At 60.3% G+C, this 115343-nt stretch carries 94 protein-coding genes, 4 tRNA genes and 4 pseudogenes (2 of these 102 only partly in view); 42 read left to right on the forward strand and 60 right to left on the reverse strand.

Translation table 11 applies throughout. The features are described from left to right. Positions 1-674, reverse strand: partial view of a bifunctional methylenetetrahydrofolate dehydrogenase/methenyltetrahydrofolate cyclohydrolase FolD gene (gene folD / locus AACY36_RS21125; protein ID WP_314563020.1) — the 5' portion only. 181 nt of this gene lie to the left of the window's left edge; the window shows 674 of its 855 coding nt (coding positions 1-674); the start codon lies at positions 672-674; its stop codon lies beyond the left edge, outside the window. Positions 675-953: 279 nt separating this feature from the next. Here folD and AACY36_RS21130 point away from each other — a divergent pair. From AACY36_RS21130 to AACY36_RS21180, 11 genes are all read left to right on the forward strand, one after another. Continuing rightward, positions 954-1030 (forward strand) — tRNA-Arg (locus tag AACY36_RS21130). A 32-nt stretch (positions 1031-1062) separates the two neighbouring features. After that, positions 1063-1138 (forward strand) — tRNA-His (locus AACY36_RS21135). Between the two features lie 57 nt (positions 1139-1195). Then, positions 1196-1280 (forward strand) — tRNA-Leu (locus AACY36_RS21140). Between the two features lie 77 nt (positions 1281-1357). Further along, a tRNA-His gene (locus AACY36_RS21145) sits at positions 1358-1433 on the forward strand. A 398-nt stretch (positions 1434-1831) separates the two neighbouring features. Continuing rightward, positions 1832-3142 (forward strand): trigger factor, encoded by a 1311-nt coding sequence (tig, locus tag AACY36_RS21150; protein WP_339417991.1) that lies wholly within the window; start codon positions 1832-1834, stop codon positions 3140-3142. A 91-nt stretch (positions 3143-3233) separates the two neighbouring features. Continuing rightward, the gene (gene clpP / locus AACY36_RS21155) at positions 3234-3869 is read left to right on the forward strand and encodes an ATP-dependent Clp endopeptidase proteolytic subunit ClpP (RefSeq protein WP_017848147.1); all 636 of its coding nucleotides are present in this window, start codon (positions 3234-3236) and stop codon (positions 3867-3869) included. 112 nt (positions 3870-3981) lie between these two features. Continuing rightward, a complete protein-coding gene (gene clpX, locus AACY36_RS21160; RefSeq protein ID WP_017136464.1) occupies positions 3982-5265 on the forward strand; it encodes an ATP-dependent Clp protease ATP-binding subunit ClpX in 1284 nt (427 codons plus the stop codon). Positions 5266-5440: 175 nt separating this feature from the next. Beyond that, positions 5441-7837: an endopeptidase La gene (gene lon, locus AACY36_RS21165; protein ID WP_314563009.1), complete on the forward strand. Its 2397-nt coding sequence runs from the start codon at positions 5441-5443 to the stop codon at positions 7835-7837. Positions 7838-7985: 148 nt separating this feature from the next. Beyond that, positions 7986-8258 carry an HU family DNA-binding protein gene (locus AACY36_RS21170; protein WP_003174819.1) on the forward strand — a complete coding sequence of 91 codons (273 nt, stop codon included), beginning with the start codon at positions 7986-7988 and terminating at the stop codon, positions 8256-8258. Positions 8259-8488: 230 nt separating this feature from the next. Continuing rightward, entirely contained in the window at positions 8489-10363 is a 1875-nt protein-coding gene (locus AACY36_RS21175; RefSeq protein ID WP_339417987.1) for a SurA N-terminal domain-containing protein, read from the forward strand. A 99-nt stretch (positions 10364-10462) separates the two neighbouring features. Beyond that, the gene (locus tag AACY36_RS21180; RefSeq protein WP_339427858.1) at positions 10463-11014 is read left to right on the forward strand and encodes a GNAT family N-acetyltransferase; all 552 of its coding nucleotides are present in this window, start codon (positions 10463-10465) and stop codon (positions 11012-11014) included. Here the strand turns inward: AACY36_RS21180 and AACY36_RS21185 are convergent. After that, a pseudogene (locus AACY36_RS21185) lies at positions 10934-11598 on the reverse strand (MFS transporter); the annotation flags it as partial. The gene AACY36_RS21180 and the pseudogene AACY36_RS21185 overlap by 81 nt on opposite strands. Before the next feature lie 174 nt (positions 11599-11772). Between AACY36_RS21185 and AACY36_RS21190 the strand changes: the two are divergent. After that, the gene (locus AACY36_RS21190; protein ID WP_339417983.1) at positions 11773-12546 is read left to right on the forward strand and encodes a DUF2242 domain-containing protein; all 774 of its coding nucleotides are present in this window, start codon (positions 11773-11775) and stop codon (positions 12544-12546) included. A 1-nt stretch (position 12547) separates the two neighbouring features. Here AACY36_RS21190 and aceE read toward each other — a convergent pair whose 3' ends face one another. Then, positions 12548-15208, reverse strand: a complete 2661-nt coding sequence (aceE, locus tag AACY36_RS21195) for a pyruvate dehydrogenase (acetyl-transferring), homodimeric type (RefSeq protein WP_339417981.1) — start codon at positions 15206-15208, stop codon at positions 12548-12550. Between the two features lie 145 nt (positions 15209-15353). Between aceE and AACY36_RS21200 the strand changes: the two genes are divergently transcribed. Beyond that, positions 15354-15824 (forward strand): MarR family winged helix-turn-helix transcriptional regulator, encoded by a 471-nt coding sequence (locus AACY36_RS21200; protein ID WP_339417980.1) that lies wholly within the window; start codon positions 15354-15356, stop codon positions 15822-15824. 33 nt (positions 15825-15857) lie between these two features. Here the strand turns inward: AACY36_RS21200 and AACY36_RS21205 are convergent, their stop codons facing one another. The 3 genes from AACY36_RS21205 to AACY36_RS21215 form a co-directional block, all read right to left on the reverse strand. Then, positions 15858-16862, reverse strand: coding sequence for a transketolase-like TK C-terminal-containing protein (locus AACY36_RS21205; RefSeq protein WP_339417979.1), 1005 nt, complete (start codon positions 16860-16862; stop codon positions 15858-15860). Between the two features lie 333 nt (positions 16863-17195). After that, positions 17196-18224, reverse strand: coding sequence for an AraC family transcriptional regulator (locus tag AACY36_RS21210; RefSeq protein ID WP_339417977.1), 1029 nt, complete (start codon positions 18222-18224; stop codon positions 17196-17198). Then, positions 18221-19351 carry a carbon-nitrogen hydrolase family protein gene (locus AACY36_RS21215; protein ID WP_339427857.1) on the reverse strand — a complete coding sequence of 377 codons (1131 nt, stop codon included), beginning with the start codon at positions 19349-19351 and terminating at the stop codon, positions 18221-18223. Before AACY36_RS21215 ends, AACY36_RS21210 begins: the two co-directional genes overlap by 4 nt. 213 nt (positions 19352-19564) lie before the next feature. Here AACY36_RS21215 and AACY36_RS21220 point away from each other — a divergent pair, with 213 nt between their 5' ends. Further along, a complete protein-coding gene (locus AACY36_RS21220; protein ID WP_339418071.1) occupies positions 19565-21604 on the forward strand; it encodes an NADPH-dependent 2,4-dienoyl-CoA reductase in 2040 nt (679 codons plus the stop codon). Between the two features lie 57 nt (positions 21605-21661). After that, positions 21662-22546: a 1-aminocyclopropane-1-carboxylate deaminase/D-cysteine desulfhydrase gene (locus AACY36_RS21225; protein WP_339417973.1), complete on the forward strand. Its 885-nt coding sequence runs from the start codon at positions 21662-21664 to the stop codon at positions 22544-22546. Positions 22547-22709: 163 nt separating this feature from the next. Here the strand turns inward: AACY36_RS21225 and AACY36_RS21230 are convergent, their stop codons facing one another. The 3 genes from AACY36_RS21230 to AACY36_RS21240 all read right to left on the reverse strand — a co-directional run bounded on the left by AACY36_RS21230 (position 22710) and on the right by AACY36_RS21240 (position 25360). Then, positions 22710-23297: a cytochrome b gene (locus AACY36_RS21230; RefSeq protein ID WP_339497547.1), complete on the reverse strand. Its 588-nt coding sequence runs from the start codon at positions 23295-23297 to the stop codon at positions 22710-22712. Positions 23298-23411: 114 nt separating this feature from the next. Further along, a complete protein-coding gene (phnX, locus tag AACY36_RS21235) occupies positions 23412-24239 on the reverse strand; it encodes a phosphonoacetaldehyde hydrolase (RefSeq protein ID WP_339417970.1) in 828 nt (275 codons plus the stop codon). Beyond that, positions 24236-25360, reverse strand: a complete 1125-nt coding sequence (locus AACY36_RS21240; RefSeq protein WP_339427855.1) for a 2-aminoethylphosphonate--pyruvate transaminase — start codon at positions 25358-25360, stop codon at positions 24236-24238. The genes phnX and AACY36_RS21240 overlap by 4 nt, the downstream gene beginning before the upstream one ends. Positions 25361-25473: 113 nt before the next feature. Here AACY36_RS21240 and AACY36_RS21245 point away from each other — a divergent pair, with 113 nt between their 5' ends. Together AACY36_RS21245 and AACY36_RS21250 are read left to right on the forward strand one after the other, a co-directional pair. Further along, positions 25474-26331 (forward strand): LysR substrate-binding domain-containing protein, encoded by an 858-nt coding sequence (locus AACY36_RS21245; RefSeq protein WP_339427854.1) that lies wholly within the window; start codon positions 25474-25476, stop codon positions 26329-26331. A gap of 100 nt (positions 26332-26431) precedes the next feature. Continuing rightward, positions 26432-27139, forward strand: coding sequence for a YebC/PmpR family DNA-binding transcriptional regulator (locus AACY36_RS21250; RefSeq protein ID WP_049712595.1), 708 nt, complete (start codon positions 26432-26434; stop codon positions 27137-27139). 114 nt (positions 27140-27253) lie between these two features. Here the strand turns inward: AACY36_RS21250 and AACY36_RS21255 are convergent, their stop codons facing one another. The 4 genes from AACY36_RS21255 to AACY36_RS21270 all read right to left on the reverse strand — a co-directional run bounded on the left by AACY36_RS21255 (position 27254) and on the right by AACY36_RS21270 (position 31041). Then, the gene (locus AACY36_RS21255; RefSeq protein WP_339427853.1) at positions 27254-28546 is read right to left on the reverse strand and encodes a protein kinase; all 1293 of its coding nucleotides are present in this window, start codon (positions 28544-28546) and stop codon (positions 27254-27256) included. Positions 28547-28585: 39 nt separating this feature from the next. Next, a complete protein-coding gene (gene zapE / locus AACY36_RS21260; RefSeq protein ID WP_339497548.1) occupies positions 28586-29680 on the reverse strand; it encodes a cell division protein ZapE in 1095 nt (364 codons plus the stop codon). A gap of 120 nt (positions 29681-29800) precedes the next feature. After that, the gene (locus AACY36_RS21265; protein ID WP_339417959.1) at positions 29801-30538 is read right to left on the reverse strand and encodes an anti-sigma factor family protein; all 738 of its coding nucleotides are present in this window, start codon (positions 30536-30538) and stop codon (positions 29801-29803) included. Further along, on the reverse strand, positions 30535-31041 hold the full coding sequence (locus AACY36_RS21270; protein WP_339417958.1) for a sigma-70 family RNA polymerase sigma factor: 507 nt from the start codon (positions 31039-31041) through the stop codon (positions 30535-30537). The genes AACY36_RS21265 and AACY36_RS21270 overlap by 4 nt, the downstream gene beginning before the upstream one ends. 168 nt (positions 31042-31209) lie before the next feature. Here AACY36_RS21270 and AACY36_RS21275 point away from each other — a divergent pair, with 168 nt between their 5' ends. After that, a complete protein-coding gene (locus tag AACY36_RS21275) occupies positions 31210-32292 on the forward strand; it encodes a catalase family peroxidase (RefSeq protein WP_339417957.1) in 1083 nt (360 codons plus the stop codon). After that, entirely contained in the window at positions 32289-32828 is a 540-nt protein-coding gene (locus AACY36_RS21280; protein WP_339417956.1) for a cytochrome b, read from the forward strand. Before AACY36_RS21275 ends, AACY36_RS21280 begins: the two co-directional genes overlap by 4 nt. On the opposite strand, the gene AACY36_RS21285 is transcribed toward AACY36_RS21280, so the two are convergent. After that, entirely contained in the window at positions 32730-34001 is a 1272-nt protein-coding gene (locus AACY36_RS21285) for an MFS transporter (protein ID WP_339417955.1), read from the reverse strand. The genes AACY36_RS21280 and AACY36_RS21285 overlap by 99 nt on opposite strands. Before the next feature lie 99 nt (positions 34002-34100). On the opposite strand from AACY36_RS21285, the gene AACY36_RS21290 reads away from it, so the two are divergent. Next, on the forward strand, positions 34101-34553 hold the full coding sequence (locus AACY36_RS21290; protein ID WP_339417953.1) for a winged helix-turn-helix transcriptional regulator: 453 nt from the start codon (positions 34101-34103) through the stop codon (positions 34551-34553). Here the strand turns inward: AACY36_RS21290 and AACY36_RS21295 are convergent. After that, the gene (locus AACY36_RS21295) at positions 34550-35701 is read right to left on the reverse strand and encodes a M14 family metallopeptidase (protein WP_339417952.1); all 1152 of its coding nucleotides are present in this window, start codon (positions 35699-35701) and stop codon (positions 34550-34552) included. The genes AACY36_RS21290 and AACY36_RS21295 overlap by 4 nt on opposite strands. Positions 35702-36166: 465 nt before the next feature. Beyond that, positions 36167-36517 (reverse strand): DUF6124 family protein, encoded by a 351-nt coding sequence (locus AACY36_RS21300; protein ID WP_339417951.1) that lies wholly within the window; start codon positions 36515-36517, stop codon positions 36167-36169. 130 nt (positions 36518-36647) lie between these two features. On the opposite strand from AACY36_RS21300, the gene AACY36_RS21305 reads away from it, so the two are divergent. Further along, the gene (locus AACY36_RS21305) at positions 36648-37280 is read left to right on the forward strand and encodes a LexA family protein (protein ID WP_339417949.1); all 633 of its coding nucleotides are present in this window, start codon (positions 36648-36650) and stop codon (positions 37278-37280) included. Here AACY36_RS21305 and AACY36_RS21310 read toward each other — a convergent pair. From AACY36_RS21310 to AACY36_RS21325, 4 genes are all read right to left on the reverse strand, one after another. After that, positions 37277-39202 (reverse strand): acetyl/propionyl/methylcrotonyl-CoA carboxylase subunit alpha, encoded by a 1926-nt coding sequence (locus AACY36_RS21310; protein ID WP_339417947.1) that lies wholly within the window; start codon positions 39200-39202, stop codon positions 37277-37279. The genes AACY36_RS21305 and AACY36_RS21310 overlap by 4 nt on opposite strands. Continuing rightward, a complete protein-coding gene (locus tag AACY36_RS21315) occupies positions 39199-40005 on the reverse strand; it encodes a gamma-carboxygeranoyl-CoA hydratase (RefSeq protein WP_339417945.1) in 807 nt (268 codons plus the stop codon). The genes AACY36_RS21310 and AACY36_RS21315 overlap by 4 nt, the downstream gene beginning before the upstream one ends. A 15-nt stretch (positions 40006-40020) precedes the next feature. Then, positions 40021-41625: a carboxyl transferase domain-containing protein gene (locus tag AACY36_RS21320; RefSeq protein ID WP_339417943.1), complete on the reverse strand. Its 1605-nt coding sequence runs from the start codon at positions 41623-41625 to the stop codon at positions 40021-40023. 110 nt (positions 41626-41735) lie between these two features. Beyond that, positions 41736-42899, reverse strand: coding sequence for an isovaleryl-CoA dehydrogenase (locus tag AACY36_RS21325; RefSeq protein ID WP_339427851.1), 1164 nt, complete (start codon positions 42897-42899; stop codon positions 41736-41738). Positions 42900-43049: 150 nt separating this feature from the next. On the opposite strand from AACY36_RS21325, the gene AACY36_RS21330 reads away from it, so the two are divergent. Both AACY36_RS21330 and AACY36_RS21335 read left to right on the forward strand, forming a co-directional pair. After that, on the forward strand, positions 43050-44684 hold the full coding sequence (locus AACY36_RS21330) for an AMP-binding protein (protein ID WP_339437217.1): 1635 nt from the start codon (positions 43050-43052) through the stop codon (positions 44682-44684). Between the two features lie 81 nt (positions 44685-44765). Beyond that, entirely contained in the window at positions 44766-49940 is a 5175-nt protein-coding gene (locus tag AACY36_RS21335) for an NEL-type E3 ubiquitin ligase domain-containing protein (protein WP_339497549.1), read from the forward strand. 548 nt (positions 49941-50488) lie between these two features. Here the strand turns inward: AACY36_RS21335 and AACY36_RS21340 are convergent. The 3 genes from AACY36_RS21340 to AACY36_RS21350 form a co-directional block, all read right to left on the reverse strand. Continuing rightward, entirely contained in the window at positions 50489-51388 is a 900-nt protein-coding gene (locus AACY36_RS21340; RefSeq protein ID WP_339417939.1) for a hydroxymethylglutaryl-CoA lyase, read from the reverse strand. A 16-nt stretch (positions 51389-51404) separates the two neighbouring features. After that, positions 51405-51797, reverse strand: coding sequence for a MerR family transcriptional regulator (locus tag AACY36_RS21345; protein ID WP_339497550.1), 393 nt, complete (start codon positions 51795-51797; stop codon positions 51405-51407). A 78-nt stretch (positions 51798-51875) separates the two neighbouring features. Next, positions 51876-52811, reverse strand: coding sequence for a LysR family transcriptional regulator (locus AACY36_RS21350; RefSeq protein WP_339417937.1), 936 nt, complete (start codon positions 52809-52811; stop codon positions 51876-51878). Between the two features lie 152 nt (positions 52812-52963). Here AACY36_RS21350 and AACY36_RS21355 point away from each other — a divergent pair, with 152 nt between their 5' ends. Beyond that, on the forward strand, positions 52964-54193 hold the full coding sequence (locus tag AACY36_RS21355) for an acyl-CoA dehydrogenase (RefSeq protein WP_339417936.1): 1230 nt from the start codon (positions 52964-52966) through the stop codon (positions 54191-54193). 126 nt (positions 54194-54319) lie between these two features. Here AACY36_RS21355 and AACY36_RS21360 read toward each other — a convergent pair whose 3' ends face one another. Then, a complete protein-coding gene (locus AACY36_RS21360) occupies positions 54320-55651 on the reverse strand; it encodes a phosphate ABC transporter substrate-binding/OmpA family protein (protein WP_339417935.1) in 1332 nt (443 codons plus the stop codon). A 119-nt stretch (positions 55652-55770) separates the two neighbouring features. Continuing rightward, complete coding sequence (gene xthA, locus AACY36_RS21365; protein ID WP_339417934.1) at positions 55771-56583, reverse strand: exodeoxyribonuclease III; 813 nt, start codon at positions 56581-56583, stop codon at positions 55771-55773. 169 nt (positions 56584-56752) lie between these two features. Between xthA and AACY36_RS21370 the strand changes: the two genes are divergently transcribed. The 7 genes from AACY36_RS21370 (at position 56753) to AACY36_RS21400 (ending at position 67716) form a co-directional block, all read left to right on the forward strand. Next, the gene (locus tag AACY36_RS21370) at positions 56753-57403 is read left to right on the forward strand and encodes a GNAT family N-acetyltransferase (protein ID WP_339417933.1); all 651 of its coding nucleotides are present in this window, start codon (positions 56753-56755) and stop codon (positions 57401-57403) included. 64 nt (positions 57404-57467) lie between these two features. Then, positions 57468-59195 carry an autotransporter assembly complex protein TamA gene (locus tag AACY36_RS21375; protein ID WP_339437223.1) on the forward strand — a complete coding sequence of 576 codons (1728 nt, stop codon included), beginning with the start codon at positions 57468-57470 and terminating at the stop codon, positions 59193-59195. Then, complete coding sequence (locus tag AACY36_RS21380; RefSeq protein WP_339417931.1) at positions 59195-62866, forward strand: translocation/assembly module TamB domain-containing protein; 3672 nt, start codon at positions 59195-59197, stop codon at positions 62864-62866. Before AACY36_RS21375 ends, AACY36_RS21380 begins: the two co-directional genes overlap by 1 nt. A 184-nt stretch (positions 62867-63050) precedes the next feature. After that, positions 63051-63524 carry a MarR family winged helix-turn-helix transcriptional regulator gene (locus AACY36_RS21385; protein ID WP_339417930.1) on the forward strand — a complete coding sequence of 158 codons (474 nt, stop codon included), beginning with the start codon at positions 63051-63053 and terminating at the stop codon, positions 63522-63524. Further along, a complete protein-coding gene (locus AACY36_RS21390) occupies positions 63521-64972 on the forward strand; it encodes an efflux transporter outer membrane subunit (RefSeq protein WP_339417929.1) in 1452 nt (483 codons plus the stop codon). The genes AACY36_RS21385 and AACY36_RS21390 overlap by 4 nt, the downstream gene beginning before the upstream one ends. Before the next feature lie 15 nt (positions 64973-64987). Then, complete coding sequence (locus tag AACY36_RS21395; RefSeq protein WP_339417928.1) at positions 64988-66187, forward strand: HlyD family secretion protein; 1200 nt, start codon at positions 64988-64990, stop codon at positions 66185-66187. Then, a complete protein-coding gene (locus tag AACY36_RS21400; RefSeq protein ID WP_339417927.1) occupies positions 66187-67716 on the forward strand; it encodes a DHA2 family efflux MFS transporter permease subunit in 1530 nt (509 codons plus the stop codon). The genes AACY36_RS21395 and AACY36_RS21400 overlap by 1 nt, the downstream gene beginning before the upstream one ends. 62 nt (positions 67717-67778) lie before the next feature. On the opposite strand, the gene lpxH is transcribed toward AACY36_RS21400, so the two are convergent. Together lpxH and AACY36_RS21410 are read right to left on the reverse strand one after the other, a co-directional pair. Then, complete coding sequence (gene lpxH / locus AACY36_RS21405; RefSeq protein ID WP_339417926.1) at positions 67779-68561, reverse strand: UDP-2,3-diacylglucosamine diphosphatase; 783 nt, start codon at positions 68559-68561, stop codon at positions 67779-67781. Beyond that, on the reverse strand, positions 68558-69061 hold the full coding sequence (locus AACY36_RS21410; RefSeq protein WP_016977438.1) for a peptidylprolyl isomerase: 504 nt from the start codon (positions 69059-69061) through the stop codon (positions 68558-68560). Before AACY36_RS21410 ends, lpxH begins: the two co-directional genes overlap by 4 nt. Positions 69062-69309: 248 nt before the next feature. Between AACY36_RS21410 and AACY36_RS21415 the strand changes: the two genes are divergently transcribed. The 3 genes and pseudogenes from AACY36_RS21415 to AACY36_RS21425 all read left to right on the forward strand — a co-directional run. Further along, positions 69310-71010, forward strand: a complete 1701-nt coding sequence (locus tag AACY36_RS21415; protein WP_339417925.1) for a glutamine--tRNA ligase/YqeY domain fusion protein — start codon at positions 69310-69312, stop codon at positions 71008-71010. Positions 71011-71047: 37 nt separating this feature from the next. Further along, complete coding sequence (gene cysS / locus AACY36_RS21420) at positions 71048-72430, forward strand: cysteine--tRNA ligase (RefSeq protein ID WP_339497551.1); 1383 nt, start codon at positions 71048-71050, stop codon at positions 72428-72430. A 194-nt stretch (positions 72431-72624) separates the two neighbouring features. Beyond that, positions 72625-73080: pseudogene (locus AACY36_RS21425) on the forward strand (HIT family protein); the annotation flags it as partial. A 129-nt stretch (positions 73081-73209) separates the two neighbouring features. Here AACY36_RS21425 and AACY36_RS21430 read toward each other — a convergent pair. The 7 genes from AACY36_RS21430 to AACY36_RS21460 form a co-directional block, all read right to left on the reverse strand. Continuing rightward, positions 73210-73548, reverse strand: coding sequence for a Na+/H+ antiporter subunit G (locus AACY36_RS21430; RefSeq protein WP_339417918.1), 339 nt, complete (start codon positions 73546-73548; stop codon positions 73210-73212). Continuing rightward, positions 73545-73823: a K+/H+ antiporter subunit F gene (locus AACY36_RS21435; RefSeq protein ID WP_053256896.1), complete on the reverse strand. Its 279-nt coding sequence runs from the start codon at positions 73821-73823 to the stop codon at positions 73545-73547. Before AACY36_RS21435 ends, AACY36_RS21430 begins: the two co-directional genes overlap by 4 nt. Then, positions 73820-74308 carry a Na+/H+ antiporter subunit E gene (locus tag AACY36_RS21440; protein ID WP_339417917.1) on the reverse strand — a complete coding sequence of 163 codons (489 nt, stop codon included), beginning with the start codon at positions 74306-74308 and terminating at the stop codon, positions 73820-73822. Before AACY36_RS21440 ends, AACY36_RS21435 begins: the two co-directional genes overlap by 4 nt. Next, positions 74305-75987, reverse strand: a complete 1683-nt coding sequence (locus AACY36_RS21445) for a monovalent cation/H+ antiporter subunit D (RefSeq protein ID WP_339427845.1) — start codon at positions 75985-75987, stop codon at positions 74305-74307. The genes AACY36_RS21440 and AACY36_RS21445 overlap by 4 nt, the downstream gene beginning before the upstream one ends. Next, complete coding sequence (locus tag AACY36_RS21450; protein WP_339497552.1) at positions 75984-76328, reverse strand: Na+/H+ antiporter subunit C; 345 nt, start codon at positions 76326-76328, stop codon at positions 75984-75986. The genes AACY36_RS21445 and AACY36_RS21450 overlap by 4 nt, the downstream gene beginning before the upstream one ends. After that, on the reverse strand, positions 76328-79249 hold the full coding sequence (locus AACY36_RS21455; RefSeq protein WP_339417914.1) for a monovalent cation/H+ antiporter subunit A: 2922 nt from the start codon (positions 79247-79249) through the stop codon (positions 76328-76330). The genes AACY36_RS21450 and AACY36_RS21455 overlap by 1 nt, the downstream gene beginning before the upstream one ends. 167 nt (positions 79250-79416) lie before the next feature. Continuing rightward, complete coding sequence (locus AACY36_RS21460; protein ID WP_339417913.1) at positions 79417-80346, reverse strand: DMT family transporter; 930 nt, start codon at positions 80344-80346, stop codon at positions 79417-79419. Positions 80347-80438: 92 nt separating this feature from the next. Here AACY36_RS21460 and AACY36_RS21465 point away from each other — a divergent pair, with 92 nt between their 5' ends. The 4 genes and pseudogenes from AACY36_RS21465 to AACY36_RS21480 all read left to right on the forward strand — a co-directional run bounded on the left by AACY36_RS21465 (position 80439) and on the right by AACY36_RS21480 (position 83145). Further along, entirely contained in the window at positions 80439-81002 is a 564-nt protein-coding gene (locus AACY36_RS21465; protein WP_339417912.1) for a helix-turn-helix domain-containing protein, read from the forward strand. Between the two features lie 154 nt (positions 81003-81156). Beyond that, positions 81157-81383 (forward strand): annotated as a pseudogene (locus AACY36_RS21470) (SfnB family sulfur acquisition oxidoreductase); the annotation flags it as partial. 31 nt (positions 81384-81414) lie between these two features. Continuing rightward, a pseudogene (locus AACY36_RS21475) lies at positions 81415-81738 on the forward strand (ATP-binding cassette domain-containing protein); the annotation flags it as partial. A gap of 12 nt (positions 81739-81750) precedes the next feature. Continuing rightward, the gene (locus AACY36_RS21480) at positions 81751-83145 is read left to right on the forward strand and encodes an FAD/NAD(P)-binding protein (RefSeq protein ID WP_339417911.1); all 1395 of its coding nucleotides are present in this window, start codon (positions 81751-81753) and stop codon (positions 83143-83145) included. Positions 83146-83187: 42 nt separating this feature from the next. Here the strand turns inward: AACY36_RS21480 and AACY36_RS21485 are convergent, their stop codons facing one another. The 4 genes from AACY36_RS21485 to AACY36_RS21500 are packed head-to-tail and all read right to left on the reverse strand — an operon-like array spanning position 83188 to position 87817. After that, complete coding sequence (locus AACY36_RS21485; protein ID WP_339427842.1) at positions 83188-84435, reverse strand: efflux RND transporter periplasmic adaptor subunit; 1248 nt, start codon at positions 84433-84435, stop codon at positions 83188-83190. Next, positions 84425-85903 carry a TolC family protein gene (locus AACY36_RS21490; RefSeq protein ID WP_339427841.1) on the reverse strand — a complete coding sequence of 493 codons (1479 nt, stop codon included), beginning with the start codon at positions 85901-85903 and terminating at the stop codon, positions 84425-84427. Before AACY36_RS21490 ends, AACY36_RS21485 begins: the two co-directional genes overlap by 11 nt. Further along, positions 85896-87113, reverse strand: coding sequence for an ABC transporter permease (locus AACY36_RS21495; protein WP_339417908.1), 1218 nt, complete (start codon positions 87111-87113; stop codon positions 85896-85898). Before AACY36_RS21495 ends, AACY36_RS21490 begins: the two co-directional genes overlap by 8 nt. Continuing rightward, entirely contained in the window at positions 87110-87817 is a 708-nt protein-coding gene (locus AACY36_RS21500) for an ABC transporter ATP-binding protein (protein ID WP_339497553.1), read from the reverse strand. The genes AACY36_RS21495 and AACY36_RS21500 overlap by 4 nt, the downstream gene beginning before the upstream one ends. 357 nt (positions 87818-88174) lie before the next feature. On the opposite strand from AACY36_RS21500, the gene AACY36_RS21505 reads away from it, so the two are divergent. Then, positions 88175-88933: a TetR/AcrR family transcriptional regulator gene (locus AACY36_RS21505; RefSeq protein WP_339417905.1), complete on the forward strand. Its 759-nt coding sequence runs from the start codon at positions 88175-88177 to the stop codon at positions 88931-88933. Between the two features lie 180 nt (positions 88934-89113). On the opposite strand, the gene AACY36_RS21510 is transcribed toward AACY36_RS21505, so the two are convergent. Both AACY36_RS21510 and AACY36_RS21515 read right to left on the reverse strand, forming a co-directional pair. Then, entirely contained in the window at positions 89114-90172 is a 1059-nt protein-coding gene (locus tag AACY36_RS21510) for an FUSC family protein (protein ID WP_339497554.1), read from the reverse strand. Positions 90173-90225: 53 nt separating this feature from the next. Next, positions 90226-91842, reverse strand: coding sequence for an NADP-dependent glyceraldehyde-3-phosphate dehydrogenase (locus tag AACY36_RS21515; RefSeq protein ID WP_339417903.1), 1617 nt, complete (start codon positions 91840-91842; stop codon positions 90226-90228). Between the two features lie 163 nt (positions 91843-92005). Between AACY36_RS21515 and AACY36_RS21520 the strand changes: the two genes are divergently transcribed. Next, a complete protein-coding gene (locus tag AACY36_RS21520) occupies positions 92006-92881 on the forward strand; it encodes a Dyp-type peroxidase (RefSeq protein ID WP_339417902.1) in 876 nt (291 codons plus the stop codon). A gap of 183 nt (positions 92882-93064) precedes the next feature. Here AACY36_RS21520 and AACY36_RS21525 read toward each other — a convergent pair whose 3' ends face one another. After that, on the reverse strand, positions 93065-93586 hold the full coding sequence (locus tag AACY36_RS21525; RefSeq protein ID WP_339417901.1) for a DUF3087 domain-containing protein: 522 nt from the start codon (positions 93584-93586) through the stop codon (positions 93065-93067). Between the two features lie 113 nt (positions 93587-93699). Here AACY36_RS21525 and AACY36_RS21530 point away from each other — a divergent pair, with 113 nt between their 5' ends. Next, entirely contained in the window at positions 93700-93876 is a 177-nt protein-coding gene (locus AACY36_RS21530; RefSeq protein ID WP_339427840.1) for a hypothetical protein, read from the forward strand. A gap of 14 nt (positions 93877-93890) precedes the next feature. Beyond that, positions 93891-94091 (forward strand): DUF6021 family protein, encoded by a 201-nt coding sequence (locus AACY36_RS21535; RefSeq protein WP_314566665.1) that lies wholly within the window; start codon positions 93891-93893, stop codon positions 94089-94091. 31 nt (positions 94092-94122) lie between these two features. On the opposite strand, the gene AACY36_RS21540 is transcribed toward AACY36_RS21535, so the two are convergent. The 19 genes from AACY36_RS21540 to purB all read right to left on the reverse strand — a co-directional run. Continuing rightward, positions 94123-94359, reverse strand: a complete 237-nt coding sequence (locus AACY36_RS21540) for a DUF6555 family protein (RefSeq protein ID WP_339417897.1) — start codon at positions 94357-94359, stop codon at positions 94123-94125. 321 nt (positions 94360-94680) lie between these two features. Continuing rightward, positions 94681-96144 (reverse strand): NADH-quinone oxidoreductase subunit NuoN, encoded by a 1464-nt coding sequence (gene nuoN / locus AACY36_RS21545; protein WP_049712664.1) that lies wholly within the window; start codon positions 96142-96144, stop codon positions 94681-94683. 7 nt (positions 96145-96151) lie between these two features. Then, complete coding sequence (gene nuoM, locus AACY36_RS21550; protein ID WP_049712665.1) at positions 96152-97684, reverse strand: NADH-quinone oxidoreductase subunit M; 1533 nt, start codon at positions 97682-97684, stop codon at positions 96152-96154. A 55-nt stretch (positions 97685-97739) separates the two neighbouring features. Continuing rightward, positions 97740-99593, reverse strand: a complete 1854-nt coding sequence (nuoL, locus tag AACY36_RS21555) for an NADH-quinone oxidoreductase subunit L (RefSeq protein WP_339427839.1) — start codon at positions 99591-99593, stop codon at positions 97740-97742. After that, positions 99590-99898 (reverse strand): NADH-quinone oxidoreductase subunit NuoK, encoded by a 309-nt coding sequence (gene nuoK, locus AACY36_RS21560; RefSeq protein ID WP_339497555.1) that lies wholly within the window; start codon positions 99896-99898, stop codon positions 99590-99592. The genes nuoL and nuoK overlap by 4 nt, the downstream gene beginning before the upstream one ends. 2 nt (positions 99899-99900) lie before the next feature. Beyond that, positions 99901-100404 (reverse strand): NADH-quinone oxidoreductase subunit J, encoded by a 504-nt coding sequence (nuoJ, locus tag AACY36_RS21565; RefSeq protein ID WP_049712667.1) that lies wholly within the window; start codon positions 100402-100404, stop codon positions 99901-99903. Between the two features lie 9 nt (positions 100405-100413). Then, entirely contained in the window at positions 100414-100962 is a 549-nt protein-coding gene (gene nuoI / locus AACY36_RS21570; protein WP_003174725.1) for an NADH-quinone oxidoreductase subunit NuoI, read from the reverse strand. Positions 100963-100973: 11 nt separating this feature from the next. Further along, a complete protein-coding gene (gene nuoH / locus AACY36_RS21575) occupies positions 100974-101981 on the reverse strand; it encodes an NADH-quinone oxidoreductase subunit NuoH (RefSeq protein ID WP_012724954.1) in 1008 nt (335 codons plus the stop codon). Further along, a complete protein-coding gene (gene nuoG, locus AACY36_RS21580; RefSeq protein ID WP_339417893.1) occupies positions 101978-104692 on the reverse strand; it encodes an NADH-quinone oxidoreductase subunit NuoG in 2715 nt (904 codons plus the stop codon). Before nuoG ends, nuoH begins: the two co-directional genes overlap by 4 nt. 135 nt (positions 104693-104827) lie before the next feature. After that, positions 104828-106183 carry an NADH-quinone oxidoreductase subunit NuoF gene (nuoF, locus tag AACY36_RS21585; protein ID WP_065872061.1) on the reverse strand — a complete coding sequence of 452 codons (1356 nt, stop codon included), beginning with the start codon at positions 106181-106183 and terminating at the stop codon, positions 104828-104830. Then, positions 106180-106677 carry an NADH-quinone oxidoreductase subunit NuoE gene (nuoE, locus tag AACY36_RS21590; protein WP_049712670.1) on the reverse strand — a complete coding sequence of 166 codons (498 nt, stop codon included), beginning with the start codon at positions 106675-106677 and terminating at the stop codon, positions 106180-106182. The genes nuoF and nuoE overlap by 4 nt, the downstream gene beginning before the upstream one ends. Before the next feature lie 2 nt (positions 106678-106679). Beyond that, the gene (nuoC, locus tag AACY36_RS21595; protein ID WP_065872063.1) at positions 106680-108464 is read right to left on the reverse strand and encodes an NADH-quinone oxidoreductase subunit C/D; all 1785 of its coding nucleotides are present in this window, start codon (positions 108462-108464) and stop codon (positions 106680-106682) included. Positions 108465-108537: 73 nt separating this feature from the next. Then, the gene (locus AACY36_RS21600; RefSeq protein WP_012724951.1) at positions 108538-109212 is read right to left on the reverse strand and encodes a NuoB/complex I 20 kDa subunit family protein; all 675 of its coding nucleotides are present in this window, start codon (positions 109210-109212) and stop codon (positions 108538-108540) included. 10 nt (positions 109213-109222) lie between these two features. Next, positions 109223-109636, reverse strand: a complete 414-nt coding sequence (locus AACY36_RS21605) for an NADH-quinone oxidoreductase subunit A (protein ID WP_003219575.1) — start codon at positions 109634-109636, stop codon at positions 109223-109225. A gap of 589 nt (positions 109637-110225) precedes the next feature. Next, complete coding sequence (gene aceA, locus AACY36_RS21610; RefSeq protein ID WP_339417886.1) at positions 110226-111551, reverse strand: isocitrate lyase; 1326 nt, start codon at positions 111549-111551, stop codon at positions 110226-110228. 490 nt (positions 111552-112041) lie between these two features. Beyond that, positions 112042-112779 (reverse strand): secretin N-terminal domain-containing protein, encoded by a 738-nt coding sequence (locus tag AACY36_RS21615; protein WP_339417884.1) that lies wholly within the window; start codon positions 112777-112779, stop codon positions 112042-112044. Positions 112780-112930: 151 nt separating this feature from the next. Then, entirely contained in the window at positions 112931-113353 is a 423-nt protein-coding gene (locus AACY36_RS21620; protein WP_339417882.1) for a GNAT family N-acetyltransferase, read from the reverse strand. Further along, complete coding sequence (locus tag AACY36_RS21625; RefSeq protein WP_049712673.1) at positions 113346-114512, reverse strand: ribosomal protein uL16 3-hydroxylase; 1167 nt, start codon at positions 114510-114512, stop codon at positions 113346-113348. The genes AACY36_RS21620 and AACY36_RS21625 overlap by 8 nt, the downstream gene beginning before the upstream one ends. Before the next feature lie 83 nt (positions 114513-114595). After that, positions 114596-115343 carry the 3' portion of an adenylosuccinate lyase gene (purB, locus tag AACY36_RS21630; RefSeq protein WP_032889684.1) on the reverse strand. 623 nt of this gene lie beyond the right edge of the window, so the window shows 748 of its 1371 coding nt (coding positions 624-1371); the start codon falls outside the window, past its right edge; its stop codon occupies positions 114596-114598.

Consider the following 115343-nt stretch of genomic DNA (forward strand, 5'->3'; position numbering starts at 1 on the left):
GCGCCTTCCTTGATCCACTCACCCTTGACCAGGCCCGGCTTACCGGCGGCGACGACGACCAGGTCGGCGCGGCCAACGTGGCCGGCGAGGTCTTTGGTGAAGCGGTGGGTGACGGTCACGGTGCAGCCGGCCAGCAGCAGTTCCATGGCCATCGGGCGGCCGACGATGTTGGACGCGCCGACAACCACGGCATCAAGGCCGTAAAGGTCGACACCGGTGCTTTCCAGCAGGGTCATGATGCCTTTCGGAGTGCACGGGCGCAGCAGCGGGATACGCTGGGCCAGGCGGCCGACGTTGTAAGGGTGGAAGCCGTCGACGTCCTTGTCCGGGCGGATGCGCTCCAGCAATTTGGACGCGTCCAAGTGCTCGGGCAAAGGCAGTTGGAGCAGGATGCCATCGATCTTCGGGTCGTCGTTGAGACCGTCGATCAGGTCGGTAAGCGCCTGCTGGGTGGTCTCGGAAGGTAAGTCGTAGGCCTTGGAAATAAAGCCGACCTCTTCACAGTCTTTACGCTTGTGCGAGACATAAACCTGGGACGCAGGATCGCTGCCGACCAGGATCACCGCGAGGCCAGGCGTGCGCAGGCCTTGCTGGCCACGCTCGGTGACGCGTTTGGCGATCTGCTGGCGCAGGCTGGCGGCGATTGATTTGCCGTCGATAAGTTGTGCAGTCATTACGCGTGATTAACCATCGAGAGGGGGAAGAAAAGTGCGCGCATTCTCGCATGCCATGACGTGAGGGCAAAGGCGCTTGGTCTGCAAATTGCCCTAACCCCTTAAATAAAATCAGTTTTTTTCAAAAAAGATTTGACGGGTTTCCAGGCCCTCTATACTATTCGTCGCACTTGTCGGGCACAGCCTAGCACTGGTTAAGAAGGTCGAGCAGAATAGAGTGTTGTTCTGTAAGGCTGGAAGCACTTAGTTTGTAATCCTCCAAGAGTACAGATTAATCAGGCGCCCGTAGCTCAGCTGGATAGAGCATCCGCCTTCTAAGCGGATGGTCGCAGGTTCGAGTCCTGCCGGGTGCGCCATTAGGCAGCTTTGGCACAAGTAACGCTAGATGGTGGGCGTAGCTCAGTTGGTAGAGCACGGGATTGTGACTCCCGTTGTCGAGGGTTCGATCCCCTTCGTCCACCCCATATTTTGAAAAGGCGCCAGATTAATCGTCTGGCGCCTTTGCTTTAAGAGCTACAAGCGCGGATGTGGTGGAATTGGTAGACACACTGGATTTAGGTTCCAGCGCCGCGAGGCGTAAGAGTTCGAGTCTCTTCATCCGCACCAAACACGGCTTGGTCATGTCGAAAGGCAGGGCAGGGCTCAACAAAGAAGTAGTTTGGTTTCTTTGTTAACGCAATATGGTGGGCGTAGCTCAGTTGGTAGAGCACGGGATTGTGACTCCCGTTGTCGAGGGTTCGATCCCCTTCGTCCACCCCATATTCGAAAGGCGCCAGATTTAACAGTCTGGCGCCTTTTTTGGTTTCAGCGGTACGAATATTCGGCGGCTGCAGGTAGTGGGTCGCAACGGCAGGGCGTTTCGTCGTATTTATGTATCTCGATGATGCCGCACTGCCTGCTGGCCCTGTTTGAGGGGTTGACCGCCAAGGGGGATAGACGACTTCTTCTATATATAGAAGAGGCGGCGCAGAGCCCTGGCGTACTTGGCTGTATTTGTCACCGGGGCGAGGTGCGTCAGTGCCTTCGTACCGATAAATTGCCGGCTGTTTTCGGGCGTATTTTCAGTAGGGTGACTTCTTGAGTTTGACCCACTAGAATGCATGCCCTTGATTGGGGTCGGAAATGGCCGGCTAACGTCTGTGCAACGAGGAATATCCATGCAAGTTTCTGTTGAAAATACTACTGCTCTCGAGCGCCGCCTGAGCATCACCGTTCCGGCAGAGCGTATTGAGACTGCGGTCAACAAGCGTCTGCAGCAGACTGCCCAAAAGGCCAAGATCGCTGGTTTCCGTCCAGGCAAAGTGCCAATGAGCGAAATCAAGCGCCGTTTTGGTGCTGATGCGCGCCAGGAAGCTGTTGGTGACGTAATCCAGGCTTCTTTCTACGAGGCAGTGGTTGAGCAAAAGCTGAACCCAGCAGGTTCGCCGTCGATCGAGCCTAAGTCCCTGGAAGCGGGCAAGGACCTGGAATACGTTGCCGTATTCGAAGTGTTCCCAGAATTCGAAGTGGCCGGTTTCGATGGTATTGCTATCGAGCGCATGAGCGCCGAAGTGGCTGATTCGGACCTGGACAACATGCTGGAAATCCTGCGCAAGCAGAACACCCGTTTCGAAGTGGCCGAGCGTGCTGCCCAGAACGAAGACCAGCTGAACATCGATTTCGTTGGCAAGGTTGACGGCGAAGTCTTCGCTGGCGGCTCCGCCAAGGGTACTCAGCTGGTGCTGGGTTCCAACCGCATGATCCCTGGTTTTGAAGACGGCCTCGTTGGCGCCAAAGCCGGCGAAGAGCGTGTTCTGAACCTGGAATTCCCTGCTGACTACCAGAACCTGGACCTGGCCGGCAAGGCCGCCGAGTTCACCGTGACCGTCAATAGCGTTTCCGAGCCTAAGCTGCCTGAGCTGAACGAGGAGTTCTTCACTCAATTCGGCATCAAGGAAACCGGCATCGAAGGCTTCCGCACCGAAGTTCGCAAGAACATGGAGCGCGAGCTGCGTCAGGCCATCAAGTCCAAGGTCAAGAACCAAGTTATGGACGGTCTGCTGGCCGCCAACCCGATAGAAGTGCCTAAGGCCCTGCTGTCGAACGAAGTGGATCGCCTGCGCGTACAAGCTGTTCAGCAGTTTGGTGGCAACATCAAGCCTGATCAACTGCCGGCCGAACTGTTCGAAGAGCAAGCCAAGCGCCGCGTCGTGCTGGGTCTGATCGTGGCAGAAGTGGTCAAGCAGTTCGACCTCAAGCCTGATGAAGACCGCGTTCGCGAAATGATCCAGGAAATGGCTTCGGCCTACCAGGAGCCTGAGCAGGTTGTGGCTTGGTACTACAAGAACGACCAGCAGCTGAACGAAGTACGTTCGGTTGTGCTGGAAGAACAAGTTGTGGATACTGTTCTGCAGAAGGCTAAGGTGACCGATAAAGCGGTCTCTTACGAAGAAGCAGTCAAGCCGGCAGAAGCAGCACAAGCCGACTGATTGTCCAACTCGTTGGAAATACAACCATAAGCCAGCCTCGCGCTGGCTTATGCGTTTTCAAGACATGACTATTTGGGAGTAACTGCAGAGCATGTTCCGTAATTCCTATATTCAGCAGAACTCTGATATCCAGGCCGCTGGCGGCCTGGTCCCGATGGTTGTCGAGCAGTCCGCTCGTGGCGAACGCGCCTACGACATCTACTCGCGCCTGCTCAAGGAGCGAGTGATCTTTCTGGTGGGCCCCGTAGAGGATTACATGGCCAACCTGATCTGTGCGCAGCTGCTGTTCCTTGAAGCGGAAAACCCGGACAAGGATATCCATCTCTACATCAACTCGCCGGGTGGTTCGGTGACTGCGGGCATGTCGATCTACGACACCATGCAGTTCATCAAGCCGAATGTATCGACCACCTGCATCGGCCAAGCCTGCAGCATGGGTGCATTCCTGCTGACCGCAGGTGCTGAGGGCAAGCGTTACTGCCTGCCTAACTCGCGCGTTATGATTCACCAGCCATTGGGCGGTTTCCAGGGCCAGGCGTCGGATATCGAAATCCACGCCAAGGAAATCCTGTTCATTCGCGAGCGTCTCAATACGCTGATGGCCAAGCACAGCGGGCACACTCTCGAAGAAATCGAGCGCGACACCAACCGCGACAACTTCATGAGTGCCGAAGCCGCGCGTGACTACGGGCTGATCGACGCCGTGATCGACAAGCGCCCCGCTTAATATAAGCCGCTCAAAATAGGGCTGGTCGGCATGTCCGACCACTGGTGGGCTTGAAAAAGCCCGCATAAGCCTTCATCTTGTGTTGCAAGCCTATCGGATTTGGATCGAACGAATGACTGACACCCGCAACGGCGAGGACAACGGCAAGCTGCTCTATTGCTCCTTCTGTGGCAAAAGCCAGCATGAAGTACGCAAATTGATTGCCGGCCCCTCGGTCTTTATCTGCGACGAGTGCGTCGACCTGTGCAATGACATCATCCGTGAGGAGGTGCAGGAAGCCCAGGCCGAAAGCAGCGCGCATAAATTGCCTTCGCCTAAAGAAATCAGCGGCATCCTTGACCAGTACGTTATTGGTCAAGAGCGTGCAAAGAAGGTTCTGGCCGTAGCGGTGTACAACCACTACAAGCGCTTGAACCAGCGTGACAAGAAAGGCGACGAAGTCGAGCTCGGCAAGAGCAACATCTTGCTGATCGGTCCTACAGGCTCGGGTAAGACCTTGCTTGCAGAAACCCTCGCTCGTCTGCTGAACGTTCCGTTCACTATCGCCGACGCCACCACCCTCACTGAGGCTGGTTACGTGGGTGAAGACGTCGAGAACATCATTCAGAAGCTGCTGCAGAAGTGCGACTACGACGTAGAGAAGGCCCAGATGGGCATTGTCTACATCGACGAAATCGACAAGATTTCGCGCAAGTCTGACAACCCGTCGATCACTCGGGATGTTTCCGGTGAAGGCGTGCAGCAAGCCCTGTTGAAACTGATCGAAGGCACGGTTGCTTCCGTACCGCCACAAGGCGGCCGTAAGCACCCGCAGCAGGAATTCCTTCAGGTTGATACGCGCAACATCCTGTTCATCTGTGGCGGTGCATTCTCCGGGCTGGAAAAAGTTATCCAGCAACGTTCCACCCGGGGTGGCATTGGTTTCGGTGCAGAAGTGCGCAGCAAGGAAGAAGGCAAGAAGGTGGGCGAGTCCCTGCGTGAAGTCGAGCCTGACGATCTGGTCAAGTTCGGTCTGATCCCGGAATTCGTTGGCCGTCTGCCGGTCCTGGCCACGTTGGACGAGTTGGATGAGGCTGCTCTGATTCAGATCCTCACCGAGCCGAAAAACGCCCTGACCAAGCAATACGCCAAGCTGTTCGAGATGGAGGGTGTAGACCTCGAGTTCCGTACCGACGCACTCAAATCAGTGGCCAAGCGGGCACTGGAGCGTAAGACGGGTGCGCGTGGCCTGCGTTCGATTCTGGAAGGCGTGTTGCTCGACACCATGTACGAAATCCCCTCGCAGTCCGAGGTGAGTAAAGTGGTGATTGACGAAAGCGTCATAGAAGGCAAGTCCAAGCCGCTGTATATCTACGAAAACAGTGAGCCGGCTGCCAAGGCTGCGCCAGACGCGTAAGCGTTTCGCAGTTTCGGTATAAACAAGGGGTCCTTCAGGGGCCCCTTTGTTTTTACAGCGTTTTTTACTCCAAAGCGTTTACTGCGTTTAACTGCTGGCAATAAGCTTGTTTTTTTTGCATGCAGCCCCCATCTTGGTTTCAAGTTTATTTTTCAACTGTCATAGAGGCGAAATCATGAAGACAACCATTGAATTGCCTCTCCTGCCGTTGCGTGATGTCGTCGTCTATCCGCACATGGTTATCCCGCTGTTCGTGGGTCGCGAGAAGTCTATCGAAGCCCTCGAGGCTGCGATGACGGGTGACAAGCAGATCCTGCTGTTGGCCCAGAGAAATCCTGCTGATGATGATCCAGGCGAAGACGCCCTGTATCGCGTGGGCACCATTGCTACCGTGCTGCAACTGCTCAAGCTGCCTGATGGCACTGTCAAGGTGCTGGTGGAAGGTGAGCAACGGGGTGCGGTCGAGCGCTTCATGGAGGTGGACGGCCACCTGCGCGCTGAAGTCGCGTTGATCGACGAAGTCGAAGCCCCTGAACGTGAGTCCGAAGTTTTTGTACGCAGCCTGCTCTCGCAATTCGAGCAGTATGTGCAGTTAGGCAAGAAAGTCCCGGCTGAAGTGCTGTCCTCCCTCAACAGCATTGATGAGCCAAGCCGCCTGGTCGATACCATGGCCGCCCACATGGCGCTGAAAATCGAGCAGAAGCAAGACATCCTCGAAATTATCGACCTGTCGGCCCGTGTTGAGCATGTGCTGGCGCTACTGGATGGCGAAATCGACCTGTTGCAGGTTGAGAAACGCATCCGGGGCCGTGTGAAGAAACAAATGGAGCGCAGCCAGCGCGAGTACTACCTGAATGAGCAGATGAAGGCCATTCAGAAAGAGCTCGGCGACAGCGAGGAAGGCCACAACGAAATCGAAGAGCTGAAAAAGCGCATCGATGCCGCCGGCCTGCCGAAAGACGCCCTGACCAAGGCCAACGCCGAGCTGAACAAGCTCAAGCAAATGTCGCCGATGTCGGCTGAAGCCACTGTGGTGCGCTCCTACATCGATTGGCTGGTGCAGGTGCCGTGGAAGGCCCAGACTAAGGTGCGCCTGGACCTGGCTCGCGCTGAGGATATCCTCGACGCCGATCACTACGGCCTCGAGGAAGTCAAAGAACGCATCCTCGAGTACCTCGCTGTGCAAAAGCGCGTGAAGAAAATTCGCGGGCCGGTGTTGTGCCTGGTGGGGCCGCCAGGCGTGGGTAAAACCTCGTTGGCCGAGTCGATTGCCAGTGCCACAAACCGTAAGTTCGTACGCATGGCCCTCGGCGGTGTACGCGATGAAGCGGAAATTCGTGGTCATCGCCGGACCTACATCGGTTCGATGCCAGGCAGATTGATTCAAAAGATGACAAAAGTGGGTGTGCGCAACCCGCTGTTCCTGCTCGACGAAATCGACAAAATGGGCAGCGACATGCGTGGCGATCCGGCATCGGCTCTGCTCGAAGTGCTCGACCCGGAACAGAACCACAATTTCAACGACCATTACTTGGAAGTCGACTACGACCTGTCCGACGTAATGTTCCTGTGCACTTCCAACTCCATGAACATCCCGCCAGCGCTGCTGGACCGGATGGAAGTGATTCGTCTGCCGGGCTACACCGAAGACGAGAAGATCAACATTGCGGTCAAATACCTAGCGCCCAAGCAGATTTCGGCCAACGGCCTGAAGAAGGGCGAGATCGAATTCGAGCTCGAAACGATCCGTGACATCGTGCGTTATTACACTCGCGAGGCTGGTGTACGGGGCCTGGAGCGCCAGATCGCGAAAATCTGCCGCAAAGCGGTCAAGGAACATGCGCTGGAAAAACGCTTCTCGGTGAAAGTCACCGCCGACTCCCTGGAGCACTTCCTGGGCGTGCGTAAATTCAGTTACGGCCTGGCCGAGCAACAGGATCAGGTAGGGCAGGTTACTGGCCTGGCGTGGACCCAAGTGGGCGGCGAATTGCTGACCATCGAAGCTGCGGTGATCCCGGGCAAAGGCCAACTGATCAAGACCGGTTCGCTGGGTGACGTGATGGTCGAATCCATCACTGCCGCGCAGACTGTGGTGCGCAGCCGCGCCAAGAGCCTGGGTATCCCCCTGGACTTCCATGAGAAGCACGACACGCACATTCACATGCCGGAAGGGGCGACCCCGAAGGACGGCCCTAGCGCAGGCGTAGGCATGTGCACGGCCCTGGTGTCGGCCTTGACTGGCATTCCGGTGCGTGCCGATGTCGCAATGACCGGGGAAATCACCCTGCGTGGCCAAGTATTGGCTATCGGTGGTTTGAAAGAGAAATTGCTCGCCGCCCACCGAGGTGGCATCAAGACTGTGATCATTCCTGAAGAGAATGTTCGCGACTTGAAAGAAATTCCTGACAATATCAAGCAAGATCTTCAGATTAAACCGGTTAAATGGATTGACGAGGTCCTGCAAATTGCGCTGCAATACGCGCCGGAGCCCTTGCCGGATGTGGCTCCGGAGATTGTCGCGAAGGATGAAAAACGCGAGTCAGATTCCAAGGAAAGAATTAGCACGCATTAATGCGATTAAGCCGGGGGGCTTCCTTGACAGCTTTTTAGAGCCCTTGTTATAAAGCGGCTCTTAAGTGTCTGTAGGCCATTCAGCACTGGCTTTTGTTTTTACCAAAAAACTTAGAATCATACTCAATAGAAATATAAGGGGACTTAGAGTGAACAAGTCGGAACTGATTGATGCTATCGCTGCATCCGCTGATATCCCGAAAGCTGCTGCTGGCCGTGCGCTGGATGCAGTAATCGAATCCGTCACTGGCGCTCTGAAGGCCGGCGACTCCGTGGTCCTGGTAGGCTTCGGTACTTTCTCTGTGACTGACCGCCCAGCTCGCACTGGCCGTAACCCACAGACTGGCAAAGCACTGCAAATCGCTGCTGCCAAGAAACCAGGTTTCAAAGCCGGTAAAGCCCTGAAAGAAGCCGTTAACTAAGCTTAGCTCAAGCCTTACCTACCCGGGTCGGACGCAAGTCTGGCCTGGCAGCGGAGCGGCAGCTGACCTACGTATCCATTGGGTCACTACGCCGGGGGTGTGGGTTCAAACCCCCGTCCGCTCCGCCAGTTACGAGAAGGCGCATCCTCGGATGCGCCTTTCTTCTATCCGGACTCTACCCACGCTCCACGGTTGCCTATTTTTGAAGTTCAACCGTTTCTGGGGGACGCATGCTGCAAAATATCAGGGACAATTCACAAGGCTGGATTGCCAAGACCATTATCGGGATCATCGTCGCATTGATGGCGTTCACCGGTATCGAAGCCATTTTCCAGGCTTCGGGTAACAGTAAACAGGACGTGGCCAAGGTCAACGGTGAAGAGATCACCCAGACCGAGCTGAGCCAAGCCGTCGACATGCAACGTCGCCAGCTGATGCAACAGCTGGGTAAGGATTTCGATGCTTCGCTGCTGGACGAAAAACTGCTGCGCGAGGCGGCCCTCAAGGGGCTGATCGATCGCAAGTTGCTACTGCAAGGTGCGGCCGATTCAAAGTTTGGCTTCTCTGAAGCTGCGCTGGACCAGGTGATCCTGCAGACGCCGGAGTTCCAGGTGGACGGCAAGTTCAGCGCCGAACGCTTTGACCAGGTGATTCGTCAGTTGGGCTACAGCCGTATGCAATTCCGTCAGATGCTGACCCAGGAAATGCTCATCGGCCAGGTTCGCGCAGGTATCGCCGGCAGTGGTTTCGTCACCGACGCTGAAGTGCTGGCATTCGCCCGTCTGGAAAAACAGACCCGCGACTTCGCCACCGTCAACATCAAGGCCAACCCTGCCGCGGTGAAACTCACCGACGACGAGGTCAAGGCTTACTACGACCAGCACGCCAAAGAGTTCATGACCCCTGATCAAGTGGTTATCGACTACCTGGAATTGAAGAAGTCGTCCTTCTTCGACGAGGTCAGCGTCAAGGACGATGAACTGCAGGCTGCCTATCAGAAAGAAATCGCCAACCTCGCTGAACAGCGTCGTGCTGCGCACATCCTGATTGAAGTCAACGACAAGGTCACCGACGCACAAGCCAAGGCCAAGATCGAAGAAATCCAGGCTCGCCTAGCCAAGGGCGAGAAATTCGAAGCCCTGGCCAAGGAGTTCTCTCAGGATCCAGGTTCGGCCAACAGTGGCGGCGATCTGGGCTTTGCCGGCCCAGGCGTTTACGACCCGGAGTTTGAAACCGCGTTGTACGCGTTGAAGAAGGACCAGGTCTCGGCACCAGTGCGCAGCACCTTCGGTTGGCACTTGATCAAGCTGTTGGGCGTTGAGGCACCGCAAGTGCCTACGTTTGCCAGCCTGAAAGACAAGTTGACCAAAGAGCTCAAGACCCAGCAAGTCGAGCAGCGTTTTGTCGAAGCGACCAAGCAATTGGAAGATGCGGCATTTGAAGCGTCCGACCTGGCCCAGCCGGCGTCCGACCTGAAGCTGACCGTGCATACCTCCGCGCCGTTTGGCCGTGAAGGTGGCGAAGGTGTTGCGGCCAACCGTGCAGTGGTCACCGCTGCGTTCAGCCCGGAAGTGTTGGATGAGGGTGCCAACAGCGCCGCCATCGAGCTGGACCCGGAAACCATCATCGTGCTGCGTGCCAAGGAGCATCTGAAGCCTGCGCAACTGCCGCTGGAAAGCGTCAATGCCTCGATTCGTACGCAGATGGCCAAGGAGCGCGCCAGCGCGGCTGCCAAGACTCACGCTGACGAGTTGATCGCCAGCCTGCGTGATGGCAAGACCCCGCTGAACCAGCCGGTCGACGGCCAGGCGTGGAAGGTCACTGAAGCGGCTACTCGTAGCCAGGAAGCGATCGACCCTGCCGTGCTGCAAGCCCTGTTCCGCATGCCCAAGCCTGCGGCCAAGGACAAGCCGACCTTTACCACCGTGACCCTGGCTGACGGTAGCCTGGTGATCGTTCGCTTGAACGGCGTCAACGAAGCCGCTGCACCAACGGACGAAGAAAAGGCGCAATACCGCCGCTTCCTCGCTTCGCGTATCGGTCAGCAGGATTTCGCGGCCTACCGCAAGCAGTTGGAAATCAAGGCTGACATCAAGAAGTACTGATGTCGGTTTGAACAAAAAAGCCCTCGGCCTGAACAGTCCGGGGGTTTTTTATGTGCGCTAGACTGGGCATTCACTGTCGCGGACCAAGGAGTTTTAAGCGTGTTCGATCAAGGAAGTGAGGGGGTGGTGATCCGCCGCGCCAGTGTGGCGGATGCCCCGGCGGTTTTGCAGGTGTTCGACGAAGTGATTGTCTGGTTCGGGTCCAGGGGCAATCACGGTCAATGGGGAACTGAGCCCTGGTCAGCCTCGCCGCGGCGGGTTGCGCAAGTAACCGATGCCTGCGCGATGCCGGGTGCGTGGGTGGCACAGGACAGCAGCGGCCAGGTCCTGGCGGCACTCGTGTTGGGCGAGCCCATGGCTTATGTGCCCGCAGCGACAGAACCTGAGGTCTATGTGCGGCTGCTGATCGCCTCGCGGGATCAGCGCGTACGGGGTATTGGTCGGCGCCTCATGGCGTTCGCCGACGACCGTGCCCGTGCTGCGGGAGTGAGGCGTTTGCGTGTGGACTGCTACGGCGGCGGGACCGGCGACCTGGTTCGGTTTTATGAGTCCTGCGGATATGAGCGCATTTCAATGTTCGACCTGGAGGGATGGCCGGGCCAGTTGTTGGGGCGAAGCCTTTTGTGCGCCGGCCAGGGCCAGCAGCATTAGCAGCACAACCGCCCATGGAAATGTGCCGACACCCCATCCCTGGAGCAACACGCCGCCTGCCAAACCGCCGCCCGCGATGCCCAGGTTCCAGACGGTCACCAGCATCGACTGCGCCGCATCCGCCGACTCGCCTGCCGACTTGGCCAGCGCTGTTTGCGGGAGCGCGGGCAGTCCGCCGAAGGCCAGGCCCCATAGCGCGACGGCGGTGTAGATGACCGCTGGCAGGTCGATCCAGAACGCTAGCGCCAAGGCGAGCAGGCCAAACAGCGCGCAACTGATCAGCAGCAGTGCGCGCAACCACCGACCAATCAATACGCCTGCCAGCCAGATGCTCAACAATGCGGTGAGGCCGAACACCAGCAGCCCCCGATCGATATCCGCAACAATTCCCGCCGGTACCAGCAGCGGGGCGACATAGGTATAGAGAATGTTATGGGCCAGCACGTAGGTGAAGGTCACCCACAGCACCGGACGAATGCCTGGCAATGTCAGCACTTGATGCAGCCCCAAGCGTTTTGTTTTGTGCCGCGTTCGCCGGCAAAATCCGGAAGTTGCCAGCGCGCCCAGATCAGTACCACCATCGAGTCCCTCAACCATGCGTCGGCTAAATTGCGCGTATTTATTGATCACCTGTGCGCCGGGCTTTTTCCTACAGGTGGCGTCTCGTAGGGCAGTGACGTTTTACCGACAGGAATGCGCGCGCCAAGGCCTCGTTCTGTTGCACAATACCGCCCTGACTGTTTTCCTCGGGATTTTAAATGTCGACATCATTTTACTTGCGTAGCCTTGGGGTGGCGCTAGTGTTGGCGGGCGCCGCGGGCTGCTCGTCACCCAAGACCGCTATCTATGAACATGAGAGTTTCGACGACTCCGGCACGTTTTCGCGGGATTACCCGGTCAGTGATGTCGCCGCGTGCGAAGCCGCGCGCCGTGCCCTGCTTAGCCAGGGCTACATCATCACCAGTAACGATTCGAAAGTGGTCGTGGGTAACAAGAGCTTTCAGCAGACGGGCGAGAGCCACCTGCAGATTAGCTTCAACGTGGTGTGTGCCGATGATGGCAAAGGCACCAACCATTCAACAATGTTTGCCAACGCCTTGCAGGATCGCTACGCGCTGAAGAAGGTCAACAACTCCGCGAGTGTAGGTGTGGGTGTGCTGGGGTCCGTGTCGATGCCAATCGGCTCTACCGATGACTCGATGGTGAAAGTGGCCAGTGAGACCGTGTCCGCGCCGAAGTTCTACGATCGTTACTTTGCGCTGGTGGATGTGTTCCTGCCGCAAGAGGTGAAGAAGGCCGAGAATATCCCTGAGAAGCCGAAGGCTGACCTGGGGGTGCCGGAACCTAAAGCCGCCCCGGCTGCCGAGAAGGTCGAGCCGCCGAACGACTCGCCCGCCACTTCACAACCCGTGGCGCCGCCTGCCGAGGCCGCGCCGATTGCCCCGCAAGCAGAGCCTGCACCGGCTGCCACGAACCCGGAGCTGCCTGCGCCGACCGAAGCGATTCCGCCCCTGCCGACGCCTGCACAGTAACTCAGACCGCTGCGGGGTTCGTCTTGTCGACGTTGATCCCGTAGCGGCTGATTGCCTCGCTGACGTTATCGCGACCGATCACACCGTCATCCGCCAGCGCCTTCAAGGCCGCCAGCACGATGAAGTGCCGGTCCACTTCGAAGAATGCCCGCAGGGTTTCTCGGGTATCCGATTGCCCGAAGCCATCCGTACCCAATGCCACAAAGCGCCGGCCAGGTACGAAAGGGCGGACCTGATCGGCGAAAAGTTTCATGTAGTCTGTCGCCACCACCACGGGTCCCGTTTCGCCGGCCAAGCATTGCTCCACATAACTTATCCGTGGCTCGCTCTTCGGGTGCAGCAGGTTCCAGCGCTCGGCGTCATGGCCATCGCGACGCAATTCGGTAAGGCTGGTTGCGCTCCACACGTTGCTTTGCACGCCAAAGTCTTTCTCCAGCAATTCAGCCGCCGCCATGACTTCCCGCAGGATTGAGCCACTGCCCATCAGTTGCACCTGAGCCTGCTCGCTGGCGTTCAATCGGTACAAGCCCTTGAGAATTCCATCTTCCACGCCATCAGGCATCGCTGGGTGCGGGTAGTTTTCGTTGAGCAGGGTGATGTAGTAGTAAATGTCCTCTTGGTCGACATACATCCGCCGCATGCCTTCGCGAATGATCACCGCCAGCTCGTAGGCAAACGTCGGGTCGTAAGACACACAGCACGGAATCACCGACGATAGGATATGGCTGTGCCCATCGTCATGTTGCAAGCCTTCACCCATCAGCGTGGTGCGGCCGGCCGTGGCACCGAGCAGGAAACCGCGCGCCCTTGCATCGCCTGCCGCCCAGGCAAGATCACCGACGCGCTGGAAGCCGAACATGGAGTAGAAAATATAGAACGGAACGGTCATCAAACCGTGGTTGCTGTAGGACGTACTCGCCGCGATCCATGAGGAAATGGCGCCGGATTCATTCAGGCCTTCCTGCATGATCTGTCCGTCCTTGCTCTCCTTGTAGTAGCTCAGTTGCCCGGCGTCCTGTGGGGTATAGAGCTGGCCGACGGCGGAATGAATACCGATCTGACGGAACAGGCTTTCCATGCCGAAGGTACGCGATTCATCTGGCACGATGGGCACGATCAGTTTGCCCAGGTGCGGGTCCTTGAGCAGGGTGCCAAGGACGCGCACGAAGGCCATGGTGGTGGAGATCGCGCGTTCGCCGGTGTCTTTAAGCTGGGTGGCGAAGGCACTCAGTTCAGGGATTTGCAACGATTCGACCGCACTGTGTCGCGCCGGTACGTAGCCGCCGAGGGCCTGGCGGCGTGCAGCGAAGTAGCGGGCTTCTTCGCTATCCGCGGCAGGCTTGATGTACGGGATATCGGCGAGCTGGTCGTCGGCCACTTCCAGGCCGAAGCGGTCGCGGAAGGCTCTTACAGCGTCGGCGCCCATTTTCTTGAGTTGGTGATTGATGTTCTGGCCTTCGCCAGCTTCGCCCATGCCAAAGCCCTTGACGGTTTTCGCCAGGATCACGGTAGGTCGGCCGCTGTGGCGCACGGCGGCGGCGTAGGCGTTGTAGACCTTGTCCGGGTCATGCCCGCCCCGTGAGAGTTTCCAGATATCGTCGTCGGACATGTCCGCAACCAACGCCAGCAATTCCGGATATTTGCCGAAGAAATGTTCGCGCACATAAGCGCCGTTCTGGGACTTGTAGTTCTGATAGTCGCCGTCCACGCATTCCATCATGCGCTGGCGCAGCAGGCCGCTTTGGTCTTTTTCCAGTAGCGCGTCCCAGCCACCGCCCCAGATCACTTTGATCACGTTCCAGCCGGCGGCGCGGTACAGGCTTTCGAACTCCTGGATCACCTTGGCGTTGCCGCGCACTGGGCCGTCCAGGCGTTGCAGGTTGCAGTTGACCACAAAGATCAGGTTGTCGAGTTTCTCGCGACCCGCCAGGGAGATGGCGGCCAGGGATTCCGGCTGGTCCATTTCGCCATCACCGAGGAAGGCCCAGACTTTGCGCCCTTGGTGCTGCTTGAGGCCGCGCAATTCCAGATAGCGCATAAAGCGCGCCTGGTAAGCGGCGGTGATCGGACCGAGGCCCATGGACACGGTGGGGAATTGCCAGAAGTCCGGCATCAGCCGTGGGTGCGGATAGGACGAAATGCCCTCGCCACCGGCCTCGCGGCGGAAGTTGTCGAGCTGCGCTTCGCTGATGCGGCCTTCCAGGTAGGCGCGGCCGTAGATACCAGGTGAGGAGTGACCTTGGATATACACCAGGTCGCCGTCAAAGGTATCGGTGCGCCCACGGAAGAAGTGATTGAAGCCTACGTCATACAGCACAGCAGCTGACGCATAGGTCGCAATATGCCCACCAACGCCGGAGTGTTTGCCTGCGCGCAATACCATCGCCATGGCGTTCCAGCGAATAAACGCATTGGTACGGCGTTCGATGGCCAGGTTGCCGGGGTAGGGCAGTTGGCGGTCCACCGGGAGGGTGTTGACGTAGGGGGTGGTAATCCGCCCATAGAAGTCGCCATGCCGCGCCACGTCGAAATCCAGCAACTGATCGATCAGGTAGTGCGCGCGCGGGCGGCCTTCGGTGGACAACACCGATTCGATGGACTCCAGCCACTCGCGGGTTTCCTGTGGATCGTCGTCGCGTCTGACTGCGTTGTTCGGGGTCATGTGAAGCTCCAGGGTAGGCGGAATTCAAGTGACGGGCTCCTCGTGGGAGTGCCGTCAATGTAATTGCAATTGCAACTACATAGCCGAATCTAGCGCGGGATGAGCTACTATTGCAACCTTCTTGAAATCCCTCGGATGGTGTTGCATGTCGTCGAAAGAGCCTGATGTATGGTTCCGTTTTGTCAGGGCCCACAGGACGGTCATCCGTGAAATCGAACGCCGCCTGGCCGAGGCGGACTTGCCGCCCTATGCCTGGTACGACGCCTTGTGGGGCCTGGAAAGCGGGCCCGATGGCACCCGCCGCATGCACGAGCTGGCGGATGTGTTGGCCATCGAGCGCTACAACCTCACGCGTCTGGTCGACCGCCTGGAAAAGGATGGCTTGGTCGTGCGTTCGCGCTCCGATGGCGACGGCCGCGCGGCGTTTGCCTCGATCACCGATGCCGGCCGGGTGTTGCGTAAAAAAATGTGGAAGATCTACGAAAGCACGGTGGATGAGTTGTTCCTGTCGCAGATCGAACCGGCGCAGCGCCAGGGGTATGCGGATGCGCTGGAGCGCACGGCGGGGCTGGCGATGGAGGCCGGGGTACAGACCCGCAGCCGGCGCAAATCCTGAAACTCAGTGGAGATCCAGTGTGGGAGCTCCAATTCATTTGAGTGGGTACCGGGCCATCGCTGTTTCCACCTGCTGAATATCAATGCGCCCCTCATCCGCCAACGCCCGCAGCGCCATCACCACAATCCAATACCGACTCGGCGCACCGGCCTGCACCGACCCCGCTCCCAGCGCCACAAACCGCGCATCCATATGAGCGGCCAACTGATCGACAATCGCCTGCGGATACCCGGTGACGGCAACCACCGGCGCCGCATTTGCGGCGAGGCATTCACGCAGATGGCAACTGCGCTTGGGCGCTGTGGGGTGCAGCCGATTCCAGCGTTCAGCCGCTGCAGCCTCACGCGCCAGTCGCGTGTAACTGGGGCAACTCCACACCTGGGCCTTGATGTCCCAGTCCTGCTTCAATAACCGTGCGGCATGCAGCGCGTCTTCCAGTGCCCGGCCCGCACCGAGCAAACGTACGTCGCCCGTGTGGTCACGCTTGATTGGGTACATGCCCTTGAGCGCGTCCTCGCGATCCTGCGCGCTCAGCACCCCTGCGCTTTGCTGATCATGCAACGCCAGGTAATAAAACCCCGGTTCACCGTCGACATACAGCGTGTGCAAGCCAGCCAACACGATTGCCCGGGCTTCTTCGCCGGAAGCCGGGTCGTACGGCGTGCAACGTGGATGGGTAGCGAGCCACAGCGGCAGGGAAGGTTGTGCACCTTTGGGCCAGTGCGAAGGCTGGTTTTCGATGTCGTTACACAGGATGCCGCGCTGCTGGGTCACGTCCGCCAGCGCACTCAACTGTGCCGATGATTGCGCGCTGTGTAGGTACAGCAAGGGTTTTTCGACGGTATTGCGCGCAAACCAGCGGGGCCAGTTCCCCACACGCCGGGAGCGTGACTGGCCGCGAATCACCCACGCCTGTCGGCTGGATTCGAGCGTGTTGGCCATGGTCATCACGGTGTACAGCGGTGAGTTGGGAGCGTCTTCTGCAGCGCTCAAAACGTCGATGCAGCGTTGCGCGCAGTCAAGGGTGGAGGCGGGCATGGGCGAGTCACCTGGTAACAGATGCGCCTACCCTAATCGAATTCTTTATATGATTGTAATTGCAATGATTGCAATCGCACCTCAAGTCCTGGCGACTAAATCCATAAAGCGCTGCTACGTTTAATCCTGAAGTGCAGGAACGTCATGGCGCAGACATTTTTTCGTCATCACGGCACTTTAGGCTTGTGATGAATGTCATTTGTTTGCAACCGCTTTTAATTCAAAAAAGGAGTCCCCCATGGACGATTACCAGGAAGAGCTGCTCGAGTACCAGGCCTTTGAATGGGACCCGCTGGAACCCGCAGACGATGCAACCGAGCTGTAAGACCGACTTCAGGCGGAATGCCGCTGACTGCGGCGAAATTCCCCTGGGGTCTGGTTGTTCCACCGCCTGAACGCCCGCTGGAAGGCTTGGGCCGAGGCAAAACCGAGCAAGTAGGCGATCTCGCCGAACGCCAGTTCCGTGTCGCGAATATAGGTCATGGCCAGGTCGCGGCGGGTATCGTTGAGAATTGCGCGGAACTGAGTGCCTTCTTCGGCCAGTTTGCGGCGTAGCGTCCAAGTCGGCAGCTTCAAGCGTGCCGCCACTTCTTCCAGGTCGGGTTCCCGGCCGCCATTGAGCATCGGCCCGAGCAACCGGGTAATGCGCTCGCGCAGGCTGCGGGTGCGGGTCAATTGCTCCAACTCTCTCTCGCAAAGTTGTAACAACAAGTTCCAGGTGCTTGGGCAGTGCTGCGGGTTGCGCAGGGCCAGGGTTTGCTGGTTGAGGCGCAATTGGTTGGCCTCGGCGCTGAAGTGAATGTCTCCGAGCGCGTGGTACTGATGGGCATACACCGGTGCTTCAAATTCGATGTCGATGCGTTGTGCCTGCACCCGGTGCTGGGCCAGGCACGACAATTGATGCAGCCAGCCGGCGATGATCGAGTCGACCACAAAGCGGTTGAAGGCGTTGTAGGGGCTGATGGAGTAGAAGCGCAGCCAGGCGCCTTCGGCATCCTCGACAAAGCTCGACTGCCCGCGATAATTGGAGCCGTACAGTGCTTCGAAACGAGTCAATGTGCGCGCAGCCTCGCGTACGTTGGGCGCCTGGGCGGCAGTGACGCCCGCGAGCCCTGACTGGCTCAAGCGGCTGAACTGGCCCATGCGCAAACCCAGGCTTGGGTCGCCGGTGAGCTGGATGGCCGCATGGCCAAGGCGCATGTAACGCGGGATCGATAAGCGTGCTCCGGCCTCTGCGAGGCGGGCCGGGTCGAGGCCGTATTGCAGCAGCAGCGGCTGCGGGTCCAGGCCGTGGCTGTGGATGGCATCCGCCAGGGTGTGCACGAAGCCCACCGACAGGTCCCCCAGCCGTACGGGCTTCACAACCAGATATTCAACAAGCGCGCACCACGGGCGTCGCTATCTGCGCTGATGTGCCCGTTGCTGCTGAGGAAGCTATGCCCAGCAGTGCCCAGGTCCCAGAACTGTCCACGCAGGAACACGCTCATGCCGGCGCTTGCCTGACTGACGGGCGGTTGGCTGATCAGCGTGAGACGGCGCCAGGCTTCGCCTTCACTGAGTTCTTCGGGCTTGAGGCTGATTTCAGTCGGGGTGGAGACGCTTTTGAAACCGCGCCATGGGCGGTCCCAGGTGTCACGTCCCAGCACAAGGGCCGGCACTGCTATCAACTGCGCGCCGTGTTCGTTGAGTTTGCGGTAGTTGTCCGGGTACCAGCTGTCGCTGCCCACCAGCACGCCCAGTCGACCGGCCGGGGTGTCGACCACGCTGACGACGTTTTCATCACCGGGTTCGATAAAGCCACGTTCATCGTAGATCGGGTAGAGCTGACGCTGCGGCTCGCCGACGGGCAAACCGTCGGCGCTGAAGACAACGCTGGCGTTATACAGCGCACCATGGCCGACCTGCAGCTGTCCCTGACTGACGCTTGGGTTGGGCAGGGTGATGGAGCCGGCCACCAAGGTCACGCCAAACTCCTTGGCCAGGCCGCCAAACAACACCTGATAGTCCCGCGCCATGCCATCGGCTTTCATGCGCAGGTAGGCGTCGTCGGTGCGGTTGTCGCCCGTGGCGCTGATCCACGCGCGCGCAAACATCAGTGGGTTGCTGACCGACAGCCAATTCATCGCATCCTTCGCGTGGAGAGCCTGGTAGACCTCGTTCTTCTCGCCTATGAGCATCAGCCAGGTGCCAATATGTTCGGGCAGTACCACGATGGTCTTGTCGTTGATCAGCCCTTGGTCGCGGGCTTTTTGCAGGTAGGCCGACAGCTTCAGGTGCAGGCGCTCCAGGCTCTGGTAGTCGGCCGGAAACAGCTCCGGCTGGATGCCCAGCAAGTTGCCACGGTCAGCCGGCAGGCCTTCGTTGACGGCGAGGGTGATGCGCAGGTCCGACAGGTAATGCGCCACGGGGCGCTCCTGGGTCCAGACCAGATACGCGGCGACGGCGGCAACCAGGGCCATGGTGGCGGTAAAAGCTAGAAGTTTACGCATGGGGCAACAGACAACAGACCGTGTGCAGGGTTCGCCGACTAGGGTAGGGCCCATGGGCCGGCTTGCCAAGGGGCACTGTGCATTTGGATCAATAACTTGTCAGTTTCAGTCATTGAGCGGTAGTGCGCCGGCTCTTAGTCTGTGGGACATAAACCGATGGCGGGCCGCATGAGCCTGTCACGCCCCCGTGATGATCCGTTGTGGAGCTTGACCATGACCGCTGTTGCCTACCCGCACCTGCTGGCCCCGTTGGACCTGGGTTTTACCACCTTGCGCAACCGTACCCTGATGGGCTCGATGCACACAGGCCTTGAAGAAAAGCCCGGCGGTTTCGAACGCATGGCCGCCTATTTTGCCGAGCGCGCCCGTGGCGGCGTTGGCCTGATGGTCACGGGCGGCATTGGCCCGAATGACGAGGGCGGGGTGTACGCCGGCGCGGCCAAGCTGACCACCGACGAAGAAGCGCAAAAACACAAGATCGTGACCAACGCCGTGCACGAGGCGGGCGGCAAGATCTGCATGCAGATCCTCCACGCCGGTCGTTATGCCTACAGCCCTAAACAAGTTGCACCGAGCGCGATCCAGGCGCCGATCAACCCGTTCAAGCCCAAGGAGCTGGACGAAGAAGGCATCGAAAAGCAGATCCAGGATTTTGTCACCTGTTCGTTGCTGGCTCAGGTCGCCGAGTACGACGGCGTGGAAATCATGGGGTCCGAAGGCTACTTCATTAACCAGTTCCTCGCCGCCCACACCAACCATCGCACCGACCGTTGGGGCGGTAGCTACGAAAACCGCATGCGCCTTGCGGTGGATATCGTGCGCCGTGTGCGTGAAGCCGTCGGCCCGAATTTCATCATTATCTTCCGCCTGTCGATGCTCGATCTGGTGGAGGGCGGCAGCAGCTGGGAAGAAATTGTGCAGTTGGCCAAGGCTATCGAAGGCGCCGGTGCGACCCTTATCAACACCGGGATTGGCTGGCACGAAGCGCGTATCCCGACCATCGCCACCAAGGTGCCGCGCGGCGCGTTCAGCAAAGTCACCGCCAAACTGCGCGGTGCGGTGCAGATTCCGCTGATTACTACCAACCGCATCAACACCCCGGAAATCGCCGAGCAGATCCTCGCCGAGGGCGATGCCGACATGGTGTCCATGGCGCGCCCATTCCTGGCCGACCCGGAATTCGTCAACAAGGCCGCCGCTGGCCGTGCCGATGAAATCAACACCTGTATCGGCTGCAATCAGGCCTGCCTGGACCACACCTTCGGCGGCAAGCTGACCACCTGTTTGGTCAACCCGCGCGCGTGCTATGAGACCGAGCTCAATTACCTGCCCGTGCAGCAAATCAAGAAGATCGCCGTGGTTGGTGCCGGTCCTGCCGGTCTGGCGGCGGCAACCGTGGCTGCGGAGCGCGGCCATCAGGTGACGCTGTTTGATTCCGCCAGCGAGATCGGCGGCCAGTTCAATATCGCCAAGCGCGTGCCGGGCAAGGAGGAGTTCTTCGAAACCCTGCGCTACTTCAAACGCAAATTGCAGACCACCCACGTGGAGCTTTGCCTCAATACCCGTGTGGACGTGGCGCAACTGGCGGCGGGCGGTTATGACGAGATCATCCTGGCTACCGGCATCGCGCCGCGTACCCCGGCGATCCCGGGGGTCGAGAATGCCAAGGTACTGAGCTACCTGGACGTGATCCTCGAACGCAAGCCGGTAGGCAAGCGCGTAGCGGTGATCGGCGCCGGTGGTATCGGTTTCGACGTCTCGGAATTTCTCGTGCACCAAGGTGTGTCCACCAGCCTGGACCGCGAAGCGTTCTGGAAAGAGTGGGGCATCGACACCCAGCTGCAAGCCCGCGGTGGTGTAGCCGGTATCAAACCGCAACCCCATGCGCCGGCGCGTGAAGTGTTCTTGCTGCAACGCAAGACTTCCAAGGTGGGCGACGGCCTGGGCAAGACTACCGGCTGGATCCACCGTACCGGTTTGAAGAACAAGCAGGTGCAGATGCTCAACAGCGTCGAGTATTTGAAAATCGACGATGAAGGCCTGCATATCCGCATTGGCGCCGAGGGTGAACCCCAAGTGCTGGCGGTGGACAACATCGTCATCTGCGCCGGCCAGGACCCGCTGCGCGAACTGCAGGACGGCCTGGTCGCGGCGGGCCAGAACGTGCACCTGATCGGCGGCGCCGATGTGGCGGCCGAGCTGGATGCCAAGCGCGCTATCAATCAGGGTTCACGCCTCGCTGCCGAACTGTAAGAACCCAAACGGGGCGGTGTTAGACTACCGCCCCATTTTTCATGCAGATGTTTCCCGATGGGCCCCTTCGATTGGTTTCCCCGCGCACCGCTTGAACCCTTGCAGCTGGATTGGCTGCAAGGGGTCGAGCTGGCCGTGTTGCGCCTGGATTGTATCGACCCGCTGATCAGTGGCAACAAATGGTTCAAGCTCAGCGGGCATCTAGCGCAGGCGCAAAACGCCCGCGGCATCATCAGCCTGGGCGGCGCTTACTCCAACCATTTGCACGCGTTAGCCGCTGCCGGCAAGCGTTTTGACTTCCCTACCGTAGGCCTGCTGCGCGGGCATCCACAAGACACCCCTACTGTCCTCGACTTGAAGGCTTTTGGCATGCAATTGCATTGGCTGGGTTATGGCGGCTACCGCGCGCGCCATGAACCGGACTTTTGGCTGCCGTGGCGTGAGCAGTATCCCCATCTGCATCCCGTGCCTGAAGGCGGCGGTGGTAGTGCGGGTGCATTGGGTTGCTCCGTGTTGGTCGAGCAGGTGCGGGCGCAATTGCCCGCGCGGGGGTGGGCCGATTACGACGCTTGGTGGTTAGCTGCGGGCACTGGCACCACATTGGCCGGCCTGGTGCTGGCAGAGGCGGGCGCGCGCTTGGTGTATGGCGCCATGGCGGTGCCGGACGATCACGGCGTAACGCAGAACGTCGACGCTATCGTGCAGGGCGGTTATGAATTGTTGGACGCTAGCCGAGGTGGTTTTGCCAAGGTCGATCCGCTGCTGCTCGACTTTATTGACACCACGCAGCGAGCCTGCGGGTTGCCATTGGAGCCGCTCTACACCGGCAAGGCGTTACTGGCGTTGAAGCTGCAGATCGAAGCCGGGCGCTTCTCCCCCGGCACACGCCTGATCTTCGTCCACACCGGCGGCCTGCAGGGCTGTCGAGGGTTCAATGCCTGACACAGAACCCCTGTGGGAGCTGGCTTGCCTGCGTTCGGCCAGCGTGGTTGACGGGGCGCCTCAGATCAAAATCAAAAGCCAGGCGGTCTGACAGCCGACCGAGATCGTTTGGGGCGTGCTTGGTCAAAAATGTGGGAGCGGGCTTGCTCGCGAAGGGGGCGTGTCATTTGGCAGATTTGCTGACTGACGCAACCCCATCGCGAGCAAACCGACCCGGTATCATCCGCAACGCCGTGTTATCCCGCAGGATGTAATGGTGAGCAATTCCCGCCAGTGCATGCAGCCCGATCAGCCAATAACCGACCTTGCCGAACCAGACATGCCAGCCTTCAATCTGATTGGCGAGGTCCTTGTTCTCGCCAATCAACGGCGGCAACTCCATGCCATAGAAACTCACCGAATGCCCCTCGGCACTGACAATCAGCCAACCGGCAATCGGCATGCCGATCATCAACGCATACAACGCGACATGCATCAGCGTAGCCAGCAAACGCTGCCATTGTGGCGGTGCAGGTAGGATCTTCGGTGCGACGCCCAGGCTGCGCGCAAACAACCGCAGCCACACCAGCACAAACACGGTAAGGCCAAACATAAAGTGCATTTCGACGATCAACGTTCGCGCACCGCTGCCTTTCGGAAACTGGCCGCGCAGTTCAATGCAGGCGTAGACCACTGCCAGCAGCACCACCATCAACCAGTGCAACGCGATCGACAGGGTGCTGTAGCGCGTATCGGAGTTTTTCCACAGCATCGCTGTGTTCCTCACTTATCAGGTCAGACCTCCGTTCTTTAATGACGAAGTCCTTTTAATGTAAGCCTGTTTTGTGCGTTTTACGCGGTGCGACTGCGCTTTTCTTGACCTCGGTCAGTGGCTCTGCGGCATTTCCCCACGCGCCAGGCGCGCATTGATGTCGGCGATCACCGAAGGCAGGTCGTTGATGGTGTCGATCAGGTAGTGCGGGCGCGAGCCTTCGAACATCGCTTCGACGCGCTTGCGCTCGCTGGCCAAAGTGGCGGCGTCAAGGGCGCTGAACTGCGCGTAGGTCAATCCCAGTGCGTTGCCGGAACAGGTCAGGGCAACGGTCCACATACCGGCGCGGCGGCCTTCGAGGATACCCGGCACCGTGTCGTCAACCTTTACGCACGCTGCCACATCATCGATACCCAGCGCGATCACATTAGCCAGCGCCTGGGCTGGCCAGGGGCGACCATTGGGCACTTCATCGGTGGCCACTACATGATCGGCGATATAACCGTTGGTGGCCGCCAGTGCGACGACTTTATCCATCACTTGTTTGGGGTAGCCGGAGCAGGAACCGATCTTTATGCCTTGCACGCGCAGCCGTGCGATGGTGTCGAGGGCACCGGGAATAAGCGTCGAGTGCTCGGCGATCTTCTCGATCTGCAATGGCATGAAGCGTTGGTAGATAGCGGTTACGTCGTCATCGCTCGGCGTGCGGCCGAAGGCTTTGCGGTAGCGTTCGGCGACCTGCGGCTGGTCGCACAGGGTGCGGATGTGGTCCCACTTGCCCATCCCCATCGGGCCACGGGCTTCTTCGATGGAGACTTGCACGTCGAATTCGGCAAAGGCTTCGACAAAAATCTGCGTGGGTGCGAAGGAGCCGAAGTCGACCACGGTGCCGGCCCAGTCGAGGATCACAGCTTGCAGGGCGTTGGGGTTCTGGTAGTTCATGCGTGTGTTCCGAAGGAAGAGAGGGTGATGCCCATGGCTTGCAGTACTTCGCCAATGGCGGTGACGGCGGCGTTCATATCGGTGGCATCGACATGGCCGATGCAGCCCACGCGAAAGGTTTCCACCTGGGTCAATTTGCCCGGATACAGGATGAAACCCTTCGCCTTGACTCGTTCGTAAAAATCCTTGAATTGATAGCGCGGGTGTTGCGGAGCGTGGAAGGTGACGATGATCGGCGCCTGGATCGCCGCCGGTAGGAAGCTGCGCAGGCCCAGTTCGGCCATGCCATCCAGCAGCACCTGGCAGTTGCGTGCATAGCGTTGATGGCGCGCGGGCAGGCCGCCTTCTTCAACGTACTGCAGCAGCGCTTCGTGAAGGGCTGCGACCACGTGGGTCGGCGGGGTGAAGCGCCATTGGCCGGTCTTGGCCATGTAGCTGTGCTGGTCAAACAGGTCCATCGCCAGGGAATGGCAGTTGCCTTGGGCCGCGGCCAGCGCGGTTTTTTCGGCGAAGACAAAACCCATCCCCGGCACGCCTTCCAGGCATTTGCCGGAGGCGGCAATCAGAGCGTCGAACGGCACTTCTCGGGCGTCGATCGGCAGCGCACCAAAGGAACTCATGGCGTCGATGATCAGGCGCTTGCCGTGGTTTTTAATGACTTGGGCGATTTGCGGCAGTGGGTTGAGAATACCGGTGCTGGTTTCGCAGTGGATCAGCGCGACGTGGGTGATGGCCTTGTCGGCCTGCAGCAGCCGGTCGACGTCGGCGGCGGTGGTCGGTTTGTCTTCGGCGGTTTCAAAGGTGCTGAAATCGCGGCCGAGCACTTCGCAGATCCGGGCCAGGCGCTTGCCATAGGCACCGTTGATCAGCACCAGCACCTTGGCGTTGCGCGGTACGAGGGTGCCGATGGCGGCTTCGACAGCGAACGTGCCGCTGCCTTGCAATGGCACGCAATGGTGACTGTCGGCGCCGTTGAGAATCGCCAGCAGGTGTTCGCACGCACTGGCGGTGAGCTGGTTGAAACGGTCATCCCATGAACCCCAATCCACCATCATTGCCTGACGGGTCCGGGCGGAGGTGGTCAGGGGGCCAGGGGTCAGCAGGATCGGCGCGGTGGTCATCTCAAATTCTCGCAAGGCATCGGGGGCTGAAGCTACGGCGCCTAAATTGCAGTTTGGCTTGTCATCAATCAAATTGTTTGTTGTTATGCGAGCTATCAGTGAGGCCGATAGCTATGAATCTTTTTCAATTGCGCGCATTCGATGCCGTGGCCCGCGAAGGCAGTTTTACCCGTGCGGCGGCGCGGCTGTTCATCAGCCAACCGGCGGTAACCGGGCATATCAAGGCTCTGGAAGAGCACTACCAGATCCCGTTGCTGCGGCGTACCGCACGTCGGGTAGAGGTGACGCAGGAGGGCGCGCGCCTGGCGGCGATCACGCGGGCGATCTTCGGCCTGGTGGATGAAGCGCAGGCGATGCTGGAGGCCAACCGGCAATTGCTCACCGGGCGCCTGGAAGTGGCGGCGGACGGCCCGCATCTGGTGATGCCGATGATCGCCAGCCTGCGCGCGCGTTACCCTGGGATTACCGTCAACCTGCGCTTGGGCAACGCCCAGGAAACCCTGGCTGCGTTGTTGTCCGAGCATGCGGATGTGGCGGTACTCACCGAAGTGGAGCCGCGTAATGGCCTGCATCTGCTACCCCTGAGCGCGTCGCGGATCTGCGCGCTGGTGCCTGCCAGTCACCCCTGGGCGACCCTGCCCAAGGGTATCCGCCTGGATCAGCTCAACGACGTGATCATGGTGCTGCGCGAGCCCAGCTCCATCACCCGGCGCACCTTCGATGACGCCTGCCTGGCTGCCGGTGTACAGCCCAAGGTGCTGCTGGAACTCGACAGCCGTGAGGCGGTGACCGAGGCCGTTGCTGCCGAATTGGGCGTAGGCGTGGTGTCGTCGATGGAAGTCAGCCCCGACCCGCGCGTGTGCGCCGTGCCGATCCAGGGCGAAGGGCTGCTGAATCACCACATGCTTGGCTGCATGGAGCGGCGGCGCTCATTGCGCTTGACTCAGGCATTTTTCGAGTTGGCACCCTGACGGTTTTTTGGTGGAACGATGCGTTCTTGCGCTATAAACTCTGCCCCCAAAGCGCCGGCCAGTAGACGTTTCGGCGCGATGGACGAAAAGAGAGTGAGTCATGGGCGCACAGTGGAAAGTCAAACATAAAGAAGCGGCATCCAATGCCAAGGGCAAGATCTTCGGCAAGCTGGTGAAAGAAATCACCATCGCCGCCCGCAACGGCGCCGACACCGCGACCAACGCCCACCTGCGTCTGGTGGTGGAACAGGCCAAAAAGGCCTCGATGCCCAAGGAAACCCTGGAACGCGCGATCAAGAAAGGCGCCGGTCTGCTCGGCGAAACCGTGCAATACCACCGTGTCACCTACGAAGGGTTCGCCCCGCACCAGGTGCCGCTTATCGTCGAGTGCGTGACCGACAACATCAACCGCACCGTGGCTGAAATCCGTGTGGCGTTCCGCAAGGGTCAACTGGGTGCCTCCGGCTCCGTGGCGTGGGACTTCAACCACGTCGGCCTGATCGAAGCCTCGCCGGACAGCCCGGACGCCGATCCGGAAATGGCCGCGATTGAAGCCGGGGCCCAGGATTTCGAAGACGGCGAAGAAGAGGGCACCACCCTGTTCATCACCGAAACCACCGACCTGGACGCCGTACAAAAGGCCTTGCCGGAGCAGGGTTTCACCGTGCTGTCGGCCAAGCTGGGTTACCTCTCGAAAAACCCGGTGAGCGGTTTGAGCGCCGAGCAGATGGCCGAAGTCGAAGCCTTCCTGGAAGGCCTGGACAACCATGATGACGTGCAGGATATGTTCGTCGGTCTGGCTGGCTGAAACGCGGTAAAAAGTGTGGGCTGGCTTGCCTGCGATAGCGGTGTATCAGTCACTGAAAAAGTGAATGACACGAGCTCATCGCAGGCAAGCCAGCTCCCACATTTGAATCGAGTTTCAGTCCCGGTTCAGCAGTGCTTCGATTTCCTCGAACCCTGGCCGCGCCAGTACATCAGGCTGACAGCAGCTTTCTTGCAGCGTCATCAATTCGCTGTTCACCCGCTCCTCAACCCGCTCCAACAACTCCCCCAGCAACACGCCGAACGCCCGCACTTCAATGCGCTGCAACGCCTTGGTTTCCAGGGTGCCTGCCGTGGCATGGAACGACGCCGCGCCAAAGTCCCCCAGCAGGCAATCACCCGCTTCATTCCATAAAATATTGTGGCCGTAGAGGTCGCCATGGGTAATGCCATGACGGTGCAAATGCGCAGTCACCGAAGCGATGCCCCGTGCCATGCGCAAGGCCACTTCAAGACTGAGGCGCATGCCCGATTCGTAGATATCCCGGGTGCACGAGGCCAGGCTCGGCAGGGCTGCAAGGTTGCGGTAGCTCGGGTCGATCAGGTCCATCACCAATGCGGCCTGGTCATCAGGATGGCCGATAACGCGGCCTTCTACCGTGATCAGGTTGGGGTGCAACCCGGCGGCGATGCAGGCTTGCATTTCGTGCAACGGTGAGCCGTCGCTGGTGATGGTGCCTTTATAGAGTTTGACTGCGACGGGTTTGCCTGACGGTTTCCACAGCGCTTTGCGGATAACGCCGGAAGCGCCTTCACCGAGGACTTCGGCCAGTTCCAGGTCGGACCAGGGAATATTGGGGGTGGCGTCATCACCTGCCACCTCCATCGCCATTTCCACCGGGTTACCGGCATAGGCCAGCCAGGTCAGGCTTGGCAGGGCCAGTAGCCATTCCGGCAGATGGGTGAGGCGGTTGGAGGCGATGCGCAGCAATTCGAGGTTGTGGCAGTGGGCCAGGCTCTCCGGCAGGTGCACCAGGAGATTGCCGGCCAGCATCAGCTTTTGCAGCAGCGGGCGCTTGCCCAGTTCGTCGGGCAATTGGCTGATGCGGTTATCGGTCAGGATCAGCCAGCGCAACAACGGCGGCAACGCGGCGGCAGGCACGTGGCGGATCTGGTTGGCCTTGAAGCCGATCATGCTCAGTCTCGTGCATTCGCCCAGGCAGGCTGGCAGTTCAGTAAAGAGGTTATCCGAGCAAAACAGCACGCGCAGGTGAGGCAGGCGGTGCAGGTCGTCGGGCAGGCTGCTCAGGGCGTTACCGCTGAGGTTGAGGATCTCCAGCGAGTCGGCCAGTTCAAAAATTTCCCGGGGGAATTCGGTCAGCCCACAGGACAGGTCCAGCCGCGTGATACCGGCCAGTTGGCCGGCCTTGAGTTGGGCGAGGGTATTCATGAACGGCGCAGTCACTCGGCAAGGTGGCGTGAATGGCGTTCATGATACCGGGTCGCGCGAGCGTTGCGGGCCGGCCTGTTGCAATTGTCCGAGACGGCTGGCGGTGCGGGCGAGGTCGATGGCTTTGCCACCCAAGGCAAGGTTGAGGGGCTGCTCGCCGATCAGAATCAGTTGCTTGTCCCGGTCGTAGAGTACGTCCACCAGATTGATGAATCGCTGCTGCACGGCAATCGGGCACTCCGCCAGTTGTGGCAGGCCGTCGATGATCCAGTCATCGTAGTCCTGGCAGAGCAGCAAGTAGTCCATCACTGCCGTCAACTGTTCGCACAGGTCGTTGAAGGTGAAGGCAATGGAGCGGTCTGTATGGCGGCGACATATCAAGGTTCGAGTGCCGACGGGCAAGGGCTGAGGCGTGCAGTCTACAGCGGTCAAACCGAGTGCTTCGCGCTGGCTCGCGGTCCCCGGCCAGACGTAGTGACCGCTGGTAAAGCGTTGCACGCTCCGAGTCTGGGGCAGGCTGCGAAAATCCTGGGGCGAGCTGACTTCCAGCACCTCCATACGCGCGGCGATCAGGTCGATCACCGGCTTGAAGCGCTCGTGATACAGGGGGTTGGGTAGCAAGTCTTGCGGCGCATAGTTGGACGTTACCAGCACCAGCACACCGCGTCCGAACAGGGCCTTGAACAGCCGAGATATCAACATGGCATCGCCGATGTCGTGGACGTGGAATTCGTCGAAACACAGCACCCGGCAGTCCGTCAGCAGTTCATCCAGGGTCAAGACCAGGGCATCGTCTTGCCCGCGATGCTTGAACATGCCGCGATGCAGTTGGGCAAAAAAGTCATGGAAGTGCACACGTTGCTTCTCGGTAATCGGCAACGCCTGAAAAAAGCCATCCAGCAGCCAGCTTTTGCCGCGGCCCACCGACCCGTGCAAATACAGGCTGCGGGTGGGCTGGCCGGCGAGCAGGGTCTTGGTTTCACGGGCCAGGGCGGCAATGGCGCGGGTTTGGCCGCTGCTCAGGGTAAAGCCCTGTTGCTCGGCTTTTTGCTGAAAGAATGCAGGGATGGGCGAGTCGTCGAGGCTGTCGGTTCTTTTACCGAGGAGGCGACGGATAAGGGGAAGCACGGCCAATGTAAGTCACTCTGTATTTCAGTGGTCGCTTACTGTAGGGCGCCCGCCGCGATTTGACCAATAGAGCTAGGTGCCGCTGGGCGGCACCTAGCTCGATAGCATCGTGTTGGGCGTGGGCTTCTAGAACTTCAGCATCTGCGGGGTCGGCTGGCCCACGGGGCTGACCACCGCATAGTTGTAGCCAGCGCCCGACCAGTATTGGGCCTGCAAGCCATCGGCGCGGCGGCTGCCACTGGGCAGGAAACCGTTATCCGGGCCAGGCGGGCGGATGTAGAAACTGATGCGCCGCCCTTGCGGGTCTTCGTAGAGCACCATGGCGGCGGCACCTTGCTCGGTAGTGAGCAGGCGCCCGCTGACCGGCCTGAAGCCCGATGCGCTCAGGTCAGGCAGGCGGTGCGCCTGGTTGAAGTAGCGGTCTAGCCAAGCCTGCATCGTGCCGTCGCCCTGAACCTTGTAGTCGGCGGGCATGATGCCGTCCTGGGCAAACAGGCGGAAGGCTTGCATCGCATCGGCCATCGGCAACAGAGGCGGCTGAGTGGCTTCACGGGCGTGCCAGCCACCCAGGCCACCGAGGCTGACGGCGATCAATAGCATGGCTGCCGTAGCGAAATGGCGGCGCGATTGGCGCTTGATGCGCTGGCGAATCAGTGCTGGGTCCAGGTCCGGGTTAGCCGGCTGTTGCAGGGCACCGCCCAATGCGGCGCGCAGCAATTGCGCGTCGTGCTGCCAGGCGTGGACCTGGGCGGCGACGTCCGGATGGGCCGCCAGATAGGTTTCCAGGACACGGCGATCACTTTCCAGCAGTTGGTGATCGACGTAGGCATGCAAATCGCGTTCGCTGGGGGGCAGGCTGATCATTTGAGTATCCGCAGGGAAGGGCTGGCAATTTCGCCATCACTGAGTTGACGCAGGGCTTGGCGTGCCCGGGACAGGCGCGACATTACGGTACCGATGGGGACATCGAGGATCTCGGCGACTTCCTTGTAGCTCAAGCCTTCGACCGAGACCCACAGCAGCAGGGCACGCTGCTCGGTGTTGAGTTGATCGAAGGCTTGCAGGGTTGACTGGGCGATCACCGTACGTTCGACCGACGGCTGTGCATCATCACGCCCGGTAAAGAATTCCAGCATGCGTGCGTAGCGCCGTGTGCGGCGGTGGGTGTCGAGGAACTGCCGATAGAGGATCGAGAACAGCCACGCGCGCAAGTCGCCTTCGACGCGTTTGTCGGCCCAACTGATGATCGCTCGTTCCAGGGTCGACTGCACCAGGTCGTCGGCGCTGCTGGTGTTACGCGTCAGGGACACGGCAAAGCGCCGCAGCCTGGGGATGAGTTCACGTAACGGTTCGTCGAGTTCATGCATGGGGAGCTGGCTGTTCACTACGCCGGGACTAGAGAGACGTGCGGCGATGAAGGTTATTCCCCCTTGCCGGGAAATAAATCCAAGGCCTGGGAATAGAGGCAATCGGCGTTCGTCTTAATGCTCCGACCTTATGTTCACCCCTACGGCCTTTGGCCCTGGAGTTTCTTCATGGTAGATCACTCATCACCGCCCCGTCCCCCCTTGAGCACGTCGAGCCTGATCGCGCGCCTGGCGGGTATCGGAGCCGTGGTTGCGGTTATGGCGGGGGCATTTGCCTACGTCAATGGCACCCTCGACCCACAGCGCTTGCGTCCGAAAACCCTGGTCAATGCCTTGGAAACCAACAACGGTGTCCACCCAGGCTTCCGGCGTAACCATGCCAAGGGCGTGTGCGTGGCCGGCTATTTCGAGAGCAGCCCCGAGGCGCGTGCCTACTCCAGTGCCCAGGTGTTCAACGAGGCCAAGACCCCGCTGATCGGCCGGTTTGCCTTGCCCAGCGGCAACCCTTATGCGCCGGACAGCAGTGTGCCGATCCGCAGCTTTGCCGTGCAATTTAGCCAATCCAACGGCCAGCAGTGGCGCACCGGCATGAACAGCATGCCAGTGTTCCCGGTGGGTACGCCCGAGGCGTTCTACCAGATGCTCAAGGCCGGTGCGCCGGAGCCTTCCACCGGCAAGCCCAACCCGGCGAGCATGCCAGCGTTCTTTGCGGCTCATCCCGAGACGGCGCCGTTCCTGGCGTGGGTCAAGACCGCCAAGCCTTCCGCCAGTTATGCGACCGAAACCTACAACGGTATCAACGCGTTTTACCTGGTGGGCGCCGATGGCAAGCGCCAGGCCGTGCGTTGGGGCGTGGTGCCACAGCGTCAGGATGCAGCGGGCGATACCTCACCTGCGGGCAGCGATTTCCTGGAAAAAGACCTGGTGCGACGCCTGTCCGCTGGACCGTTGCGTTGGCAGTTGAACATGACCTTGGCCAATCCCGGTGACCCGCTGGACGATGCGAGCAAGACCTGGACCGGCGAGCATAAAGTCATCAATGCCGGCACCCTGGTGCTGCAAAGCAGCCAGGCTCAGGCCGATGGCGATTGCCGCGATATCAACTTCGACCCGCTGATTCTGCCCAGTGGCATCGAAGCCTCCAATGACCCGTTGCTCGCGGCACGTTCGGCGGCGTATGCCAGTTCGTACCTGCGCCGCGCCGGTGAAGTCAGCCCGTTGCGCAGCGCCCCTCAGGAGTCGAAGCCATGAATGACCAACCACGGTTTTTCGCCCCCCTGGCGCGCCTGCTGCACTGGCTCATGGCGCTGATGGTCATCGCCATGCTGTTTATCGGCGCGGGCCTGGCGGCGTCGGTTTCGCAGCGGCATGAATGGTTGATCCACCTGCACAAGCCGCTGGGTATCGCGATTCTGGCGCTGGTGATCGTGCGGCTGGTGGTGCGCTTCTCCACGCGCCAACCACCGTTGCCCGCCGACGTACCGCTGTGGCAAGTGTTGGCAGCCAAGGCGTCTCACCTGGTGCTGTATGCCTTGATGCTGGTGTTGCCGCTGCTGGGTTGGGCGATGATTTCGGCGGCGGGCGACCCGGTGATGCTTAGCAGTTCAGTGCAGCTGCCGGCGCTGGTGGGGGCAAATGCGCCTTTGTTTGCGGTGCTGCGCAAGGCCCATGGGTTCCTGGCCTATCTGCTATTCCTCACCGTGTTGTTGCACCTGGCGGCGGCGCTGTTCCATGGGCTGATTCGCCGTGACGGCGTGCTTCAAAGCATGACCGGCAGCAAAGACTGAGACCGGTTTCGGGGGCAGTGTGGTCAGCCAGTAGATCAATGCCAGCAGGTTCATCGCCGCGCCCAGGCCGCACACCCCGATCCACCCGGCCCAGGCATACATCGCCGTGGCACTGACCGATCCCACCGCACTGCCTACTGAGTAAAACACCATGTAACCCGCCACCAGCCGACTCTGTGCATCGGGGCGTACCGCATAGATCAGGCTTTGGCTGGTGACGTGTACGGCCTGCAAGCCCAGGTCGAACACAATCACCCCCAGCGACAGTGCCCACAGAGACGATTGGGTAAAACCGATGGCAACCCAAGAGAGCAGCATGAGCAGCAGTGCCGTGCCGCTGACCCATTGGGCGAAGCCCTTGTCGGCCAGGCGTCCGGCGTGCGCGGCACCCAGGGCTCCGGCGGCACCGGCGAGCCCGAAGAGGCCGACCTGCGTGTGCGAAAGCGACAGCGGCGGGGCGCTCAAGGGCAATACCATTGGCGTCCACAGGACGGTGCCGGCGGCGAAAATCAGCATCGCCAGCACGGCGCGGTCACGCAGGACTTTTTCCTCTTTGAACAAGCTGAAAACCGAGCGGATCAACGCGCCATAGGTGCCGGTTGCCTGCGGTTGCTCCGTGCCTGGCAGCACTCTCCACAGCAGGATCGCCATCAATAACGTCAGGCCTGCCGACAGCATGTACACCGAACGCCAACCCGCCAGGTCAGCCATGGCGCCTGAAACCGAGCGCGCCAGCAGCAAGCCGACCACGATACCGCTGGTAACCAGCCCGACCACGTGCCCGCGCTGTTCAGGCGACGCCAGATGGGCCGCGAATGCCACCAGCACCTGGGCGATAACGGCCAACAGCCCGGTGAGCACCATGCCGGCCAGCAACCAGAAACTGTTGCAAGACAACGCCACCACCAGCACGGCGAGCGTGGAAAGCAGCAGTTGGGTGACGATCAGTTTGCGCCGGTTGAGTAAATCCCCGAGAGGCACCAGCAGCAACAGTCCCACGCCATAGCCGACCTGGGTGAGGGCGATGATGATGCCAACGGTGGCGTGATCCATGGCGAAGGTCTCGGCCATGGCGTCGAGCAGCGGCTGCGCGTAGTAGACGTTGGCCACCGACAGGCCACAGGCGATGGCGAACAGCAACACCACGGCGCCGCTCAAGGGGGGTGAGGGCATGCGGCTTATCCTTGTGTGGTTCTAAAATGAAACCAGTTGCACGGTAAGGATTCCGGTTTTATATTGCAACCACATTATTGATCCAAGACAGGCAGCCTGATGGTCAACCTCACCCGTTTTGAAAGTGCCGAATGCCCGGTGGCGCGTTCGTTGGATGCCATTGGCGATGGTTGGTCGTTGCTGATCATTCGCGACGCGTTTGATGGCATCCGTCGCTTTAGTGAATTCCAGCGCAGCTTGGGGATGGCCAAGAATATTCTGTCCACGCGCTTGCGCAGCCTGGTGAACCATGGCGTGCTAGAGGTCGTGCCTGCGTCGGATGGTAGTGCGTATCAGGAGTACGCCCTCACGGAAAAGGGTCAAGGCCTGTTCAACGTGATCATCGGGTTACGGCAGTGGGGGGAAGGGTTTTTCTACGGGGCAGGCGAGGCGCATTCAGTGATGGTAGACCGCGCCCAGGGTGAGCCGCTGCGAGCGCTGGAATTGCGCTCCGCGGATGGACGCTTGCTGGGGCCCGAGGATTGTCGGCGGGTGCCCGCCGAGTCGGTTTAACGCAGTTCGTCGACGATAGAGGCGACGGTGCTCAACACATCCTTGCCCAACTGCATCGAGCGTTTACCTGACCAACCGGTGTGCGGGTTGGGGGCGTCGTCGTTGTCCTTGAAGGGCATTTCCAGGGTCAGGGACAGGCAGTCGTATTGCTCGCCTACCGCGTTGCAGGCCAGGCTCATGTTGGCTTCTCCCGGCAGGTCGCGGGTATAGCCGTAGGTCGTCTGGAAGTCGCGGGTCAGGCCACTCAAGTGGCTGCGGAAATGTTCTTCCAGCGCCTCGATGCGCGGGGTATAGCCGGGGTTGCCTTCACAGCCAGCGGTGAATACGTAGGGGATTTCCTCGTCGCCGTGGATATCGAGGAACAGGTCAACGCCGTACTTTTCCATTTGTTGCTGCACGAACAGCACTTCCGGGCTGTTCTCCTGGCTGGCGCTCTGCCAGGCGCGGTTGAGGTCCTGGCCCATGGCGTTGGTGCGCAGGTGGCCGTGGAAGGCGCCGTCCGGGTTCATGTTGGGCACCAGATACAGGTCGGCGACTTTCAGCAGCTTTTTCATCTCATCGTCGCCGTCCTGTTGCAGGCGTTCGATGATGCCTTCCATAAACCATTCGGCCATGTGCTCGCCGGGGTGCTGTTGAGCGATGATCCAGATCTTGCGCCGGCCTTCGCCCCCTTTACCCCGCCGTAACAGCTGGATATCACGGCCTTCAACACTTTTACCGGTGGCCAGCAGTTGGGTGCCAGTGCGGTTCAGGGCCTGCTCGATCAGCCAGTCGTGACGCTCGCGGCTATAGGGTTCGAAATAGGCGAGCCAGGCATGTTTTTCGCGGGTCTCGAGGCTGATATGCAGGATTTCTCCATCAAATCGCGAAGGTACCCTAAACCAATTGATGTGGTCGTAGGACGCCACGGCGTTGTAGCCGCTCCATGCGTTGGGGTAGGAGGACTGTCCGGCGTTGCTCAGGCGAAAGGTATGGGTGTGGCCCACATGCATGCCTTCGGCCTTGAAGTGGAACCATTGGTAATGCGCGCTGCATGTATCGGGTTTGATTGCCAGCAACAACTGATAGGCATCGTGGGCATCCAGTACCTGGATATTGCCACTGTCGAAGTCGGTGCTGATTTTGATGGAGGTCAAGGCCACGGTCATAGTCTGGTTGCCTGAATATGAGTGTTGTGGCGGCTATATTACACAGGAGTCTGGTAAAGATCGGATGCAAAATTGTTGCGAGAGGGAGGGGGCGTCGTCCTTGACGCCGCGGCAGCTTAGAATCTATGAGATTGATTCTCAAGCGCTAATTCGCAAAGATGTGGGCTAGAGCTATCCGCTGGCTTTCTTTTGGCGATGGTCGTTTGCTACCATGCGCGCCATCAAGTCGCACACAGTCTTCATTAGCCTGAAGCCACGCCAGGGAAACTGGCAAAAAAAAGACCCGGCCAAAGAGCCGGGTCAAAAACCGTGATTAGCCTGATGAGGAGATATTCCAAGAGTCCGACCTAAGGTCCCTTGTTCTATCGACTGATCTCGCGATCAGCTAGGCCCAATAATAATCATTATCATTTGCAAGTCAAATGTTTTTATCCTTGGGATAGAAATATTTTTTCTAACCGCCAGTTATCTATTCGCTTGAGCCTCTGGCACTTGCAACGACCGCTCCACCATCGCCTTCGCCATATCGATCAAATACACCACTGAAAACGCCATGTCACGATGACTGCCCTGATGGCTGCTCGCTGATGCATAGGCCGTGGCCGCAGCGCTGCGCAACAGCTCCGAGGCGTGCACCAGGGCGTCCTCCTGGCTGATGCCTGCATTGATGGCAAACAAGGCCTCTTCAGGGGTTGATGTCGACATATCCTCTTTCAAGTAAAAGTCCAACGCACGCTTGGCAGCACCGCTGCTGCGCAGGTCGTGCAATTCATCGTCTTCCGGGATTTCAGGCAGGAGAAGCGGGCTTGTCGTCATAAGGGGCGGTACTCTGGGTGGGTGTCGAAAACCTTATGTCCGATGATAGTACGTATCGTATTTATGTCGTTTTATGGATTACTACAAACTGTTTATTGCCCTGAAAACTACGTGACGTATTGTCAGCCCCATGGATAACTGGATCGCGTTGGTCAAGGCCAACATGGAAGACCGCAAGGTCACGCAAGGTGAGTTGGCTGAACGCTTGGGCATGTCCCAGGGGGGCGTGGGCCATTGGCTCAACAAGCGCCGTGCACCCAGCCTGGCGGACATGAACCGGGTATTGGCGGCGTTGGGCCTGGGCTACCTGGAGGTCGCGCTGGATATTCGCGAGCGGGCCGATGAAGTGCCTCCGGAGAAAAACTACAACCCGTATTTCCGCTATCCGGTCAGCGACTGGAAAGGGCTGTGCGAAATCCGCGAAGAGCGAACGCCTTATGGTACCGCCCGCTTCGAGTTGACGGATTATCATGCCCACGGCGATGCCTTTTGGCTGCCGGTCACAAGCGATGCCATGACGGCACCCAGCGGGCTCAGCGTGAGTGCGGGCATGATGATTCTGGTCGATCCGGCCATTACCGCCGAGCCCGGCAAGCTGGTGGTCGCCCAATGGGCCGATAGCCCCCAGGCGACCTTCCGTCAGCTGCAGGAAGAGAGCGGCCAGCTCTATCTGGTGCCGCTCAATCCGACTTACCCGAAACGGCAGTTCACCGGCGATTGCCGCATTCTTGGCGTCGTTGTGCAGGCCACGGCAAAGTTCTAGACCTTTGTTTCCAGCTCCACCAACGCGCAACCTTCGGCAACCATTTCGCCTTCCTGGCAGAACAGCGCCTTGACCACTCCAGCCTGGGGCGCGCGAATGCTGTGTTCCATCTTCATAGCCTCCAGCACCACCAGTTGCGTGCCGGCCTCCACGTTGTCCCCGACCTGCACCAGCACGCGCACGATGCTGCCGTTCATCGGTGCCGTAAGGCCACCTTGATGAGCGCCGCTGGCGTCGAACGCTGCAATCGGGTCAAGCAGGCTGACGGCATGCACCTCGCCGTCCCAACGCAGGTACACCGTGCGGTCGTGGCGCACAGCCAGATGGCCAAGGCGCACGCCCTGGTGCTCGATCAACAACTGTTCACCGCGCAATTGCGCGGTATCGGCAGCGAGTGTCACCAGCCGATCCTGACCATTGCAGCTCAAATGCAGCGAAACCTCGGCAGGTAAACCGGCACGAAAGCCTCGCTTATCTGCCCAAGGCCCGTCACCGGCCGGCAAGGTCTGTATGAACGCCGCGCCCGCTGCCTGCCAGAAATCATTGCTCAGTTCGCCAGGTGTCGGCAGCAGCTCATCCTGATAGCGCGGAATAAAGCCGGTATCCAACTCGGCTGCCGCAAACGCCGGATGCCCGATAATGCGCCGCAAAAAGCCCAGGTTGGTCTTCAGGCCACCCACGGCAAACTCATCCAGCATGCCCAGCAGGCGCAGGCGCGCCTGTTCACGGTCCTCGCCCCAGGCAATCAGCTTGCCCAGCATCGGGTCGTAGTAGGGCGACACGCTATCGCCTTGCTCGACACCGCTGTCCACGCGGCGGCCAGCGCCCGACGCGGGTTCGCGGTACAGCGTCAGGTGCCCGGTGGCGGGCAGGAAATCATTGGCCGGGTCCTCGGCATACAGGCGTACTTCGATCGCATGGCCGATCAGCGGCACCTGCTCCTGGGTGATCGGCAGCGCCTCGCCCTGAGCGACACGAATCTGCCAGGCCACCAGGTCGAGGCCCGTAATCGCCTCGGTCACCGGATGCTCCACCTGCAGACGCGTGTTCATCTCCATGAAGAAGAACTCACCGCGAGCGTCCAGCAAAAACTCCACGGTACCTGCGCCGACATACCCGATGGCCTGGGCCGCACGCACAGCGGCTTCGCCCATGGCTTTGCGTTGTTCAACACTCAAGCCTGGAGCCGGCGCTTCCTCGACGACTTTTTGGTGGCGCCGCTGGATCGAGCAATCCCGTTCATTGAGGTACAGGCAATGCCCATGCTGATCGGCAAACACCTGGATCTCCACGTGACGCGGCTTGAGCAGGTATTTTTCAACCAGCATCTGCCCGTTGCCGAAGGACGACAGCGCCTCACGTTGTGCCGAGGCCAGGGCCTCGGCCAGTTGGCTGACGTCCTCGACCACCTTCATGCCTTTGCCACCGCCACCGGCCGTGGCCTTGAGCAGTACGGGGTAGCCGATACGCTCGCAGGCCGCGCGGAAGGTTTCCAAGTCCTGGGCCTCGCCGTGATAACCCGGCACCAGCGGCACGCCGGCGGTTTCCATCAACGCCTTTGCGGCCGACTTGCTGCCCATGGCATCGATGGCCGAGGCGGGCGGCCCGAGGAAGATCAAGCCGGCGGCTTCAATCGCGCGGGCAAACCCTGCGTTCTCCGACAGAAAACCATAGCCTGGGTGAATTGCCTGGGCGCCACTGGCCTGGGCGGCGGCGATCAGTTTATCGATTTGCAGGTAGCTGTCTGTGGCCTTGCTGCCGCCCAGGTCGACACGGATATCGGCCTCACGGCTGTGGCGTGCATCGCGGTCGGTGGCGCTGTGTACGGCCACGGTTTTCAGGCCCATGGCCTTGGCGGTGCGCATCACGCGGCAAGCGATCTCGCCACGATTGGCGACCAGCAGGGTCGTGAGTGGGCTCATGAACGCGGCTCCTGTGGCTGCCAGCTCGGTGGACGTTTTTGCAGGAAGGCGCGCAAACCTTCCTGGCCCTCGGCACTGACGCGAATGCGCGCAATCGCATTTTCGCAATAGCGGCGCAGGGCCGGGGTGAGGGCGCCGTTGCCGACTTCGCGCAGCAAGTCTTTGCTGGCACGCATTGCCGCCGGGCTGTTTTGCAACAGGTTGGCGACCCACTGCTCCACCTGCTGGTCCAGCGCGTCGATTGGGTAGCTCTCCGCCAGCAAACCGATATCCCGTGCGCGCTGGCCGCCGAAGCGTTCAGCGGTCAGCGCATAGCGCCGTGCCGCGCGTTCACCAATGGCCTGTACCACAAACGGGCTGATCACCGCCGGCGCCAAGCCAATGCGCACTTCCGACAGACAGAACTGCGCATCGTCCGCGCCAATCGCCATGTCGCAGCAACTGATCAGGCCCAGTGCGCCGCCGTAGGCCGCGCCTTGTACCACCGCCAGTGTCGGGATTTTCAGCTTGGCTAGGTTGTACATCAGCTCCGCCAGTTCGCGGGCGTCGTCCAGGTTGGTGTGGTAATCCAATTCGGCCGATTGCTGCATCCAGGCCAGGTCTGCGCCGGCACTGAAGTGCTTGCCTCGCCCGCGTAGGACTAAAAAGCGCAAGGACGGATCGCCTTGCACCTGGTCGAGGGCGATGATCAGTTCGCGGATCATCTCGGCGTTGAATGCGTTGTTCTTGGCTTCACGACTGAGCCACAGCGTGGCAAAACCACGGCTGTCGGTGATCAGTTCGAGGGTATTGAAATCGCTCATGGGGTGCAGCTCCATTTACATGCGGAACACGCCGAAGCGGCTCGGCTCGATGGGGGCGTTCAGCGAGGCGGACAAGGCCAGGGCCAGCACGTCACGGGTCTGCAACGGGTCGATGACACCGTCGTCCCACAGGCGCGCGCTGGAATAGTAGGGGTGGCCCTGGGTTTCGTACTGGTCGAGGATTGGCTGCTTGATCGCGGCTTCTTCTTCGGCGCTGAAACCGACGCCCGCGCGTTCAGCCTGCTCACGTTTAACCTGCACCAGCACGCCGGCCGCCTGTTCGGCCCCCATCACGCCGATGCGTGCGTTCGGCCACATCCACAAGAAACGCGGGTCATAGGCACGGCCGCACATGCCATAGTTCCCGGCACCAAAGCTGCCACCGATGATCACCGTGAACTTCGGCACCTTGGCGCAGGCCACTGCGGTGACCAGCTTGGCGCCGTGTTTGGCAATGCCGCCAGCTTCGTATTTCTGCCCGACCATAAAGCCGGTGATGTTCTGCAGGAACAGCAGGGGAATGCCGCGCTGACAGGCCAACTCGATAAAGTGCGCGCCTTTTTGCGCCGCCTCGGCAAACAGAATCCCGTTGTTGGCCAGTATCGCCATCGGGTAGCCGTGCAGGTGCGCAAAGCCGCACACCAGCGTGTTACCGAACAGTGCTTTGAACTCATCGAACACCGAGCCGTCGACCAGCCGTGCGATCACTTCGCGTACGTCAAAGGGCTGCTTGGCGTCGGCCGGGATCACACCGTAAAGCTCTTCGCAGCTGTAAAGCGGTGCTACGGGCGTGCGCTGCAACAGTTCGCCCTGCTTGCGCCAGTTGAGGTTGGCCACGCTGCGCCGGGCCAGCGCCAGAGCGTGTTCATCGCTGTCGGCGTAGTGGTCGGCCACGCCAGAGATCTTGCAGTGCACATCGGCACCGCCGAGGTCTTCGGCGCTGACTACTTCACCGGTGGCAGCCTTCACCAAAGGCGGTCCGGCGAGGAATATCGTCGCCTGGTTGCGCACCATGATTGCCTCGTCCGCCATCGCCGGCACATAAGCACCGCCGGCTGTGCATGAGCCCATTACCACGGCAATCTGCGGGATGCCTTGGCCGCTCATATTGGCTTGGTTGAAGAAGATCCGCCCGAAGTGCTCGCGGTCCGGAAACACTTCATCCTGACGTGGCAGGTTGGCGCCGCCGGAGTCCACTAGGTAAATGCACGGCAGGCGATTCTGCTCGGCGATGGTTTGCGCGCGCAGGTGCTTTTTTACAGTCAGGGGGTAGTAGGAGCCGCCTTTTACGGTGGCATCGTTGGCGACGATCATGCATTCGACGCCCTCCACGCGGCCGATCCCGGCTATTACGCCAGCGGCGGGCACATCTTCGCCATACACCTGATAAGCGGCCAATTGGCTGAGCTCGAGAAACGGCGAGCCTGGGTCGAGAAGGCGGTTGATGCGCTCGCGTGGCAGCAATTTGCCGCGTGACGTGTGCCGTTCCTGAGCCTTGGCGCCGCCGCCTTGCTGCACATGCGCGAGCAGGCTGTGCAGGGCGTCGACCTGTTGGCGCATCGCCGCGCTGTTGGCGGCAAACTCCGCCGATCGTGGGTTGAGCTGGGTGTGTAAAAGCATGGCTTACTCCGTAGGCGTTGCGAGCTACGAACTGCAAGCTGTCAGCCACAAGCTGCAAGTAAACGCGGTCCTCTTGCAGCTTGAAGCTTGGCACTTGCGGCTGACGAAATTCATTTCGTCTCGTTAAAGAGTTCGCGGCCGATCAGCATCCGGCGGATCTCACTGGTGCCGGCGCCGATTTCGTACAGCTTGGCATCGCGCAGCAGGCGCCCGGCAGGGAATTCGTTGATGTAGCCGTTGCCACCGAGAATCTGGATCGCATCGAGGGCCATTTGCGTGGCGCGTTCGGCGCTGTAGAGGATCACCCCGGCCGCATCCTTGCGCGTGGTTTCGCCACGTTCGCAGGCCTGGGCCACCGCGTAGAGATAGGCGCGGCTGGCGTTGAGTTGGGTGTACATGTCGGCGACCTTGCCCTGGATCAGCTGGAATTCGCCGATGCTCTGGCCGAACTGCTTGCGGTCGTGGATGTAGGGCACGATCAGGTCCATGCAGGCCTGCATGATCCCGGTGGGGCCACCGGAAAGCACCACGCGTTCGTAGTCCAGGCCGCTCATCAGCACTTTCACGCCGCCATTGAGTACACCGAGGATGTTTTCTTCGGGCACTTCGACGTCATCGAAAAACAGTTCGCAGGTGTTGGAGCCGCGCATGCCTAGCTTGTCGAACTTGTTGCTGCGGCTGAAGCCTTTGCAGTCGCGCTCGACGATAAACGCGGTGATGCCGTGGGCACCTTTTTCCAGGTCGGTCTTAGCGTAGATCACGTAGGTGCTGGCGTCAGGGCCGTTGGTGATCCAGGTCTTGCTGCCGTTGAGCACGTAATGATCGCCGCGCTTATCCGCGCGCAGTTTCATCGAGACCACATCGGAACCGGCGTTCGGCTCGCTCATGGCTAACGCGCCGACGTGTTCGCCGCTGATGAGTTTGGGCAGGTACTTGAGTTTCTGTTCGTGGTTGCCGTTGCGGTTGATCTGGTTCACGCACAGGTTGGAGTGCGCGCCATAGGACAAGGCCACCGACGCCGAACCGCGGCTGATTTCTTCCATGGCCACCACGTGCGCCAGGTAACCCAGGCCGGCGCCGCCGTACTCTTCTGGCACAGTAATGCCTAACAGGCCCATGTCGCCGAACTTGCGCCACAGGTCCGCTGGGAACAGGTTGTCGATATCGATCTGTGCCGCACGGGGCGCGATTTCCTTGCCCACGAACGACTGCACCTGGTCACGCAGCATGTCGATGGTTTCACCGAGGGCGAAGTTCAGGGACGGGTAACTCATGGAAGGGCACCTTAATGTGAGCGTTGTTTTTGTGTGGATGGCGCGCCAGGGGAGGACGTTCACCTTTACGTTAACGTAAGCTTGCGTTAAGGCGCTGTCAATCGTAGTTTACGTTTACGTCAACCTACAAAAAAGACAACAGGGGTCGTTATGGATCAATCGAATCAGAGCTACAGCCGTGGCGTTCAGGACAAGACCTTGCTGGCCATGACGATTGGCCAGGCCTTTGATCGCACCGTTGCACAGTTTCCCGATGGCGAGGCGCTGGTGGTGCGCCATCAACAGCAGCGCTACACCTGGCAGCAACTGGCGCAGGCCGTGGATTTACATGCCCGCGCATTCCTCGCGCTGGGCATGCAGATCGGTGATCGCCTGGGTATCTGGGCACCCAATTGCGCCGAGTGGTGTATCAGCCAGATCGCCAGTGCCAAGCTGGGTGTGATCCTGGTCAATATCAATCCGGCGTACCGCAGCAGTGAATTGGCGTACGTGCTCAAGCAGTCCGGTTGCCAGTGGCTGGTATGCGCCGGGTCGTTCAAGACGTCCGATTACCACGCGATGCTCCAGGAATTGAAGCCCGAGCTGCGCGGCATGATCAGCCTCGACCCCAGTCCGCCCACGGGATTCCTGCCCTGGTCGCAGTTGGCCGCGCTCGGCGCTGGCATTGCGCCCGAACAGTTACACAACCGCCAGGCCAGCCTGCACTTCGACCAAGCCGTGAATATCCAGTACACCTCCGGCACCACCGGCTTCCCCAAGGGCGCGACCCTCAGTCATCACAACATTCTCAATAACGGCTACATGGTCGGTGAAAGCCTGGGTTTGACCGCGCAGGATCGCCTGGTGATCCCGGTGCCGCTTTATCACTGCTTTGGCATGGTGATGGGCAATCTGGGCTGCATCACCCACGGCACCACCATGATCTACCCCAATGACGGCTTCGACCCGCTGCAGACCCTCACTGCCGTCGCCGAAGAGCGCGCCACCGGCCTGTACGGCGTGCCGACCATGTTTATCGCCATGCTCGATCACCCACGTCTCGGCGAGTTCGACCTGTCTACCTTGCGCACCGGCATCATGGCCGGTGCGACGTGCCCTATCGAAGTGATGCGCCGGGTCATCAACGAGATGCACATGAGTGAGGTGCAGATTGCCTACGGCATGACCGAAACCAGCCCGGTGTCCCTACAAACCGGCGCGGATGATGACCTGGAACGTCGCGTCACCACGGTCGGTCGCACCCAGCCGCAGTTGGAAAACAAGATCATCGACGCTGACGGCAATACCGTCGCACGCGGTGAAATCGGCGAGTTATGCACCCGTGGCTACAGCGTGATGCTCGGCTACTGGAATAACCCCGACGCCACCCGCGAGGCCATCGATGACGCCGGCTGGATGCACACCGGCGACCTGGCGAGCATGGACGCCCAGGGTTATGTATGCATCGCGGGGCGCAACAAGGACATGATCATTCGCGGTGGCGAGAACGTATACCCGCGCGAGTTGGAGGAGTTTTTCTTCACCCATCCGGCAGTGGCGGATGTGCAGGTGATCGGCATTCCTGATGAACGCTTCGGTGAAGCCATCGTCGCCTGGGTCAAGTTTCATCCAGGCCATGTGGCCAATGAATTGGAACTGCACACCTGGTGCAAGGGGCGAATCGCGCATTTCAAGACGCCCAAGCATTTCAAGATCGTGGAGGAGTTTCCAATGACGGTCACGGGCAAGGTTCAGAAGTTCCGCATGCGCGAGATCAGCATCGAGGAGTTGCGCGACGACGCCTGAAGCGTGGTGCATGTCTACTGCTGCGCGCGCCAGCGCGGTGCCTAAAGTGGCGAACTACTTCGCCACTTGACGGCCATACCGATGACACACCGCACGATTGATCCCCCGACGCGGCCTCTTCAGGACGAGCACAGTCCACATGGGCGGCTTATCAAGGACAACACGCCTGACTGGTACACCGATGCGCTGGATCAGCGCAAAACCGAACTGGCCTCGTTGGCACTGAACATCCCGGATTGGTACAAAAAGGCCCCGGCGGCTGCGCGCGATCGCATGAGCACGATCCACTTACGCAGCAGGACGTCCTTGAACCAACTCGATCAGATGTTCAGTGAACTGAAGGGACCGGCAGAGTACGCCGAGCCGTTGTTGGTGGCAGCGATCGAGAAAACGTTCGGGCAGAGGTTGGACACCAGAAAAGCGTTTTATGCCCGCAAGCTGACACAGCTCGAATGCGAGTCCGCACCCAGAGAAGTTTCGACCTCCTACGCCAGCACATTGGCCCCGCAATTCTATTTTTACAAAGGTATCAGCCTGCTGGAGGCTGCGCTGAACAACTTCACCTCGCAAGAGGCAAGTGATCCGGTTTGCGAGGACTGCCACTTGATCACCTATTACAACTTTTACCAGTATCCAAGCGATAAACTTCATTCGCCAGGCAACGTCCAGTCACTCCCAGTGCGTATCAAGTCTCATGAGTTCGCCAAACTGTGTCGGGAACTCGATCTGGGGAACTCCTACTACGAGTGCGTGCGCACCTTTCTCAACAATCATATTCGGACCACCACCACACCGGCGGGAGTTGGCAAGCTGTACAGCACCCTGATTACCAGCCATCGGAACCAGTTGAAACTGGCCGCAGAGATTGCCTTGATGAAGGGGGACATCCGCGCTGATCACCACCAGTTGATCAACGATCTGTTGATTGATCAGGCGGACCGAAAATGGGACGGCGAAGTGGTGAAGTTTTCGCCGTTGCGGTTACTCAATTTTGTGATCGAGAACATCCTGGTCATCGGTCCGGTCGTGTGGCGGACAAATGTGAGGAATGCAGCGCTCGTGCCCCGACCATGCCTGGTATACATTCCGGGCGACCCACTCCATCCACTCAAGGTCTATGACCATGTTGCGGCCTTTACCGACGAGCTGACGACGCGTCTGTGTCATGTCGAATACCGCACATTCTTCAGCCAGTTCGTGCCACTTGCCGATCAGGATGGTTTTTTTACACAGTTGAAGGCACTGCTGGATCCGGGGGCGGTATACGCCCACGATCAGGATTTTGCCCCGGCGCAAAAAAGCCGGATCCATCGTCAGGGAACCTATGCGTCACCGTGGCGAGACGTCTGGATGGACTGCGCGATGCAGCGCATACGGCTGATCATGAGCAATGCCAGCACCAGTGTGGTGTCCACCCAGGATGTGGACGATCGTGTTTATAAAGCCTGGCTCTGGTCGTTCGGCAGCAAAGCGCTGGATATTCTCAATCTTGCCTCTTTCGTGGTGCCTTTCCTGGGAGAGGTGATGCTGGTCGTTGCCGCCGCGCAGGTGCTCTACGAGGTCGGTGAAGGGATTGATGCCTGGTCCCAGGACGACGTCCAAGCGGTTTGGGCACATTTTTCGGCGGTGGGTTTCAATCTGGCGGGGCTGGCGCTGCCCAAAGTGTTGGAGACAGCGAAAAATACGGCGTTCATCAAGCGGCTGGTGCATGTGGAACTCGGAGGGCGACCGCGTTTATATGATTTCCAGCCGAGGTCATATCTGCATCAAATTGCGTTGCCCGACGGACAACGGCCAAACGCGCTAGGGCTCTATGTCCACGAAGCAGGTCTCTACTTGCCTGCAAACGGTGGTGGTCATTACAAGGTCAAAGCCAGCGGTACCGATAACGAGTTCAGGTTTGTGCACCCTGAGGGTGATGCCCGCTATGCGCCACGTGTGCGACATAACGGCGAAGGCGCTTGGGTGCATGAGTTCGAACAACCGTCGACGTGGGATCGCCAAACCCTGTTGCGTCGCATGGGGCATACGGTCGATCACCTTAGCGATAGTCAGCTCGAGCAGGCGAGGGCGATCAGTGGCGTAACAGATGACGAGTTGCGTCGGGTATTCATCGAGCACCGGCCGCCTGCGCCACTCCTCAAAGATATGCTGCGGCGGTTTGAATGCGCCGGTAAATACCAGTCATTTATTGATCGGTTGAGCCACTCAGACCCTTGGTTTTTTAGCCAGGTCGATTGGTTCACACAAGTCCAGTTGTTGCTCGAGTGTGGGATGTGGCCCGAGTCGCGCGTGTTGGTGGCGCTGGATGCTGAGGGCAATCAGGTGTGGTGTTCAGCGGTTCCGAGTGATTCGTCCTCGGTCGTCACGCTTGGGCATGAGGAACTGGAAAGTGGCCGCCTCTTTTCGTCATTCAGGGAGCAGTTGACGGAGCCCGAAATTCGCCACTTATTGGGCGAAAAGAAGATGACGCAAGAGGCTATCTCAATGCTGTTCCTGAGGACCCGAGACGTTTCATCCGAGACTTCGCCCTCCGCGAACGAAGAACTTGACGATGAAGATACTGATCCGCTGATGCAGTATTTGCGTACACACTATGCGAGGGTGGTGAGGTACCGGGATTGCTTGCTTGAGGCGGCCTATGGCACCAAAGGTAAGCTGTTCAATCGGGAGATATCAGCCGGTGATGTATCCAGCGACGCCAACGTAAAACTGATCCAGCGCGACTTTCCTGGTCTGCCTAAACTGGCCGCCGAAGAAATAGTCAGCCATGCCAATAGTCAGGAACTGACAAGCATGCAGACCGGGTCACGTTTGCCTTTACGCCTGGCCGAGGAAGCACGTGTTTACTGGCAGAAGGCGCGAGTGATGCGGGCACACGCAGATCTTTTGTTCGACAATCAACTCACGTTGGACGTCGTACGGCTGGCCTTGCACAAGATGGCCTCCCTGCCCGGGCTTCTGGAAGGTGTGTCTGTTGAGCTACGCGAGGGCGCTTACGATGGTCCCCTGCTGGACCGGGTGGGTGATACGAGCGCGCCCAGGCAACTGCGTCTTATCCATACCGACCTGAAGGAGTGGAAACTCTGCAGCGGCCCGGAAAAAGTAGAGTACTGGCGCAGTGATGAAGGCGCGTTCTTTAACGCGCTCTGGATGGCAAGCAGTGGCAAGTTCACAGGGTGGGCCGAATTCAATAGGGCTGCGCAACGCTTGAAGATGCAGATTGCGCAACAGCCGCTGAGCGAGCTGGCGAGCCGGCGCGCACTTGGCTTGAAAGCAATCAAACCCGGTTTCAAATCACCCATGCGTCTGGCTGACGGACGCATAGGGTATCCACTCAGCCCGGTGGGCGGCGCTGGCGAGCGTCCGTCTGTTTGTAGGATGAAAGCAATGGCGCTGTACCCGTCGAAGTCCATGGCAGAGGTCGAGGTCATGCTCGACCTTCAAGGCGCTGGCGACGCTGTACTTCTGGCGAGGTTGACCCAACTCGAAGCTGAGCTTGCAGACTTGGACACGGCGCTGGGCAGTTGGCAGCAGGAGGGCGGATCGGGTTATGCAAGCGCCAGGCGCAGAGTGTCGGGCACCATCAAGGCTGCCTGGCGTAGAAGTTCTGCGCAGGCATTGGCAGGGGATCAGACGCCGATCGGCCATGTACTGGACTTGTCGCATGAAGTGATTGGCGAATTGCCTGCGATAACCGCAAATATGGATCACGTGGGCAGCCTGGTTCTACGTCGAATGGCGCTTTCAGACAGCTCACTGCCTTTTCTGAACGCATTCGGCGGCTTGCGCTGGCTGGACATGCGAGAGAACAACCTGACGCAACTGCCAGATTTCGCTAATGGCGGGGCCGGGCTGACTAAACTCTATTTGAGTCGAAACGATATCCAGATGACCGAATCGAGCCGCCTGCGTCTGGAGGGTATGCAGAGCCTGAAGATTCTGAATCTCAGCGATAATCGTCGCCTGGGATGGCAGGCCGACCTGCGCCGCCTGCGCAATTTGAACCAGCTTTATCTTTCGGATACCGGCACGGAGACCTTTCCTGTCGGCGCCGAACAACTACCCCAACTGGCCCGCGTCGATCTGCACACTAATCGGATCACGACGTTACCTGAATACGCTTTCCAGCATCCGGACCGCATCATCGTGCACGACAATCCATTGTCGGCGGCTACCCTGGCGCGGCTGGGTGAGCCTTTCAACGCGGCGCATTTGGGGGAGCACATTACGGTCGACGAAGCGCGCGGCTTATGGCTGGGAGCGTTGTCGGCCAGCGAATCAGCCCGGCGCGGCGGGATCTGGGACGAACTCAGGGCCAATCCTGAGTCAGCCGCTTTTTTTACCGTGGTGTCCGATACTACTCGCAGCGCGGAATTCAACAGTGATGTGACGCGCCCGGTACTGGCGCAGCGCGTGTGGAACATGCTCGAGGCCGCGAGCGAAAGCCAGGCTATCCGAGAGTCGTTATTTGCAGCTGCCGATGATCGAGTCACCTGTGGCGACGGCAGCTCGGTCGAATTCATGAATCTCGAGAGTGAATTGCTGGGGGCGAGGGCACTCGAGTTGGCAGGCGTTGAGAGCGAAGAAGGCGCGTTGGTATCCACGGGCAGAAAGTTGTTTCGTCTAGCGTTGGTAGACGCCATTGCCGAACGGGATGTCGCGGCGAGAGGACCCGGGTTTACCGAGCAGGTTGAAGTCATTCTGGCTTATCGCACCCGGCTTGCGGTATCGCTGGATTTGCCGGTCCAATCCCGGGACATGTTGTTTGCGCAGCAGGCCGCTGTGAGTCAAGCGGATATCGATAATGCGGGCGCAGAGGTGCAAAGAGAAATGCGTCATGCGGCTAAAGAGGCGGACTTTTTTATCGGGCGCCTGTTCTGGGACAAACACCTGCGCACCCGATACCCTCAGGAACTTGAGGCGTTAATGAAGCCGGACCTAGTTCTGATAGACGAAAAGAGCACTGCGCTGTTCGATATTTCGGATTTGCAAGGCGAGCAAGACGCCGCTGTAGATCCAGCGACAAGAGCACTGTGGCAGACAAAACATGATGAGGCGGTCGGCCGGTTAGCGCGCCTGTTGAGTATGCGCAGGGATCAAATCCTGGTGAACGGCTCGATGCAAAGCGTGTTTTTTGAGCGTGAACTCAAGCAGCTAGGGGCTGAGCGGCGGGCGCTGGAACAACGAGCGCTGCACACCTTGACGCGGAGGGTGTTCAACAACTTCGCGGCCTCAGGTGGGACCGCCCTGTAATCGCACGGTGCAGAAAGCACAAAGGGGACCCTAGGGTCCCCTTTAATTTGTCGTTGCGTGCTCTTTTTTTATTATTGAGGGGCGGTCTATTGTTGTTTTTGGCAACCGTTACCCTTTACCGCTGTTTTTGGCGACCCCCATTCGGAGTCAAGAGCAAACGTATTTTTTTGAGCGCTGATCTGCTTCTTCGTTATCGATCCAACCAGTGGGTAGCTACCTGAGGTAGTTTTATTTTTCTCTAACCGGTTGCGGGTTTCGGCACGCCGTACCCTGCGAAGCACATCTTCTCCAAAAAAATCTGTTAGCTGCGTCTCTGCCGTGTTGTTTTTGTTATGTCAGAGTCGTTTCGTCTTATTTTTATTAGGTTTGGCGCTTTTTATTCTTGTTATGCCATAGAGATAGCAGAAGCCGTGCCAACTTTGTAAATCCGTTTAAAATCAAAGAGTTAATTTTTTTGTAGGCGTTGGCCTACGGCGAATACGACAAAGTATGTTCCCGTGTTACTCGTTGTGTAGGTGTGCGGTAACACATTGTCACGGCTACGCTACTCAACCGGCGTTGCGCGCCTTGGCCACACGCGACCCTGTCGGTCGGCCCAGCACGTTGCTGATCTGCTGGCCCGCACGAATCAACGCCTCCAGGTCGATACCGGTCTGGATGCCCAAGCCGTTGAGCAGGTACACCACATCTTCGGTGGCAACGTTACCGCTGGCCCCTTTGGCATACGGGCAACCGCCAAGGCCCGCGATAGAGCTGTCGAACACGGTGATCCCTTCCAACAGGCTGGCGTAGATATTCGCAACGGCCTGGCCATAGGTGTCATGGAAGTGCCCGGCCAACTTTTCTCGTGGCACGTGGGCGCCGACCACCTCGAACAGTCGCCGCGTCGCGCCCGCCGTACCGGTGCCGATGGTGTCGCCCAGGGACACTTCATAGCAGCCCATGGCATACAACTCGCGCGCGACCATCGCCACCTGTTCCGGCGCGATCTGGCCCTCATACGGGCAACCCAGCACGCACGACACATAACCACGCACGCTGATCCTATGTTGCTTGGCCGCGGCCATGATCGGCGCGAAGCGTTCCAGGCTTTCGTTGATGGAGCAGTTGATATTGCGCTGGGAGAACGCCTCGGACGCCGCCGCAAACACCGCTACTTCCTTTACGCCGGCCGCCAACGCGTCCTCAAAACCCCGCAAGTTAGGCGCCAGGGCACCATAGGTCACGCCAGCTTTACGCTGAATCTGTGCAAACACCTCGGCAGAACCAGCCATCTGCGGCACCCATTTGGGCGATACAAAACTGCCGACTTCGATGTAGCTCAAGCCCGCGGCACTGAGGGCGTCCACCAGTTGAACTTTGTCCGCCACGCTGATGGGGTGGGCTTCGTTCTGCAAACCGTCGCGCGGGCCGACTTCCACCAGGCGTACGTGTGAGGGGAGGGACATGGCAGTTACCTTCTGATCAATGGCCAGCCTGGCTCTTGGTGTGGGCCAGGGCCTGGGTGCAGCGCTCTTGCGCGGTATCCAGCTCCAGCTTCATTTGTTCGATATCCAGCAGTTGCTGTTCCAACTGTTTACGGCGCTCGGCGATCTTGGCCAGCATGCTGTTGAGTTGGATGTGGTTGCCGCCGGAGGGGTCGTAGAGCTCGATCAGCTCGCGGCATTCGGCCAGGGAGAAACCGATGCGTTTGCCACGCAGTATCAGCTTGAGGCTGACCTTGTCGCGCGCCGAGTAGATGCGCTCCTGGCCCCGGCGTTCCGGGGCCAGCAGGCCTTGTTCTTCGTAGAAGCGAATGGCGCGTGTGGTGATGTCGAGCTCGCGGGCGAGGTCGGAGATGCTGTAGGTCGTGCTCATGGATGTGCCCGAGAAGATGTCTTGGGCGCTAAGCTAATGGCTGCTTGACGTTAACGTCAAGGCTCGCGCTCACTACAGTCAGGGTTGTTTGCCATCCAGTTTTTTTTCATGGGCCGTCACCTGCTGACACAACTCGATCATTTGCTCACGCATCCATCGATTAGCAGGGTCCTGGTCAGTGCTTTCATGCCAGTACAGGTGGGTCTCTACTGGCGGCACATCGTTGACCGGCAGGTTGAACCAGTGCAGTTCGTGGCGGCGGGCGAAGCGTTCTGGCACGGTCATGACCATGTCGGTCTGCTGCAACACTTGCGAGGCCATCAGGTAGTGCTGGGAGCGCAGCGCGATCTTTCGCTGGATGCCCATTTTGCCCAGTGCCAGGTCAACGTGGCCCAAGCCGTTACGACGGCTGGAGATATGGATGTGGGTCAGCGCCAGGTAGTCATCCAGTGTCAGCTTGTCTTTGCCAGCCATGGGATGACCCTTGCGCATGGCGCACACATAGCGGTCTTCCATCAGCTTGACGTGGCGCACCTGTGGGTCGGTGTTGAGCGGCGCATCCACCGCAAAGTCCAGGCGCCCGGCGGCCAATTCCTTGGTGGTCTCGCGGCGTTTGGACAGGAAGCTCTCGATCACCACCGCCGGCGCCAAGCGGCGCAAGCGCTGGAACAGCGGCGGCAGAATCACTGCCTCGGTGAGGTCGGTCATGCTGATGCGGTAGGTCTTGGCCGCCTGCTGCGGGTTGAAAATCCGGCTTTCCTGCACCGACACCCGCAGCAACGACAGGGCATTACGCACGGGGCCGATGATGTTCTGCGCCATCGGCGTGGGCACCATGCCTTGAGCCGTACGCACGAACAGCGGGTCGTTGAAGGTTTCGCGCAGGCGTGCCAGAGCGTTGGACACCGCCGGTTGGGTGATGCCGACAATCTGCCCGGCGCGGGTCAGGTTGGCTTCGGTGTAGATCGCGTCAAAGACGATAAACAGGTTGAGGTCGACCTTGCTCAGATTCATTGGGTTGCGCTCTTATTGTTAGGGTGCCGATAGGCCGATCATATATCGGTGATGAATGTTAATACACGCCGAGAATAGGCTAGGTAAATTATCAACGCTGTTCTAGCATCGATTGCATGACCTAAACAACCTCTCAGAGAAGGGAGCTGCTCATGGATTTCGCCTATTCGCCCAAGGTTCAGGAACTGCGTGAACGCGTCACTGCATTTATGGATGCTTACGTTTACCCGGCCGAGCCGGTGTTCGAACGCCAGGTCAGCGAAGGTGATCGCTGGCAGCCCACCGCAATCATGGAAGAGTTGAAAGCCCGCGCTAAAGCCGAAGGCCTGTGGAACCTGTTCCTGCCGGAATCCGAACTGGGCGCTGGCCTCACCAACCTTGAATACGCGCCGCTGGCCGAAATCATGGGTCGCTCACTGTTGGGCCCAGAGCCGTTCAACTGCTCCGCTCCCGATACCGGCAATATGGAAGTGTTGGTGCGCTACGCCAACGAAGAGCAAAAACAACGCTGGTTGGCGCCGCTGCTGCGCGGTGAGATCCGCTCAGCCTTCGCCATGACCGAACCGGACGTAGCGTCTTCGGACGCCACCAACATGGCTGCCCGCGCCGAGCGCCAGGGCGACGAATGGGTGATCAACGGCAAGAAATGGTGGACCTCCGGCGCCTGCGACCCGCGCTGTAAAATCCTGATCTTCATGGGCCTGAGCAACCCGGATGCGCCGCGCCACCAGCAACACTCGATGATCCTGGTACCGGTGGACACCCCCGGCGTGAAGATCGTGCGCCCGCTGCCCGTGTTCGGCTACGACGACGCGCCCCATGGGCATGCTGAAGTGCTGTTCGACAACGTGCGCGTGCCCTATGAAAACGTACTGCTCGGCGAAGGCCGTGGTTTTGAGATTGCCCAGGGCCGCCTTGGCCCAGGCCGTATCCACCACTGCATGCGCTCCGTCGGCATGGCTGAGCGTGCACTGGAATTGATGTGCAAACGCTCCGTCAGCCGTACCGCGTTCGGCAAGCCGCTGGCCCGTTTGGGCGGCAATATCGACAAGATCGCCGACTCACGCATGGAGATCGACATGGCGCGCCTGCTGACCTTGAAGGCGGCGTACATGATGGACACCGTGGGCAACAAGGTCGCGAAAAGTGAAATCGCCCAGATCAAAGTGGTCGCACCGAATGTGGCCTTGAAGGTGATTGACCGTGCGATCCAGATCCACGGCGGCGCGGGCGTCTCCAACGACTTCCCGCTGGCCTATATGTACGCCATGCAACGTACGCTGCGGTTGGCGGATGGGCCGGATGAAGTGCACCGCGCCGCGATTGGCAAGTTTGAGATTGGCAAATATGTGCCTAAAGAACTGATGCGCGGCGGTCAATAAGACCGCGTCGCCTGCATTCGCGAGCAAGCCCGCTCCCAGAGTTGACCGCATATCTTCAGTAAGAATGCGGTCGAATGTGGGGCTTGCTCGCGAGGCGACCAGTCAAAACACCACAAGACTTAGAGCTCAATACACCCAAACCTCCACCCGCCGATTCTTGATCCTGCCTTCATCCGCCGTATTCGCCGCCACCGGCATCTGTGCCCCAAACCCACGAATATCGCGCAGTATCACACCGTTCTTCACCAGCTCCCGACGCACCGCCATCGCCCTCAACTTAGACAACAACGCCGCCCGTTGCGGGTCATTCTTGACATCACCCAACCCCACCAATGTCACCTGCTTATCCAGCTTGTTGTGACTTTTCAGGTACGCCACCACCCGCTGCAAATCCTGGCGCGCTTTGTTGTCCAGGCTGGCACTGCCTTCTTCGAAGCGAAAATTCACGGTCAAACGCTGAGCGTCACGCGCGATGGCTTGATAGTCCTCGGGCATCGACGCGCGCGGCTCGACGGCGATCGCCTGTACCTGCTGCGCGATAAACCCGTTGGCCGCGACAATCGCCTGGCCCTTGCTGCTCTGGGTGAAGTCCACCAGTGCCTTGGCCCATGGGTTGCGCCCCGATGGCGGCAGGTAGAAAAACAGCCGGCGCGACAGCGGGTAATCCTCGGTGGCAATCAGGCTATTGAGCGGCAACATGGGTTGCGAGTCGCCATCCACAATCGCCACTGCCTTGGCCTGACGCACGTAGGGCAGGCCGATAAAACCGATGCCCTGCGGGTCCTGGCTGACCGCGTCGGACAGCTGTTCGCTGGACTCGAAGCGTTTGGCACCTGCGGCGAGCGGCTTGCCACGCAAGCGAAGCACCAGTTCCTTGAAGGTGTCGTAGGTGCCGGACTGATCATCGCGCGCATACAAATGAATCGGCCCGCCGACCCCACCTAATGCTTCCCATGTGCTGATTTCGCCATTGAAGATCTGCGCCAGTTGCTCCGTATTCAAGGCGTTCAACGGGTTTCGCGGGTTGAGGATGATGGCCAGGCCGTCGATGGCGATCACCTGTTCGGCGTCGGGGCTTTTCAGGTCGCCGAGGGGGTCGAGGTCGACCAGTTCACTGTCCTTGATCGGACGAGACGAGGCCGCCAGGTCGGCCGTGGCTTTTTTCAGCGCCATGAAACCGGTGCTGGAGCCGTGGGCAGCGACCTCGATCGACACGGTCTTGCCTAGGCGCGTCTTGCCGGTCACGCGCTGTTCATTGGCACCTTGCGCCGGCTCAATGCGCACGGCCTGCAGGCCCTGATGTTCCATCAATCCCTTGACCAACGCCGGCCCCAGCGCCGCGCCAATGGTATTGGAACCCTGGATGCGTAATGCAGGGCCTTGATCGGGAGCGGGTAGGGGGGCGCAAACCGCGTAGAGAGGAAAGAGCGCCAGCAGAAACAGAACGCGCAGCATCATGCCGGCACCTTCTCAAGCCAAAGGGAGTGCCGCGAGAATAAGTCAGGCAGGTTTCAACAATGTGACTGATAAGCCATGGATCCAATTGTGGGAGCCAGCTCCCACATTGGACGATGTTGTCAGCTCAATTCAAGCCAGATCGGCGCATGGTCAGACGGCTTCTCCAGCCCGCGCAGATCGTAATCCACGCCCGCATCCTTGACCCTTGGCAGCAAGCCATTGGACGCCAGGATCACGTCGATCCGTAGCCCGCGCTTAGGCTCATCTTCAAACCCACGGCTGCGGTAGTCGAACCAGCTGAAGCGGTCGGCCACGTCCGGGTTGAGGTGGCGGAAGCTGTCCACCAGGCCCCAGTTCTTCAGGCGGGCCATCCATTCGCGTTCTTCGGGCAGGAAGCTGCACTTGCCCGTCTTGAGCCAGCGCTTGGCGTTGTCGGCGCCGATGCCGATGTCGCAATCTTCCGGGGAAATATTCACGTCGCCCATCACTACCAGCGCCTGGTCATTGCTGAACTGGCTTTCCAGCAACTGTTGCAGGTCTTCATAGAAGCGCTGCTTGGCCGGGAACTTGGTCGGGTGGTCGCGGCTTTCGCCCTGGGGGAAATAGCCATTCATGATGGTGACCGGTTGGCCGTTTTCGTCGGCGAAGGTGCCCCAGATAAACCGGCGCTGGGCGTCTTCTTCGTCGGTGGCAAAACCTTTGTGCAGGCTCAACGCCGGCAGGCGCGAGAGCAGAGCCACACCGTAATGGCCTTTTTGCCCGTGGTAGTACACGTGATAGCCAAGGGCCTGTACTTCGGCCAACGGGAACTGGTCGTCGTGGACTTTGGTTTCCTGCAGGCCGATCACATCCGGCTGGTGCTTCTCGATCAGCGCCGCCAGCTGATGAGGACGGGCGCGCAGCCCGTTGATATTGAAGGAGACGATTTTCATGGTCGGCAGTCCAGTCCTGGCAAAAGGGCGATGCTAGCCGACAAGTCGGACGGGGGCCAGCGTGGCGGTAGTGCAGTTGCGCTGCTAATGTCTGGGAACGACTCGTGCTGCGTGGGTTCGTACCCATAAGAACGCCGCCTTCTGAGCGGTGCCCAGGGAGATTCACCGTATGCCAGACACTTCGACCGCCATTGGCGAAATCCGCTTGCTCAACAGCGGCTACTCCCGCGAGGCCCGTTCCCTGCTGTACCAGGCCTACCGCCATGAGCCAACGTTTGCCTATATCTTTGAAGCGGAACGTTCAGGTTATGAGCAGCGAGTGCGCGCCACCGTGCGCGAACTGGTCAAGCAGCATTTCTTCCAGAAGCTTCCGGCCATCGGCCTATTCGTCAATGACCGGCTCATCGGCATCGCCCTGATCGCCCCCCCGCAGCGGCGCCTGGGGATTACCGAAAGCTGGGCCTGGCAAATCCGCATGTGGCTGAGCACCGGCGTGCGCGGCACGCGACGTTACCTCGACTACCACCATGCGGTGCTGGCGTGCCTGCCAAGTGAGTCGGTACACGTGCTGCCGCTGCTGGGTATTCACCCGCAATTCCAGGGCAAACACTACGGCGAGCAGTTGCTGGAAGCGGTGCACAACTGGTGTGCCGACGACCCGCACTCGTCCGGTGTGGTGCTGGACACCGGCAATTCTCGCTACCTGGATTTCTACCAGCGCCAGGGGTATGAAGAGATCGGTGAAGTCGCTGTAGGACCTGTCGTGGAGCACGTGTTTTTTCATCCCAACCCGCAGTCGTCACATGCTGCAACGGCTTGATGCAGAATTTTTCAGAATTTTCCGAGTTCTAAAGTGCTCTCCAGCTCGTGTAGCATCCGCGCCTATGAAGTTTCCAGGAAGATTTACCAGCGGCTTGATTCTGCTGTTCACAAGCTGCGGCGCCTTGGCGCAAAGCGAATTGGACGTGCGGATCAAGCCCTCAAACGATGCGTTGAAAGCCAACATCGAGGGCTACATCGGCGGGGTGGGCGATCGTGATGAAGAGGCCTTGCTGCGGTTCAGCCGTGGCGCCGAGGAGCAGGCGCGTAAAGCAGCCCAGGCCCTGGGCTTCTATCAGCCACAGATCGAAAGTGATGTGAAGGGCGGCAAGAACCCGCGCCTGATCCTCACCATCGAGCCCGGCGAGCCGGTGCATTTGCGAGACGTGACCCTACGGGTCGACGGCCAAGCCGCAGACCTCAAAGCTTTTCGCGTGCCCGTCAGCGACGACCTCAAATCCGGCGCCGTGCTCAACCACGGCCATTACGAAGACGCCAAGCGGCTGATCCAGAACCAGGCCTCGCGCTACGGCTTCTTCAGCGGGCGTTTTACCAAACAGAAACTGTCGGTGGACCCGCAGGCGGGCGTCGCCGATATCGAACTCATCTATGACAGCGGCCCGCGCTACACCTTGGGCAAGGTGAGCTTTGCCGGCGACACGCCGTTTGACGAAGAGCTGCTGCAACGCATGGTGCCGTTCAAAAGCGGTACGCCCTACGATTCCGAATTGATCGCCGAACTCAACCAGAACCTGCAAGCCAGTGGTTTTTTCGAAGGCGTGCGCGTGGACGCTGCGCCGGCCGCCTCGACGGATGACATCATCCCGGTGGCCGTGCGTCTGGAAACCCGCAAGCCGCGGACCATGGGCCTGGGCTTGGGCTTTTCGACCGACGTTGGCCCGCGCGGCAAAGCCAACTGGACCCGTCACTGGGTCAACCCACAGGGCCATAGCTATGGCTGGGAAGCCGAGCTGTCGGCACCGCGGCAGAACGTCGGCCTGTGGTACGACATTCCGCTCGACCCCCCGCTCACCGACAAACTGCGCTTCTCCGGTGGCTATCAGAACGAAGAACTCGCCAACACCGACACCGTGAGTAAATTGCTCACCCTCGGCCCAGAATGGCATAGCAAGTTGCCCAGCGGTTGGACCCGAGTAATCTCGCTCAAGTATCAGCGCGAAGAGTATCGCCTGGGCAACGACTCCGGCTTGAGTAGCCTGGTGATGCCGGGTATCAGCTACGCCTACCTGCGCAGCGACAACCGCATCGACCCGCACCACGGCTATCGTCTGCAATTCGACACCAAGGTCGCCAAAGAGGGCTTAGGCTCCGACACCAACCTGCTTTACGGCACGGCCATGGTCAAGGGTCTGACCACCTTGTGGGACAACCACCGCTTTCTCGCCCGCGCCCAGGTCGGCGGCAGTGCCACCAACGGTTACAAATCGGTGCCGCCGTCGTTGCGCTTTTTTGCCGGTGGTGACCAGAGCGTGCGCGGTTATGAGTACCAGACGCTGTCGCCCGAGAACGACCGCGGCGACCGCATCGGTGGCCGCTACATGGTTGCCCTCAGCGCCGAGTATCAATATTCCATCGCCGAGAAGTGGCGGATCGCGACGTTTATCGACCAGGGCAACTCGTTCAATTCGCTGGACCTGCCCAGCCTGAAAACCGGCGTCGGCGTCGGTATCCGCTGGGTCTCGCCGGTCGGCCCGATCCGCCTTGACCTGGCCCATGCCCTCGAAGATCCGGGCGGCGTTCGATTGCACTTTTCCATGGGGCCTGAGCTGTGATGCGTGGGGTGAAAATAGCGGGGCTGGCCGTGCTTGCCATCCTCGCCGTGCTGTTATTGGCGCTGTGGGCGTTACTCGGCACCCAGGCCGGCAGCCGCTGGGCATTGGCCCGCGTACCGGGGTTGAGCGTAGAGCATTTCCAGGGGCATTTGGGCGGCCAGTGGAGCGCCGACCATCTGCTGTGGCAGCAAGACAGCAGCCGCGTCGAACTCCAGGCGCCGACGGTGGATTGGTCGCCCGCCTGCCTGTTGCGCATGACCTTGTGCATTAATCGGTTGGACGTGGATCAGGTCAGCCTGCAATTTCCGCCGGGCACTGAGGAAAGCAGCGGCCCGATCCAGTTACCCGACCTGAAACTGCCCGTAGCCATCCAGTTGGGCGACGTTCGCGTCGGTAGCCTGCTGTTCAACGGCAGCGAAGAACTCAGGGGCCTGCAATTGGCGGCGCATTGGACGGCTGCCGGTCTGCAGATCGACGCCGTGCACCTGCAGCGTGACGATCTGGTACTGGACCTGGCCGGCTTGCTGCAACCCACCGGCGATTGGCCGCTGAGCGCCACTGGGAATGTAAGCCTGCCGTATGCGCCAGGCAGCGCACCTTGGAAGGTGGCGTTGAAGATCGATGGCGATTTGTTAAAGACTCTCACGCTTGATGCAGACAGCAGCGGCTATTTGCCAGCCAAGCTCACGGGCGAACTGCAACCCTTGGCAGAAAACCTCCCGGCCCAATTGCACATCACCGCCGACAGTTTCAAGCCCAGCGCCGATCTGCCGGACACCTTGCAACTCAACACACTCGACCTCACCGCCAAAGGTGACTTGAAGCGCGGCTACCAAGTGTTGGGCAAGGCCGTGCTTCCTGCGGAAAAAGGCCCGGTGGATGTGCTGCTGCAAGGCCGGGTTGACGCCAAGGGCGCGCAGATCGCCGGCCTGGACCTGAATGCCGGAGACAAGCAAAGCCTCAAGCTGACGGCCCAACTGGATTGGCAACAAGGTTTCAGCGCCGACGCCAATATCGATTGGCTGGACTTCCCCTGGCATCGCCTCTATCCGGTTGTCGACGAGCCGCAAGTCGTATTGCGTACGTTTAATGGTGAGGTTTCCTACAAAGACGGTAACTACCTGGGCAACCTCAAGGCCGACCTCGACGGCCCGGCGGGCAAGTTCAATGTGGTCACGCCGTTCAGTGGCGACCTCAAGCAAGTCTTCCTGCCCGAGCTGAAACTCACCGCCGGCCAAGGCAAGGCCGAAGGCCACTTGAACCTGCAATTCGCCGACGGCATCGCCTGGGACACCGCGCTGGACCTGTCGGCCTTGAACCCGGCGTACTGGGTTGCTGAACTGCCCGGCACTTTGGCCGGCCCCCTGCGCAGCAAGGGCGAGTTCAAGAACGAGCAGCTCAAGCTGAATGCCGACCTCGACCTCAAGGGCCGCCTGCGCGGGCAAACTGCCGTGCTGGCGGCCAAGGCTGAAGGCGCGGGCGAGCAGTGGACCCTGGCCAACGTGGATATCCGCCTGGGCGACAACCGCATCAACGGCAGCGGCAGTCTGCAACAACGCCTGGCTGGGCAGATCGATATCAAGCTGGCGCGCCTGGCCCAGCTGTGGCCGCAGTTGCGCGGGCAGGTTAATGGCCGACTCGACGTGGCCGGCAGCCTCAAGGCCCCCCAAGGCAAGCTCGCCCTCAAAGGCCAGCAATTGGCGTTCGCCGACAATCGCCTGCAAAGCCTTACCCTCGACGCCAGCCTCGATAGCGCCCAGCGCGCAAGGATCGACCTCAAGGGCAGCGGCATTCAGAGCGGTGACACCCAGGTCGGCACCCTGACAGCCAGCGCCCAGGGCGATATCAAGAACCAAAAGGTCCAACTGGACCTGGCTGGCCCCTTGGTCAAGCTGGCCCTGGCGTTGGATGGCAACCTCGACAAAGGCAATTGGCGCGGGCGCCTCGCCAGTGGTGATGTGCAAGCGGGCGGCCAGGACTGGAAGCTGCAAGCACCGGCGAAGATCGAACGCATGGCCGATGGCAAGCTGACGTTTGCCGCACATTGTTGGGTCTCCGGCCCCGCCAGCCTGTGCGGCGAAGACCAGCGGCTGATGCCCGAGCCAAAGCTGCGCTACCACCTCAAGCAATTTCCCATCGACAGCCTGGCGGCGTTTTTGCCCAAGGATTTCGCCTGGAAGGGCAAGCTCAACGCCGACCTGCAGCTCGATCTGCCGGACAGCGGCCCCAAAGGCGTGGTCTCGGTGGACGCCAGCGGCGGCACCTTGCGCGTCAAGGACAAGGACCAGTGGCTGGATTTCCCCTATGACACGCTGAAGCTGGAAACCACGCTCAACCCCAAGCGTATCGACACCCAGCTGAACTTCCGTGGCGGCAAGCTCGGCGAGCTGATGTTGCAAGCGCAGATCAACCCGTTGCCGAAGAGCAAACCGATCACGGGCGCGTTCACCCTTGCCGGCCTGGACCTCGCGGTGGTGCGGCCGTTTGTGCCGATGGTGGAAACCCTCAGCGGCAAGCTCAATGGCAACGGGCGCATCTCCGGCGGCTTGTTGGCACCTCAGGTCAACGGCAGCGTGAACCTGGTGGGCGGCGAGATTTCCGGTCCGGAACTGCCCATTAGCCTGGAAGGCCTGAACGTGCAGGCGCTGATCGCCGGTGAAAGCGTGCAGCTCAATGGCGGCTGGCGCAGCGGTAAAGCCGGGCAGGGCAGCCTCAAAGGGCAGATCGACTGGGGCAAGGCCCTGGTGGTGGACCTCAGCCTGCAAGGCTCGCAGTTGCCGGTCACGGTTGAACCTTACGCCGTGCTGGAAGTGGCGCCCGACCTGAAAATCACCCTGAAGAATGACAAGCTCGCCGTGGCCGGCAACGTGCACATCCCGCGTGGCGATATCATCGTGCGCGAGTTGCCACCGTCCACCGTGAAGGTCTCGGATGACACCGTGATCGTGGGCAGTCAGACCGAAGAGGGCAAGCCGCCGATGGCGATGGCCATGGACATCAACGTGGTGGTGGGTGAGGACAAGCTCAACTTCTCGGGCTTTGGCCTCACCGCCAAAGTGCAGGGCCAGGTGCACATCGGCGACAACCTCGACACCCGTGGCGAGCTGTGGCTCAACGATGGCCGCTACCGCGCCTACGGGCAGCGGCTCGATGTGCGGCGTGCACGGCTGCTGTTCGCCGGTCCGTTGGACCAGCCGTATCTCGATGTCGAAGCGATCCGCAAGACCGACGATGTGATCGCCGGTATCCGCCTGAGCGGCACCGCCGAGCAGCCCACCACGCAAATCTTCTCCGAACCGGCCATGAGCCAGGAACAGGCGCTGTCCTACCTGGTGCTTGGCCGTCCGCTGAGCTCCACCGGTGAAGACAACAACATGCTTGCCCAGGCGGCGTTGGGCCTGGGGTTGATGGGCAGTGCCGGGGTGACCTCGGACCTTGCCACCAAGTTGGGCATCCAGGATTTCGACCTGGATACCCAGGGCAGCGGCAACAACACCGCCGTGGTCGCCAGCGGCAAAATCACCGAAAAGCTCAGCCTGCGTTACGGGGTAGGGGTATTCGAACCGGCCAGCACCATCGCCTTGCGCTATTTGTTGAGCAAGAAGGTGTATCTGGAGGTGGCGAGTGGTGTGGCCAGTTCGCTGGATATCTTCTACAAGCGCGATTTCTGACCCCGGCGCGATTCAAAACTGTGGGAGCAAACAGATGTGGGCGCTAGCGGCCATATCTGTTTGCATTTCAAACCGCTCATCGTGAAATTACCAAGCAAGCTAACTATTCCATTTGACATTCGCTGCCTAAGCAGTAATATCTCGTCACACATTCACTGCCTAGGCAGTAATAAGGTGACTTCCGATGAAACACTTCACTCCGGATAACTTCCACAACTGCCACCTGGGGCTATTGCTCGGGCGCGCCGCAATCCTCAAAGACCGCATCATCGACACCCACATGGAACCCCACGGCATCACTGCCGCGCAGTTCAAGGTGTTGATCATCATGGCTCAGTTCGGCGTCGACACCCCGGCGGAGCTGTGCCGCCACCTGTCTTTGGACAGCGGTTCAATGACCCGCATGCTCGACCGCCTGACGCAGAAGGGGCTGCTGGATCGCAAGCGTTCAGAGCTGGATCGACGCCAAGTGCAGCTTGTGCTCACGTCCGACGGCCAGCGCCTGGCAGACATGCTGCCGTTCATCGGCGCCGATGCGTTAAACCAGTTGGCCGGCGCATTGGAACCGGGTGAGTTGGAAACCCTGGAAAAGATCCTCAAGAAAATTCTGATAGCTGCAGGTGATCCCATCACTATCCAACGGGTAGGTAACCAATGAACACACGCGCCCTTTGCCTGGTGCTGGTGGCCATGAGCATGGCCGGTTGCGCCAACTACAGCGGCCTCGACACCCAGGGCAAACGCCTTGACGCCAATACCTTGCAAACCGGCAAGTCCTTGGGTGGCGTGACCCTGTCGAGCGCGGCCTGGCCTAGCGCCGACTGGTGGAAAAACCTTGGCGACCCGCAGCTCGACGGCCTGATCCAGGAAGCCCTGCAAAACAGCCCCGACATGCAAGTCGCCAGTGCCCGTGCCCATCAGGCCGAAGCCGCCGCTTACGCCGCCAATGCCGAGCGCATGCCGACACTGGATGCCAGCGCTGGTGTGAGCCGCTCGCGCCTGGCCAAAGACCAGGACCCGCGAGGCGAAGGCGATGCCTATTCGACCGTGCGCAACATCGGCGCCAGCTTTAATTACAACTTCGACCTCTGGGGCGGCCAGCGCGCTGCCTGGGAAGCCGCGTTGGGCGAGGCTCGCGCCGCCCAGGTTGATCAGCAGGCGGCGCGCCTGACCCTGGCCGCCAACGTCGCCAAGGCCTACAGCGACTTGGGCCAGGCGCATATCGTGCGTGACCTGGCCAATGACGACCTCAAACGCACCCGGCAGATGCTTGACCTGAGCAAACGCCGCCTGGACTCGGGCATCGACAGCCAGTACCAGTACCAACAGACCGAAAGCCTGGAAGCCAGCTCGCAGTCGCAACTGATCGACGCGGAAAAGCAACTGCAGAGCGCGAAAATCGCCCTGGCGGTGCTGCTCGGCAAAGGCCCGGACCGTGGCAATGAGCTGGCCCGTCCCAACGTACTCAAGCCCAGCGCGGTCGCCGTGCCTTCAGTGCTGCCGGCTGAGCTGCTGGGCCGTCGCCCGGATCTGATCGCCGCGCGCTGGCGCGTCGAGGCAGCGGGCAAGAATATCGATGCCAGCAAAACCCGCTTCTACCCCAACCTCAACCTGAGCGCGAGCGCCGGGGCCGAGTCGTTGCTGGGGGATGCGATGTTTGGTTCGGCCAGCCGCTTTTTCAATATCGCGCCGACGATCTCGCTGCCGATCTTCGACGGCGGCCGCCTGCGCGCCGACCTGGATGCCCGCGACGCCGACTACGACCTGGCCGTGGCCCAGTACAACAAGACCCTGGTGCAAGCCCTTGGCGATATCGGCGACACCCTTTCGCAACTGCGCGATACCGGCCGGCAGATCCAGGCTCAGCAACACGCTGCGGACATTGCCCAGCAGTCCTACGACACAGGCGTTCAACGTTACAGCGCCGGGATCGGTAACTACCTGGATGTGCTCAGCATCGAGCAGCAGTTGCTGCAGGCCCAGCGCCAACTGGCGAGCCTGAATGCGGCGCAGATCGATCTGTCGATTCAATTGATGCAGGCCCTGGGTGGCGGATACGACGCCAACAATGTGGCCGCGACCACCCCAGCCACACGCTCGGAATAATTTGAGGTATTTGTCATGGCCACTGCCGACAGCAACACCGCAACTGAACAACCCAAGGACAACAACCCACGCAAACGCAAAGTGATGCTGATCGGCCTCGCGCTGATCGTCATCCTTGGCGTCGTGGGCGTGTGGGGCTGGTATGAGCTCTACGGTCGCTTCAACGAAAGCACCGACGACGCCTATGTGAACGGCAACGTGGTGGAAATCACCCCGCTGGTCACCGGTACCGTGGTGAGCATCGGCGCCGACGATGGCGATTTGGTCCATGAAGGCCAAGTGCTGATCAGCTTCGACCCGAACGACGCGGCCGTCGGCCTGCAAAGTGCCCAGGCCAACCTGGCCCGCACGGTGCGTCAGGTGCGTGGTTTATACAGCAACGTCGACGGCATGAAGGCCCAAGTCAATGCGCAGAAAGCCGACGTGCAAACGGCCCAGGACAATTACAACCGTCGTAAAACCCTGGCCCAGGGCGGGGCGATTTCCCGGGAAGAACTGTCCCACGCCCGTGACAGCCTGACGGCGGCGAAAAACGCCCTGACCAACCTTGAGCAGCAACTCAAGACCAGCAATGCGCTGGTGGATGACACCGTGATCTCGTCCCACCCGGACGTGCAGGCCGCCGCCGCGCAACTGCGCCAGGCGTACCTGACCAATGCACGCAGCACTCTGATTGCCCCGGTCACCGGCTACGTGGCCAAGCGCACCGTACAACTGGGCCAGCGCGTACAGCCCGGCACGGCGTTGATGGCGGTGATTCCACTCAACCAGCTGTGGATCGATGCCAACTTCAAGGAAACCCAGCTGCGCGATATGCGTATTGGCCAGCCGGTGGACATCGAGTCGGACATTTACGGCAGTGACGTGAAGTACAGCGGTACTGTGGACAGCCTTGGCGCCGGTACCGGCAGCGCATTTGCCCTGCTGCCGGCGCAGAACGCCACCGGTAACTGGATCAAGATCGTGCAACGGGTGCCGGTGCGCATCCACATCAACGCCGACGAGTTGGCCAAACACCCGCTTCGGGTGGGCTTGAGCACCGTGGTCAATGTGGACCTGCACGACCAGAGTGGCCCGGTACTGGCGCAACAGGCGCCGCAAAAGGCGTCGTTCACCACCAATGTGTATGACGGCCAATTGGCCGAGGCGGATGCCATGATCAAGCAGTTGATTCATGACAACAGCACCGCCGCGCCCAAGGCTGCGCAACGCTGATGAGCAATAACGCCTCCTTCACGCCACCCAGCCTGTTGATGGCCACTATTGGCCTGTCGCTGGCGACCTTTATGCAGGTGCTCGACACCACCATTGCCAACGTCGCGTTGCCGACTATTTCCGGCAGCCTCGGCGTGAGTTCGGAGCAGGGCACCTGGGTCATCACCTCGTTCGCCGTGAGCAACGCCATTGCCCTGCCACTTACCGGTTGGCTGAGCCGCCGTTTTGGCGAGGTGAAGCTGTTTCTGTGGGCGACCATTCTGTTTGTGCTGGCCTCGTTCCTGTGCGGTATTTCCACCTCGATGCCCGAGCTGATCGGTTTTCGGGTGCTGCAAGGTTTGGTCGCGGGGCCGCTGTACCCCATGACCCAGACCTTGCTGATCGCCGTGTACCCGCCGGCCAGGCGCGGCATGGCCCTGGCGTTATTGGCGATGGTCACAGTGGTGGCGCCGATCGCCGGTCCCATCCTCGGCGGCTGGATCACCGACAGCTACAGCTGGCCGTGGATCTTCTTTATCAACGTGCCCATCGGCATCTTTGCGGTGCTGGTGGTGCGTTCGCAGTTGAAGAAGCGCCCGGTCGAGACCAGTTACCAGCCGATGGACTACGTTGGGTTACTGAGCCTGATTGTCGGTGTCGGCGCCTTGCAGATCATTCTCGACAAGGGCAATGACCTGGACTGGTTCGAATCCAACTTCATCATCATTGGCGCGGCGATTTCGGTGATTGCGCTGGCGGTGTTCGTCATCTGGGAAATGACCGACAAACACCCGGTGGTGAATCTGCGACTGTTTGCCTACCGTAACTTCCGTATCGGCACCATTGTGCTGATTCTGGGCTACTCGGGCTTCTTCGGTATCAACCTGATCCTGCCGCAATGGCTGCAGACCCAGATGGGTTACACCGCTACCTGGGCTGGCCTGGCGGTGGCGCCGATTGGCATTCTGCCGGTGCTGATGTCGCCGTTTGTCGGCAAATACGCGCACAAGTTCGACCTGCGCCTGCTGGCAGGCCTGGCGTTCCTGGCGATTGGCTTGAGCTGCTTTATGCGTGCTGGCTTCACCAATGAAGTGGACTTCACGCACATCGCCCTGGTGCAGCTGTTCATGGGCATCGGCGTGGCGCTGTTCTTCATGCCGACCTTGAGCATCCTGATGTCCGACCTGCCGCCCAGCCAGATCGCCGACGGTGCGGGCCTGGCGACGTTCCTGCGTACCCTGGGCGGCAGCTTTGCGGCCTCGCTGACCACCTGGATCTGGATTCGCCGGGCGGACCAGCACCATGCGTACATGAGCGAAAACATGACCACCTACGACCCGGCGACCCGCGACGCGTTGCAGGCGCTGGGTGGGGCAGGGCACAAGGCGTATGCGCAACTGGATCAAATCCTCACCAGCCAGGCGTACATGATGTCCACCGTGGATTACTTCACGTTGTTGGGGTGGATGTTCATGGGGTTGATGTTGTTGGTGTGGTTGGCGAAGCCGCCGTTTGGTGCGAAGGCTGGGCCGGAGGCCTCCGGCCACTGAGGGATGTACTCGATCCATGTGGGAGCTGGCTTGCCTGCGATAGCATCACCTCGGTGCTCTTGTTACACCGAGGTGCCTGCATCGCGGGCAAGCCCGGCTCCCACAGGCAACGCCAACTGCGGGTTCACAAAATCAAACGCCGCCAACTGAAACCCTTGCTCATCCACTTGCAACGCCCAGCCTTGCTTATCCCAATCCCCCAGCACAATACGCTTGGCCGCCTGCTCACCAATCTGCAACTTGTGAACGGCGGGACGGTGCGTATGGCCGTGGACCAGGGTGCGCACGCCAAATTGTTGCATCACCCGTGGTACTTCTTCGGGAGTCACATCAACAATGTCGTTGGCCTTCATGCGCGTCTGCGCACGGCTTTCACTGCGCAGCTTGCGCGCCAACTTGTGCCGGGTGCGCAATGGCAGGTGGCGCAGGATAAACAGCAAAATCGGGTTGCGCAGGATGCGCCGCAGCTTCATATAGCCAACGTCGCGGGTGCAGAGGCTATCGCCATGCATCAACAGCACAGGCTCGCCACGGAGCTGCACGACACTCGGGTCCTTGAGCAGGGTGGCGCCGGCTGCTGTGCAGAACGCCTTGCCAATCAGGAAATCGCGGTTGCCATGCATGATAAAAATCGGGGTGCCGCTGTCGCTCAGTTCGCGTAGAGCCGCGCAAATCGAACGCTGGAACGGTGTCATACCGTCGTCGCCAATCCAGGCTTCAAAGAAGTCCCCCAGAATGTACAACGCCTGGGCGCCACGGGCGCGGCCATGGAGCAGATCCAGAAACGCCCGGGTGATGTCCGGGCGCGTATCGATCAGATGCAAATCTGAAATCAGCAATATCACCCAACGATCTCGGCTTTCTCGACGATAACGTCTTCTACCGGAACGTCCTGGTGGCCGGCTTTACCGGTGGTTTGCACGCCTTTGATCTTGTCAACGACGTCCTGGCCTTCGGTCACTTTACCGAATACCGCGTAACCCCAGCCCTGCACGTTCTTGCCGCTGTGGTTGAGGAAGGCGTTGTCGGCCACGTTGATGAAGAACTGCGCGGAGGCCGAATGCGGCTCCATGGTACGGGCCATGGCGACGGTGTACTTGTCGTTGGAAAGGCCGTTGTCCGCTTCGTTCTGGATGCTTGGGCGCTTGTCTTTCTTTTCTTTCATGCCAGGTTCGAAACCGCCGCCCTGGACCATGAAGTTGCCGATGACGCGGTGGAAAACAGTGTTTTCGTAGTGGCCGGCGTTAACGTATTCGATGAAGTTGGCGACGGTGATCGGCGCTTTTTCGGCGTTCAGCTCGATGACGATGTCACCGTGGTTGGTGGTCAGTTTGACTTGAGTCATGTTCACTACTCTTTTCAGGGAATTCGTGGGTTTGGGTGCCTGGGCACCACGACCGGTATGGCGAAGTTGCGGCCAAGACGCGCAGTTTAGCGTGCCTTGCAGGAATTTCGAGGTGGTTTTTTACCGCCTATGCAATAAATGCAGCCGTTTTCAGTGCTTCTCTGTCAGGTGCTTGACAGCATCGGCTATGATATCGCCTTTGTTTTGTCGGCCTAGCCCGGCCACGTACTTGTCTGTTCAAGGATCCTATGAGCAAGCCCACTGTCGACCCTACCTCGAATGCCAAGGCCGGACCTGCCGTCCCGGTCAATTTCCTGCGCCCGATCATCCAGGCGGACCTGGATTCGGGCAAGCACACGCAGATTGTCACCCGCTTCCCGCCAGAGCCCAACGGCTACCTGCACATCGGTCACGCCAAGTCGATCTGTGTGAACTTCGGCCTGGCCCAGGAATTCGGCGGCGTCACGCACCTGCGTTTCGACGATACCAACCCGGCCAAGGAAGACCAGGAATACATCGACGCCATCGAAAGTGACATCAAGTGGCTGGGCTTCGAGTGGTCCGGTGAAGTGCGCTATGCGTCCAAGTATTTCGACCAGTTGTTTGACTGGGCGGTCGAGCTGATCAAGGCCGGCAAGGCCTATGTCGACGACCTGACCCCGGAGCAAGCCAAGGAATACCGTGGCACCCTGACCGAACCGGGCAAGAACAGCCCGTTCCGCGACCGTTCGGTGGAAGAGAACCTGGACCTGTTCGCCCGCATGCGCGCGGGTGAGTTCCCGGACGGCGCCCGCGTACTGCGTGCCAAGATCGACATGGCCTCGCCGAACATGAACCTGCGCGACCCGATCATGTACCGCATCCGCCACGCCCATCACCATCAGACCGGTGACAAGTGGTGCATCTACCCCAACTACGACTTTACCCACGGTCAGTCCGACGCCATTGAAGGCATCACCCACTCCATCTGCACCCTGGAGTTCGAAAGCCATCGCCCGTTGTATGAGTGGTTCCTCGACAGCCTGCCGGTACCGGCGCACCCGCGTCAGTACGAATTCAGCCGCTTGAACCTGAACTACACCATCACCAGCAAGCGTAAGCTCAAGCAACTGGTCGATGAAAAGCACGTGCATGGCTGGGATGACCCGCGCATGTCGACGCTGTCGGGCTTCCGCCGTCGTGGCTACACGCCTGCGTCGATCCGCAACTTTTGCGACATGGTCGGCACCAACCGTTCCGACGGCGTGGTTGACTTCGGCATGCTCGAATTCAGCATCCGCCAGGACCTCGACGCGAACGCCCCGCGCGCCATGTGCGTGCTGCGTCCGTTGAAAATTGTGATCACCAACTACCCGGAAGACAAAGTCGAGCACCTCGAACTGCCGCGTCATCCGCAAAAAGAAGAACTCGGCGTGCGCAAGCTGCCGTTCGCCCGTGAAATCTACATCGACCGCGATGACTTCATGGAAGAACCGCCAAAAGGCTACAAACGCCTGGAGCCAAACGGCGAAGTGCGCCTGCGTGGCAGCTACGTGATCCGTGCCGATGAAGCGATCAAGGACGCCGATGGCAACATCGTCGAACTGCGTTGCTCGTACGACCCGGAAACCCTCGGCAAGAACCCTGAAGGCCGCAAGGTCAAGGGCGTGGTCCACTGGGTGCCGGCGGCTGCCAGCATCGAGTGCGAAGTGCGCCTGTACGATCGTCTGTTCCGCTCGCCGAACCCTGAAAAGGCCGAAGACAGCGCGAGTTTCCTCGACAACATCAACCCTGACTCCCTGCAAGTACTCACGGGCTGTCGTGCCGAGCCCTCGTTGGCCGACGCACAGCCGGAAGACCGTTTCCAGTTCGAGCGCGAAGGTTACTTCTGCGCGGATATCAAGGACTCGAAACCCGGTCAGCCGGTATTCAACCGTACCGTGACCTTGCGTGATTCGTGGGGCCAGTGACGCCTTTGGCGGCTTTGCGTAGAAAGAAGGATTTGTCGTGCTAACGATCTACAACACACTCAGCAAGACCAAAGAAGTCTTCAAACCGCTGGAAGGCAACAAGGTGCGCATGTACGTGTGCGGCATGACCGTGTACGACTACTGCCACATCGGCCACGGCCGCAGCATGGTTGCCTTCGACCTGGTGACCCGCTGGTTGCGCTTCAGCGGCTATGACTTGACGTACGTGCGCAACATCACCGACATCGACGATAAGATCATCAACCGCGCCAATGAAAACGGCGAGTCGTTCGACGCGCTGACCGAGCGCATGATCGCCGCCATGCACGAGGATGAGGCGCGCCTGAACATCCTCAAACCGGACATGGAGCCGCGCGCCACGGACCACATCCCTGGCATGCATGCGATGATCCAGACCCTGATCGACAAGGGTTACGCCTACGCCCCAGGCAATGGCGACGTGTACTACCGCGTCGCCAAGTTCATGGGCTACGGCAAGCTGTCGTGCAAGAAAATCGAAGACCTGCGCATCGGCGCACGCATCGAAGTCGATGAAGCCAAGCAAGATCCGCTCGACTTCGTGCTGTGGAAAGCTACCAAGCCGGGCGAGCCAAGCTGGGAATCGCCATGGGGTGCGGGCCGTCCGGGCTGGCACATCGAATGCTCGGTGATGTCCACCTGCTGCCTGGGTGAGACCTTCGACATTCATGGCGGCGGCAGCGACCTTGAGTTCCCGCACCACGAAAACGAAATCGCCCAAAGCGAAGCGGCTACTGGCAAAACCTACGCCAACGCCTGGATGCACTGCGGCATGATCCGCATCAATGGCGAGAAGATGTCCAAGTCCTTGAACAACTTCTTCACCATTCGCGACGTGCTGGAAAAATACCCTCCGGAAGTCGTGCGTTACCTGCTGGTGTCGAGCCATTACCGCAGCGCCATCAACTACTCGGAAGACAACCTCAAGGACGCCAAAGGCGCCCTGGAGCGCTTCTACCATGCGTTGAAAGGCTTGCCATCCGTGGCGCCTGCCGGCGGCGAAGCGTTCGTGGCACGGTTTACCGAGGTCATGAACGACGACTTCGGCACACCGGAAGCCTGCGCGGTACTGTTCGAGATGGTGCGCGAGATCAACCGCCTGCGCGAGAGTGATCTTGATGCGGCGGCGGGCCTTGCCGCTCGTTTGAAAGAACTGGCGAGCGTGCTGGGTGTGTTGCAGATGGAAGCCGATGACTTCCTGCAAGCTGGCGCCGAAGGGCGTGTGGATGCGGCTGAAGTTGATGCGCTGATTCAGGCGCGTCTGGCTGCGCGTACCAACAAAGACTGGGCGCAATCCGACCGGATTCGTGACCAACTGACCGCGATGGGTGTGGTGTTGGAAGACGGGAAGGGTGGGACGACGTGGCGGTTGGCTGACTGACAGTTGGTTGCTGTACGCTGAATAAAAAACGCCCCGACTGGTTCGGGGCTTTTTTAAAGCGAAATAGCAGTGCGCCATTCACGTTTCCACCACCTGTTCAAGTCCCGTTTGACTGGGAGGGTTTGACGCTCATTCCATCCTAGCTTTAGATGATTGCCACGACCAAACCCAAGACGAAACTGGTGGTAATTCAAATGGATTGTATTTTCTGCAATATGGTCCGCAAAACCTCCCCAGCCCACATTCTCTGGGAGGACGACCGGCATATTGCTTTCCTGTCGATCTTCCCCAACACCCCGGGGTTCAGCGTGGTAATCCCTAAGCAGCACTACGGCAGCTATGCGTTTGCGCAGTCGGATGAGGTGCTGGCCGCGCTTGCGGTGGCGGCGAAGAAGACCGCGCTACAGATTGATCGGGCGTTTCCCGATGTGGCGCGCACCGGCATGATACTCGAAGGGTATGGAGTGGATCACCTGCATGCGAAGTTGTTTCCCGTGCATGGGACCGGCGGCGACAGTACCTTCAAGCCGCTGAGTTCGAAGGTGGACAAGTTCTTTGAGGCTTATGAAGGTTATATCTCGTCCCATGATCATGTGCGGGCCGATGATGCCGGTTTGGCGGAATTGGCGGCGCACATCAGATCTTTTGCCTGGCGCCCAGCCAAATGTGGGAGGGGGCTTGCCCCCGATGGCGGTGGGTCAGCTACAGGTGAGCTTGCTGATCCACCGCCATCGGGGGCAAGCCCCCTCCCACAGTGTTGGCCGTGTTCTCTATAGGGATCAGCGTCGACTGCTGACTTCGGCCGGTACATCATCCCTCGCCATGCGCTTTCGAAACAACGCGGTGCGGGCCAGCAACAACGTGGTCACCGGCATCGTGATGGCCAACAAAATCGGTATCAACCACCCGTGCAACACCGGCCCGGACTTGAGCACCGAAAAGTAGATGATCGACGCCAGCGCCACGCACCATGCGCCCAAGGTCGAGGCCAGTGCCGGCGGGTGCATGCGCTGAAAAAAGTCCTTCATCCGCAGCAAGCCAATCGCGCCAATCAACGCAAACACACTGCTCACTACCAGCAGCACCGCCACGATCACTTCCACCCATAACGGCATCATTCAATCACCTCTCCACGCAGCAGGAATTTCGCCAAGGCAAATGAGCCCACGAAGCCAAACAGCGCAATCAGCAGCGCCGCTTCAAAGTAAGTGTCACTCGCATAACGAATGCCCAGCACCAGCATCATCAGCATCGCCAGGATGTACAAATAGTCCAGCGCCAGGACCCGGTCCTGGGCCGACGGGCCTTTGAACAGGCGTAACAGCGTCAGCACCATTGCCAGGGAAAACAGGAACAGGCTGAACAGGATCGCATTGGAGAGCAGGTCGCTCATTCGAAGATCTCCATCAGGGGCCGTTCGTAGGCGTGTTTGAAGTGCTGGATAAAGTGCGCTTCGTCATTCAGGTCGAACACGTGGATCAGCAAAATACTGCGGTCCAGCGCCAGTTCCGACCAGACGGTACCGGGCGTGACGCTGGTGATCATCGACAAGACGGCCAGGCCATTGGCGTCGCGCAGGTCCAGGGGTATCTTGATAAAGCGCGAGCGCGGCGGGCGCGAGCCGCACACCAGCACGCCCCAGGCCACTTGCAGGTTGGAGGCGATGACGTCACGGCCCACCACGAAGAACAGGCGAATGATCACGCCGGGGCGGCGGATGCGGATCGGCAGCGGGCGCAGCGGCGCCATCAGCAGCGGTGCGAGAAAGCCCAGCAGCGCGCCCAGCAACAGGTTGCCGGGGCTCACCGACAGGTTCAGCACCAGCCACAACACCCACAACGCCAGGGACAACCACGGGGCGGGGAACAGGCGCTTCATGGTTGCACCTCCACGGCTGCGGCCTTGGCTTCAGGGCTTGGAGTCGGGCGCGTCGCCATCACCGCCATCACATAGTGTTCCGGGTTGTTCAGGCTTTCGGCGGTCGCCTGGGTGTAGCGCATCAGCGGTTCGGCCTTGAAGGTGAGCAGGATGCTCAAGCCGAGCAGGAAGAAGATCGGCAGGCACTCGTAGCGACGCAGCAGCGGCGAAGGGCGCTCTTCCGGGGTCCAGAAACGCTGGATGCCGAGGCGGGCGAAGGCGATCAGCGAGGCCAGGCCCGAGAGGATCAACAGCGCCACCAAGCCCCAGGCAGCTGGACGAATCGGCGCATCCACCGCGTTGCCCAAGCCCAGCGGATTGACCAGCGCACTCAACAAACTGAGTTTGCCAATAAACCCGGACAGCGGCGGCATACCGATAATCAACAGCGCACAGGCGACAAAGCTCAAGCCGAGGAACGCCATGGTCCACGGAATCACCTGGCCAACCACAGCCTTCTGTTCGTCATCAAGGTTGACGCCGGGCCGTGGATGCAGGGATTCCATGGCCTTGGGCAACGCATCGATTTCCTCATCCAGCGGCAGATCGTTGGCCGAACGTGACCGCTCGATCAATTCAGCCAGCAAGAACAACGCGCTCAACGCCAGTGTGGAGCTGACCAGGTAGAACAGCGCCCCAGCAGTCAGGCTCGGCTGGGCGAAGCCCACCGCCGACAGCAGAATCCCGGCTGACACTAGAATGCTCAGGCTGGCCATGCGTTCCAGGCGCTGCGCCGCCAACATGGCCAACGCCGCGCAGATAATCGTTGCCATGCCGCCATACACCAGCCAGTCACCGCCAAACAGCGCCGACGCACCGGCCTGGCCGGAGAACAGCAGGGTCCACAGGCGCAGCACGGTGTACACGCCGACCTTGGTCATGATCGCAAACATCGCCGCCACCGGCGCACTGGCCGAGGAATAGGCTGGGGCCAGCCAGAAGTTCAGCGGCCACATGCCGGCCTTGGCCAGGAACGCGGTGGCGAGGATCGCCGCACCGGCATGCAGCAGGCCGCGATCGGCTTCCGGCACCAGCGGGATTTTCAACGCCAGGTCAGCAAAATTCAGGGTGCCGGTCACGCCATAGATCATCGCCGCGCCAATCAGGAACAGTGACGACGCCAGCAGGTTGATCGCGACGTAATGCAGCCCCGACGACACCCGCGCACGGCCGGAGCCGTGCAGCATCAAGCCATAGGACGCCGCCAGCAGCACCTCGAAAAACACGAACAGATTGAACAGGTCTGCGGTGAGAAACGCGCCATACAAGCCCATCATCTGGATCTGGAACAGCGCATGGAAACTGGTGCCTGCACGATCCCAGCGGGCCATGGCGAACAGCAGCGCGCTCACGCCGATGATCCCGGTGAGCACCAGCATCAGCGCTGACAACGGGTCCACCACCAGCACGATGCCAAACGGCGCTTGCCAGTTGCCCGGCAGGTACACCCCGATCGAGCCGGGGCCGCCTTTTTGCGTCCAATACAGCAGCACAATGGCCACGCCCAGGCCAAGCATGCTCGAGACCAAGTTGATCTGCGCCTTCAGCGGGCGACGTTTTTCGCCCAGCATCAGCATCAGCGCGGCGGTGAGCAATGGCAGCAGGATCGGTGCAACGATCAGTTGGTTGACCCAATTCATTCCTTGGGCTCCCGGCCATCAACATGGTCAGTACCGGTCAGGCCGCGCGAGGCCAGCAACACCACCAGAAACAGCGCGGTCATGGCGAAGCTGATCACGATCGCCGTGAGCACCAGCGCCTGTGGCAGCGGGTCAGTGTAGTGGAGCAGGTCCTGCTGCACGCCGTCCTTGATGATCGGCTCCTTGCCGATAAACAGGCTGCCCATGCTGAAGATGAACAGGTTGACCCCATACGACAGCAGGCACAGGCCCATCACCACCTGGAACGTCCGTGGCCGCAGGATCAGCCAGACGCCGGAGGCGGCCAGGACTCCAATGGCAATTGCGATGACTTCTTCCATCAGGCGGCTCCTTCTGTTGCAGCAACGACTTTGGCCTGGTTGCTCGGTTTATGCGCTCGCACCGACTGGTGACCGAGGGCAGTGAGCATCAGCAGCGTCGAACCGACGACCATGGCGTACACGCCGACGTCGAAGAACAGCGCGCTGGCGATGTGGATATCGCCCAGCAGCGGTAAGTTGAAATGCCAGGTATGGGTGGTCAGGAACGGGTACCCGGCAAAGAGTGCGCCGAGCCCGGTGAGGGTCGCCGAGAACAGCCCGAAGCCCATCCAGCGCATCGGCCGCAGGCTCATCTGTGCCTCGACCCACCGGGTGCCGGCCACCATGTATTGCAGGATAAACGCCACCGACATCACCAGGCCTGCCACAAACCCGCCGCCCGGTTGATTGTGGCCGCGCATAAACAGGTAGAACGACACCACCAGCGCAATCGGCAGCAGCAGGCGCACCAGCACCGCGGGCACCATCATAAAGCCCAGGGCGGTATCGCTGGCCTGGCGCGGGTTGACCAGGTCGGTGGCCACGTCCGGCGCCAGTTGGCGCTGTTGTGCGGGCAGTTGCATGCTTTCTTTCGACGGGCGGAAGCGGCGCAACAGGGCGTAAACCGTCAGCGCCACGGCGCCGAGTACGGTGATTTCGCCGAGGGTGTCGAAGCCGCGGAAATCCACCAGCATCACGTTCACCACATTGCTGCCGCCGCCTTCGGGCAGTGCGCGGCTGAGGTAGAACGAGGAGATATCGTTGGGCGTCTGGCGGGTCAGCATCGCGTAGGACAGCAGCGCCATGCCGCCACCCACCACGGTCGACAACAGGAAGTCGCGCAGACGACGGATGCGTGCCTTGCGCAGCGAGCTGGGCAGTGGCGACACTTCTTCGATCCGCCGCGGCAACCAGCGCAGCCCCAGCAGGATCAGCACCGTGGTGACCACTTCGACCACCAGTTGGGTCAACGCCAGGTCCGGCGCCGAGAACCACACAAAGGTGACGCAGGTCATCAGGCCGCACACGCTGACCATGGTCAGGGCCGCCAGCCTGTGATACTTGGCTTGCCAGGCGGCACCGAGGGCGCAGGCGATCGCCAGCAGCCAGAGGGTGACAAACACGATGGAGCCCGGGATTCTCGGCCGGTCGCCCCAACTGAGGCCACTGTTGATCATTGGGATCATGCCGCCGATGACCGCCACCAGCACCAGAAGAAACAGCTGGGTTTGCAGGCGCTTGGTGCTGATGCGTTTTTCGATCTTGCGCACGCCGCGCATCATCACCACCAGGCAGCGCTCGAACATGCGCTTGCCGTTGAAGTAGCTGATCACCGGCGGGTACTTGAAGCGGCCACGCTTGAGTTGCTTGCGCAGCAGCAGGTACAGCACCACGCCGCCGGACATGGCGACCAGGCTCATGATCATCGGCGCATTCCAGCCGTGCCAGATCGCCAGGCTGTATTCGGGCAACTCACCGCCGACAACCGGCAGCGCGGCGGCTGCGAGGATCGAACCGACCACCTGGGCCGGGAAAATCCCCACCAACAGGCAAGTGAAGACCAGCAACTCAACTGGCGCGCGCATCCAGCGCGGCGGTTCGTGAGGCGTGTGGGGCAGGTCAGTTGCGGGCGGGCCGAAGAACACATCGACCGTGAAGCGCAGCGCATAGGCCACGCTGAAGGTGCCGGCGATGGTCGCGATCATCGGCAGGGCGATTTCCACCCAGGCGGTCGATGACACGAATACGGTTTCGGCGAAGAACATTTCTTTGGACAGGAAACCATTGAGCAACGGCACACCGGCCATGGATGCACTGGCTACCATTGCCAGGGTCGCGGTAAACGGGATCAGCCGCACCAGGCCGCTGAGCCTGCGGATATCCCGCGTGCCGCTTTCGTGGTCGATGATGCCCGCCGCCATGAACAGCGAGGCCTTGAAGGTCGCGTGATTGAGAATATGGAACACCGCGGCAACGGCGGCCAGCGGGCTGTTAAGGCCCAGCAATAAGGTGATCAGCCCGAGGTGGCTGATGGTGGAGTAGGCCAGCAGGCCCTTGAGGTCATTCTGGAACATGGCGCAGTAAGCGCCGATGAGGAGGGTGAGGGCGCCGGCACCGCCGACGATATAGAACCATTCTTCGCTGCCGGACAGCGACGGCCACAAGCGGGCCAGCAGGAACACGCCGGCTTTCACCATTGTCGCCGAATGCAGATACGCCGACACCGGCGTTGGGGCTGCCATCGCGTGGGGTAGCCAGAAGTGGAACGGGAACTGCGCGCTTTTGCTCAGGGCACCGATCAACACCAAGACCAGCATGGCCGGGTACAGCGAATGCGCGCGAATCTGATCGCCCGCCGCCAATACCAGGTCCAGGTCATAGCTGCCGACAATATGCCCCAGCAATATCACGCCCGCCAGCAGGCACAAGCCGCCGGCACCGGTGACCATCAGCGCCATATACGCGCCGCGCCTGGCATCGGCGCGGTGGTGCCAATAGCCGATCAGCAGGAACGAGAACAGGCTGGTCAGTTCCCAGAAAAACACGATTTGGATCAGGTTGCCGGAAATCACCAGCCCGAGCATGGCGCCCATGAATGCCAGGAAAAACGCGAAAAAGCGCGGCACCGGATCGTCCGGCGACATGTAGTAACGTGCATACAGCGAAACCAGCGAACCGATGCCGAGCACCAGCATTGAGAACAGCCAGGCAAACCCATCCATGCGCAGCACGAAGTTCAGCCCAAGGCTGGGTAACCACATGAATTCTTCGCGGATCACGCCACCGTGGGCGATCTGGGGGTAGAGCAGGGCGACTTGAAGGGTGCCAACCAGCGCCACAAGGCCTGCCAGCAGGGATTCGGTGTTACGTGCATTGTGCGGCAGCAAGGCCGCCAGACAGCTGCCAATAAAAGGCAGAAGCAGTAGAACTATCAGGGACATAGGCTTCTAATCTGCGGGAGTTTGGGATGCATCATACGTGCCGCTTTCGCGATCACCAAACGGCAAGATGTGTAAGGATCCTACAGAAGCAGTCGAAGGCAGCTACAAGTGGCAGTCTACAAGAGGATAGCCGGGCCCGAGCGTGTTTCCGCTTGCAGCGCATAGCATCAACCCTGACTTTCCGGCTCAACATCGGCCTTAGCCTCAACAGCTTTCGAGTTGCTCCTCTTCATCTCACTCACAATCACCGCCACCACAATCAACACCGCTCCCAGCATCGCAATCGGCGGGAAGCGTTCGCCGGCAATCCGCCCCACCACGCCCGCCCACACCGGCTCACCGGCATAAATCAACGTCGCCCGCGTCGGCGAAACACTCTGCTGCGCCCAGTTCATCGCCACCTGGATCACCGCGCTGGTCAAGCCCAGGCCCACTGCGCTGAACAGCAGCAGCCACGAAAACCCCGGCAGCGCTTCGCCCATCGGCACCACCATCAGGAACGACAACAGCGAAGCGGTGGCCAGTTGCACAACCGTCACCCGGCGCACATCCACTTGCCCCGCGAATGCACTGATCAGGATGATTTCCGCCGCAATGGCGATGGCGCCGATCAGCGTAGCGATTTCACCGGGACTGAAATTCAACGACGCCCCCGCCGGCCCCGTCAGCAGCATCAAGCCGGCAAACGCCAGCATGATGCCAATGCTCGGCATCAACCCCGGACGACGGCCCAGCACCAGCCATTGCAGCAGTGGCACGAATGGCACATAGAGCGCGGTGATAAACGCCGACTGGCTGCTCAGGATGGTCTGCAAACCGATGGTCTGCAGGCCGTAGCCAAACATGATCGCTACACCGATAAACACACCGGCCTTCAATTCGAACAAGGTCAAGTCACGCAGGGTGCGCAAGGAAAAGCAGCCAACCACAATGGCCGCAGCAGCAAAACGCAGGCCGACGAAAAACATTGGCCCGCTGACGGTCATCGCGTGCTGCACCAGCAAAAAGGTGCCGCCCCATATCATGGTGATCACCACTAGGATGCATTCGGCTTTGCTGAAACGGTTGAAACGCGAAGGGGAGTTCGGGGTGGTCATGGCGGCTCGGTCTTGCAAGGGAAAGGCACGGACCGCACAATGCGCCGCACGCTGGGCAGTATACTGCGCACACCCACCCATTGAGCAATATAGTGCACAAAGAAAATCCGCAACGGGCCTCGGTCCTGCAGCACGTCAGCCAGAATGTTCGTCGCCTGCGCCATGCCGCCGACCTCAGCCAGACCGCGCTCTCGGAAAAGTCCGGGGTCAGCCGGCGCATGCTGGTGGCGATTGAGGCGGGCGAGAAGAATGTCAGCCTGTCCACCCTCGACCGCGTGGCCGAAGCGTTGGAGGTGGCGTTCAGCGACCTGATCCAGGCGCCGGATGTGCGTGACCACAGCCGCATCAATGAGCTGGCTTGGGCCGGTGAAATTCCCGGCAGCAAGGCCGTGTTGCTGGCCAAGGCAACCGCCCGACGCGAAGTGGAATTGTGGGAGATGCGCCTGGAGCCGGGCGATCGCTACGCCCCCGAGCCAGACCCGGAAGGCTGGAGCGTGCAGCTGTTTGTCTTCGAAGGCAGCCTGACGCTGATCCTGGATGACGATGAAAAACACGTTGCCGGCGGTGAGTTCTATATGTTCGCCAGCCGCCAGGCCCACGCCTATCGCAATGATGGGGACATGGCGGTGCGCTTTGTGCGCAACGTGGTCATCTAACTGTTTGCCCGGCAACAGTGGATGGACACTTTGTTGGTTTGAAGCACGAACTTTCGCGTTATGGCGCCAGCAACTGGCTGATTTAACTGAAGATTAATTTTAGGCACGACTCCTGCGATCACTCCAGCATCCCAGCGGAGCCTGGAGTCGGCCCATGTCTGCCCACCCTCAGCACCCTGCCCATATCATCCGCTCGGACGCGGAAGCCATCGAGGTTGCCAGGCGCCTGGCCGCGCCGAGGTGTCCTATGTGACCGTGGACGAGGTGATCAAACTGATTTCCGCCGCGCACCCTTCACTGGGCCAGATCCCGCAGAACCACTTGGGCGTAGTGGACATCGTGCTGCAAACCGCGACCGAGGATTACTTCGGAAAAGTCCTGCCGCCAGGGTTGATGGAGCGTGCCGACACTCACCTGCACCGGGCTGACGTCGGGCGGCGAGCAACAGATGGTCGCCATCGGCCGGGCGCTGATGACGCGTCCTACTTTGGTACTGCTCGACGAACCGTCCATGGGTTTGGCGCCTATGATCGTGCAGGAGATTTTCGAGAGCATCGCGCAACTCAACCGTGAGCAGCAGGTGAGCTTTTTGATCGCCGAACAGAACATCAACGTCGCGCTGAACTATGCGTCCCGCGGCTACGTGCTGGATACTGGGCGTGTAGCCCTGAGTGGCAGCGCCGCTGAACTGCTGGCGCGGGGCGACCTGCATGATATTTATCTGGGCAAACAGTAAGGGCGACTCCGCATGACTGAATCCATCCGCAACGCTGATGTGCTGATCATCGGCGGCGGCCTGAGCGGCACGATGCTGGCCGTGCAACTGCTGCGCTTGCCGGGCAAGCGGCAGATTCTGGTGATCGAGCCGCGCGCTGAACTCGGCCGCGGCGAAGCCTACAGCGCCGTCGAGCTGGGCCACACCCTGAACGGCAACGCGGCGCGTATGAGCGTCGACCCGGACAATGCCGACGACCTGACCCAATGGCTCACCGACTACATCGGCGCGGGCGGGTGGCCCGAGTCAGGCCAGCAGGCTGTGCCGATCAGCGAGCTGTTTCCACCGCGCGGTATTTTTGGTCTGTATGCCCAGCAACGCTTGGCCGAAGCCAAGGCGCAGTCCGCTTCCAGCGTCGAGCATGTGCGCGGTGAAGGGGTCGACCTGCAAGTGGATGAAGCCTCGACGCTGCTCACCCTCGATAACGGGCAGCAACTGCGCGGCAGCTTTGCGGTGTTGGCCACCGGCATGTTCCCGGCGGCGCGTACACCGCAGACCAAGTCCAGCGGCTTGAACGCGGCGGCGGTCGACCCTTGGGACGTGCAGGCGATGACCTTGATTGACCCGCAAGCGCCGGTGCTGATCATCGGTTCCGGGTTGACCATGGTCGACGCCGTGGTGTCCCTGGAACAGGCCGGGCACTGTGGGCCGATCGAAGTTTTCTCGCGTCACGGCCTGCTACCCCATGTGCGCCGACAACCGCCGAGCTGGGTGGATTTTCTCGGCGAAGACTACAGCCTGCGCACTCCTTGGCAATTGCTGCGTGAGGTGCGTCGCCAATGCCGGATTGCGCAAGCGCAGGGCATCGATTGGCAAGCGCCGCTGGACACGGTGCGCGCGCACATCGGTCGCCTGTGGAGCCAGGCCAGCGAGCGTGAAAAACGTCAGTTTGTGCGTCATGTAAGGCCGTGGTGGGAAAGCCATCATCACCGCTCGCCGCCGTTGAGCGCGCAGCGGGTGGCACGGTTGCAGGAAGAGGGGCGGTTGCGGATTAGGGCGGCGTCTTACAAAGGGCTGGAACCTTCGGTTGAAGGGGTGACCATCCGTTTGCGTTACCGCGGCGAGCAAGCGGTCACTCAGGTTTCAGGGGCGGCGTTGATCAACTCCAGCGGCATCGAATACGACTGGCGCCGCGTGGCCCGGCCGTTGCCGCAGCAGTTGCTCAAGCGTGGGTTGATTCAGCCAGGGCCGTTGGCGTTGGGGATCGCCGCGGATGCTTCGGGGGCGGTGGTGGATGCTCAGGGGCAGGTCAGCGCGCGGTTGTTTGCCATGGGGCCGCCGTTGCGGGGAATGTGGTGGGAAAGTACGGCGGTAACGGATGTGGCGATTCAAGCCAAGGCACTTGCCTTAAAGCTGACAAAAATCTAAATGTGGGAGCGGGCAAGCCCGCTCCCACATTTGGGTCTTCATTTATCTTGTGACTTTCACAAGCCCAGGTTTGAGGCCAAACACCTCAACCCCTTGGGGCGTCGATTGCCCAGTGGTCACCGTCACCCGCTCCACCGGCTTATCCATCGCCGCCCGGTATTCAACTGTCATGTCCGGCCCTATCGCCTGGCTCGGCACCACAATCGCCTGCGCATTGTTGTAGGTCACGATGGTCAACCGCGCACTCATCCCCAGCCGCACCCGTTGCAACTGTTGTGGCGTGAGCTTGGGGATCGACAAGGTCACCGGAAACTGCGCGCTGCCCTGGCTGTCGGTGGCAATCGCCAAACCGCTCACCACGCTTACCGACCCTGTCAGTCGCTCCCCCTCAAAACCATCCCCCAGCACTTCCACCGCCTGGCCCTGGTGCAACTGGTTGATGTCCAGCTCTGACACCTTGGCAACGATTTTCAGCCGCTCGATATTTGCCAGGCCAAACAACACCTCACCCTGGCTGACCTTACTGCCAGCCTGCACCGGGGCATTGTTGTTGCCGCCGCCTTGGGAGGAGGCGCTATTGCCGGGCGGTGGCACCACGATGCCGGAGAACGGTGCCTTGACCTCTTTGCCTTCGAGCAGTTGGTGCAGTGCGTCGTATTTCACCGTGGCGTTGGTCAGTTCCATATCGGCGATCTGGCGGTATTCGCCCTTGCCCTGGTCGATCGCCTGTTGCAGTTCGCTGCGGGCGGAGGCGAGGTCCAGTTGTTGCTGCTGGGTCTGTTGCTTGAGGTCGTCCAACTCATTGCGCGGGATGATGCCGCGCTGGAACAGGTTTTCACTTTCGGTGAGTTTGCGCTGGGTGTTACTGGCGGTCATTTCGGTGGTGCGCAGGCTGCGGCGTGCACGGCTGACGGTGGGGCCGTTGTCCCAGTCCTGCATCTCTTGCACGGTGCGCCGGGCCTTGAGTTGGGCGGAGAGGGCGTCGCGCAGTTGCACCTCCAGGGTCGTCGGGTCCATGCGCAACAGCACTTGGCCGGCCTCGACCCGCTGGCCTTGCTCCACCAGATTGGCTTGCACATTGCCATCGAAAGGCGCGGTAAGGGTGATGGTGGTGTCGGGCTCGATTTTGCCCACCAGGCCGATCTGGTGCACCAGCGCGTCGGGCTTGACGGCCAGCCACTGCTCGCTGGTGCTGGCCGGCGCGGACGCAGGGCTGCGCAAGGCCAGGCCCGCGCCCCCCAGCAGTACGATCAATACAGCGCCCAGCAGGCGTTTCTGATTAGTAGTCATTGAGGGCGATTTCCCAACTTTCCAGCGTCATGCCCAGCGTCAAGTCGAGCTGGGTCTGGGCGTTCAAATAAGCGATCAGCGCATTGAGCTGCGCGTTTTCGGCGTTGCGCAGGTCGGTCTCGAAACTCAGCACCTGGAAGTTGGTGGAGCGCCCGGCGCTGAGTTTTTCCCGTTCGATCTCGATCTTGCGCCGCGACAATTCCACGGCGCGCTGGGAGATTTCATATTGGCGCCAGCGGGTGCCGAGGTCGCGCACTACATCGTTGACGCTTCGCTCCAGTTCCTGGCGCGCGTCGGTGATGCGGATCTGCTGGTCCTCCACGTTTACCCGTGCGCGGACTTCGGCCTGGCGCGTGCTGATATCGCCGATGGGGATTTGCACCTGCACCCCGGCGTAGCTGTCCCACGTGCGATTATTGCTGCTGCCGGCGTCGTTATTGTAGGCGTCGCGCACCTGATTTGCGCCGGCTACCAGGTCCACCTGCCAGCGCCCGGAGTCCTTGGCGATCACCAGGTTGAGGTCAGCCTGCTGGCTGCCGAGCAGGGCCGCGAGGTATTCCGGCTGCTGGGTCTGCGCCAGGTTGAAGGCCTGGCGCTTGTCGATCTGCATCGGCCGGGCCTCCAGGGCTTCGGTGGCGCGGACCGGCGTGGAGAGGTCCAGGGCCAGCAGGCGCAGTAGGGAGAGACGGCTGGTGTCCAGTTGGTTCTGCGCCTCTTCCACGCCCAGTTGCTGGGTGGCGATGTCGGCTTCGGTCTGCACGATTTCAAATTCGGCCATACGCCCGGCACTGATCAGCGCCTTGTTGACTTGCAGCAAGGTGTCAGAGCGCTTGAGGGCGTCCTGCACGATGCTCAGTTGCTCCTGGGCGCGCAGCAGCTCGCGGTAGGTCGCGATGATCTGGCTGATGGTCTGTGCCACGGTGGCCTTGAGGTTCAAGCGGTTGGCCTGTTCCGACAGGCGCGACAGGCGCAGCGGTGCGGTGGTGGCGTCCCAGCCGGCGCCGCGTAGCAGTGGCTGGATGATCGCCAGGTCGAGACCGTCGCTGCGATAGCGGCCGGCGCGGTCGGCGTTGCTCAGTTGCTGGGTCCAGGCCATGCTCAGGCGCGTGCCGTATTCGCCGAGCAGGCTGGTGGCCGGCGCCACGCTGGCATTGCGCGCGTTGTCGGCTGAGCCGCGGGTATTACGGTAGTAGCTGTTGAGGGTGAGCTTGGGCTTGAATACATCTTCGGCTACGCGCAGGTCGAACTTCTGCGCTACCCGTTGCAGGTAGGCGCTGCGAATCGCCGGGTTGTTGCGCAGGCCCAGGTAGACTGCGTCGCCCAGGGTCATGGTGGTGGCCTGGGCATTCAGCGAGACGCTCCGATCGTAACCGCTGCGCGTGGTGCTCGGCGCCGACGGTTTGATCACCACGTCGGCGGCCACGCCAGGCAGGCTGACCAATGCGAGCAGCCAGAGCCATTTATTCATCGCGCAGGGCCTCCACCGGTTGCAACCGTGAGGCCGAGATTGCCGGGTAGATGCCGAAGAACAACCCCACCAGCAACGTGCTGCCCACCCCCAGCGGCAAGGCCGCGACAGCGAGTGCAAATTCCCAGCCCGACAGCCAGGCGTACAGCCACGCGGCGGTCATGCCCGACACCGCGCCGCACAAGGCACCCACGGCCGTGAGCGTGATGGCTTCGAGCAGGAACAGGTTGCGGATGTCTCGCTGGCGCGCGCCGAGAGCCATGCGAATGCCGATTTCGCGACGCCGCTCCGAGACGTTCATCAACATCACGTTCATCACCCCCACGCCACCGCCCACCAGGGAGATCGCGCCCAGGGCCAGCAGCAGATAGGCGAAGGTGCGGCTTTGCCGAGTCATGCCGTCGATCATTTGCTGGGGCACCTGGATGTCCACATCGTGGTCGGGAAGTTGCGGTTTGAGAGCGGCGGCTACGTCCTTGGCAATGCGCTCCATGTCCTGGCCCTGCGTGGCGCGGATGATCACGTTGCCGATCTGTGGCGCTGCATAGATGCGGCGCATGCCTTCGGCGGGGATGAACAGTGATTCGTTGGCCTGCACCGGCATTAGCATTGCCCGCGGCTGGCCTTGCAGGATGCCCACAATCAGGAACAGGTAATCGTTGATGCGCACACGATCGCCCAGCTGCAGCGGATCTCCCGGCACGCCCAGGGCCTCGGCCACCTGCGCGCCGATCACGCCGTAGGTTTCGTTGGCATCAAAGCTCGACAGGAAACGTCCCTGTTGCAGTGCCAGGCGCATCGCGTCCTTGATATCCGGTGTGCTGCCGACGAAGTTGGTGTTGACGGTGCGGCCATGGAATACGATGGGCCCGCTGAACAACGTGAGGGCGCCGATGTGCGCGATGCCTGGCACCGCCTGGCGCACGGCGTCCAGGTCGAGGCGGGCGGGCATCGGTGAACTGCTGCCGCCTTTAGGTGGGAACTGGGCGATCAGGGTGTCGGTGCCCATGTCCTTGAAGATCATCGCCGCATCCACCGCCGCGTTATGGCCGATATTAATCAGCGCCACCACCGACGAGCTGCCGATCACGATACCCAGCAGGGCCAGGATCGAACGCTTGCCTAAGGTGCGCAGGCTGACAAACGCTTCGTGCAGCAGTTGGCTGAGGCTTTGTTCGACCCGCAGGCGGCTTTCTCCCTGCTGAGTCATAGGCAGCCGGCCTCTTGCACCACGCCATTGCGCACCAGGATCTTGCGTTCCAGGCGCTCGGCGATGTGCGGGTCGTGAGTGACGATGATCAGCGTGACCTGTTGCTCGCGGTTCAACGCCAGCAGCAGGTCCATGATGTCCTGGGCGGTGGTGCTGTCGAGGTTGCCGGTGGGTTCGTCGGCCAGTATCACCGAGGGTTTGCCCACCAGGGCCCGGGCAATCGCGACCCGTTGGCGCTGGCCGCCGGAAAGGTCGGCGGGGCGATGGTGGGCACGGTCGGCCAGGCCGACTTGCTCGAGCATGCGCAGGGCTTGCTCCACTGACTCATGGCGCGATACGCCGCGATAACTCAAGGGCAGGGCGACATTGTCCAGGGCGCTGAGGCGTGGCAGCAGGTTGAAACTCTGGAACACGAAACCGATCTGCTGATTGCGGATGGCCGCCAACTGATCGGGGGTGGCGTTGAAGATATCGTGGCCGGCGAAGTGGTACTGACCACAGTTGGGCAGGTCCAGCAGGCCGAGGATATTGAGCAAGGTACTTTTGCCGGAGCCGGACGCCCCCAGGATGCCGCAGCTGTCGCCGCTGGCGATGGTCAGGCGTACATCATTGAGAATGCACAGGTGTTGCCCGGCCAGTTGATAGCTTTTGCCGATGCCTTGCAGGGAGATCAAGCCTGGGTGCGCGAGGGTATCTGTCATCATGACTACGCCTTCAGTCTCGACGCCGCCGTCATGCCCCCGGTAAAGCCTTGTAACAAGTTCGGGAGCTGCCTGGTCTGCGTCACAGACTGGTTTTATTTCTTGTTTTTAAAATATTGTTTGAATACTAGCCGCGTTCCAGCCGCTTCGCCAGCCATGGATGTAGAGCGGTTTTACCCTTTGAAACGATTACTTCGAGGCGCTAGCAAGCCCTTCAAAAAAACCTCGGCTACGCTCAAAGGGCCCGGCTGCAAAGGCTTTTGATAATATGACACGGTGTCACTACTTGCTTTCGAGCGACGTCCCCGGTATAAAAAATCAAATTATTTTTTAAAACAATATTTCCCACGTGGAACTTCTATGGTCGCGAAGAAAGTCAGCGCTCCGAACATTACCAAGACTCGATTGCTGGATGCGACAGAGGCTCTCTTCATCAAGTATGGATACGACGCAGTTTTGTTGCGGCAGATTACCGAGCGTGCCCAGGTCAACCTGGCGGCGGTGAACTACCACTTCGGGGACAAGGACTCCCTGATGAAAACCCTGCTGATGCAGCGCCTGGAACCGCTCAACGAGCAGCGCCTGGAACTGTTGGCACGCTGCGAAGCCGAGTCCGACGGCCCACTCGATTGCGACACCTTGCTTGGCGTGCTATTTGCCCCCGCCATGGGCCTGGAACGCAGCGATCCAGCCAGCGCGAGTGGGGAAGGGCGTTCGTTTATCCGGTTCCTGGGGCGGGTCTACAGCGACACGTCGCCGTTTATCCAGGAATACCTCAAGGTGCATTACCAGCCGGTGTTCCAGCGTTTCTTCGAAGCTTTCGCCCTGGCCTTGCCGGATCTGCCGCGCAATGAACTTGGGGTGCGCCTGCAATTTGCCCTCAAGGCGATTTCCGGCGTGATGGCCGGGACCGAGCTGCGCTTGCTGATGAACTCCATGAGCCTGGGCCGTCCGGCGACGGATGCCGAGGTGATGGCCAAGTTGATCACCCTGGTGTCGGCGGCGATCCGCGTGCCACAGCAAAGTCCGGAAGCGGAACATGCCTTGGCCAAGGTGCTGGATACCCAGCGGGCCATTCGTGAGCAGGCGATAGCGCCAGCGAACAAGGCGGCGCGCTAGCTCGAATTCCAGGCAAAAAAAAGCCCGCTGGGGCGGCGGGCTTGATATGCAACGTTTGTAACGGATGAGGCTTCACATTACGTTCCGGGATGTGAATAAAACGTGAAAACTTTGTAAGGTAAAGTGTGAAAACCTTGAAGTCTGTAAACGCATGGGGAATTTCTTTTCCTCTCAGCGAATTCAGATTTTCCAGCGCCCGGCACTCTTGGCCAGCCTCTGGCGCATCGCACCGATGTTCTGCGCCAGTTGCAAGGTCAGCAGCCGGTAGCCATCCAATGCGCTATAGACCGGCACGTCCAACCCAGGCTCAACGCTGGCGTGACTCGGCCGCTCCAACCGCTCCGTTAGGCCAGATTTCAACGCCCGTGCCATGCCCACCAGTTGCACGCGAATTTGCCGATGCTCGGCCCTCAATATCACCTGCATCCGCGCCATCGCCGGTTCGTCGCGAGGGTCAGGCCGGGTATTGCCGAGAATCTCCAGGGTGCTGATGCACATCCGTAAATGCCGCTGTATCGCGTCCAGTTCAGTCATGGAGATGCGTACCTCCTTGGACACCGACGGCATTAACGAGCGCAACTGCAACATCGCGGCATTCAGACGATTGAGCAGCTTCAGGTGTTGATCATCGGTGACCGACTCGCCATTGATGATCCGGCTATAGATCTCGGCGCAATCGCGCAACGCGCTGGCCAGGTTGTAGCGCCAGGAGTACACGGCATACAGCGGCAGGGCGAAGGAAAAGGCCAGGGCGAGGGCGATGCCGATCAGGATATCCACGGTGCGCCATAGCCCGTCCGACAGCGGGTTGTCGCCGTGACCCGCGACGATAAACACAGTGATCCCCGAGAGCAACGCGGTGTAGCCGCCCTTGCCGATGGCGTGGTAGGAAAAGAAGCCGCACACCACCGACATCAGCAGATAGGTCAACAGCGGCTGGCCGACGTATGCCTCCTGCACCACCAGCAACAAGCCGACACTGGCGCCGATCAAGGTGCCATAGGCACGCTCCACGGCTTTCTTGCCGATATTGCCGTGGTGCTGCAAGCCGCCGATCACCACCAGCATGGTCACCGAGGCCCACTCACCATGGGGCAGGTTGAGGCCAGTGGTCAGCATAATCGTCGCCAGCAAGCCGATGGACACGCGCACGGCGTGGATCAGCTTGGCATGGCGATAGCGGCGGTACGGGTCGAGCAAGGGGCGCAACAGGCGCCGGGCGAAGAAGGGCAGGTTCATCGTTCTAAAATTGGCCTCGACGGTATGAATGTATGCGGTCAAATGTGGCGTTGTTAGAAAATGTAATCAGTGGTCAAGAAACTCGAATCACGGTTGCGCAATATATCGCTGACCAGCGCCTTGTTGCTCTCCTGGAACTTGGTCGCCACCAAGGTGCGGATTGAGAACACGCGCAATGCGTCATGTACCGACAACGTGCCCTCGGCCGAGTTCTTGCGCCCGTTGAAAGGGAAAGTGTCCGGGCCGCGCTGGCACTGGGCGTTGATGTTGATACGGCCGACCTGGTTGGCGAAGGTATCCACCAGGCGCCCAACTTCCGCGGCATTCGTACCGAAGATGCTCAGTTGTTGACCGAAATCAGAGTCCAGCACGTAGTCGATCACCTTCTCTACATCACGGTAAGGCACGATCGGCACCACTGGGCCGAACTGTTCTTCGTGGTACACGCGCATCTGCGGGTTCACCGGGTACAGCACGGCCGGGTAGAAGAACGAACCGCGACTCTCACCGCCATGCTCATTCACCACATTGGCACCGTGTTGCGCGGCATCGGCCACCAGGCTGTTGAGGTAATCCACCTTGCCCACTTCGGGCAATGGCGTCAGCGCCACGCCGTCCTCCCACGGCATGCCGGGCTTGAGCGTGGCCAGCTTCTTGTTGAATTTGTCGATAAAGCTGCCGACGACGTCTTCATGCACGAACAGGATTTTCAACGCGGTGCAGCGCTGGCCGTTGAACGATAGGGAACCAGTAACGGCTTCGCTGACGGCATTGTCCAAGTCCACCTCAGGCAGCACGATGCCGGGGTTTTTCGCGTCCAGGCCCAACGCCGCGCGCAGGCGGTGCGGCTTGGGGTGCAATTTCTTCAAGTCGCTGGCGGCCTTGTTGGTGCCGATAAACGCGAAGATATCGATCCTCCCGCTGGCCATCAGCGCGCTGATGGTTTCACGGCCGCTGCCGTAGATCACGTTGATCACCCCGGCCGGGAAACTGTCGCGGAACGCCTCCAGCAGCGGGCGGATCAGCAGCACGCCGAGCTTGGCCGGCTTGAACACCACGGTATTGCCCATGATCAGCGCCGGGATCAGCGTGGTGAACGTTTCGTTCAGCGGATAGTTATAAGGGCCCATGCACAAGGCCACGCCCAGCGGGACGCGGCGGATTTGGCCGAGGGTGTCCTGTTCCAGCTCGAAACGGCTGGAGCGACGGTCGAGTTCCTTGAGGGCATTGATGGTGTCGGTGATGTAGTCGCAGGTACGGTCGAATTCTTTCTGCGAGTCCTTGAGGTTCTTGCCGATTTCCCACATCAGCAGCTTCACCACCGCGTCGCGTTGTTCACGCATGCGTCGCAAGAACGCTTCGACATGCTGGATGCGGTCGGCCACGCGCATCGTCGGCCATTCGCCCTGGCCCCGGTCATAGGCGCGTACGGCGGCGTCGAGGGCGGTCAGGGCGGTGTCGGCATCCAGCAGCGGCGTGCTGCCGATATGCACACGTTCGTCGCCCAGTTGCACCGGGCTCTGCACCTTGGCTAACGGGCCGTTCCATACCTGCAACTGGCCGTCGACCAGGTAATCGCGCTGTTCGATGGGCGCTGCCAGGCGCAATTGTTCGGGAATGTCGGCGGCGCAGGTGGGAAACAGCTGGGCGAGCAGGTTGCTGGTGGTCATGTCGCTACCCCTGGAATAGTTGCAAAACATGACTAGAGAGTCACCCATCCAAGGGCTGCGTGGCAAGGGCCAGCGGCATCAGAGCAGCCCGGTGACCTGGAAAACCTTGAGCACAAGCCCGCGCTGGCCGGGTAAACTTGGCGGCTTTCTTGAAGGAGTTCACATGAGTCAGTACCAGCCGGGCATTCTTGCCGCACCGGTGCCGTTGCAGGCACGCCATCTGTTTTTTGCCGTGGATTCCCTGGCCGCCGTTCCTGCAGCGCTGGACGCGTTGGTGCAGTTGGCCGATTCGGCGGCAGTGGTCGGTTTTGGCGAGCTGCTGGTAAACGCGCTGGGCGCACGGATTGAAGGCCTGCGCACATTCCCCACCGTCAGCGGGCCGGGCGCGCATAACCCGTCGACACAGCAAGCACTGTGGGTGTGGTTGCACGGTGTGGATCGTGGTGAACTGCTGTTGCGCAGCCGCGCGTTTGAAAAGGCCCTGGCCCCGGCGTTTCGCCTGGTGCAGACGACCGAAGGTTTCCGCTACAAAACCGGCTTCGACCTGACCGACTACGAAGACGGCACTGAAAACCCCCATGACGACGCAGCGGTTGAAGCGGCCCTGACCGACAGCGGCGCCAGTTTTGCCGCGATCCAGCAGTGGCAGCACGACCTCGACGCCTTCGCCGCCTTGCCTGCGCAAGAGCGCGACCACATCATCGGCCGTCGCCACGGCGACAACGAAGAACTCGACGACGCCCCCGAGTCCGCCCACACCAAACGCACCGCCCAGGAAAGCTTTACCCCGCAAGCCTTCGTGGTACGCCGTTCCATGCCATGGGCCGAGAATGGCCAGGCCGGGTTGATGTTTCTTGCGTTTGGTCATTCCTTTGATGCGTTTGAAGCGCAACTGCGCCGCATGAGCGGCCTGGAAGATGGGATTGTCGATGGGTTGTATCGCATCAGCACGCCGCTGACCGGTGGATACTACTGGTGCCCACCAATCAAGGAGGGGCATCTGGACCTGAGTGCACTGTTCGTCACTGCAAGCCACTGAACATGTGCGAGGGGGGGCAGCTACGTACCGGCTCGGCGGGTGTGAGCCTGGTTGCCTGCTGGTGCTGAAAAAAGTCGGACGTTCCACGCGAATTTACCGCCTTGATTATCGCGATCGTCCTGCTGTTTATTTATGCAGGTACGGCGCTGTTTCGTAGCGAAGTGCCACGCTCAGCGCAATGATTCAAGGGGTTTTGAAGCTTTGCAGCCAGGCCGGATCGAAACGGGTTTGCTCGGTGTCCATGCCCAACGTGTGCATCTTGGCCTTATGGGCCTCGACCTCACCGACCAATTGCGCCTGAGCGCTGGAGTTGGCGTCCAACTCATGCATTTGCGTCAGGCCCAGGTGATAAAAACGCAGCACCTTGATCGCCGTCGGGTCATTGGCCTGGGCCCGCTCGGTGACCTTGTGCATCACATTGGTCACGCTCATCAGGCTGCGCTTGAGTTGCCAACCGTACACCGCCGACGCCAGCCAAGGCTGGGTCCAGAACGGCCCGCGCACCAGGGCCAAAGTGATCAGCACCCCGGCGAAGACGCCGCCGACATTGAAGCGGAAGTTATCACCGCCGGGCTCGCCGAACAGCATCACTGCCAGGCTCGACAGCAGCATACCCAGGGCCAGGAAGAGCACCGCCACGATCAGCGTACTGCGCCGGGTCTGTTGGCGAAAGGTGACAGGGTCGCAGGGTTTGAGCTCGAACATCCGGGTCGTTTCTCCAGAAGGGGCGGGCATCATCTCACGCTTGGGCAAACAAGTTGAACGATGGCGCACAGCGGTTTCTCTAAATCTGTGTAGACCCTTTGAGGTGAACCACCATGTCCGAATACAAGCAGCCGCCGCCTGGCACCCCGAACCCTGATCGCACACCCGGTGAAGAGGAGCGTGACAACGATGCGTTGCGCCCCAATGACCCGGCGGAGCGTCAGAACGACGACGTGGAACGCGTCGAGGAAGACCTGGAAAACCTTCACGACAAAGCCCGCCCGGTCTAAACAAGGAGATCGCCGTGAATAACCCACCGAAAGGTCCGTCTTCAGACGAGCATGCCAGCGGTAAGGATGAATTGGGCTTCGACCCGGATTCGCCGGATGTGGCAGACCCACAGGTCGACCCCATCGGCCCTGCCATTGCACCGCTGGACAAGGACAAGAAAGACCAGGCCGAAAAAAAGCCGCCCTACGATCCGTTGGGCGACTTAAAGCCTTAAATCGAGCCCCGCCTTTGTGCGGGGCTTTTGTTTATTTGGGCGCGATCCAGATGACGTCGGTAATGCCGAATTTCTCCGCCCAAGGCCGGGTAGTTTTCTTCACTTGTTCGTGGCCGACTCGACCCACGCGACTGACATGCGCAATGTCGGCATCAACGGCCGCCCAGTGCCATGCCTCGGCGTTGTTCATCACTTCGGCGCGCACCACAAAGGACTTCCGTTGACCGTGCAGTTGGTAGTTGATGGTGTAGATTTTTGCGGTACTCATGTTGCCTCCCTGTGTTGTTATAGATGGATACGGGAGCGTTCAAAAAGGTTCATTCAAAATGACAAGCTGCGTGCTGACGCCCGCAGGCCACGGCGCACGAACCTTATCGCCTGAGCTTCGACGGCCAGAGCAGTTACACCCAGTGGGCGCCCGTCGCACTATCGATGAGCCGCACCAGGCTCAAGGTAGATGACTTTGGCAGCGACACCGTGGACCTCAAGGACCGCATCAATCCGTACGGCGCAGTGTCCTGATTCTTCCCCATAACGCAAAAACGGCGCCCGAAGGCGCCGTTTTTGTTTACTGCATCCCGCTAAGCGATCAAACGCCCAGCACCGCGTGCTGCACCAGTGTGAGCAACGGTTGTGGGTACACGCCCAAGAAGAACGCGAGCAGGGCAATGGCCAGCAGCATCACGCCGCCTGCCTTCTGTTCCCAGTGCAGCTCGGCGTCCACACGGCGCAGGTTTGGCTCGATCAGGTACAGGGTGACCATCACGCGCAGGTAATAGAACACGCCGATGGCGGAGCCTAGCACCAGCGATGCAACCAGCCACCATTCATGCGCTTGAACACCGGTCGCCACGATGTAGAACTTGCCGATAAAGCCGGCAGTCAGCGGGATACCCGCCAGGGACAGCATCATCACGGTGAGTACGGCAGTCAGGTACGGACGGCGCCAGAACAGGCCGCGGTATTCGTACAGCGCGTCGGCGTCACGGCCTTTGAACGGCGAGGACATCAGCGTGATCACGCCGAATGCGCCGAGGCTGGTGATCACGTAGGTGACCAGGTACACGCCCATGGCTTCCACGGCAAGGCCCTTGCTCGCCACCAGGGCGATCAGCAAGTAACCGAAGTGAGCGATGGAGGAGTAACCCAGCAGACGCTTGAGGTTGTTCTGGGTCAGGGCCAGCAGGTTACCGAACAGGATCGAAGCAATGGCGATCACGGTCAGCACGTCGCTCAGCACGCCGGTGTTGGCGGCGGGGGAGATCTGGAACAGACGCACCATCACCGCAAACACGGCCACTTTCGACGCGGTCGCCAGGAACGCTGCCACCGGCGCCGGGGCGCCTTCGTACACGTCCGGGGTCCACAAGTGGAACGGCACCAGGGACAGCTTGAACGCCAGGCCGATCAGCATCATGGCCAGGCCCAGTTGGGCAATCGGCGCAGGCATGCTGGTCGCCGCCAGCGCGTGGCCGATGCCGGTGAAGCTCAGGCTGCCAGCTTCGGCGTAGAGCAGGGCCATACCGAACAACAGGAACGCTGAACCGGCGGCCGACAGCACCATGTACTTGATGCCGGCTTCCAGCGAGCGCTTGTTGAAGAAGGCATAGGCCACCAGGCCATAGGTCGGGATCGACAGCAGTTCCAGGCCGATGAACAAGCCGGCCAGGTGCTGAGCGCTGACCAGCACGATACCGCCGGCCGCAGCCAGCAGGATCAGCAGGTACAGCTCTTCCTTGTTGCCCGGGTAGCCGGTGCCGCCTTCGCCGAGGTAGGCGTGGGCGAGGGTGACGCAGGCCAGGGTCGCGACCAGGATCAACGCGATGTACAGCAGCGCGAAGTCATCGACCATCATCAGTGGCGTGACCGCCAGTGGTGCGACCTTGAGGGCCGGAATGATCGACAGCAGGGCCAGGTTGAGACCGGCACACGACAGCAGGAACGTTTGCGAGTGATTGCGGCGCCAGGCGATTGCCAGCATCACCACCACGATGGTGAGGCTGGTAATCAGCAGCGGCGCAAGCGCGATAAAGTGTTGGATCGTGAATTCCATAGCGCTCTTACCGGGCCGAAGCGAGTTGAGAGAAGGCGGTGCCGAACCACTGCTGCACGCCATGCATCGTCGCGGCAGAAGTGTCCAGGAACGGTTGCGGGTACACGCCGATGTAGATCAGCAGTACCGCAAGGCCGAGCACCATGATCAGTTCGCGAGCATCCATCCCTTGCAGGACGGTGTCGGACTTGGCCGGGCCGAAGTAGGCGCGGTGGATCATGATCAGCGAGTAGACCGAACCAAACACCAGGCCGGAGGTAGCAATCGCACTGATCCACGGTGTTTGCACGAAGGCACCCATCAGGATCAGGAACTCGCCGATGAAGTTACCGGTACCCGGCAAGCCCAGCGACGCGGCGGCAAAGAACAGGCTGATCGCCGGCAGGTAAGCGATGCGCGACCACACGCCACCCATTTCCCGCATGTCACGGGTGTGCAGGCGTTCGTACAGCTGGCCACTCAGGATAAAGAGTGCAGCGGCCGAGACACCGTGGGCCAACATCTGGATCACGGCGCCTTGCAATGCCAACTGGCTGCCGGAGTAGATGCCGATCAGTACGAAGCCCATGTGGGAAACGGACGAGAAGGCAATCAGACGCTTGATGTCGGTTTGTGCGAAGGCCAGGAACGCGCCGTAGAAGATCCCGATCAGACCCAGCGTCATGGCGATCGGCGCGAACTCGGCCGAGGCGTTCGGGAACAGCGGCAGGGCGAAACGCAGCAGGCCGTAGGCCGCAGTCTTCAACAGAATACCAGCCAAGTCCACGGAACCGGCAGTCGGCGCCTGTGCGTGGGCATCCGGCAGCCAGGAGTGGAACGGCACCACCGGCAGCTTCACCGCGAACGCGATGAAGAAGCCCAGCATCAGGATGTACTCGGTGGTCAGGGACATCTTGGTTTTCAACAGGTCGGCGTAGTTGAACGTAATCACGCCCGTGCTGTTGAAGTTGACCAGTACCAGCCCCAGGATCGCCACCAACATGATCAGGCCGGAAGCCTGAGTGAAGATGAAGAACTTGGTCGCCGCGTAGATCCGGGTTTTCTTGCCGTCCGAAGAACTGTGACCCCAGAGCGCGATGAGGAAGTACATCGGCACCAGCATCATTTCCCAGAAGAAGAAGAACATGAACAGGTCGAGGGCGAGGAACACGCCGACAACGCCGCCCAGGATCCACATCAGGTTCAGGTGGAAGAAGCCCACGTGACGCTGGATCTCTTTCCAGGAGCAGAGTACCGAAAGGATACCCAGCAGGCCGGTCAGCAGGATCATCAACAACGACAGGCCGTCGAGGGCCAAGTGCACGTTGATGCCGAAGCGCTGGATCCACACGTGCTTGAACTCAAGCGCGAAGGTTGGATCGGCACCCGGTGCCGGAGCAAATGAATAGTCGCCATGGGCCCACAGCCAGAGGCCGAGTGCGAGTTCCAGGGACATGGTCAGCAACGCAATCCAGCGGGGGAGGGTGGCGCCGAAGCGTTCACCCATCCAGCAGAGCAGGCCGCCGATAAAGGGGATCAGGATTAGCCAGGGCAGAATCATGACAGGCTCGTTTCCTTTCGCAAGTTCGCAAAGTTGGCAGTGCAATCAAACATAGTCAGGCCGCTACCACGACGATGGCGCCGATCACCAAAACGGCACCGGCCGCCATGGAGGCTGCATACCAACGCAATTGGCCCGTTTCGCTGCGACTCAGGGCGGTGTGACCGGCCTTGGCGGCACGCGGGATCAAACCGATGGTCTGGTCGAGCGGGTCTTTACGCAGTACGTGGCTGATGGCGAGGTAAGGCTTGACGAACAGTTTGTCATAGAGCCAATCGAAGCCCCAGGCAGCGAACCACCAGGCCGACAGGAAACGACCAATGCCACTGTTGGCAACGGCCGTCACGAAGCGACGTTTACCCAGGAACAGCAGGGCCGCCAGCAGGATACCTGCGATGGCGATGGCGCCCGAGGCGATTTCCAGGCTGTGCTTGGCAGCGCCGCCGGCATGGCCAGCGCTTTCCGGCAGTACACCGGCCAGGGGTGGCGTGATCAGTGCGCCGATGAAGGTCGACAGGATGATCAGTACCGACAAAGGCAACCAATGCGAAATGCCATGGCCTGCGTGTGCTTCGGTCTTGGCTTCACCGTGGAAGGTGATGAAGATCAGGCGGAAGGTGTACAGCGAGGTCATGAACGCACCCACCAGGCCTGCGTACAGCAGGTTCTGGTTACCGCTGGCAAAGGCTTCCCAGAGGATTTCGTCTTTCGAGTAGAAACCGGCGGTCACGAGCGGCAGGGCTGCGAGGGCAGCGCCACCGACGATGAAGCTGGCGTAGGCCAGTGGCAGTTTCTTCCACAGGCCGCCCATCTTGAAGATGTTCTGCTCGTGGTGGCAGGCAACAATCACCGCACCGGACGCAAGGAACAGCAGGGCCTTGAAGAAGGCGTGGGTCATCAGGTGGAAGATCGCCGCGTCCCAGGCACCAACGCCCAGGGCCAGGAACATGTAGCCGATCTGGCTCATGGTCGAGTAGGCGAGAATACGCTTGATGTCGGTTTGCACCAGCGCGGCAAAGCCGGCAAGTACCAGGGTCACGCCGCCCACTACGCCCACCAGGTGCAGGATATCCGGCGCCAGGGTGAACAGGCCGTGGGTACGCGCGATCAGGTACACACCCGCAGTCACCATGGTTGCCGCGTGAATCAGTGCGGAAACCGGGGTAGGACCGGCCATCGCGTCCGCCAGCCAGGTTTGCAGCGGCAGTTGCGCGGATTTACCGACAGCGCCGCCCAGCAGCATCAGTGTGGCCAGGGTGATCCAGAAGTCGCCGACCTGGAATTTCTGCGGTGCCAGCACCAGCAGTTCCTGGATGTTCAGCGTGCCCACCTGTTGGAACAGGATGAACAGGCCGATGGCCATGAACACGTCGCCGATGCGGGTAACGATAAAGGCCTTGAGTGCGGCGTTACCGTTGTTGCGGTTGCTGTAGTAGAAACCGATTAACAGGTACGAGCACAGGCCCACGCCTTCCCAACCGAAGTACAGGAACAACAGGTTATCGCCCAGTACCAGGAACAGCATGCTGGCGATAAACAGGTTGGTGTACGAGAAGAAGCGCGAGTATCCGGCTTCACCGCGCATGTACCAGGATGCGAACAGGTGGATCAGGAAGCCCACACCGACGACCACGCCGAGCATGGTGATCGACAGGCCGTCGACGTAGAGGGCGAAGTTTGGCTTGAAACCCTCCACAGACATCCACTGCCACAGCACCAGGGTGTAGTGGCCGCCTTCCGGCGGCGCCACGTTGAATTGCCAGATCACGTAGGCAGCAACGATGGCCGACAGGCCAATGGAACCCACACCAATTAAGGCAGACACATTTTCCGACAGGCGCCCGCGAGAGAACGACAGCAGCAGGAAACCGATCAGGGGGAATACGAAAGTCAGAAAGATCATGTTCATCCGCGCATCTCACTGGCAGCGTCGATATCAAGCGTGTGGAAGCGACGATACAGTTGCAGCAGGATCGCCAGGCCGATACTGGCCTCGGCGGCTGCCAGGCTGATCACCAGGATGAACATCACTTGTCCATCCGGCTGGCCCCAACGTGCGCCTGCCACGATGAACGCCAGTGCTGCGGCGTTCATCATGATTTCCAGGCTCATCAACACGAACAAAATGTTACGGCGAACCGTCAGGCCGACCAGGCCAAGGCAGAACAGGATGCCGGCGACCGCCAGACCATGCTCCAAAGGGATAGCAGGCATCGTCATTGCTCCTTGGCTTCGTTGCGGCCCAAGTGGAAGGCAGTGATGGCTGCGGCGAGCAGCAGCATCGACGCCAGTTCGACCACCAGCAGGTAAGGACCGAACAGGCTGATGCCCACGGCCTTGGCGTCTACGGTGGTGTGGCCGATGGCCTGGCCGCTCTGGTGAGCGAACAGCACATACAGCAGTTCAGCCAGCAGCAGCGCTGCGAGGATGACTGGGCCGAGCCAGATGCCAGGCTTGAGCCAGACGCGTTCCTGGGCGACCGAAGCCGGACCGAGGTTGAGCATCATCACCACAAACACGAACAGCACCATGATGGCGCCGGCGTAGGCGATCACTTCCAGCACACCGGCGAACGGCGCGCCGAGTGCGAAAAAGGTCATGGCCACGGCGATCAGCGAAATGATCAGGTAGAGCAGGGCGTGCACAGGATTGGTGTTGGTGATCACGCGAAGCGTGGACACCACTGCAATACCGGACGCGAAATAGAAAGCGAATTCCATCTTTCTTCCTTAAGGCAGCAAGCTCTTCACGTTGATCGGCTCGGCTTCGTTTTGCGCGGCGCCTTTCGGCTTACCAGCAACGGCCATACCTGCAACACGATAGAAGTTGTAATCAGGGTTTTTACCGGGACCAGAGATCAGCAGATCTTCTTTCTCGTACACCAGGTCCTGACGTTTGAACTCGGCCATCTCGAAATCCGGTGTCAGCTGGATTGCGGTGGTCGGGCAAGCTTCCTCGCAGAGGCCGCAGAAAATGCAGCGCGAGAAGTTGATGCGGAAGAAGTCCGGGTACCAGCGACCGTCTTCGGTTTCAGCTTTCTGCAGGGAGATGCAACCCACCGGGCAAGCCACGGCGCACAGGTTGCAGGCTACGCAACGCTCTTCGCCGTCGGGGTCGCGGGTCAGCACGATACGGCCGCGATAACGCGGCGGCAGGTACACCGCTTCTTCCGGGTATTGCAGGGTGTCGCGTTTGCGAAAGCCATGGCCGAAAACCATCACCAGGCTTCGCAACTGGGTACCGGTACCCTTAACGATGTCGCCAATATATTTGAACATGGGTCAAATCCTCACTGAACCGCGGCCGCTGGCGTGTTCAACAACACAACGGCAGCAGTCACCAGCAAATTGATCAGGGTCAGTGGCAGGCAGAAGCGCCAGCTGAAATCCATCACCTGGTCGTATCGTGGACGCGGAATGGAAGCGCGCAGCAGGATAAACAACATGATGAAAAACGCGGTCTTCAGGAAGAACCAGAAGAACGCCAACTGCGGCAGGATGCCAAACGGTCCGTGCCAGCCGCCGAAGAACAGCGTGACCAGCAGGGCCGAGATCAAGATGATGCCGATGTACTCGCCAACGAAGAACATGCCCCATTTCATGCCGGCGTATTCAATGTGGTAACCGTCAGCCAGTTCCTGTTCTGCTTCCGGCTGGTCGAACGGGTGACGGTGAGTCACGGCGACGCCAGCGATGAAGAAGGTACAGAAGCCAAAGAACTGCGGAATGATGAACCACAGGTTCTGCGCTTGGTACTCGACGATGTCGCGCATGTTGAACGAGCCGACCTGCACCACGATGCCCATCAGCGCGAGGCCCATGAACACTTCGTAGGACACGGTCTGGGCTGACGCCCGCAAGCTGCCCAGCAGGGCGAACTTGTTGTTACTCGACCAACCCGCGAACAGCACCGCGTAGACCGACAAGCCGGCCATGGCGAAGAAGAACAGCAAGCCGATGTTCAGATCCGCCACGCCCCAGGTCGGGGTGATCGGGATGACCGCAAAGGCGATCAGCAAGGCGCTCATGGCCACGACCGGTGCCAGGGTGAAGATCACCTTGTCGGCAAACGGCGGGGTCCAGTCTTCCTTGAAGAACATTTTCAGCATGTCGGCAGCGATCTGGAACATACCGAACGGGCCAACGCGGTTCGGACCGTAACGGTCCTGCCACCAGCCCAAGAGGCGACGTTCGACGAAGCTGAGCAGAGCGCCCGCGACGACCACGGCCAACAGGATCACGATGGCCTTGACCACCGAGATGATCACGTCAATCACTTCAGGCGTGAACCAAGTCATTGCGCTGCCTCCTGCAGACCGTCAACGGTTTTGCCAAAGATCGCCGCTGGAATACCGGCGATGCCTTTCGGCAGGGCAACCAGGCCAGCACCCAGCGCTTCGTTGATGCGCAGCGGCAGACGCAGGGTCTGGCCAGCCACGTTCAAGCTGAGCAGGGCACCCTCGTTGACGCCAAGGCGGTCGGCTTCGGACTTGGCCAGGGCCACGTAGGCTTCTGGAATGCGTTCTTGAACCGGCGCGGCCTTGGAAGAGTTCTCTTCGCTGCCGAACAGGTGGAAGAACGGCACAACCTGCCAGGTGCCCGGGGCCGGGTTGAACGGACGCGGGACGGACGCGAACCAGTTCAGCGAGTCACCGGTGCTTTCGATCAGGCGGGTGCCCGGGTCGCCAGCGCGGATGTGACCACCGACTTCGTCCTGGAACTTGTTCCAGGCCTGCGGCGAGTTCCAGCCCGGCGACCAGGCAAATGGCACCTGCTGACGTGGCTCGACCGAACCGGAGTAACCTTCCATCGAGAAGTTGAACGCGGTGTCCGGGTCCTGCGGCGTACGCGGTTCGTGCACGCTGATGTTGGCGCGCATGGCGGTACGACCGGAGTAACGCAGCGGCTCACGGGCGAGTTTCATGCCCTTGATGCGGAACGCGGCGGACGGAGCCGCATCGACGATACGTGCCAGCTGCGGCGCGCTTGCGGCGGTGGCAGCGGTGACGTGGTCGAGCTGGGTCCAGTCGATTGGCTGGTTCAGCAGGGTCGCGCGAAGGGCATGCAGCCAGCGCCAGCCTTCGTGAACCAGGATACTGGCGTCCATGTATTTCGGGTCGAACACTTGGAAGAAGCGCTGGGCGCGGCCTTCCTGACTGACCAGGGTACCGTCGCCTTCGGCGAAGGTAGCGGCTGGCAGCACCAGGTTGGCACGCTCGCTGGTGGCGGTCTTCTGGTGGTCGGCAACGATCAGTACTTTGGCAGCGTCCAGCGCGGCGTCGACCTTGGCCGAATCCGTGCGGGTGTACAGGTCGTTTTCCAGCACGACGATGGCGTCGGCGTTGCCGTCGATCACGGCGTGCAGTGCCGCGTCCAGGGACTCGCCACCGAGCATGGCCAGCCCGAGGCTGTTGGCTTCCGGTACGACCAGGCTGATGGAGCCGTTCTTGTCGCGCAGCTTCAAGGCTTTGGCGATGTTGGCAGCGGCTTCGATCAGCGCCTTGGAACCCAACGAGGTACCGGCAATGATCAATGGGCGTTTGGCGGCCAGCAGGGCGTCGGCGATACGCTGGGCCAGTTCAACGGCTTCAGTGTCCAGGCCTTCGACGGCAGGCGCGCTGGCGTCGAGGGCGTGGGCCACGGCGAAACCGATGCGAGCCAGGTCGTCCGGTGCTGCGTGTACGCACTCTTCGGCGATATCGTCGAGTTTGGTTTCAGCGATGCTTGCAATAAACAGCGGGTTCAGCGCGTGCTGGCCGATGTTTTTCACCGCAGCGTCGAGCCAAGGTTGTACGCGCATGGCGTCGGCCATGTCTTCGGCCTTGCCTTTGACCGACTGGCGCAGCGACAGGGCGATACGCGCGGCGGTCTGGGTCAGGTCTTCACCGAGAACGAAGATCGCGTCGTGGTCTTCGATGTCACGCATGTTCGGAACCGGCAACGGGCTGTCGTTCAGCACTTGCAAGACCAGGCGGATGTGCTCCAGTTCACTGGCTTCGATACCGCTGTAGAAGTGCTCAGCGCCGACCAGTTCGCGCAACGCGAAGTTGCTTTCGAGGCTGGCGCGTGGCGAACCGATACCGACGATGTTGCGGCCGCGCAGCAGTTCGGCGGCTTTATCAAGCGCGTCGTCCAGGCTCAGCTTGGCGCCGCCGGCCAGCAGTGGCTGGCGCGGGCGGTCTTCGCGGTTGACGTAGCCATAGCCGAAACGGCCACGGTCGCACAGGAAGTACTGGTTGACCGAACCGTTGAAGCGGTTTTCGATGCGACGCAGTTCGCCGTAGCGTTCGCCTGGCGAGATGTTGCAACCGCTGGAGCAGCCATGGCAGATGCTCGGCGAGAACTGCATGTCCCATTTACGGTTGTAGCGCTCGGAGTGGGTCTTGTCGGTGAACACACCGGTCGGGCAGACCTCGGTGAGGTTGCCGGAGAATTCGCTTTCGAGCACGCCGTCTTCAACGCGACCGAAGTACACGTTGTCGTGGGCGCCGAACACGCCGAGGTCGGTGCCGCCGGCGTAGTCTTTATAGAAACGCACGCAGCGATAGCAAGCGATGCAACGATTCATCTCGTGGGAAATGAATGGGCCCAGTTGCTGGTTCTGGTGGGTGCGCTTGGTGAAGCGATAACGGCGCTCGTTGTGGCCGGTCATCACCGTCATGTCTTGCAGGTGGCAGTGACCGCCTTCCTCACAGACCGGGCAGTCGTGGGGGTGGTTGGTCATCAGCCATTCAACGACACTGGCGCGGAACGCCTTGGATTCTTCATCGTCGATGGAGATCCAGGTGTTGTCGGTGGCTGGCGTCATGCACGACATGACGATACGACCACGGGTGTCGTTCTCGTCAGTGTATTGCTTGACCGCACACTGGCGACAGGCACCGACGCTACCAAGCGCGGGGTGCCAGCAGAAATACGGGATGTCGAGGCCTAGTGAGAGACATGCCTGTAACAGGTTGTCTGCCCCATCGACTTCGAGCGCTTTGCCGTCTACGTGGATAGTGGCCATGGTTCAAAGTTCTTCGTTGGCCCGTTGTCAGCGGGCGTGGCTAATGGAATCTTGTTATTCATGTGCATCTACACAGCCCTAAAGGCGTCAGCACATGAGAAAGCGAAGGGCACGGACCCTTCGCCTTTTAAAGCGTTACGCGCCGACTACGATCGGCCTTGCCAGAGGCGGGACGGCGGCGCTGGTAGGCGCGATGCCGGCTTCGAACTCCGAGCGGAAGTATTTGATTGCGCTGCCCAATGGCTCCACGGCGCCCGGTGCGTGAGCACAGAAGGTCTTGCCTGGACCAAGGAAGCCGACCAGGCCGAGCAGGGTTTCGATATCACCCTCGCGGCCTTCCCCATTTTCCAGCGCCATCAGCAGCTTCACGCTCCATGGCAGACCGTCGCGGCATGGCGTGCAGAAACCGCACGATTCACGCGCGAAGAACTGCTCCATGTTGCGCAGCAACGAAACCATGTTGACCGTGTTGTCGACCGCCATCGCCAGGCCGGTACCCATCCGGGTGCCCACCTTGCCGATGCCGCCGGCATACATTTGCGCGTCGAGGTGCTCAGGCAGCAGGAAACCGGTACCGGCGCCGCCTGGCTGCCAGGCTTTCAAGGTGTAGCCGTCGCGCATGCCGCCGGCATAATCCTCGAACAGCTCGCGTGCGGTCACGCCGAACGGCAGCTCCCACAGGCCAGGGTTCTTGACCTTGCCGGAGAACCCCATGAGCTTGGTGCCCATGTCTTCGCTGCCTTCGCGGGCCAACGATTTATACCAGTCGACGCCGTCGGCGATGATCGCCGGCACGTTGCACAGGGTTTCTACGTTATTCACGCAGGTCGGCTTGCCCCACACGCCCACGGCGGCAGGGAAGGGCGGCTTGGAGCGCGGGTTGGCGCGGCGGCCTTCGAGGGAGTTGATCAGTGCGGTTTCTTCACCGCAGATATAACGCCCGGCGCCGGTATGCACGAACAGTTCGAAGTCGAAACCCGAACCGAGGATGTTCTTGCCCAACAGGCCTGCGGCCTTGGCTTCCTGCACCGCACGGTTGAGGTGCTTGGCGGCGGTGGTGTATTCGCCACGCAGGAAGATGTAGCCACGGTAGGTTTTCAACGCGCGGGCGCTGATCAGCATGCCTTCAATCAGCAGATGGGGCAGTTGCTCCATCAGCATGCGGTCTTTCCAGGTGTTCGGCTCCATCTCATCCGCGTTGCACAGCAGGTAGCGGATGTTGATGGATTCGTCCTTGGGCATCAGGCCCCACTTAACACCCGTGGGGAAGCCTGCACCGCCGCGGCCTTTAAGGCCGGCGTCTTTCACGGTCTGGACGATATCGTCCTGGGCCATGTCGGCGAAGGCTTTGCGCGCAGCGGCGTAACCGTTCTTGGCCTGGTACTCGTCGAGCCACACCGGCTCGCCGTCGTCACGCAGGCGCCAGGTCAGCGGGTGAGTCTCGGCCGAACGCTTGATCAGGTTGGCCGGGCCGAAAGATGTCAGGGTCATGGGTAGCCCTCGAGCAATTGGGTCACGCCAGCAGGCTGTACGTCACCGAATGTGTCGTCGTCGATCATCAACGCCGGCGCCTTGTCGCAGTTGCCCAGGCAGCACACCGGCAGCAGCGTGAAGCGGCCGTCCGGGGTGGTTTGGCCGAGGCCGATGCCCAGCTTGTTCTGGATCTCGCTGACCACAGACTCGTGGCCGCCGATGTAGCAGACCATGCTGTCGCACACGCGAATGATGTGGCGACCCACCGGCTGGCGGAAGATCTGGCTGTAGAACGTCGCCACGCCTTCAACGTCGCTGGCGGGGATGCCGAGCATCTCGCCGATGGCGTAGAGAGCGCCGTCAGGCACCCAACCACGTTCCTTCTGGACGATCTTCAAGGCTTCGATCGACGCCGCGCGCGGGTCTTCGTAGTGATGCAGCTCGTGCTCGATGGCCGAGCGCTCGGTTTCACTCAGGGTGAAACGGTCTGTCTGGATAAGCGTGCTATTCATGCTTAGCGGTCCACGTCGGCCATAACGAAATCGATACTACCCAGGTACGCAATCAAGTCCGCGACCATCTCGCCTTTGATCACCGAAGGGATCTGCTGCAAGTGCGGGAAGCTTGGCGTACGAATCCGGGTGCGGTAGCTCATGGTGCCGCCATCGCTCGTCAGGTAGTAACTGTTGATACCCTTGGTCGCTTCAATCATCTGGAAGGATTCGTTGGCCGGCATTACCGGGCCCCACGAAACTTGCAGGAAGTGCGTGATCAGGGTTTCGATGTGCTGCAGCGTGCGCTCTTTCGGCGGCGGCGTGGTCAGCGGGTGATCCGCCTTGTACGGGCCGGCCGGCATGTTGCGCATGCACTGCTCGATGATCTTCAGGCTCTGGCGCATTTCTTCGACGCGCACGATGCAACGGTCGTAGGCATCACCGTTGGCCGCCAGCGGGACTTCGAATTCGAAGTTCTCGTAGCCGGAGTAGGGGCGCGCTTTACGCAGGTCGAAATCGCAGCCGGTCGAACGCAGGCCAGCACCGGTGACGCCCCATTCCAGGGCTTCTTTGGTGTTGTACTGGGCGACGCCGATGGTACGGCCTTTGAGGATGCTGTTGTCCAGCGCTGCCTTTTGGTACTCGTCCAGACGCTTGGGCATCCAGTCGATGAACTCCTTGACCAGGCGCTCCCAGCCGTTCGGCAGGTCGTGGGCCACACCGCCGATGCGGTACCAGGCCGGGTGCAGGCGGAAGCCAGTGATGGCTTCGATGACCTTGTAGGCGCGCTGACGGTCGGTGAAGGTAAAGAACACCGGGGTCATGGCGCCAACGTCCTGGATATAGGTACCCAGGAACAGCAGGTGGCTGGTGATCCGGAAGAACTCGGCCATCATGATGCGGATGGTGTCGACGCGGTCCGGAACCTTGATGCCGGCCAGCTTCTCGACAGAAAGCACGTACGGCAGGTTGTTCATCACGCCGCCGAGGTAGTCGATACGGTCGGTGTACGGGATGAAGCTGTGCCACGACTGACGTTCGGCCATCTTCTCTGCACCACGGTGGTGGTAGCCGATGTCCGGCACGCAGTCGACGATTTCTTCGCCGTCCAGTTGCAGGATGATACGGAAGGCACCGTGAGCCGAAGGGTGGTTCGGGCCCAGGTTGAGGAACATGTAGTCCTCGTTGGTGCCTGAACGCTTCATGCCCCAGTCTTCCGGACGGAAGCGTGCGGCCTCTTCTTCAAGCTGTTGCTTGGCGAGGTTGAGGCTGTACGGGTCGAATTCGGTGGCGCGGGCAGGGAAGTCCTTGCGCAGCGGGTGACCTTCCCAGGTGGGCGGCATCATGATGCGCGTCAGGTGCGGGTGGCCCGGGAAGTCGATACCGAACATGTCCCAGACTTCACGCTCGTACCAGCTGGCGTTCGGCCAGATGCCGGTCACGGTCGGTACGCTCAGGTCGCTTTCGGACAGCGCGACCTTGATCATCACGTCGCTGTTACGTTCGATCGACAGCAGGTGATAGAACACGGTGAAATCGGCGCCGCTCGGCAGGCCTTGACGCTTGGTGCGCAGACGCTCGTCCACGCCATGCAGGTCATAGAGCATGACGTACGGCTTGGGCAGGTTACGCAGGAAGGTCAGGACTTCGACGAGCTTGGCGCGCGCCACCCACAGCACCGGCATCCCAGTGCGTGTGGCCTGGGCGGTGAAGGCGTCAGGGCCAAAACGGTTATTGAGTTCGACGACCACATCCTGGTCGTCTGCCTTATAAGGCGGGATGTACAGAGCGCTGCCTGTAGTCATGGTTTTTTTATCGCTTTCGGTCAACGTAAAGAATGAAGCCAGGTTTTCGTTCTATAAAAGAAGCGGTGCTGGATCAGACTTCGTCGGGGCTGCGCAGGTTGGTGACTGCGATACGCTGTTCGCGGCGCTGTTCCTTTTGCGACGGCATCTCGGCGCGATACACGCCTTGATCGCCGACGACCCAGGAAAGCGGGCGACGCTCCTTGCCAATCGATTCCTGCAACAGCATCAAGCCTTGCAAGAACGCTTCAGGGCGGGGCGGGCAGCCAGGCACGTAGACGTCCACGGGCAGGAACTTGTCCACCCCTTGAACCACTGAGTAGATGTCGTACATGCCACCGGAGTTGGCGCACGAACCCATGGAAATAACCCACTTTGGTTCGAGCATTTGCTCGTAGAGACGCTGAATGATCGGCGCCATCTTGATAAAGCAGGTACCGGCGATAACCATGAAATCCGCCTGACGCGGCGATGCCCGGATAACTTCGGCGCCAAAGCGCGCGATATCGTGGGGCGCCGTGAAGGCGGTGGTCATTTCCACGTAGCAGCAGGACAGACCGAAGTTGTACGGCCACAGGGAGTTTTTACGCCCCCAGTTGACCGCGCCACTCAGCACGTCTTCCAGCTTGCCCATGTAGATGTTTTTGTGGACTTGATCTTCTAACGGATCGGAAACGGTTTCCCGTTCGCCGATAGGGTACTGATCGTTAGGAGCATCCGGGTCGATCCTGGTGAGATTGTATTGCATCGCCAAAGCCTCATTGTTTCAGCTTCGCTTGCCGCTTACGCCGAGCTTCCGGAGCCCAATCAAGGGCGCCCACTCGGAACAAGTAGACAAGGCCTGCCAACAGAATTGCTATGAAAACGAGGGCTTCGACGAATCCGGTCCAGCCGCTTTCGCGGACGGACACAGACCAGGCAAAGAGAAAAAGGGCTTCGATATCGAAGATCACGAAGAGCATCGCGACCAGATAGAATTTGGCTGATAGCCGCAAGCGGGCGCCACCTGTAGGCAGCATGCCGGACTCGAACGGTTCATTTTTGCTACGGCCCCAGGCTTTTGACCCGAGGAGGCTGGAGACGCCGAGCATGAAGGCGCAAAGGCCGACAACACCGAGGAGGAAAATGGCAAAGCCCCAGTTGTGGGCCATGAGTCCTGTCGCTTCGGTCATGCTAGAAATCCTTAACAGAGAGCAAAGGTCTCTGAGCTCGAAAAAGTAACGATGCAGTGACGATATGTCGCACTGCAATCAATCGCGGTGATTTTATGGCTAAACACCGGGCAAGTAAAATTCCGATAGCGAAATTATTCGAAGGAATAAGCACATAGTGCACCTTCGTGGGGCTGTAGCCCTTATGGGGCGGGCATTAGCAGGCATTTAATCAAATGTGTTTTGTTTAACCTGTAAAGAAGTTTTCATGGGTCAAATGATAATGAATATTGTTTGCGTGGGGTTTAAGCGAATGTTTCTCGTGTGGCGCGGGAGTTGTTGTTACTTGCTGGATGGGCACTTAGTTGCTGATGGGGATCTTTTAACCGATTTGATCGAGGCGAATACCGCTCTGGATCAATGTTTTGCACTAAGTCTTCAGGCTGGATGCATTCCCTTGTGGGAGCGAGCAAGCCCACACAGATTTTGACTTTTATCGTCAGGGGGATTTTAGTGGGCAAAAAAACGCCCCGAACCAGTCGGGGCGTGATTGTTGTGCGGCACTGCGTTTAGCTTTTGAACGGTTACGCAGTGGCCGTGTACTCGATACTTAGTGGAACTGCTCTTCTTCGGTCGAACCGGTCAGCGCGGTCACGGACGAGGTGCCGCCCTGGATCACGGTGGTCATGTCGTCGAAGTAGCCGGTGCCCACTTCCTGCTGGTGCGCCACAAAGGTGTAACCCTTGGCGGCGTCAGCGAATTCCTGCTCCTGCAGCTTCACGTAAGCGGTCATGTCGTTGCGGGCGTAGTCGTGCGCCAGGTTGAACATGCTGTGCCACATATTGTGAATGCCGGCCAGGGTGATGAACTGGTGCTTGTAGCCCATGGCGGACAGTTCGCGCTGGAACTTGGCAATGGTCGCGTCGTCCAGGTTTTTCTTCCAGTTGAAGGACGGCGAGCAGTTGTACGAAAGCAGTTGGTCCGGGTATTCCTTCTTGATCGCTTCGGCGAAACGACGGGCTTCGTCCAGGTCCGGCTTGGCGGTTTCGCACCAGATCAGGTCAGCGTACGGCGCGTAGGCCAGGCCGCGGGCGATTGCCTGGTCGAGACCAGCGCGAACCTTGTAGAAACCTTCCTGGGTACGTTCGCCGGTCACGAATGGCTTGTCGTACGGGTCGCAGTCGGAGGTCAGCAAGTCAGCGGCGTTGGCATCGGTACGCGCCAGGATGATGGTCGGTGTGCCGGCAACGTCAGCGGCCAGGCGAGCAGCGGTCAGCTTCTGTACGGCTTCCTGGGTTGGCACCAGTACCTTGCCGCCCATGTGGCCGCACTTCTTCACCGAAGCCAGCTGGTCTTCGAAGTGCACGCCGGCAGCGCCTGCCTCGATCATGCTCTTCATCAGCTCGTAGGCGTTCAGTACGCCGCCGAAACCGGCTTCAGCGTCAGCCACGATGGGTGCGAAGTAGTCGATGTAGCCTTCGTCGCCCGGACCTTTACCGGCTTTCCATTGGATCTGGTCGGCACGACGGAACGAGTTGTTGATGCGTTTGACCACGGTTGGAACCGAATCCACCGGGTACAGCGATTGGTCGGGGTACATGGATTCAGCGGAGTTGTTGTCCGCCGCCACTTGCCAGCCGGACAGGTAGATTGCCTGGATGCCGGCTTTGACCTGTTGGACTGCCTGGCCGCCAGTGAGGGCGCCCATACAGTTGACGAAATCTTTGTCGGGACGGAAGGAAGGCTTGGCACCTTGGGTGACCAGGTTCCACAGCTTCTCGGCGCCGAGTTTTGCAAAGGTGTGCTCAGGTTGAACCGAGCCACGCAGGCGGACGACGTCAGCAGCGGAATAAGCGCGGGTCACGCCTTTCCAGCGTGGGTTTTCAGCCCAGTCTTTCTCGAGGGCTGCAATTTGCTGTTCGCGTGTCAGTGCCATGGGAGTAAACCTCGTCGCGTCTTCGTGTGGTGGAAAAATCCATTTGCCAGCCCTGCATTCAATGCGTGGGCAGGGCTGCTCGCTGACCAGAAGCTTAGGCGGTCATGTCGGGTCTGGCGGGGAATGCGACGGGATGAACGATTGGCGAGAGGGGGGAGCAGGTAAAGGCAGACCAGGAACAGTCTTCAGGCGTCGTGGGCCCTTAGGTGTTCAGCAGCGTGTAGCCGGGTTACCTGGTTAGCTTCCGTCCCTCGGGACAACTTCGTTCCAGTCGCAACCTCGTCAAACACACCTTGTGGGCGGTACAGACACGAATCGGCTCAGGTGGGTAGCTTAGAGCAGCGATCCGAAGGCCCTTGCCAGGGCCCCTGATCAGCGGGAGCGAGGCCATCATGCCCATGCTTTTTTGGATCGTCAAATGTTTTGTAGTGATTTTTTTGCAGCACTACATCTTTAGTCTAATACGACTCATCAGTCAGTTTTTGGTGCTTCAGTTCAGGGTGTCGACCTTGACTCGCACTGTCAGGTCGTCGCGGCCCTGAGTAGAGTAGCTGCGGGTTGTAGAGGATTTGTCGGCCTGGGTCTGGCGATTGATGCCGGCCAGGGTAATCCACTCACCCAACTGCCCACTGACGGTTGTGTCGGTGCTTTGTACGTTCACTACATCGGGACGTTCCTGGCTCATGCGGTCACGGTTGGTACTGATTGCCAGGTGCACGGTTTCACCGGTGACGCTGGCTGTGACGTAGAAGCCCTGGGTGACGTTGCGGTACTGGGTCTGGTTTTGCGGGCGACCATAGCTGTCTTGCTGGGTGGTAGTGAGCGGTACGCTTTGACCCACCTGGATCAAGGCGGGTACACCTTCACTGGCCTGGATCTGCTGGATACCGCCGTCGCGGCTGGTCGTGCCGTAGCTGATGATGCGGGTCTGGCTGTCGCCGCTGTTCTGCTGATTGCTTTCGTTGGTGTCGACAGTGATCAGCAAACGCTTGGTCGGGGTGTCCAGTTGCGAGAGCAGGGCGCGCAAGTCCTGGATCTTGGCGGGGTCAGCGTTAACGATCAGTTGGTTGCCGTAGGCACTGACGGTGCCGTCCTTGCCAATGAAGTTCTGTGCCACAGGCAGCAGGTCGGCGCTGGTGCGGTTGCTCAGGTTGACGACTTCAGTGTCGGCCACAGCCGCGAAGCTGGTGGTCAGGAGAACGGCGGTGAGCAGGGTGCGTAGGGACATGTCCGTGATCTCTGCGAGTCATTTGGGCTTGAGTTTGCCAGTTTGTCGGCCTGGCGGGTCGCAAATTGAATTCTGGACGGCAAAATGCCCTGGCATGGCAGGGCATTTTTGGTGTTGCTGATATCGCTATCGCAGGCGACGCGGTTTCGGATCAGTCCCCGCGCACCATATCCACATGCGGAATCCCGACTTCAAGAAATTCATCACTGACAATCTTGAAACCCAACCGCTCATAGAACGGCGCAGCATAAACCTGTGCACTCAGAAACTGCTTGGTCTGGCCGCGTTTCTCGGCCTCGCCGATCACAGCTTCCATCAGCTTGTCGCCGACCTTCAGTCCGCGCCAGTCCTTGAGCACTGATACGCGACCAATCTCGCCGCTGGGCAGCAGGCGAGCAGTGCCGATAGGAAAGTCGCCTTCAAATGCTAGAAAGTGCATGGCGCCAGCGTCGTCAGCGTCCCACTCCAGCTCAGGTGGAACCGATTGTTCAGCGATAAACACCGCTTCACGAATGCGCCGAATCTCGTCGATATCCATTCGCCAGTCCGCGACACGTACGTGAATCTTATTCATCGGCAAATCCCAGGCTGCCTTGCTTGACCAATTCGCACAGCAGGTCGCGACCGTCTTCATCCGCCAGCCATGGGCCGAGGTTTTCAGCGTGCAAGGCGTCGGCGGCGCAGATCAGCTTCAACAATTCGCGCAGTTTGCCCGGCAAATAACGGCTTTGCCCGCTGGCGAACAGCAGCACGTCGTCGTCCACTTCCGACCAGGCCATACGCGCGCTCGGGTTGCGCACGAGGATCGCGCCGTCTTGCAGGCTGCTGATGAAGTCTTCTTCGCCCACTTCTTCGCCGGCCACCAGTTCCGGGTAGCGTGGCTCGGTCATGAACTGGCCGAACCAAGTCAGCAGCATGCGCTCGTCGCTCATGTGCTCGGCCAGCAGGCTCTTGAGGCGGTCGAGGGCGTCGCTCTGGATCTGGTGCGGGTCGCTGACGGGTTGGGCGTCGGCGTCGGTGTAACGCTCTTCGTCGGTCAGGTACTGGGCCAGGAAGTCGGTGAAGTGGGTCAGCACTTCAGCAGCGCTTGGCGCGCGGAAGCCGACCGAGTAGGTCATGCAGTCATCTTCGGCGATGCCGAAGTGCGCCAGGCGCGGCGGCAGGTAGAGCATGTCGCCCGGTTCCAGGACCCATTCGGCGCTTTCTTCAAATTCGGCGAGGATGCGCAGGTCAGCGTGTTGCAGCAGCGGGCTTTCGGAGCTGCACATCTGGCCGATCTTCCAGTTGCGCTTGCCCTGGGCTTGCAGCAGGAACACATCGTAGTTGTCGAAGTGCGGACCAACGCTACCACCCGGGGCAGCAAAGCTGATCATCACATCGTCGATGCGCCAGCTCGGCAGAAAGCGGAACTGCTCCAGCAGCTCGGCCACTTCCGGTACGAACTGGTCGACGGCCTGCACCAGCAGGGTCCACTCACGTTCGGGCAGGGTGCTGAAGGCGTCTTCAGCGAACGGGCCACGACGCAGTTCCCACGGACGCTCGCCGTGTTCGATCACCAGGCGCGATTCGACTTCTTCTTCCAGGGCCAGGCCGGCCAGTTCATCGGCGTCGATCGGGCTTTCGAAATCAGGGATGGCCTGACGGATCAGCAATGGTTTTTTCTGCCAGTAGTCCCGCAGGAATTCCCGTGCCGTGATGCCGCCCAGAAGTTGAAGAGGAATATCAGGATTCATTTGTAACCTATTGAAAAAATGCACTTTTCAGACTGAAATAAAAACGCCCGGCGCGGCCGGGCGTCTCAAGGGGCATGCGGTAATCAGATGCGCTTGGCTTGCTCTACAGCGTTGCCGATGTAGTTGGCCGGGGTCAGCAGTTTCAGCTCGGCCTTGGCCGCGGCTGGCATGTCCAGGCCGTCGATGAAAGTTTGCAGTGCTTCGGGGCTGATGCCCTTGCCGCGCGTCAACTCTTTCAGCTTCTCGTAAGGGTTTTCGATGTTGTAGCGGCGCATCACGGTCTGGATTGGCTCGGCCAGGACTTCCCAGCACGCGTCCAGGTCAGCGGCGATCTTCTGCGCGTTGAGCTCAAGCTTGCTGATGCCTTTGAGGCTGGCTTCGTAGGCGATCACGCTGTGAGCAAAGCCCACACCGAGGTTGCGCAGTACGGTGGAGTCCGTCAGGTCGCGCTGCCAGCGGGAGATCGGCAACTTGCTGGCCAGGTGCTGGAACAGCGCGTTGGCGATGCCGAGGTTGCCTTCGGAGTTTTCGAAGTCGATCGGGTTGACCTTGTGCGGCATGGTCGACGAACCGATTTCACCGGCAATCGTGCGTTGCTTGAAGTAGCCCAGGGAGATGTAGCCCCAGATATCGCGATCGAAGTCGATCAGGATGGTGTTGAAGCGCGCAATGGCGTCGAACAGCTCGGCAATGTAGTCGTGCGGTTCGATCTGCGTGGTGTACGGGTTGAAGCCCAGGCCTAGTTCGTCTTCGATGAAGGCGCGGGCGTTGGCTTCCCAGTCGATCTCAGGGTAGGCAGACAAGTGGGCGTTGTAGTTGCCTACGGCGCCG

This window comes from Pseudomonas sp. EA_15y_Pfl1_P101 (genome assembly GCF_963970835.1).
Classification (GTDB): domain Bacteria; phylum Pseudomonadota; class Gammaproteobacteria; order Pseudomonadales; family Pseudomonadaceae; genus Aquipseudomonas; species Aquipseudomonas tritici.

Coding starts and splice junctions, on each gene's coding strand:
- AACY36_RS21225 (WP_339417973.1), top strand. CDS start 21,662: ATGGGCCCCTTCGATTGGTTTCCCCGCGCACCGCTTGAACCCTTGCAG.
- nuoM (WP_049712665.1), bottom strand. CDS start 97,684: ATGATTCTGCCCTGGCTAATCCTGATCCCCTTTATCGGCGGCCTGCTC.
- nuoL (WP_339427839.1), bottom strand. CDS start 99,593: ATGAACATGATCTTTCTGACTTTCGTATTCCCCCTGATCGGTTTCCTG.
- lon (WP_314563009.1), top strand. CDS start 5,441: ATGAAGACAACCATTGAATTGCCTCTCCTGCCGTTGCGTGATGTCGTC.
- AACY36_RS21230 (WP_339497547.1), bottom strand. CDS start 23,297: ATGCTGTGGAAAAACTCCGATACGCGCTACAGCACCCTGTCGATCGCG.
- clpP (WP_017848147.1), top strand. CDS start 3,234: ATGTTCCGTAATTCCTATATTCAGCAGAACTCTGATATCCAGGCCGCT.
- AACY36_RS21440 (WP_339417917.1), bottom strand. CDS start 74,308: ATGAAGCGCCTGTTCCCCGCCCCGTGGTTGTCCCTGGCGTTGTGGGTG.
- aceA (WP_339417886.1), bottom strand. CDS start 111,551: ATGGCACTGACACGCGAACAGCAAATTGCAGCCCTCGAGAAAGACTGG.
- AACY36_RS21460 (WP_339417913.1), bottom strand. CDS start 80,346: ATGACCACCCCGAACTCCCCTTCGCGTTTCAACCGTTTCAGCAAAGCC.
- AACY36_RS21300 (WP_339417951.1), bottom strand. CDS start 36,517: ATGACGACAAGCCCGCTTCTCCTGCCTGAAATCCCGGAAGACGATGAA.
- AACY36_RS21360 (WP_339417935.1), bottom strand. CDS start 55,651: ATGATGCTGCGCGTTCTGTTTCTGCTGGCGCTCTTTCCTCTCTACGCG.
- AACY36_RS21215 (WP_339427857.1), bottom strand. CDS start 19,351: ATGCGTAAACTTCTAGCTTTTACCGCCACCATGGCCCTGGTTGCCGCC.
- AACY36_RS21340 (WP_339417939.1), bottom strand. CDS start 51,388: ATGTCCCTCCCCTCACACGTACGCCTGGTGGAAGTCGGCCCGCGCGAC.
- AACY36_RS21490 (WP_339427841.1), bottom strand. CDS start 85,903: ATGAATAAATGGCTCTGGCTGCTCGCATTGGTCAGCCTGCCTGGCGTG.
- AACY36_RS21495 (WP_339417908.1), bottom strand. CDS start 87,113: ATGACTCAGCAGGGAGAAAGCCGCCTGCGGGTCGAACAAAGCCTCAGC.
- AACY36_RS21455 (WP_339417914.1), bottom strand. CDS start 79,249: ATGTCCCTGATAGTTCTACTGCTTCTGCCTTTTATTGGCAGCTGTCTG.
- AACY36_RS21505 (WP_339417905.1), top strand. CDS start 88,175: ATGGTCGCGAAGAAAGTCAGCGCTCCGAACATTACCAAGACTCGATTG.
- AACY36_RS21335 (WP_339497549.1), top strand. CDS start 44,766: ATGACACACCGCACGATTGATCCCCCGACGCGGCCTCTTCAGGACGAG.
- AACY36_RS21315 (WP_339417945.1), bottom strand. CDS start 40,005: ATGAGCGATTTCAATACCCTCGAACTGATCACCGACAGCCGTGGTTTT.
- nuoN (WP_049712664.1), bottom strand. CDS start 96,144: ATGGAATTCACGATCCAACACTTTATCGCGCTTGCGCCGCTGCTGATT.
- clpX (WP_017136464.1), top strand. CDS start 3,982: ATGACTGACACCCGCAACGGCGAGGACAACGGCAAGCTGCTCTATTGC.
- AACY36_RS21295 (WP_339417952.1), bottom strand. CDS start 35,701: ATGACCGTGGCCTTGACCTCCATCAAAATCAGCACCGACTTCGACAGT.
- AACY36_RS21380 (WP_339417931.1), top strand. CDS start 59,195: ATGCGTGGGGTGAAAATAGCGGGGCTGGCCGTGCTTGCCATCCTCGCC.
- AACY36_RS21525 (WP_339417901.1), bottom strand. CDS start 93,586: ATGTTCGAGCTCAAACCCTGCGACCCTGTCACCTTTCGCCAACAGACC.
- AACY36_RS21285 (WP_339417955.1), bottom strand. CDS start 34,001: ATGCCCTCACCCCCCTTGAGCGGCGCCGTGGTGTTGCTGTTCGCCATC.
- AACY36_RS21190 (WP_339417983.1), top strand. CDS start 11,773: ATGTCGACATCATTTTACTTGCGTAGCCTTGGGGTGGCGCTAGTGTTG.
- AACY36_RS21390 (WP_339417929.1), top strand. CDS start 63,521: ATGAACACACGCGCCCTTTGCCTGGTGCTGGTGGCCATGAGCATGGCC.
- AACY36_RS21320 (WP_339417943.1), bottom strand. CDS start 41,625: ATGCTTTTACACACCCAGCTCAACCCACGATCGGCGGAGTTTGCCGCC.
- AACY36_RS21240 (WP_339427855.1), bottom strand. CDS start 25,360: ATGACCACCGCGCCGATCCTGCTGACCCCTGGCCCCCTGACCACCTCC.
- AACY36_RS21435 (WP_053256896.1), bottom strand. CDS start 73,823: ATGAGCGACCTGCTCTCCAATGCGATCCTGTTCAGCCTGTTCCTGTTT.
- AACY36_RS21485 (WP_339427842.1), bottom strand. CDS start 84,435: ATGACTACTAATCAGAAACGCCTGCTGGGCGCTGTATTGATCGTACTG.
- AACY36_RS21270 (WP_339417958.1), bottom strand. CDS start 31,041: ATGCATGAACTCGACGAACCGTTACGTGAACTCATCCCCAGGCTGCGG.
- nuoI (WP_003174725.1), bottom strand. CDS start 100,962: ATGTTCAAATATATTGGCGACATCGTTAAGGGTACCGGTACCCAGTTG.
- AACY36_RS21325 (WP_339427851.1), bottom strand. CDS start 42,899: ATGAGTTACCCGTCCCTGAACTTCGCCCTCGGTGAAACCATCGACATG.
- AACY36_RS21305 (WP_339417949.1), top strand. CDS start 36,648: ATGGATAACTGGATCGCGTTGGTCAAGGCCAACATGGAAGACCGCAAG.
- nuoE (WP_049712670.1), bottom strand. CDS start 106,677: ATGAATAGCACGCTTATCCAGACAGACCGTTTCACCCTGAGTGAAACC.
- AACY36_RS21245 (WP_339427854.1), top strand. CDS start 25,474: ATGAATCTTTTTCAATTGCGCGCATTCGATGCCGTGGCCCGCGAAGGC.
- AACY36_RS21415 (WP_339417925.1), top strand. CDS start 69,310: ATGAGCAAGCCCACTGTCGACCCTACCTCGAATGCCAAGGCCGGACCT.
- AACY36_RS21450 (WP_339497552.1), bottom strand. CDS start 76,328: ATGGAAGAAGTCATCGCAATTGCCATTGGAGTCCTGGCCGCCTCCGGC.
- AACY36_RS21395 (WP_339417928.1), top strand. CDS start 64,988: ATGGCCACTGCCGACAGCAACACCGCAACTGAACAACCCAAGGACAAC.
- AACY36_RS21350 (WP_339417937.1), bottom strand. CDS start 52,811: ATGAATCTGAGCAAGGTCGACCTCAACCTGTTTATCGTCTTTGACGCG.
- AACY36_RS21275 (WP_339417957.1), top strand. CDS start 31,210: ATGGTAGATCACTCATCACCGCCCCGTCCCCCCTTGAGCACGTCGAGC.
- AACY36_RS21385 (WP_339417930.1), top strand. CDS start 63,051: ATGAAACACTTCACTCCGGATAACTTCCACAACTGCCACCTGGGGCTA.
- AACY36_RS21355 (WP_339417936.1), top strand. CDS start 52,964: ATGGATTTCGCCTATTCGCCCAAGGTTCAGGAACTGCGTGAACGCGTC.
- nuoJ (WP_049712667.1), bottom strand. CDS start 100,404: ATGGAATTCGCTTTCTATTTCGCGTCCGGTATTGCAGTGGTGTCCACG.
- AACY36_RS21220 (WP_339418071.1), top strand. CDS start 19,565: ATGACCGCTGTTGCCTACCCGCACCTGCTGGCCCCGTTGGACCTGGGT.
- AACY36_RS21205 (WP_339417979.1), bottom strand. CDS start 16,862: ATGCCCGCCTCCACCCTTGACTGCGCGCAACGCTGCATCGACGTTTTG.
- tig (WP_339417991.1), top strand. CDS start 1,832: ATGCAAGTTTCTGTTGAAAATACTACTGCTCTCGAGCGCCGCCTGAGC.
- AACY36_RS21480 (WP_339417911.1), top strand. CDS start 81,751: ATGACTGAATCCATCCGCAACGCTGATGTGCTGATCATCGGCGGCGGC.
- AACY36_RS21250 (WP_049712595.1), top strand. CDS start 26,432: ATGGGCGCACAGTGGAAAGTCAAACATAAAGAAGCGGCATCCAATGCC.
- AACY36_RS21600 (WP_012724951.1), bottom strand. CDS start 109,212: ATGCAATACAATCTCACCAGGATCGACCCGGATGCTCCTAACGATCAG.
- AACY36_RS21530 (WP_339427840.1), top strand. CDS start 93,700: ATGTCCGAATACAAGCAGCCGCCGCCTGGCACCCCGAACCCTGATCGC.
- nuoC (WP_065872063.1), bottom strand. CDS start 108,464: ATGACTACAGGCAGCGCTCTGTACATCCCGCCTTATAAGGCAGACGAC.
- nuoF (WP_065872061.1), bottom strand. CDS start 106,183: ATGACCCTGACATCTTTCGGCCCGGCCAACCTGATCAAGCGTTCGGCC.
- AACY36_RS21200 (WP_339417980.1), top strand. CDS start 15,354: ATGTCGTCGAAAGAGCCTGATGTATGGTTCCGTTTTGTCAGGGCCCAC.
- phnX (WP_339417970.1), bottom strand. CDS start 24,239: ATGAACTACCAGAACCCCAACGCCCTGCAAGCTGTGATCCTCGACTGG.
- AACY36_RS21430 (WP_339417918.1), bottom strand. CDS start 73,548: ATGATGCCGTTATGGGTGGAAGTGATCGTGGCGGTGCTGCTGGTAGTG.
- nuoG (WP_339417893.1), bottom strand. CDS start 104,692: ATGGCCACTATCCACGTAGACGGCAAAGCGCTCGAAGTCGATGGGGCA.
- AACY36_RS21620 (WP_339417882.1), bottom strand. CDS start 113,353: ATGAATAAGATTCACGTACGTGTCGCGGACTGGCGAATGGATATCGAC.
- AACY36_RS21605 (WP_003219575.1), bottom strand. CDS start 109,636: ATGACCGAAGCGACAGGACTCATGGCCCACAACTGGGGCTTTGCCATT.
- AACY36_RS21255 (WP_339427853.1), bottom strand. CDS start 28,546: ATGAATACCCTCGCCCAACTCAAGGCCGGCCAACTGGCCGGTATCACG.
- xthA (WP_339417934.1), bottom strand. CDS start 56,583: ATGAAAATCGTCTCCTTCAATATCAACGGGCTGCGCGCCCGTCCTCAT.
- AACY36_RS21515 (WP_339417903.1), bottom strand. CDS start 91,842: ATGACCACCAGCAACCTGCTCGCCCAGCTGTTTCCCACCTGCGCCGCC.
- AACY36_RS21175 (WP_339417987.1), top strand. CDS start 8,489: ATGCTGCAAAATATCAGGGACAATTCACAAGGCTGGATTGCCAAGACC.
- AACY36_RS21265 (WP_339417959.1), bottom strand. CDS start 30,538: ATGATCAGCCTGCCCCCCAGCGAACGCGATTTGCATGCCTACGTCGAT.
- AACY36_RS21500 (WP_339497553.1), bottom strand. CDS start 87,817: ATGATGACAGATACCCTCGCGCACCCAGGCTTGATCTCCCTGCAAGGC.
- AACY36_RS21520 (WP_339417902.1), top strand. CDS start 92,006: ATGAGTCAGTACCAGCCGGGCATTCTTGCCGCACCGGTGCCGTTGCAG.
- AACY36_RS21370 (WP_339417933.1), top strand. CDS start 56,753: ATGCCAGACACTTCGACCGCCATTGGCGAAATCCGCTTGCTCAACAGC.
- AACY36_RS21540 (WP_339417897.1), bottom strand. CDS start 94,359: ATGAGTACCGCAAAAATCTACACCATCAACTACCAACTGCACGGTCAA.
- AACY36_RS21310 (WP_339417947.1), bottom strand. CDS start 39,202: ATGAGCCCACTCACGACCCTGCTGGTCGCCAATCGTGGCGAGATCGCT.
- AACY36_RS21375 (WP_339437223.1), top strand. CDS start 57,468: ATGAAGTTTCCAGGAAGATTTACCAGCGGCTTGATTCTGCTGTTCACA.
- nuoH (WP_012724954.1), bottom strand. CDS start 101,981: ATGACTTGGTTCACGCCTGAAGTGATTGACGTGATCATCTCGGTGGTC.
- AACY36_RS21400 (WP_339417927.1), top strand. CDS start 66,187: ATGAGCAATAACGCCTCCTTCACGCCACCCAGCCTGTTGATGGCCACT.
- AACY36_RS21510 (WP_339497554.1), bottom strand. CDS start 90,172: ATGAACCTGCCCTTCTTCGCCCGGCGCCTGTTGCGCCCCTTGCTCGAC.
- AACY36_RS21445 (WP_339427845.1), bottom strand. CDS start 75,987: ATGAATTGGGTCAACCAACTGATCGTTGCACCGATCCTGCTGCCATTG.
- AACY36_RS21290 (WP_339417953.1), top strand. CDS start 34,101: ATGGTCAACCTCACCCGTTTTGAAAGTGCCGAATGCCCGGTGGCGCGT.
- AACY36_RS21345 (WP_339497550.1), bottom strand. CDS start 51,797: ATGAGCACGACCTACAGCATCTCCGACCTCGCCCGCGAGCTCGACATC.
- AACY36_RS21330 (WP_339437217.1), top strand. CDS start 43,050: ATGGATCAATCGAATCAGAGCTACAGCCGTGGCGTTCAGGACAAGACC.
- AACY36_RS21615 (WP_339417884.1), bottom strand. CDS start 112,779: ATGTCCCTACGCACCCTGCTCACCGCCGTTCTCCTGACCACCAGCTTC.
- AACY36_RS21410 (WP_016977438.1), bottom strand. CDS start 69,061: ATGACTCAAGTCAAACTGACCACCAACCACGGTGACATCGTCATCGAG.
- aceE (WP_339417981.1), bottom strand. CDS start 15,208: ATGACCCCGAACAACGCAGTCAGACGCGACGACGATCCACAGGAAACC.
- AACY36_RS21280 (WP_339417956.1), top strand. CDS start 32,289: ATGAATGACCAACCACGGTTTTTCGCCCCCCTGGCGCGCCTGCTGCAC.
- AACY36_RS21625 (WP_049712673.1), bottom strand. CDS start 114,512: ATGAATCCTGATATTCCTCTTCAACTTCTGGGCGGCATCACGGCACGG.
- nuoK (WP_339497555.1), bottom strand. CDS start 99,898: ATGCCTGCTATCCCTTTGGAGCATGGTCTGGCGGTCGCCGGCATCCTG.